Source organism: Pseudomonas sp. LY-1, assembly GCF_053502595.1.
Genome location: NZ_CP094353.1, coordinates 228764 through 343121 on the forward strand (window position 1 = coordinate 228764; position 114358 = coordinate 343121).

The 114358-nt window shown below is 57.6% G+C and carries 102 protein-coding genes and 2 pseudogenes (2 of these 104 cut by a window edge); 57 read left to right on the forward strand and 47 right to left on the reverse strand.

The window, feature by feature from the left end; all coding sequences use genetic code 11:
- The 4 genes in view from yidC to rpmH are tightly spaced (at most 16 nt apart) and all read right to left on the reverse strand, a layout consistent with a single transcriptional unit that may run on beyond the window.
- Positions 1–131, reverse strand: partial view of a membrane protein insertase YidC gene (gene yidC / locus MOQ67_RS01060; RefSeq protein ID WP_126589314.1) — the start only. It extends 1552 nt beyond the left edge of the window; 131 of the gene's 1683 nt are visible here — the first part of the coding sequence; its start codon is at positions 129–131; its stop codon lies beyond the left edge, outside the window.
- 2 nt (positions 132–133) lie between these two features.
- Positions 134–379, reverse strand: coding sequence for a membrane protein insertion efficiency factor YidD (gene yidD / locus MOQ67_RS01065; RefSeq protein WP_003213574.1), 246 nt, complete (start codon positions 377–379; stop codon positions 134–136).
- Positions 372–776: a ribonuclease P protein component gene (gene rnpA / locus MOQ67_RS01070; RefSeq protein WP_010565857.1), complete on the reverse strand. Its 405-nt coding sequence runs from the start codon at positions 774–776 to the stop codon at positions 372–374. Before rnpA ends, yidD begins: the two co-directional genes overlap by 8 nt.
- 16 nt (positions 777–792) lie before the next feature.
- Positions 793–927, reverse strand: a complete 135-nt coding sequence (gene rpmH / locus MOQ67_RS01075) for a 50S ribosomal protein L34 (protein WP_003213577.1) — start codon at positions 925–927, stop codon at positions 793–795.
- Between the two features lie 585 nt (positions 928–1512).
- On the opposite strand from rpmH, the gene dnaA reads away from it, so the two are divergent.
- The 9 genes from dnaA to MOQ67_RS01120 all read left to right on the forward strand — a co-directional run bounded on the left by dnaA (position 1513) and on the right by MOQ67_RS01120 (position 17478).
- Positions 1513–3030, forward strand: coding sequence for a chromosomal replication initiator protein DnaA (dnaA, locus tag MOQ67_RS01080; RefSeq protein ID WP_026140277.1), 1518 nt, complete (start codon positions 1513–1515; stop codon positions 3028–3030).
- 38 nt (positions 3031–3068) lie between these two features.
- The gene (gene dnaN, locus MOQ67_RS01085) at positions 3069–4172 is read left to right on the forward strand and encodes a DNA polymerase III subunit beta (RefSeq protein WP_017848945.1); all 1104 of its coding nucleotides are present in this window, start codon (positions 3069–3071) and stop codon (positions 4170–4172) included.
- 20 nt (positions 4173–4192) lie between these two features.
- On the forward strand, positions 4193–5296 hold the full coding sequence (recF, locus tag MOQ67_RS01090) for a DNA replication/repair protein RecF (protein WP_010565854.1): 1104 nt from the start codon (positions 4193–4195) through the stop codon (positions 5294–5296).
- Positions 5297–5300: 4 nt separating this feature from the next.
- Positions 5301–7718, forward strand: coding sequence for a DNA topoisomerase (ATP-hydrolyzing) subunit B (gyrB, locus tag MOQ67_RS01095; protein WP_017848946.1), 2418 nt, complete (start codon positions 5301–5303; stop codon positions 7716–7718).
- Between the two features lie 242 nt (positions 7719–7960).
- Positions 7961–9565, forward strand: a complete 1605-nt coding sequence (locus MOQ67_RS01100) for an N-6 DNA methylase (protein ID WP_448675779.1) — start codon at positions 7961–7963, stop codon at positions 9563–9565.
- Positions 9562–10908, forward strand: a complete 1347-nt coding sequence (locus MOQ67_RS01105; protein WP_448675780.1) for a restriction endonuclease subunit S — start codon at positions 9562–9564, stop codon at positions 10906–10908. The genes MOQ67_RS01100 and MOQ67_RS01105 overlap by 4 nt, the downstream gene beginning before the upstream one ends.
- Before the next feature lie 448 nt (positions 10909–11356).
- A complete protein-coding gene (locus MOQ67_RS01110; protein WP_448675781.1) occupies positions 11357–14641 on the forward strand; it encodes a type I restriction endonuclease subunit R in 3285 nt (1094 codons plus the stop codon).
- A gap of 14 nt (positions 14642–14655) precedes the next feature.
- Entirely contained in the window at positions 14656–15366 is a 711-nt protein-coding gene (locus MOQ67_RS01115; protein ID WP_448675782.1) for a YgjP family zinc-dependent metalloprotease, read from the forward strand.
- A gap of 60 nt (positions 15367–15426) precedes the next feature.
- On the forward strand, positions 15427–17478 hold the full coding sequence (locus tag MOQ67_RS01120; protein WP_448675783.1) for a DUF262 domain-containing protein: 2052 nt from the start codon (positions 15427–15429) through the stop codon (positions 17476–17478).
- A 165-nt stretch (positions 17479–17643) separates the two neighbouring features.
- Here MOQ67_RS01120 and MOQ67_RS01125 read toward each other — a convergent pair whose 3' ends face one another.
- Positions 17644–18429: a hypothetical protein gene (locus MOQ67_RS01125; protein ID WP_448675784.1), complete on the reverse strand. Its 786-nt coding sequence runs from the start codon at positions 18427–18429 to the stop codon at positions 17644–17646.
- Between the two features lie 193 nt (positions 18430–18622).
- Between MOQ67_RS01125 and MOQ67_RS01130 the strand changes: the two genes are divergently transcribed.
- Positions 18623–18811 carry a hypothetical protein gene (locus MOQ67_RS01130; protein WP_448675785.1) on the forward strand — a complete coding sequence of 63 codons (189 nt, stop codon included), beginning with the start codon at positions 18623–18625 and terminating at the stop codon, positions 18809–18811.
- A 107-nt stretch (positions 18812–18918) separates the two neighbouring features.
- On the opposite strand, the gene MOQ67_RS01135 is transcribed toward MOQ67_RS01130, so the two are convergent.
- The 3 genes from MOQ67_RS01135 to MOQ67_RS01145 all read right to left on the reverse strand — a co-directional run bounded on the left by MOQ67_RS01135 (position 18919) and on the right by MOQ67_RS01145 (position 21585).
- Positions 18919–19833 (reverse strand): DUF4868 domain-containing protein, encoded by a 915-nt coding sequence (locus MOQ67_RS01135; RefSeq protein WP_448675786.1) that lies wholly within the window; start codon positions 19831–19833, stop codon positions 18919–18921.
- Between the two features lie 2 nt (positions 19834–19835).
- Positions 19836–20417 (reverse strand): hypothetical protein, encoded by a 582-nt coding sequence (locus MOQ67_RS01140; RefSeq protein ID WP_448675787.1) that lies wholly within the window; start codon positions 20415–20417, stop codon positions 19836–19838.
- Positions 20418–20667: 250 nt separating this feature from the next.
- Positions 20668–21585, reverse strand: coding sequence for a hypothetical protein (locus MOQ67_RS01145; protein ID WP_448675788.1), 918 nt, complete (start codon positions 21583–21585; stop codon positions 20668–20670).
- Positions 21586–21705: 120 nt separating this feature from the next.
- Here MOQ67_RS01145 and MOQ67_RS01150 point away from each other — a divergent pair, with 120 nt between their 5' ends.
- From MOQ67_RS01150 to MOQ67_RS01170, 5 genes are all read left to right on the forward strand, one after another.
- Positions 21706–22422 carry a Tn7 transposase TnsA N-terminal domain-containing protein gene (locus tag MOQ67_RS01150; RefSeq protein WP_240321941.1) on the forward strand — a complete coding sequence of 239 codons (717 nt, stop codon included), beginning with the start codon at positions 21706–21708 and terminating at the stop codon, positions 22420–22422.
- Positions 22412–24343, forward strand: coding sequence for a Mu transposase C-terminal domain-containing protein (locus tag MOQ67_RS01155; RefSeq protein ID WP_448675789.1), 1932 nt, complete (start codon positions 22412–22414; stop codon positions 24341–24343). The genes MOQ67_RS01150 and MOQ67_RS01155 overlap by 11 nt, the downstream gene beginning before the upstream one ends.
- Positions 24340–25248 carry a TniB family NTP-binding protein gene (locus MOQ67_RS01160; RefSeq protein WP_448675790.1) on the forward strand — a complete coding sequence of 303 codons (909 nt, stop codon included), beginning with the start codon at positions 24340–24342 and terminating at the stop codon, positions 25246–25248. The genes MOQ67_RS01155 and MOQ67_RS01160 overlap by 4 nt, the downstream gene beginning before the upstream one ends.
- Positions 25249–25260: 12 nt before the next feature.
- Positions 25261–27183 (forward strand): TniQ family protein, encoded by a 1923-nt coding sequence (locus MOQ67_RS01165; protein WP_448675791.1) that lies wholly within the window; start codon positions 25261–25263, stop codon positions 27181–27183.
- A gap of 85 nt (positions 27184–27268) precedes the next feature.
- Positions 27269–27667, forward strand: a complete 399-nt coding sequence (locus MOQ67_RS01170) for a DUF6957 family protein (protein ID WP_115581281.1) — start codon at positions 27269–27271, stop codon at positions 27665–27667.
- Positions 27668–27746: 79 nt separating this feature from the next.
- Here the strand turns inward: MOQ67_RS01170 and MOQ67_RS01175 are convergent.
- Positions 27747–28966, reverse strand: a protein-coding gene (locus MOQ67_RS01175) for an IS3 family transposase (protein WP_407727974.1) whose coding sequence is annotated in 2 segments (ribosomal slippage) — positions 27747–28621 and positions 28621–28966 — 1221 coding nt in all. Because the reading frame shifts where the segments join, the coding sequence is not laid out codon by codon here.
- 79 nt (positions 28967–29045) lie between these two features.
- On the opposite strand from MOQ67_RS01175, the gene MOQ67_RS01180 reads away from it, so the two are divergent.
- A complete protein-coding gene (locus tag MOQ67_RS01180) occupies positions 29046–29399 on the forward strand; it encodes a hypothetical protein (protein WP_198864756.1) in 354 nt (117 codons plus the stop codon).
- A gap of 430 nt (positions 29400–29829) precedes the next feature.
- Complete coding sequence (locus tag MOQ67_RS01185) at positions 29830–32205, forward strand: TOTE conflict system archaeo-eukaryotic primase domain-containing protein (RefSeq protein WP_448675964.1); 2376 nt, start codon at positions 29830–29832, stop codon at positions 32203–32205.
- Positions 32206–32280: 75 nt separating this feature from the next.
- Here the strand turns inward: MOQ67_RS01185 and MOQ67_RS01190 are convergent, their stop codons facing one another.
- Positions 32281–32745 carry a type I restriction-modification system subunit M N-terminal domain-containing protein gene (locus tag MOQ67_RS01190; RefSeq protein WP_448675792.1) on the reverse strand — a complete coding sequence of 155 codons (465 nt, stop codon included), beginning with the start codon at positions 32743–32745 and terminating at the stop codon, positions 32281–32283.
- Positions 32746–33349: 604 nt separating this feature from the next.
- Here MOQ67_RS01190 and MOQ67_RS01195 point away from each other — a divergent pair.
- On the forward strand, positions 33350–33757 hold the full coding sequence (locus MOQ67_RS01195) for an antitoxin Xre/MbcA/ParS toxin-binding domain-containing protein (protein WP_448675793.1): 408 nt from the start codon (positions 33350–33352) through the stop codon (positions 33755–33757).
- A gap of 161 nt (positions 33758–33918) precedes the next feature.
- Here MOQ67_RS01195 and MOQ67_RS01200 read toward each other — a convergent pair whose 3' ends face one another.
- Both MOQ67_RS01200 and MOQ67_RS01205 read right to left on the reverse strand, forming a co-directional pair.
- Positions 33919–36411 carry a S8 family peptidase gene (locus tag MOQ67_RS01200; protein WP_448675794.1) on the reverse strand — a complete coding sequence of 831 codons (2493 nt, stop codon included), beginning with the start codon at positions 36409–36411 and terminating at the stop codon, positions 33919–33921.
- Positions 36412–36430: 19 nt separating this feature from the next.
- Positions 36431–37426 carry an AAA family ATPase gene (locus MOQ67_RS01205; RefSeq protein WP_448675795.1) on the reverse strand — a complete coding sequence of 332 codons (996 nt, stop codon included), beginning with the start codon at positions 37424–37426 and terminating at the stop codon, positions 36431–36433.
- A 139-nt stretch (positions 37427–37565) separates the two neighbouring features.
- Between MOQ67_RS01205 and MOQ67_RS01210 the strand changes: the two genes are divergently transcribed.
- Positions 37566–38195 (forward strand): HAD family hydrolase, encoded by a 630-nt coding sequence (locus MOQ67_RS01210; protein ID WP_448675796.1) that lies wholly within the window; start codon positions 37566–37568, stop codon positions 38193–38195.
- Positions 38196–38248: 53 nt separating this feature from the next.
- Here MOQ67_RS01210 and MOQ67_RS01215 read toward each other — a convergent pair whose 3' ends face one another.
- Positions 38249–39295, reverse strand: coding sequence for a hypothetical protein (locus MOQ67_RS01215; RefSeq protein ID WP_448675797.1), 1047 nt, complete (start codon positions 39293–39295; stop codon positions 38249–38251).
- 185 nt (positions 39296–39480) lie between these two features.
- On the opposite strand from MOQ67_RS01215, the gene MOQ67_RS01220 reads away from it, so the two are divergent.
- Positions 39481–40203 (forward strand): hypothetical protein, encoded by a 723-nt coding sequence (locus tag MOQ67_RS01220; RefSeq protein WP_011102952.1) that lies wholly within the window; start codon positions 39481–39483, stop codon positions 40201–40203.
- A gap of 165 nt (positions 40204–40368) precedes the next feature.
- Here the strand turns inward: MOQ67_RS01220 and MOQ67_RS01225 are convergent, their stop codons facing one another.
- Positions 40369–41436, reverse strand: a complete 1068-nt coding sequence (locus MOQ67_RS01225; RefSeq protein ID WP_448675798.1) for an IS630 family transposase — start codon at positions 41434–41436, stop codon at positions 40369–40371.
- A 143-nt stretch (positions 41437–41579) separates the two neighbouring features.
- On the opposite strand from MOQ67_RS01225, the gene MOQ67_RS01230 reads away from it, so the two are divergent.
- The 3 genes from MOQ67_RS01230 to MOQ67_RS01240 are packed head-to-tail and all read left to right on the forward strand — an operon-like array spanning position 41580 to position 44641.
- The gene (locus MOQ67_RS01230; protein WP_448675799.1) at positions 41580–43328 is read left to right on the forward strand and encodes a transposase; all 1749 of its coding nucleotides are present in this window, start codon (positions 41580–41582) and stop codon (positions 43326–43328) included.
- The gene (locus MOQ67_RS01235; RefSeq protein ID WP_448675800.1) at positions 43325–44263 is read left to right on the forward strand and encodes a TniB family NTP-binding protein; all 939 of its coding nucleotides are present in this window, start codon (positions 43325–43327) and stop codon (positions 44261–44263) included. The genes MOQ67_RS01230 and MOQ67_RS01235 overlap by 4 nt, the downstream gene beginning before the upstream one ends.
- Before the next feature lie 12 nt (positions 44264–44275).
- Positions 44276–44641 carry a hypothetical protein gene (locus tag MOQ67_RS01240; RefSeq protein WP_448675801.1) on the forward strand — a complete coding sequence of 122 codons (366 nt, stop codon included), beginning with the start codon at positions 44276–44278 and terminating at the stop codon, positions 44639–44641.
- On the opposite strand, the gene istB is transcribed toward MOQ67_RS01240, so the two are convergent.
- Together istB and istA are read right to left on the reverse strand one after the other, a co-directional pair.
- Complete coding sequence (istB, locus tag MOQ67_RS01245; RefSeq protein WP_011077977.1) at positions 44633–45388, reverse strand: IS21-like element ISPre4 family helper ATPase IstB; 756 nt, start codon at positions 45386–45388, stop codon at positions 44633–44635. The two genes, MOQ67_RS01240 and istB, sit on opposite strands and share 9 nt — an antisense overlap.
- 20 nt (positions 45389–45408) lie before the next feature.
- Positions 45409–46923 (reverse strand): IS21-like element ISPre4 family transposase, encoded by a 1515-nt coding sequence (gene istA, locus MOQ67_RS01250; protein ID WP_041771204.1) that lies wholly within the window; start codon positions 46921–46923, stop codon positions 45409–45411.
- A 93-nt stretch (positions 46924–47016) separates the two neighbouring features.
- On the opposite strand from istA, the gene MOQ67_RS01255 reads away from it, so the two are divergent.
- The 3 genes from MOQ67_RS01255 to MOQ67_RS01265 all read left to right on the forward strand — a co-directional run bounded on the left by MOQ67_RS01255 (position 47017) and on the right by MOQ67_RS01265 (position 50045).
- Positions 47017–48744 (forward strand): TniQ family protein, encoded by a 1728-nt coding sequence (locus MOQ67_RS01255; protein ID WP_448675802.1) that lies wholly within the window; start codon positions 47017–47019, stop codon positions 48742–48744.
- A gap of 117 nt (positions 48745–48861) precedes the next feature.
- Positions 48862–49194 (forward strand): DUF6957 family protein, encoded by a 333-nt coding sequence (locus MOQ67_RS01260; protein ID WP_448675965.1) that lies wholly within the window; start codon positions 48862–48864, stop codon positions 49192–49194.
- Between the two features lie 113 nt (positions 49195–49307).
- Entirely contained in the window at positions 49308–50045 is a 738-nt protein-coding gene (locus MOQ67_RS01265) for a metallophosphoesterase (RefSeq protein WP_448675803.1), read from the forward strand.
- An 801-nt stretch (positions 50046–50846) separates the two neighbouring features.
- Here MOQ67_RS01265 and MOQ67_RS01270 read toward each other — a convergent pair.
- The 5 genes from MOQ67_RS01270 to norV form a co-directional block, all read right to left on the reverse strand.
- The gene (locus tag MOQ67_RS01270; protein WP_044295795.1) at positions 50847–51815 is read right to left on the reverse strand and encodes a plasmid partitioning protein RepB C-terminal domain-containing protein; all 969 of its coding nucleotides are present in this window, start codon (positions 51813–51815) and stop codon (positions 50847–50849) included.
- Positions 51815–52720: a plasmid partitioning protein RepB C-terminal domain-containing protein gene (locus MOQ67_RS01275; protein WP_448675804.1), complete on the reverse strand. Its 906-nt coding sequence runs from the start codon at positions 52718–52720 to the stop codon at positions 51815–51817. Before MOQ67_RS01275 ends, MOQ67_RS01270 begins: the two co-directional genes overlap by 1 nt.
- Positions 52717–54273, reverse strand: coding sequence for a recombinase family protein (locus MOQ67_RS01280; protein ID WP_448675966.1), 1557 nt, complete (start codon positions 54271–54273; stop codon positions 52717–52719). The genes MOQ67_RS01275 and MOQ67_RS01280 overlap by 4 nt, the downstream gene beginning before the upstream one ends.
- Before the next feature lie 640 nt (positions 54274–54913).
- Positions 54914–56047, reverse strand: a complete 1134-nt coding sequence (gene norW, locus MOQ67_RS01285) for an NADH:flavorubredoxin reductase NorW (protein WP_017848947.1) — start codon at positions 56045–56047, stop codon at positions 54914–54916.
- Positions 56044–57486 carry an anaerobic nitric oxide reductase flavorubredoxin gene (norV, locus tag MOQ67_RS01290; RefSeq protein ID WP_104904203.1) on the reverse strand — a complete coding sequence of 481 codons (1443 nt, stop codon included), beginning with the start codon at positions 57484–57486 and terminating at the stop codon, positions 56044–56046. The genes norW and norV overlap by 4 nt, the downstream gene beginning before the upstream one ends.
- Positions 57487–57646: 160 nt before the next feature.
- Here norV and norR point away from each other — a divergent pair, with 160 nt between their 5' ends.
- Positions 57647–59170, forward strand: a complete 1524-nt coding sequence (norR, locus tag MOQ67_RS01295; RefSeq protein WP_079442533.1) for a nitric oxide reductase transcriptional regulator NorR — start codon at positions 57647–57649, stop codon at positions 59168–59170.
- An 85-nt stretch (positions 59171–59255) separates the two neighbouring features.
- On the opposite strand, the gene MOQ67_RS01300 is transcribed toward norR, so the two are convergent.
- A complete protein-coding gene (locus MOQ67_RS01300; protein ID WP_102618202.1) occupies positions 59256–60458 on the reverse strand; it encodes a cytochrome P450 in 1203 nt (400 codons plus the stop codon).
- Positions 60459–60659: 201 nt separating this feature from the next.
- Here MOQ67_RS01300 and MOQ67_RS01305 point away from each other — a divergent pair, with 201 nt between their 5' ends.
- From MOQ67_RS01305 to MOQ67_RS01320, 4 genes are all read left to right on the forward strand, one after another.
- Entirely contained in the window at positions 60660–61007 is a 348-nt protein-coding gene (locus tag MOQ67_RS01305) for a hypothetical protein (protein WP_017848951.1), read from the forward strand.
- A gap of 414 nt (positions 61008–61421) precedes the next feature.
- On the forward strand, positions 61422–61772 hold the full coding sequence (locus tag MOQ67_RS01310; protein WP_126589315.1) for a hypothetical protein: 351 nt from the start codon (positions 61422–61424) through the stop codon (positions 61770–61772).
- 283 nt (positions 61773–62055) lie between these two features.
- Complete coding sequence (locus MOQ67_RS01315; protein WP_102618201.1) at positions 62056–62829, forward strand: SDR family oxidoreductase; 774 nt, start codon at positions 62056–62058, stop codon at positions 62827–62829.
- A gap of 114 nt (positions 62830–62943) precedes the next feature.
- The gene (locus MOQ67_RS01320) at positions 62944–63873 is read left to right on the forward strand and encodes a LysR family transcriptional regulator (protein ID WP_126589316.1); all 930 of its coding nucleotides are present in this window, start codon (positions 62944–62946) and stop codon (positions 63871–63873) included.
- Between the two features lie 32 nt (positions 63874–63905).
- Here MOQ67_RS01320 and MOQ67_RS01325 read toward each other — a convergent pair whose 3' ends face one another.
- Entirely contained in the window at positions 63906–64628 is a 723-nt protein-coding gene (locus tag MOQ67_RS01325) for a response regulator transcription factor (protein ID WP_017848955.1), read from the reverse strand.
- Between the two features lie 437 nt (positions 64629–65065).
- On the opposite strand from MOQ67_RS01325, the gene MOQ67_RS01330 reads away from it, so the two are divergent.
- Positions 65066–67339 (forward strand): CHASE2 domain-containing protein, encoded by a 2274-nt coding sequence (locus MOQ67_RS01330; RefSeq protein ID WP_126589317.1) that lies wholly within the window; start codon positions 65066–65068, stop codon positions 67337–67339.
- Between the two features lie 182 nt (positions 67340–67521).
- Here MOQ67_RS01330 and MOQ67_RS01335 read toward each other — a convergent pair whose 3' ends face one another.
- The 4 genes from MOQ67_RS01335 to glyQ all read right to left on the reverse strand — a co-directional run bounded on the left by MOQ67_RS01335 (position 67522) and on the right by glyQ (position 71918).
- Positions 67522–68292 (reverse strand): lysophospholipid acyltransferase family protein, encoded by a 771-nt coding sequence (locus MOQ67_RS01335; protein ID WP_017848958.1) that lies wholly within the window; start codon positions 68290–68292, stop codon positions 67522–67524.
- Between the two features lie 82 nt (positions 68293–68374).
- Positions 68375–68914, reverse strand: a complete 540-nt coding sequence (gmhB, locus tag MOQ67_RS01340; protein ID WP_169850580.1) for a D-glycero-beta-D-manno-heptose 1,7-bisphosphate 7-phosphatase — start codon at positions 68912–68914, stop codon at positions 68375–68377.
- Positions 68914–70968 (reverse strand): glycine--tRNA ligase subunit beta, encoded by a 2055-nt coding sequence (gene glyS / locus MOQ67_RS01345; protein ID WP_017848960.1) that lies wholly within the window; start codon positions 70966–70968, stop codon positions 68914–68916. The genes gmhB and glyS overlap by 1 nt, the downstream gene beginning before the upstream one ends.
- Entirely contained in the window at positions 70965–71918 is a 954-nt protein-coding gene (gene glyQ / locus MOQ67_RS01350) for a glycine--tRNA ligase subunit alpha (protein WP_003213601.1), read from the reverse strand. Before glyQ ends, glyS begins: the two co-directional genes overlap by 4 nt.
- An 81-nt stretch (positions 71919–71999) precedes the next feature.
- On the opposite strand from glyQ, the gene MOQ67_RS01355 reads away from it, so the two are divergent.
- Together MOQ67_RS01355 and MOQ67_RS01360 are read left to right on the forward strand one after the other, a co-directional pair.
- Positions 72000–72557, forward strand: coding sequence for a DNA-3-methyladenine glycosylase I (locus MOQ67_RS01355; RefSeq protein ID WP_017848961.1), 558 nt, complete (start codon positions 72000–72002; stop codon positions 72555–72557).
- A gap of 40 nt (positions 72558–72597) precedes the next feature.
- The gene (locus tag MOQ67_RS01360) at positions 72598–73485 is read left to right on the forward strand and encodes a lysophospholipid acyltransferase (RefSeq protein WP_017848962.1); all 888 of its coding nucleotides are present in this window, start codon (positions 72598–72600) and stop codon (positions 73483–73485) included.
- Between the two features lie 122 nt (positions 73486–73607).
- Here MOQ67_RS01360 and MOQ67_RS01365 read toward each other — a convergent pair whose 3' ends face one another.
- The 5 genes from MOQ67_RS01365 to def form a co-directional block, all read right to left on the reverse strand.
- Positions 73608–73919 carry a hypothetical protein gene (locus tag MOQ67_RS01365; RefSeq protein WP_057004925.1) on the reverse strand — a complete coding sequence of 104 codons (312 nt, stop codon included), beginning with the start codon at positions 73917–73919 and terminating at the stop codon, positions 73608–73610.
- A 19-nt stretch (positions 73920–73938) separates the two neighbouring features.
- Positions 73939–75312, reverse strand: coding sequence for a Trk system potassium transporter TrkA (trkA, locus tag MOQ67_RS01370; protein WP_017848964.1), 1374 nt, complete (start codon positions 75310–75312; stop codon positions 73939–73941).
- 22 nt (positions 75313–75334) lie between these two features.
- Complete coding sequence (gene rsmB, locus MOQ67_RS01375) at positions 75335–76645, reverse strand: 16S rRNA (cytosine(967)-C(5))-methyltransferase RsmB (RefSeq protein WP_017848965.1); 1311 nt, start codon at positions 76643–76645, stop codon at positions 75335–75337.
- Complete coding sequence (fmt, locus tag MOQ67_RS01380) at positions 76642–77595, reverse strand: methionyl-tRNA formyltransferase (RefSeq protein ID WP_046381561.1); 954 nt, start codon at positions 77593–77595, stop codon at positions 76642–76644. The genes rsmB and fmt overlap by 4 nt, the downstream gene beginning before the upstream one ends.
- Before the next feature lie 69 nt (positions 77596–77664).
- The gene (gene def, locus MOQ67_RS01385; RefSeq protein WP_017848967.1) at positions 77665–78171 is read right to left on the reverse strand and encodes a peptide deformylase; all 507 of its coding nucleotides are present in this window, start codon (positions 78169–78171) and stop codon (positions 77665–77667) included.
- A gap of 135 nt (positions 78172–78306) precedes the next feature.
- Between def and MOQ67_RS01390 the strand changes: the two genes are divergently transcribed.
- The 3 genes from MOQ67_RS01390 (at position 78307) to MOQ67_RS01400 (ending at position 80853) form a co-directional block, all read left to right on the forward strand.
- Entirely contained in the window at positions 78307–79083 is a 777-nt protein-coding gene (locus MOQ67_RS01390) for a hypothetical protein (RefSeq protein ID WP_057004926.1), read from the forward strand.
- A 63-nt stretch (positions 79084–79146) separates the two neighbouring features.
- Positions 79147–80241 (forward strand): DNA-processing protein DprA, encoded by a 1095-nt coding sequence (gene dprA / locus MOQ67_RS01395; protein WP_057004927.1) that lies wholly within the window; start codon positions 79147–79149, stop codon positions 80239–80241.
- A gap of 54 nt (positions 80242–80295) precedes the next feature.
- A complete protein-coding gene (locus MOQ67_RS01400) occupies positions 80296–80853 on the forward strand; it encodes an L-threonylcarbamoyladenylate synthase (protein ID WP_017848970.1) in 558 nt (185 codons plus the stop codon).
- Between the two features lie 131 nt (positions 80854–80984).
- On the opposite strand, the gene MOQ67_RS01405 is transcribed toward MOQ67_RS01400, so the two are convergent.
- Positions 80985–81962 (reverse strand): NADPH:quinone reductase, encoded by a 978-nt coding sequence (locus tag MOQ67_RS01405; protein ID WP_017848971.1) that lies wholly within the window; start codon positions 81960–81962, stop codon positions 80985–80987.
- Positions 81963–82122: 160 nt separating this feature from the next.
- Here MOQ67_RS01405 and hemF point away from each other — a divergent pair, with 160 nt between their 5' ends.
- Together hemF and aroE are read left to right on the forward strand one after the other, a co-directional pair.
- The gene (gene hemF, locus MOQ67_RS01410) at positions 82123–83055 is read left to right on the forward strand and encodes an oxygen-dependent coproporphyrinogen oxidase (protein ID WP_017848972.1); all 933 of its coding nucleotides are present in this window, start codon (positions 82123–82125) and stop codon (positions 83053–83055) included.
- The gene (gene aroE / locus MOQ67_RS01415) at positions 83055–83873 is read left to right on the forward strand and encodes a shikimate dehydrogenase (RefSeq protein ID WP_017848973.1); all 819 of its coding nucleotides are present in this window, start codon (positions 83055–83057) and stop codon (positions 83871–83873) included. The genes hemF and aroE overlap by 1 nt, the downstream gene beginning before the upstream one ends.
- A 52-nt stretch (positions 83874–83925) precedes the next feature.
- Here aroE and MOQ67_RS01420 read toward each other — a convergent pair whose 3' ends face one another.
- The 3 genes from MOQ67_RS01420 to betC form a co-directional block, all read right to left on the reverse strand.
- Entirely contained in the window at positions 83926–85494 is a 1569-nt protein-coding gene (locus MOQ67_RS01420; protein WP_017848974.1) for a SulP family inorganic anion transporter, read from the reverse strand.
- A 160-nt stretch (positions 85495–85654) separates the two neighbouring features.
- Complete coding sequence (gene choX, locus MOQ67_RS01425; RefSeq protein ID WP_046484407.1) at positions 85655–86578, reverse strand: choline ABC transporter substrate-binding protein; 924 nt, start codon at positions 86576–86578, stop codon at positions 85655–85657.
- Positions 86579–86593: 15 nt separating this feature from the next.
- On the reverse strand, positions 86594–88108 hold the full coding sequence (betC, locus tag MOQ67_RS01430; RefSeq protein ID WP_126589318.1) for a choline-sulfatase: 1515 nt from the start codon (positions 88106–88108) through the stop codon (positions 86594–86596).
- 103 nt (positions 88109–88211) lie between these two features.
- Between betC and MOQ67_RS01435 the strand changes: the two genes are divergently transcribed.
- From MOQ67_RS01435 to MOQ67_RS01460, 6 genes and pseudogenes are all read left to right on the forward strand, one after another.
- Complete coding sequence (locus MOQ67_RS01435) at positions 88212–89162, forward strand: choline sulfate utilization transcriptional regulator (protein WP_017848977.1); 951 nt, start codon at positions 88212–88214, stop codon at positions 89160–89162.
- Between the two features lie 3 nt (positions 89163–89165).
- Positions 89166–89243 (forward strand): annotated as a pseudogene (locus MOQ67_RS01440) (DOPA 4,5-dioxygenase family protein); the annotation flags it as partial.
- A gap of 176 nt (positions 89244–89419) precedes the next feature.
- Positions 89420–90379: a 2-dehydro-3-deoxygalactonokinase gene (locus tag MOQ67_RS01445; protein ID WP_126589319.1), complete on the forward strand. Its 960-nt coding sequence runs from the start codon at positions 89420–89422 to the stop codon at positions 90377–90379.
- A 1-nt stretch (position 90380) separates the two neighbouring features.
- Positions 90381–91001: a 2-dehydro-3-deoxy-6-phosphogalactonate aldolase gene (locus MOQ67_RS01450; protein WP_017848979.1), complete on the forward strand. Its 621-nt coding sequence runs from the start codon at positions 90381–90383 to the stop codon at positions 90999–91001.
- 48 nt (positions 91002–91049) lie between these two features.
- Entirely contained in the window at positions 91050–92198 is a 1149-nt protein-coding gene (gene dgoD, locus MOQ67_RS01455) for a galactonate dehydratase (protein WP_003170741.1), read from the forward strand.
- Between the two features lie 175 nt (positions 92199–92373).
- Positions 92374–93678 carry an MFS transporter gene (locus MOQ67_RS01460; RefSeq protein WP_046381554.1) on the forward strand — a complete coding sequence of 435 codons (1305 nt, stop codon included), beginning with the start codon at positions 92374–92376 and terminating at the stop codon, positions 93676–93678.
- 42 nt (positions 93679–93720) lie between these two features.
- On the opposite strand, the gene MOQ67_RS01465 is transcribed toward MOQ67_RS01460, so the two are convergent.
- From MOQ67_RS01465 to trpB, 4 genes and pseudogenes are all read right to left on the reverse strand, one after another.
- A complete protein-coding gene (locus tag MOQ67_RS01465; protein ID WP_448675805.1) occupies positions 93721–95379 on the reverse strand; it encodes a BBE domain-containing protein in 1659 nt (552 codons plus the stop codon).
- Positions 95380–95553: 174 nt separating this feature from the next.
- Positions 95554–95673 (reverse strand): annotated as a pseudogene (locus MOQ67_RS01470) (RcnB family protein); the annotation flags it as partial.
- Between the two features lie 120 nt (positions 95674–95793).
- A complete protein-coding gene (gene trpA / locus MOQ67_RS01475) occupies positions 95794–96603 on the reverse strand; it encodes a tryptophan synthase subunit alpha (protein ID WP_046381551.1) in 810 nt (269 codons plus the stop codon).
- A complete protein-coding gene (trpB, locus tag MOQ67_RS01480; RefSeq protein ID WP_017848984.1) occupies positions 96604–97830 on the reverse strand; it encodes a tryptophan synthase subunit beta in 1227 nt (408 codons plus the stop codon).
- Between the two features lie 111 nt (positions 97831–97941).
- Here trpB and MOQ67_RS01485 point away from each other — a divergent pair, with 111 nt between their 5' ends.
- Positions 97942–98838 carry a LysR family transcriptional regulator gene (locus MOQ67_RS01485; protein ID WP_017848985.1) on the forward strand — a complete coding sequence of 299 codons (897 nt, stop codon included), beginning with the start codon at positions 97942–97944 and terminating at the stop codon, positions 98836–98838.
- Positions 98839–98846: 8 nt separating this feature from the next.
- Here MOQ67_RS01485 and MOQ67_RS01490 read toward each other — a convergent pair whose 3' ends face one another.
- Complete coding sequence (locus tag MOQ67_RS01490) at positions 98847–99173, reverse strand: DUF883 family protein (RefSeq protein WP_010565821.1); 327 nt, start codon at positions 99171–99173, stop codon at positions 98847–98849.
- 156 nt (positions 99174–99329) lie between these two features.
- On the opposite strand from MOQ67_RS01490, the gene MOQ67_RS01495 reads away from it, so the two are divergent.
- Positions 99330–99545, forward strand: coding sequence for a dodecin (locus tag MOQ67_RS01495; protein WP_017848986.1), 216 nt, complete (start codon positions 99330–99332; stop codon positions 99543–99545).
- A gap of 116 nt (positions 99546–99661) precedes the next feature.
- Entirely contained in the window at positions 99662–99886 is a 225-nt protein-coding gene (locus MOQ67_RS01500; protein ID WP_017848987.1) for a DUF1161 domain-containing protein, read from the forward strand.
- Between the two features lie 279 nt (positions 99887–100165).
- Here the strand turns inward: MOQ67_RS01500 and MOQ67_RS01505 are convergent, their stop codons facing one another.
- Together MOQ67_RS01505 and MOQ67_RS01510 are read right to left on the reverse strand one after the other, a co-directional pair.
- On the reverse strand, positions 100166–101191 hold the full coding sequence (locus tag MOQ67_RS01505; protein WP_448675806.1) for an IS110 family transposase: 1026 nt from the start codon (positions 101189–101191) through the stop codon (positions 100166–100168).
- 114 nt (positions 101192–101305) lie between these two features.
- Positions 101306–102307 (reverse strand): LLM class flavin-dependent oxidoreductase, encoded by a 1002-nt coding sequence (locus MOQ67_RS01510; RefSeq protein ID WP_126589769.1) that lies wholly within the window; start codon positions 102305–102307, stop codon positions 101306–101308.
- A gap of 216 nt (positions 102308–102523) precedes the next feature.
- Here MOQ67_RS01510 and MOQ67_RS01515 point away from each other — a divergent pair, with 216 nt between their 5' ends.
- Together MOQ67_RS01515 and MOQ67_RS01520 are read left to right on the forward strand one after the other, a co-directional pair.
- On the forward strand, positions 102524–102955 hold the full coding sequence (locus tag MOQ67_RS01515; protein WP_017848989.1) for an OsmC family protein: 432 nt from the start codon (positions 102524–102526) through the stop codon (positions 102953–102955).
- Positions 102956–103097: 142 nt separating this feature from the next.
- Complete coding sequence (locus MOQ67_RS01520; RefSeq protein WP_017848990.1) at positions 103098–103337, forward strand: DUF1161 domain-containing protein; 240 nt, start codon at positions 103098–103100, stop codon at positions 103335–103337.
- Here MOQ67_RS01520 and MOQ67_RS01525 read toward each other — a convergent pair whose 3' ends face one another.
- A complete protein-coding gene (locus MOQ67_RS01525) occupies positions 103338–103760 on the reverse strand; it encodes a PA0061/PA0062 family lipoprotein (protein WP_017848991.1) in 423 nt (140 codons plus the stop codon).
- A gap of 110 nt (positions 103761–103870) precedes the next feature.
- On the opposite strand from MOQ67_RS01525, the gene MOQ67_RS01530 reads away from it, so the two are divergent.
- Positions 103871–104914, forward strand: coding sequence for an aminopeptidase (locus MOQ67_RS01530; RefSeq protein ID WP_126589241.1), 1044 nt, complete (start codon positions 103871–103873; stop codon positions 104912–104914).
- Between the two features lie 86 nt (positions 104915–105000).
- Here the strand turns inward: MOQ67_RS01530 and MOQ67_RS01535 are convergent, their stop codons facing one another.
- Both MOQ67_RS01535 and MOQ67_RS01540 read right to left on the reverse strand, forming a co-directional pair.
- A complete protein-coding gene (locus MOQ67_RS01535) occupies positions 105001–105660 on the reverse strand; it encodes an HAD family hydrolase (RefSeq protein ID WP_079442550.1) in 660 nt (219 codons plus the stop codon).
- Positions 105657–106199 carry a gamma carbonic anhydrase family protein gene (locus MOQ67_RS01540; RefSeq protein WP_017848994.1) on the reverse strand — a complete coding sequence of 181 codons (543 nt, stop codon included), beginning with the start codon at positions 106197–106199 and terminating at the stop codon, positions 105657–105659. Before MOQ67_RS01540 ends, MOQ67_RS01535 begins: the two co-directional genes overlap by 4 nt.
- Before the next feature lie 54 nt (positions 106200–106253).
- On the opposite strand from MOQ67_RS01540, the gene prlC reads away from it, so the two are divergent.
- Entirely contained in the window at positions 106254–108353 is a 2100-nt protein-coding gene (prlC, locus tag MOQ67_RS01545; protein WP_169884429.1) for an oligopeptidase A, read from the forward strand.
- Complete coding sequence (locus MOQ67_RS01550) at positions 108350–108622, forward strand: YheV family putative zinc ribbon protein (protein WP_017848996.1); 273 nt, start codon at positions 108350–108352, stop codon at positions 108620–108622. Before prlC ends, MOQ67_RS01550 begins: the two co-directional genes overlap by 4 nt.
- A gap of 7 nt (positions 108623–108629) precedes the next feature.
- Here the strand turns inward: MOQ67_RS01550 and MOQ67_RS01555 are convergent, their stop codons facing one another.
- Positions 108630–109316, reverse strand: a complete 687-nt coding sequence (locus tag MOQ67_RS01555; protein ID WP_017848997.1) for a tyrosine-protein phosphatase — start codon at positions 109314–109316, stop codon at positions 108630–108632.
- 281 nt (positions 109317–109597) lie between these two features.
- Here MOQ67_RS01555 and MOQ67_RS01560 point away from each other — a divergent pair, with 281 nt between their 5' ends.
- The 4 genes from MOQ67_RS01560 to MOQ67_RS01575 all read left to right on the forward strand — a co-directional run.
- Positions 109598–110350, forward strand: a complete 753-nt coding sequence (locus MOQ67_RS01560; RefSeq protein WP_126589240.1) for a gluconate 2-dehydrogenase subunit 3 family protein — start codon at positions 109598–109600, stop codon at positions 110348–110350.
- A 2-nt stretch (positions 110351–110352) separates the two neighbouring features.
- Entirely contained in the window at positions 110353–112137 is a 1785-nt protein-coding gene (locus MOQ67_RS01565) for a GMC family oxidoreductase (protein ID WP_126589239.1), read from the forward strand.
- Between the two features lie 12 nt (positions 112138–112149).
- Entirely contained in the window at positions 112150–113460 is a 1311-nt protein-coding gene (locus MOQ67_RS01570) for a c-type cytochrome (protein WP_198717368.1), read from the forward strand.
- 70 nt (positions 113461–113530) lie between these two features.
- Positions 113531–114358, forward strand: partial view of a PA0069 family radical SAM protein gene (locus MOQ67_RS01575; RefSeq protein ID WP_017849001.1) — the 5' portion only. It continues 231 nt past the right edge of the window; 828 of the gene's 1059 nt are visible here — the first part of the coding sequence; the start codon lies at positions 113531–113533; its stop codon lies off the right edge, out of view.

Below are 114358 nucleotides of genomic sequence, written 5' to 3' on the forward strand. Positions count from 1 at the left end.
GGCGCAGCCTGATTGGCAGCAACATTCTGAGTCGGCAGGGCAGCTTGGCCGTAGTCCTGGTTCCAGTTAAGAACCATGACGTAGGACACGATTGCCAGGGCGACGATCAGGATCGTGCGTTTAATATCCATGATTACTCGGCCATCGAAGAAGAACGGGAGGTAGGGATAGGTGGAACCGGGTCATAACCACCGGGATTCCACGGATGACAGCGACCTAAACGACGAAAGGTCAGCCAGCCACCGCGCAGAAGACCATGATTTTCTATGGCCTCTAACGCGTAGCAGGAACAACTGGGGTAGAAACGACAGTGGTTGGCCATCAGAGGACTAATGGCATAGCGGTAAAACTGGATCGGAACGAGTGCCAGTTTACGCATCAAGGCTGTCTACCCCTACAGTTTCGGTGCTGACTGCTGGTGCTGGTTTGTTGGTACGCGCCAGACGTTTCCAGAGCTTGCCGAAATGCTGAATCAATTCGGGGTTTTCTACGTCCCCCAAGCCTTTGCGCGCGACGATAACAATATCCCAACCAACCAGAGTGTCCTGGTGGAGGCGAAACGATTCGCGCATCAGACGCTTGAGGCGATTGCGCTCAACGGAGAGCTTTACGCTCTTCTTGCCGATCACCAACCCGAGACGGGGGTGATCCAGATCGTTGTTACGCGCAAGGAGCAGGAGATTTTTCCCCGGAACCTTGCCGGTGGGGGAGTCAAAGACTGCCTTGAAGTGCCGGGGGGTAAGCAGACGCTTTTCCCGACTGAAGTCCTGACTCACCACCAGTACCGGATTATCAAACTGCCAGACGCGCACGACCTTTGGCGCGGCGACGCGACAGGACAGCACGGCCGTTCTTGGTAGCCATGCGAGCACGGAAGCCGTGGGTACGGGCGCGTTTGATGGTGCTTGGTTGGAAAGTACGTTTCATGGCGTTGTTACCTGGTTCGTCCACAACGGGCCGGAATGGCCCCCGTTTTAAGAGACCGGCGATTCTAGAGAAAGCAAGCCTCTAGGTCAATTTCCAACCAGCTTTTCCTTCAATTAGATCTTTACAGGCAATCCGCCCTTTTTTGTCCAGCGAGCTTCCAAGGGCAATGCCATAGATATAAAAATAAAGAAGGAAGTTATTTAAAGCTTTTCTGTAAAGCTTATAAAAGCTAGGCAGGCATTCCTCTGTGGATAACTACCTTTAGGCCTTATTCCACGTGATGTACAGAGAATGACAACACGGGGGAGAAACGGTGCTCTGCCTGTGCTGCGCTGTCGGATAAGCTGTGGGTGGAATGGGTTGTTATCCACAGGCCAGTTACCCACAGACTTTCGACCCCACTTGTGCAACGAGCTCAGGGGCGCTTATCCACAGAGCTTATGCACAGACCATTGGTCGCCTTTATTCACGTTAAGGCGTTGATTTTGGCTGGCCTGTGCGCAACCTACATGTGGATAAGTGGGCGGCCGACCGCTACAATGGCGGCTGTTTTTGCCTCACCGGCTTTCAACTTAGGGGATATCCGTGTCAGTGGAACTTTGGCAGCAGTGCGTAGAGCTTTTGCGCGATGAGCTGCCTGCCCAGCAATTCAACACCTGGATCCGTCCGCTACAGGTCGAAGCCGAAGGCGACGAGTTGCGCGTCTACGCACCCAACCGTTTTGTTCTCGACTGGGTCAACGAGAAGTACCTGAGCCGCGTTCTCGAATTGCTCGATGAACATGGCAACGGCCTCGCGCCCGTGCTCTCCTTATTAATAGGCAGCAAACGTAGCTCCGCGCCTCGCGCTGCGCCGAATGCGCCATTGGCGGCTGCCGCGTCGCAAGCCCAGGCGGTGACGGCTCCGGTCAACCACGCGCCGGCTCCCGCGCCGACGCCTTCGAAATCGTCGGCCCAGAAAAACGCGCCGGCCAATGAAGAGCCGTCCCGCGACAGCTTCGATCCGATGGCGGGTGCCAGTTCCCAGCAAGCACCGGTTCGCGCCGAGCAGCGCACCGTGCAGGTCGAAGGCGCGCTCAAGCACACCAGCTACCTGAACCGCACCTTTACCTTTGAGAACTTCGTCGAGGGTAAATCCAACCAGCTGGCCCGCGCGGCCGCCTGGCAAGTCGCCGACAACCCCAAGCACGGTTACAACCCGCTGTTCCTTTATGGTGGCGTTGGCCTGGGTAAGACGCACTTGATGCACGCGGTGGGTAACCATCTATTAAAAAAGAACCCGAATGCCAAGGTCGTGTACCTGCACTCGGAGCGCTTCGTGGCTGACATGGTCAAGGCCCTGCAGCTCAACGCTATCAACGAGTTCAAGCGGTTCTACCGTTCCGTGGATGCCTTGCTGATCGATGACATTCAATTCTTCGCGCGCAAGGAACGTTCCCAGGAAGAGTTTTTCCACACCTTCAACGCCCTGCTCGAAGGCGGCCAGCAGGTCATCTTGACCAGCGACCGCTACCCGAAGGAAATCGAAGGCCTGGAAGAACGCTTGAAGTCGCGCTTCGGCTGGGGCCTGACCGTGGCGGTCGAGCCACCGGAGCTGGAAACCCGCGTGGCGATCCTGATGAAAAAGGCCGATCAGGCCAAAGTCGATCTGCCCCACGACGCCGCGTTCTTCATCGCCCAACGCATTCGCTCCAACGTGCGTGAGCTGGAAGGCGCGCTCAAGCGGGTCATCGCGCACTCGCACTTCATGGGCCGCGACATCACCATCGAGCTGATTCGCGAATCCCTGAAAGACCTGCTGGCTCTGCAGGACAAACTGGTAAGTGTGGATAACATCCAACGCACCGTGGCCGAGTACTACAAGATCAAGATTTCCGATCTGCTGTCCAAGCGCCGTTCGCGCTCGGTGGCACGTCCGCGTCAGGTGGCCATGGCACTCTCCAAAGAGTTGACCAACCACAGCCTGCCGGAAATCGGCGATGTCTTCGGTGGTCGCGACCACACCACGGTCTTGCACGCATGCCGCAAGATCAACGAGCTTAAGGAATCCGACGCGGATATTCGCGAGGACTACAAGAACCTGCTGCGTACACTGACTACTTGATGACACCAGCGCAGCTTATTAAGGCAAGGGACTAGACCATGCACTTCACCATTCAACGCGAAGCCCTGTTGAAACCCCTGCAACTGGTCGCAGGCGTCGTCGAGCGCCGACAGACCTTGCCGGTGCTTTCCAACGTATTGCTGGTTGTCGAGGGCCAGCAATTGTCCTTGACCGGCACCGACCTGGAAGTCGAACTGGTGGGTCGCGTTCAGCTGGAAGAGCCCGCTGAACCTGGCGAGATCACCGTGCCCGCGCGCAAGCTGATGGATATCTGCAAAAGCTTGCCCAACGACGCGCTGATCGACATCAAGGTCGATGAGCAGAAGCTGGTGGTCAAGGCCGGCCGCAGTCGCTTCACCTTGTCGACGTTGCCGGCCAATGACTTCCCGACTGTGGAAGAAGGCCCGGGTTCGCTGACCTGCAGCCTGGAGCAAAGCAAACTGCGTCGTTTGATCGAGCGCACTAGCTTCGCCATGGCCCAGCAGGACGTGCGCTATTACCTCAACGGTATGTTGCTGGAAGTGTCGGAAGGCATTATTCGCGCCGTGGCCACCGACGGTCACCGCCTGGCCATGTGTTCGATGAAGGCCGATATCGGTCAGCCGGACCGTCATCAGGTGATCGTGCCGCGCAAAGGTATCCTTGAACTGGCGCGTCTGCTCACCGAGCCGGACGGTATTGTCAGCATCGTCCTGGGCCAGCATCACATCCGCGCCACCACCGGCGAGTTCACCTTCACCTCCAAGCTGGTTGACGGCAAGTTCCCGGATTACGAGCGTGTACTGCCCAAGGGTGGCGACAAGCTGGTGGTCGGTGATCGTCAGGCCCTGCGTGAGGCGTTCAGCCGTACTGCGATTCTGTCCAACGAAAAGTACCGGGGTATTCGCCTGCAATTGGCCAACGGCCAACTGAAGATCCAGGCCAACAACCCGGAACAGGAAGAAGCGGAAGAAGAAGTGGGCGTCGACTACAACGGCGGTTCGCTGGAAATCGGCTTCAACGTGAGCTACTTGCTCGACGTGCTGGGTGTGATGACCACCGAACAGGTTCGCCTGATTCTGTCCGACTCCAACAGCAGTGCGCTGGTGCAAGAATCCGACAACGATGACTCGGCTTACGTTGTTATGCCGATGCGTCTGTAATCATGCTCAGCAGAAGCTAGATGTCCCTCAGTCGCGTCTCGGTCACCGCGGTGCGCAATCTGCACCCGGTGACCTTCTCCCCCTCCCCCCGCATAAATATCCTCCATGGCGCCAACGGCAGTGGCAAAACCAGCGTGCTGGAAGCCATCCATTTGTTGGGGCTTGCCCGGTCTTTCCGCAGTGCCCGCCTGTTGCCGGTGATTCAGTACGAACAACTGGCGTGTACGGTGTTTGGCCAGGTCGAGTTGGCTGAAGGCGGCCATAGCAGCCTGGGGATATCCCGTGATCGCGGGGGCGAGTTTCAGATCCGCATCGACGGGCAAAATGCTCGCAGCGCGGCGCAGTTGGCGGAAATCCTGCCGCTGCAACTGATCAACCCCGACAGTTTCCGTTTGCTCGAAGGCGCGCCGAAAATCCGCCGGCAGTTCCTCGATTGGGGAGTGTTCCACGTGGAACCGCGCTTCATGGCCACTTGGCAGCGCCTGCAGAAGGCCTTGCGGCAGCGGAACTCATGGCTGCGGCATGGTACACTTGACGCCGCGTCGCAAGCAGCCTGGGACCGGGAACTGTGCCTGGCCAGCGACGAAATAGATGAATACCGCCGCGCCTATATCAAAGCCTTGAAACCAGTCTTTGAGCAGACCTTGAGTGAGCTGTTGGACCTCGAAGGGCTGACGCTGAGCTACTACCGCGGTTGGGACAAAGAGCGTGAACTGAGTGCAGTGCTCGCCACGTCCTTGCAGCGGGATCAGCAAATCGGCCACACCCAGGCCGGCCCCCAGCGCGCTGATTTGCGTCTTAGGTTAGGCGCACATAATGCCGCGGATATCTTGTCCCGCGGCCAGCAGAAGCTGGTGGTATGTGCATTGCGTATCGCCCAAGGGCATTTGGTTAGCCAGGCCCGGCGCGGTCAATGTATTTATCTGGTGGATGATTTGCCGTCAGAACTCGACGAGCAACACCGCCGAGCGTTATGCCGCTTGTTGGAAGACTTACGCTGCCAGGTGTTTATCACCTGTGTAGACCACGAATTATTGAGGGAAGGCTGGCAGACGGAAACGCCAGTCGCTTTGTTCCACGTGGAACAAGGCCGTATCACCCAGACCCACGACCATCGGGAGTGAAGGCATGAGCGAAGAAAACACGTACGACTCGACCAGCATTAAAGTGCTGAAAGGTTTGGATGCCGTACGCAAACGTCCCGGTATGTACATTGGCGACACCGATGATGGTAGCGGTCTGCACCACATGGTGTTCGAGGTGGTCGACAACTCCATCGACGAAGCTCTCGCCGGTCACTGCGACGACATCAGCATTATCATTCACCCGGATGAGTCCATCACCGTGCGCGACAACGGTCGTGGCATTCCGGTAGACGTGCATAAAGAAGAAGGCGTTTCGGCGGCAGAGGTCATCATGACCGTGCTCCACGCTGGCGGTAAGTTCGACGACAACTCGTACAAAGTATCCGGTGGTTTGCACGGCGTAGGTGTTTCCGTAGTAAACGCCCTCTCCGAACTGCTGGTGCTGACCGTGCGTCGCAGCGGCAAGATTTGGGAGCAGACCTACGTTCACGGTGTTCCGCAGGAACCGATGAAGGTTGTTGGCGAAAGCGAAACTACCGGTACCCAGATTCACTTCCGTCCTTCTGACGAAACCTTCAAGAACATCCACTTCAGCTGGGACATCCTGGCCAAGCGGATTCGTGAACTGTCCTTCCTCAACTCCGGTGTCGGCATCGTCCTCAAGGATGAGCGCAGCGGCAAGGAAGAGCTGTTCAAGTACGAAGGCGGCCTGCGTGCGTTCGTTGAATACCTGAACACCAACAAGACTCCGGTCAACCAGGTGTTCCACTTCAACGTCCAGCGTGAAGACGGCATCGGCGTGGAAATCGCCCTGCAGTGGAACGACAGCTTCAACGAGAACCTGTTGTGCTTCACCAACAACATTCCGCAGCGCGACGGCGGTACTCACCTGGTGGGTTTCCGTTCCGCACTGACGCGTAACCTGAACACCTACATCGAAGCCGAAGGCCTGGCCAAGAAGCACAAAGTTGCCACCACCGGTGACGATGCGCGTGAAGGTCTGACTGCGATTATTTCGGTGAAAGTACCGGACCCTAAGTTCAGCTCCCAGACCAAAGACAAGCTGGTGTCTTCCGAAGTGAAGACCGCCGTGGAACAGGAGATGGGCAAGTACTTCTCCGACTTCCTGCTGGAAAACCCGAACGAAGCCAAGCTGGTTGTCGGCAAGATGATCGACGCAGCGCGTGCCCGTGAAGCCGCGCGTAAAGCCCGTGAGATGACCCGCCGCAAAGGCGCGCTGGACATCGCCGGCCTGCCGGGCAAACTGGCTGACTGCCAGGAGAAGGACCCTGCCCTCTCCGAGCTGTACCTGGTGGAAGGTGACTCTGCTGGCGGTTCCGCCAAGCAGGGCCGTAACCGTCGCACCCAGGCCATCCTGCCGTTGAAGGGTAAGATCCTCAACGTCGAGAAAGCACGCTTCGACAAGATGATTTCCTCCCAGGAAGTCGGCACCTTGATCACGGCATTGGGCTGCGGTATCGGCCGCGACGAGTACAACATCGACAAGCTGCGCTATCACAACATCATCATCATGACCGATGCTGACGTCGACGGTTCGCACATCCGTACCCTGCTGCTGACCTTCTTCTTCCGTCAGTTGCCGGAGCTGATCGAGCGCGGCTACATCTACATCGCCCAGCCGCCGTTGTACAAAGTCAAAAAGGGCAAGCAAGAGCAATACATCAAAGACGACGACGCCATGGAAGAGTACATGACGCAGTCGGCCCTGGAAGACGCCAGCCTGCACTTGAACGAAGAAGCACCGGGCATTTCCGGTGAGGCGCTGGAGCGTCTGGTCAACGACTTCCGCATGGTCATGAAGACGCTCAAGCGTCTGTCGCGCCTGTACCCTCAGGAGCTGACCGAGCACTTCATCTACTTGCCGGCCGTTAGCCTGGAGCAGTTGGGCGATCACGCAGCGATGCAGGATTGGCTGGCCCAGTACGAAGTGCGTCTGCGCACCGTCGAGAAATCCGGCCTGGTGTACAAAGCCAGCCTGCGCGAAGACCGTGAACGTAACGTGTGGCTGCCCGAGGTCGAATTGATCTCCCACGGCCTGTCCAACTACGTCACCTTCAACCGCGACTTCTTCGGCAGCAACGACTACAAAACCGTGGTCACCCTGGGCGCACAACTGAGCACCCTGCTGGACGATGGCGCTTATATCCAACGTGGCGAACGCAAGAAGCAGGTCAGGGAATTCAAGGAAGCCCTTGACTGGCTGATGGCCGAAAGCACCAAGCGTCACACCATCCAGCGCTACAAAGGTCTGGGCGAGATGAACCCGGATCAACTGTGGGAAACCACCATGGACCCCGCTCAGCGCCGTATGCTGCGCGTGACCATCGAAGACGCCATTGGCGCAGACCAGATCTTCAACACCCTGATGGGTGATGCGGTCGAGCCTCGCCGTGACTTCATCGAGAGTAATGCTTTGGCGGTGTCTAACCTGGATTTCTGATCAGTGTAGGTGGGAAAAGTTATTTTCCACTTTGGTCAAAGTTAATTCCCCACTGCCCTGCTGGCTAAACCCCGGTTGACCGAAAGGTCTTCTGGGGTTTAGTCCTTAAAGAGGGGGAATTATTGGGTTCCAGATGGCGGGGCTTGTACAATCTAGCCAGCTCAATTTTCAGGGTTGTTCGTTCACCATGCACTCACTGCTATGGGTTGGAACAACATGCATCCAACAGGACTGATTTACTCATGGCTGACAAGCTTTCACTCGAAACGCTGGAGTCCTGGCTCTGGGAGTCCGCTAACATTTTGCGCGGCTCCATTGACTCCTCCGACTTCAAGAACTACATCTTCGGCCTGCTATTCCTGAAGCGTTACAACGACGTGTTCGAGGAACGTATTCGGCAGTTGATGGCTGATGAAGGCCTGAGCTTCGGTGATGCTCAGGAAGAAATCGAGGACAAATGGGGTAATTTCCCGATCAGTGCCCGATGGTTTGAGCTGATCTCGCATACGGAAAACATTGGTGAAGTGCTGGATAAGGCTTTTGCTACCATCGAGGCCAACAATCCAGAACTGCAACACGTGCTGACGGCTACCCAGTATGGCGACAAGCGCGTGCTGTCCGATGCCACCTTGCAGCGACTGTTACGCCACTTTAACCAGTACAAACTGGGCAATGCCGACCTGTACAAGGCGGACATGCTTGGTGACGCCTACGAATACCTGATCAAGCAGTTTGCAGATGATGCAGGTAAAAAAGGCGGTGAGTTCTATACGCCCAAAGCAGTGGTGCATCTGGTAGTTGAGCTGATCAACCCGCAGCCTGGCCACAGCGTGTACGACCCTACTTGTGGCAGCGGTGGTATGTTGGTGGAAAGCGCTCACCACATTGCGAAGCTACCCAACGGAACCTTGATGGGCGGCAAGCCAAATGTACTGTTGTATGGACAGGAAAAGAATCTAGGTACCTGGGCTATAGCTAAGCTGAACCTTTACCTGCACAACATGCGCGCAGAGATCGAACGCGGCGACACTCTGGTTGAGCCTAAGCATCTCAATGGCGATTACCTCAAGACCTTCGACCGGGTTATTGCCAACCCGCCGTTCTCGGCCAAGTCCTGGTGGACTCCATTGGAACTGAGCAACGAGAGCGAACAGGACACCGACAAGAAGCCTAGAGCGCCTAATTATAAACAGGTCAGCGATCCTTACGGTCGGTTGGTGTATGGTATTCCGCCAAGGGGGTATGCCGACCTCGCTTTTGCCCAGCATATGCTGGCCAGCCTTAAGGCTGATGGCCGCATGGGGATCATCCTGCCTCACGGGGTACTTTTCCGCAGCGGTGAGGAAGGCAAGATTCGCCGAGGACTGCTGTTCGGCACCGATGCGGCCAGCGGTAACCAGCCAGGTGATCTGATCGAGGCGATCATTGGCCTGCCCTCTGCCCTCTTCTACAACACGGGCATCCCTGCTTGTGTGCTTGTTCTGAACAAACACAAGCCGCAAGACCTGAAGGGCAAAGTCATCATCATAGATGCCAGCCGCGAATACCTCGAAGGCAAGGCTCAGAACAATTTGCGCGCTGAGGACATCAGCCGCATTGTCAGTACCCATAAGGCGGCGTTTGAGAGCCAGGCCGAAGTGGAAAACTACTGCAGAGTGGTGCCACTGGAGGAAGTTCGCAGCAATGATGGCAACCTCAACATTGCTCGCTATATAGATAATGGCCAGATCGAGGAAACCGTGGATGTGGTAGAAATCTTGGCGGAATTGGCCAAACTGGCCGATGAGGAAGCGCAGATTGATGCGCGTCTGAACGGCTATTTGGCGGAGTTGGGATTTGCCAAATGAAAGACGAATACATCGAAACCGTAGTTGGATCTGTTCCTCAATACTGGCGCATTCAGAAGCTTGAGGAAGTTTCGAACTTCATCACGAAGGGTGGGACACCAACCACGTATGGATTTGACTGGGTTGATGAAGAAAGTGGAGTCCCATTCTTCCGCAGCGAGTGCGTGACTGATGACGACTTCAACGCAAAGGGAATGAATTTCATTCCGGTTGAGGCTCATCGGGTAATGAAGCGCTCCGAGATAAAACCTGGCGACTTACTGATGACCATCACTGGGAACATTGGTCGAGTCGCACGTGCGCCGATAAGTTTTCCATCAGCAAACATCAATCAACACATAGCGCGAATCCGGATTCAGGATGAAACCAAAGTAAGCATTGATTATGTATATCATTGCTTGAAGCACGATGGATACGTGACTCACTACCGTGCCATCTTAACGGGCCAGGCGTATCCTCAAATCAGTTTGCAGCAGGTTCGTGAAACACCTATTGCACTCCCCCCGCTCCCTGAACAAAAAAAAATTGCTGCTATCCTCACGACCGTAGACGAGAAACTGGACGTGATTTCCCGCCAGATTACGACTACTCGGAGTCTTAAGCTGGGCCTGATGCAAACCTTATTCAGTCGCGGTGTTGGCAGCCAAGACGCAACTGGACGATGGGTAGCGCATGCCGAGTTCAAGGAGAGTGAGCTAGGAGAGATCCCAGTAGGGTGGAACGTAGTCCCCCTTGGCGAACGCATTCAGAAGCTAATGGACTTCCGTGGACGTACACCCAAGAAGCTTGGTATGGACTGGGGCGGAGGAGAAATTCCTGCCCTTTCAGCCAATAATGTTCGTATGGGTTACATCGATTTTGACAGGGAATGCTATCTGGGTTCTGAAGAGCTTTACGCGGCTTGGATGGTGCAGGGGAATACAAAGAAAAATGACTTGGTTTTCACGATGGAAGCACCGCTTGGAAATGTTGCGGTAATTCCGGATGATAGGAAATACATTTTGAGTCAGCGCGTCATTTTGCTACGCCCCAATGAGAGCGTCACCTATAAGTATCTTTTCCAGTATCTGCGTAGCAGCATTTTCACTTCAATCCTCGATGTTAATTCAACGGGTACTACGGCAAAAGGCATCCAGCAAAAACGCTTGGTACAGCTCCCGGTTGTTCTGCCTTCAGTTGGGGAGCAGGAAAAAATTGCTTCCATACTCTGTGAGGTGGATAGCAAGCTGAACATCCTTAAGAGAAAACAATCCAGTTTTCAAGCGGTTAAACGCGGCCTGATGCAAAAGCTACTAACCGGCGAATGGGGGGTCAAGCTCGATAGCCCTACCGGTATAGCCTGAGTTTCTATTCATGGACGAAACCACCACCCAGCTCTCGGATGATGTACCTGATCTCCAGCGCATGGTGCAGCGCAAGCTCTTGCGCTGCATGTTGCAGTTGTAGTGGTACGAACGGATGCTCAAGGTCATGGCTGGCCATAGTCAGCTGAGCGGCCCGCCTGAACGACTCCAGACCATCTTGAGGAGACGGTTGCCTGTGCCCATAAAAATACCATGGGCACTTTGGTGGGTATGCTGACCGAGATTTATCTGGATCGAGTGATGACGCCGAACAGCAAGAAGCTGAGCCCACTGACCGATTCTGGTTCAGCATGGGGTTACTTGGCGGCATGTGATACATGAGTTCCAGCAGTTCGAAATTCGTAAACAATGCCAAGCTGATGATGTCCCGACGCTGGATTGGTATCGAAGTTATTCGAGGGAAACCTCCAAGGAACAGGAGTAAACAATGAGTCAGTCACCGGAGAAAATCGGGGTTGAGCTGCCTGCCATCATTTGGCTGATCAAGCTGGGCTACACCCATTTACCTGGCAAAAAAGTGAAGGTTGAGCATCGTCACTTGGCTCCGGTATTGGACGAAGTGTTGCAGGCCCGATTGCTAATCCTCAACCCATGGCTGGCGAATGCGCCCGGTGGCATCAGTGCGGCGCTGATTGAACTACGTAAACGTGTCAACGATGAGCTGTTGCCCGCCAACAAGGCGTTCTGGGAACAGGTGGTGCACCGTTCGGATATTCAGGTGAAGGACGTCGAAGGTAAGCCGCGCAGCGTACGTTTCTTCGATGCCTGTGATGCCAGCAACAACGATTTCCATGTGGTTGATCAGTACGTGGGGCGCAATGCCGATGGGGAAGTTTTCCGTCCCGACCTATTGCTGTTCGTCAATGGCTTGCCGCTGGCCATTATCGAATGCAAAGCCAGTCATCACCGTCTGGAGGAAGCCCTCGGACAGTTGGATGGTTACCAAAGCACCTTCCCAACCCAGTTTGTATTAAATCAGGTATGCGTTGGGCTCAATCGACGTGAAGGGCTGTATGGTGCGATCCTTACCAAGCCTGCGTATTACGCTCGTTATCGGTTGCAGGCGCAGGAGACTGCTGTTGTTGCTGCCCTACTAGGCGAAGCTCCAAGTGAGCAGGAAAGCTTGCTGTGGGCATTGTTCGAGCCGAGCCGTTTCCTGCAACTGATCACACATTTTGTGCTGTTCGAAACCCGCGACGGCAAGACCGTGAAGAAGCTACCGCGCTATCAGCAATGGCGGGCCGTGCGCAAGACGGTAGATCGTCTATGTGCGCCCAAACCCACGGGCGGCGTCGTCTGGCATACCCAGGGTAGCGGCAAGTCGCTGACTATGGCCCTGCTTGCGCGCATGCTGCGTGCCGATAGCACTGGTTTGAACAACCCAACCGTGTTGGTACTGACAGACCGCAAAGACCTCGATAAGCAGATATTCGATACCTTCCATGCGGTGGGCATCAATGCCATTCAGGCCGTGTCGGTTGATGGCTTGCTGAAGATGTTGTCGAACGACTACGGTAGTGTGTTCACCAGCACGGTGCAGAAGTTCCAGGAGAATGAACAACCTGGCGAACAGCCAGCTGTCACTTCTGACGAGGAAGACGATGCTCTGCAAGCAACCCGACACAGGCGGCTTCGCGAAGAGAAGGACTTCTTCATTGTGCATGAGTGCAATGTCCGCCACCGGGAGGTGGATGAGAACGGCGCGCTGGTGAAGGCTAAATGGGAGGAAATTAGCCGGGAGAAGGTGCACTTCCGGGTGTTAAGCACCAAGTCCAATTTCTATGTGCTGGTTGATGAAGCTCATCGTAGCCAGTACGACTTTCTCGCGGCCTTTATGCGCGCCAGTTTGCCCAACGCCAAATTCATCGCTTTTACCGGCACGCCCCTGTTGCAAGAGGACAAACACACACTGGGTGAGTTTGGTGGTGGTGAGTACATCGACGAATACCGTCTGCATGAAGCGGTGGCGGATGGCGCAACCCTGCCCATCAAATACCAGGATGCCTGGGTGGCGTTGTCGGCCAACGCTGAGCTGGATGCCGCGTTCAAAGAGCAGTTCGCGAAGCAGACAGAAATCCGCCAGCACGAGCTTAAGCGTGAATTGCTGCGCCGCTGGCGTCAGGCCGGTAACCGTATGGAACAGGTCGCCGAACATCTGGTCGAGCACTTCCTCAGTAACGTAAAGGCCAAAGGCTTGAAGGCCATGCTAGTGTGTGACGGTCGCGATATGGCAGTGGGTTACAAGGATCTGCTCGATGCTCTGATGGTCGAACGGGCACACAAAGGGCTGCCGACCTTTGACAGCCAGGTGGTTATTTCCCTGGCCAGCATCACCGCTTCCCGAACCGGGGCGTCTGCTATGGAAGAGGCATCAGAGTACGAGGTCGACCTCGACAAGATCCAAAGCATCGAGGAGCGGGTCAAGGCCGAAGTGAAAGCCGGAAAGAACCCCGTGGCCATGCCCTCCGAGCAGATTGGCAACTTTGTCAGCAAGCTGTTCCCCCTGCTTTATGGAGAGGAAAGTAGTGGGTTGGATGGTAAGCCGCAGGCGAACAACGTCGGGCTGATCATCGTTTCCGATATGCTCCTGACTGGGTGGGATGCCCCGATTGTCGGCACCATGTACCTCGACAAACCGCTCAAGGAACACACCCTGTTGCAGGCTATCGCACGGGTGAACCGCACCCTGCCCGGCAAGAATGCCGGTTACATCGTGGATTACCACGGGGTGGTCGAGCACCTCGACCATGCCCTGAAAATTTACGGCGGCGAAGTAAAGCCTTCACAGGTCTGGGAAGGTGTCGAAACCGAACTGCCCAAACTGCAAGCCACGCTCGACCGCATACTTAAGCTGCTGCCGAAAAAACATGATCCGGTTGCGCAGCGTGAGGGGTACAAGACTGACGCCGAGCGTTTCCTGGATCCTGCCACCAAACTGGACATGGTCGAAGAATTCCTGGACTTGGTGAAGCAGTTCAACCGCTCTGTGGACATCATCCTGCCGGATGTGCGCGGCGTACCCTTCAAGCCCTACTTCACCCTGTTAGGTGAAATACGGCTGATGCTGCGGGACAAGCTGCCAGGTAATACCTACAAGGAGCGCATCACCAAGCTGGAGTCTGTACTGCTTCAGCAGCTGCTGGATGAGTACATTGCTGCGAGTCCGGCCAAGAGCCTGTTGGGCCATGAGGTGTCGATTCTGGATGCCAGCGACATGGCGCGCCTGAAGCAGCTGGCCAGCCCTGGTAGCCGAGCCCTGGTGATGAAGAACCAGCTGAAACATACCATTGTCACCGGCAAGGACAAAGACCCTGCATTCTTCGACAAGCTGGCTGAGGAGTTGGAAAAGCTGCTGGAAGAAGAAAAGGCGGGTCGGATCACCCAGGCTAAATTTCTGGAGCAACTGGAGCTGTTCAGTCAGCGTATTCAAAACAAGGACAACACCGGATTTATCAAACCCGCACATTCAGCGGTTTACCACTACCTAGCCGCGCTACTGGCCGAGGACACGGCCAGGGTGGCAACGACCAAACTGTTCGAGGATGGAGAGCTGAGCCGGACGGTCGCCACCGACAACTGGAAAAAAATGCCGGATCTACACCCGGACATTAGAGACCATCTGCGCGGGTTGTTGATGCCGCTGGCAGGCTGGGAACGTTCGGTGGCGCGTGATCACGCCAAGCGAATCTTGGATATCTTGCTGAAAAACTAACGCGACGCTGACCAATGCCAGTATTGAATTACGGTCAAACGACTATCGAGTGGCATTTCCAACTCGATAGCAGCCTCAAGCGGCACTATGTAACCGTAGAGCGGGGGCGTTCCGTTCTGTTGCGTGGGCCGCAGGTGGATGAACTTGAGCAAGAAGCGTTGGTGCTCCGTCGTGCGCGCTGGATTCGCGAAAAACTGGCTCAGGTGAATTTGCCCCTGGCTAGTGAGCCCCTTGTGACGGGCAGCCGTCTGCGCTATGGCGGGCGTACTTACTTCACCGAGGTAAGGCATGTGCCGGATATCCTCAAGCCCCGACTAGCCTTCACAGCATCGCGTTTCATTGTTGAAAACCCAGATGGGACGAGCATCCAGCCCGACGAGCTGATGCCGTTACTGGAGCGGTTCTACCGGGAACGTGCTCATGAGAAGCTGTTGGTACGTGTCCGTCACTGGCAGCGAGAAACGGGTCTTCAAGCCACTGGTGCTCGTATCCGTCACTTCCAAAGCCGCTGGGCCAGCTGCGATGCGAACAACGCTCTGGAGTTTCATCCTCGCGTGATGGAGCTACCAGCCTGTGTGCAGGACTACGTTATCGTCCATGAGCTGTGCCATACAGTGGAAAAGAACCATACCAAGGCATTCTGGGGGCTGGTGGCTAGTCATATGCCAGATTGGCAGAGGCATCATCAGGTGTTGGAGCGGGCGGTGTTTGGGGATGCGGTTTGATCTTCAGAGCGGCCCAAAGACTACTGAAATGCCGATTTTCAGTACAGACAAGGATTTAGGATGCAACCCAATAAAACCACGGTTACCGGCCTATTTAGTACCCCTCATCAGTACCAGATTCCTATTTTTCAACGGGGTTATGTATGGACTTTGGAGAAGCAGGTTGGCCCTCTGTGGACTGACATCCAAGACCGGGCTGATGCTGTACTGGAGCAACAATCGCTGACATCAACTGGCACCACGGCGGCACTGAGGCCATTACAGAAGCACTTTCTAGGGTCGATTGTGATGACACCGGTGCCGAACAGTTTCGGCAGAGCGCCAGCCTTCGAGGTGATTGATGGCCAGCAGCGTTCCACCACCTTACAACTCCTGCTACTGGCCTTTCGCCAGGCAGCATGTGAACTGATAGAAAGCCCCATTCCACAAATGCTCGATGGCTTGGTACGTAATCCAGGCCCATACCAGATGACAGAAGATCATTACAAGGTCTGGCCAACCCAAGCTGGACAAGACGAGATGCGCCGTCTGAGTGATACCACCACTTCCATTCAGGACGTCGGAGCGGCATACCCGGTACGTAATGGACGCACTCGAATTGAGCGGCCCTTGATGGTGCAGACCTACTTATACCTCTACCACGCTTGTCTTGCCTACATGCGGGGAATTGACCTCACAGATGTTGTCGACCCTGCTACCGAGCCCACGTTCGGCGATACACTGATCGCGGATATACGTCGCAGTAATGAAGTTTCGCCTTTGCAAGCCCACACGCCGCTAGGGCCGGAGCGCGCTCAGGCACTTTATATGGCATTAGCCGATCATGTGCAGATCATGACCCTGACGCTGGAAGTGGAGGATGACCCTCAGGTCATCTTCGAAACACTCAATGCGCGTGGTGAACCACTGCTGGCGTCTGACCTGGTACGTAATTTCGTTTTTCTTGAAGCTGCCCGCCAGGGGAAGCCTGTACCGCAACTATATGAACGGTACTGGAGCCCTTTTGATCTTGTTGCGACCACCGGCAAGGGCGTTTCGGCAAATGCCTACTGGCGAGAAAAGGAGCGTCAGGGCCGCTTGACCTATCCGCGCATTGATTTGTTCTTCTACAACTTCGCTACCTTGCGTAGCCAGGAAATTACCCTCGCCAGTCATGTATTTCAGTCATACAAAGCATGGTGGCAAAAGCAGCCACGCGATCTTGAAGTAGAGCTGGCGCGACTTGTTGCGTCCAGCCATCACTTTCAGGAGTTGGTATCACCGGAGGGCACTGGGTACTTAGCTGAGTTTGCACGCTTGGTTAAATCACTGGACGTGGGTACGGTCACCCCGGTTTACCTCGCACTGCGTGAGCAACTGGGAACCGACAGCGTTGAGCTGAAACAGGCCCTCGGCGACTTGGCCTCCTATCTGACGCGACGCGCGGTATGTGGATTGACCACCAAGGGCTACAACCGCTTTTTCATGCGTGTGCTGCAAGCGGTGACGGGGGGTGTCGAGGCCCCTCATACAGCCCTGCGCAAAATACTTTTAGCGGCGACGGCCCCGAGCGAGGTCTGGCCGGATGACACCCTGTTTAGCGACAAGTGGTGTCATCGTCCGGTTTACAAGGAACTTCGGCCCGTTAAAACGTGCGGCGTCCTGCGGGCGCTGGAATACGCTGCTCGTGGCACTCAGCAAGGCAGTAATCATGTGCCAGTCCAGTCTGACTTGACTGTCGAACATGTGATGCCGCAGAGCTGGGAAAAGTTACCTATATACCAAATAGCAGAGATGACCGAGCCACAGCGTCAGCTTAGAGAGGCAGTAGTTCATGGTTTTGGGAACCTGACGTTGCTTACCCAGCCGCTGAACAGCTCAATCAGCAATGGCCCCTTTGCCGACACTCATAATGCTGGCTGTGAGCCGGTTCTGGGTAAACGATCTCGACTGGGTCAAAGCGCCCTGCTGCTGAATACCTATTTTCATCAGACAGCGCTCGTAGCTTGGGATGACGATGCCGTTGCCAGGCGTTCTGAGTCCCTACTGAAAGCAGCATTACTTGTGTGGCCGAAACCTGTAGACGGCTGTGCCGCCCCCGTTTCGGTAGCATCGGCGATCTCAGGGAACTGACTATGACTTTCTCGCTGGTACGTGAAACCAGAACCTAGGTTGCTGGTATAGCGCAGGGGACGATGCTGGTAACCGCCATTGGTTAAGTGGTTGCCAGCAGTTGGCCAGGAATGGGCTCTGATTGACCATAATCGCCAATTACGCGCAGCTCAAATCGTAGGGAGGTTAGGAATGTCCCTGACGTTCCTGAGCCTTGCGAAAGGCTAAGGCCATGGTCGTGGTCGCTGCAGCCTGCTCAGTCGGTTTCTTCGGCTCACGCTGGACGTTGGGCCGGCGTGGACTGGATGTCTTAATCAACGAGGTAGTTCGCTTATCTGCAGGGATGGGTTTCGCCGACTCAGCCGGTGTACTTCGCCCATCTCTCGCTTGAGCAAGCAGGCTGTACACGTCGAGGGTGACTGGCGAGCCCTGCGGGAGCAGAATCGACAGCAGAAAGTGACCGTCGCTTAAGGCTTTAATCTGCGCCAGGTTGTGCTCGGACAGCACCTGATGGTGTTGATGGTGTGCCACGATCCGCCGCAGGTAGAGGGAAAGGTGCTGTCCCTGACGAGTTCCGGTCAACTTGAGGTAGCTTTTGTCGATGCCTGTGACCGCTTCAATAATGAACGGTTGCCAGCCGGCGCGCTGCCAAGCATAGGTGGTTGGCTCACCTGTGGCAGGAGCTTTACCTGGTCGGCTGCTAGTGTCGGTGCAGGGATGTTTAGGCCAAGGCGGGCCCAGCTCGTCGAAGAAAACTCGGCCACCCCTAGCCGATTGATAAAAGAATACCGCCGCCCCGCACACTGGGCAGCTGGCGTTGGGATTGACGTAGCTGTGGTAGGTATTGGTAAGTGAAATGAACCAGCCGCAGGGGCCCGATGGCTCGCTAGAGGTATTGATGGATCGCCCCGTATGTCCATCACCGCCCCAACCACAACTGCAGTTTTTAGGATGATTCCAGGCATTACACATCAGCACCTCCTTGTGGTCGCGAACGGCGGTATTTTCTTGATCAAGCTCAGCTTTTCAATCGGCTCCTATCCAGGGGCCGTAGGCTGCTTGAGTAGCACTCGACTGTACTGGTGGAATCCTAGTAATCGACGACCGGTGTGTCGCCGAGGGCTGGCAATGCTACGGTGATTGAAATCGCACGGAGGGTCTCAGTATGGGCTGGTTCAGAAAACCTCGGCAAATGACCTACTGGGAGGGCCGTGAACAGGCGTTCATTGATGCCGCGAACAAACTTAAAACCTTGCACGTTACGCCGGAAGGCGCGATGTACATCGATCCAGAAGAGCTTCGCGAGCAAATCATTGCTTCTCGAGAACAACTAAAGCAATTCGTCGTTAAGTAGAAGGATAAGGAAGCGGCGCGCCAGTCGGTTTTCCGCCCTCCGAATTTTAGCGCCGCCAGCGGGCAGGCTGGTATTTACTAAGTGGTGCTCCTGGATTTTTCGTAGGGTTAAATTTGTACGGCATCAGGTACGTCGTAAATATTACTCGTGACTTCACTCATCAGACGGTGATCCAACAGGACTTGTAGAATTGTAGGTGCTGTTAAGTTGCAGACAACAATCTTGCCGTTGACTTGATCAAAATTCATTCCCCAGTTCCTAAGCGTATTAACCTGTTTTAAACTGTTTATAAAGCCAGGATTGGAATAAAGAGATTTTTGCTCAATCGTGGCCATGCGTCGTAATTGCGTGGAGTTAGTCCCGATGTACTCTACAAGGGGGGTGATGTCAGAAAATAAATTTGAGAAATCAGCGTTAGTTTGCAACACCGTGAAGGCTTGTTTGTAAGCTTCTTTGTACTGCATTAATGATTCGAATGCGCGCTTAGAGGTGATAAGCAAAGTGTCCGCTGAGCAGTAAAAGTCAAAGTTTTTTTCTATAGTGAAACCATTGTCCTCAGCTGCTGAGAGCTCACCATTACTGAAAATCATATTGATAAACTTTTTGGGGTATGACGTTTTCCATGAAGCGGTCGAGCGCTTTACAGCATAGATCGTCTGCCCATTATGAGAAAACTTGACTACGTAACCTTGAGCACCCTTTAGTTCGTCGACTGAGGTTACCGCGCACTCAGGCTCGGGGCGATCTACCTGCGATTTTAGTAGCAAAAAATTGGTTGCGAGGGCTGGGGCAGTTAAACAACTATTTTCATTAGTTTGAGCAAGGTAAGAGTATTGTGCGAACTCGGTCGTACGATTTGCTTCTCGGATAAGCACATTTTTAAGAAGGAGATTTACTTTGTCATCTGTTTGAACGTAAGCAGTGTTGAATTTTCGATCTGTTGTGCTTTTCTTAAATATCCATAGGTGGACGGTAGAATCGGTATAGTTAAAGTTTTTAAAACTGTCAAAGTGCGCTTTCATGGCTACTCCTTGCAGATATAGAAATCTTGGATAGTTTGTGCTTTATAATGCCCTGGCGGGAAAGAATCTTTTTTCAAGATTTTCACCACTCGCGTCACACCATTGATTTTGATATTGGCCTCGTAGAGATTCCAACCGAAAATCAGCAGGAGAGGATTCATGATTATTTGTCCAGATTTATAGGTGATAGCAAACATCCACAAAAGAAATATGAGAAACCCTAAAAGCTTTTCTGGCTCTGAATAGCTAATGCCCATAAACGAAACGACATAAGGAAATGTATAGTTGATAATTTCATTGGGCACTGCTTTAACGGAAACTACTTCAATGCAGTGGGGGAAGCTAATTCGTTTGAATAGCTCACTTGCTAAAGCGGCAGAGCTTATTGTTAATGTAATGAATGCTATTGCTAGTATCGGATTTTTAAATGGGTTGATCGCACAGGTCAATGCCACAAGTTCTCTAGGCGCGCAAAAAGAGCGAGACCACCAGTCGAATGGAATATTTTGGATCGCGAGAATTATCGCCAGTGGCGTATAAGAGCCGATAAATATTAGGAATGCAGAGATCAGTCTAAATTGCAAAATAACACCTCCCAGTTAAGGTGCTTAGTGCTTCTTCAAAATTACTTTGAGCTTTTCCTTGCTCCACCATTAGTGATTTCCCTTTAGCGAATGGCTAAAAGCTATCACGGCCTGCTTCCATACGCCCGCAATTTGTGACAGAAGGCAGGCAGTTGCCCATACCATTTGGTGGAAGTCAGGACGGCTGCAAAATATCGTCGCCGTTTCAGTCTGCCTGTGGTGCCCATCGGTAATCGCGCTGACCGAACAATTAGGCTTTTTTGGAGGTTTCATTGCTGACGGGACGGAATGAGCCACTTGCGCGTCGTTTACTTGGCAGGCTAAAACCCTCCCAGCCTAATGGGTCTGACCATCCGAAAAGCTCCCGCTCAACCGTTTTTCCTAGATTATGGAATGGCTCAATCAGCGATGCTTCTTCGTTGAGGGTGCCCAAGAAAAGCCATTTTCTAAAAGAATTCATACTATGCGCATAAAAAGCGAGTTCGTGAACAAGGGACGAGCCATGAGGAAATACGTACCATACTTTTTCAAAATACGTTCGAGCCAAGCTAGCCAACTTGAGCAAGTCTGCGGCAGCTCTCTCCTCTTTTCGCGAAGTGTCTCCCACCCTTATAAATATGGCTGCCTTGGGGTGCCCATCCACTTGGATCATGAAGAACTGATTGAATAAATCAGAATGAACGACCTTTATCATTTCTCCTTCGGAATAACCGAAAAAGTCTGGCCCCGATATCTCCAGCAACTCGCCGCACCGACGTTCGTGCTCGGCGACTCGGGAGCGAGCGCGGGCGCGACTGGTGGTGGTGGGCGTGCCCACGCTTTTCGCATGACCTTCTGTAATATTGCGAAGGTCGAGCAAAGTCTGTTGGTTAGCGAGCGTGCTTTGCACAAGTGACAAAGCTACTTCACTGTTGAGCTGGTGTAGTCGTTCAAGCTGTTCAATGTGAGCGTAACCGCAGCCCACCTGTTCAGAGGAACATGGCCCTGCAATACGATCCAGGAAATTGCCGGCTTTCAGCATCCGCGAAACGACCTTGGCGTCGTACCCCTGCTCGTCTGCGAGTTTTCGGATCAGCAGGTTGATGCTGTCGTTTCCCTGGTAGGCATCCAATTGCGCCTGCACATTTTTGTATAGCGTGTACCAGTGTTGGCGAGCCTGCCTACCCATTTCAATCCCCAAGCTAACCGTGTAGTCCAGATGTGTCCTTTGAGTACACATCACCAAATCTTGACAGTCTATCGACCTCGGGCTATACCTAACAGCTCAATTATTTGGTGAAGTGTACCAATGAAGTCTGACAGTAAAAGCCATGCTTTCAGCCGAGACGTTGCAAAACGAGTCAGGCGTTCGCGCAGGGCATATGTCATGTGCTCGGCAAAAAATGGCAATGTCGAAATCCGAGTGGAGTCTCGGCTTGAGCAGTCCGTTGCTCAGGTGTTCGAGCTGGATCCCCGAGTTCGCTCCTACCGGGCACAACCGTTCACTCTCGATTTATCAACGGGTGATCTGTTATCAGAGAAGCACCTGATCAAACCTCAGGGCACGATGTATTACACGCCTGATTTTTCTGTCCTCTTGGACGAGCTACAGGTTGTCGTGGAAGTAAAACCTCGTCTTTTTGTGGAGGAGCAAACTGAGTTCCTGAGGTTGGTGAGAAGTGCCCTGCTGAGTAAAGGCATGCGCTTCATCGTTATTTCTGAAGATGACTTTAAGGGTCACTACCTCAGAAATGTTCAGCTGTTCATACCCTATTTAACACAAGCATCGGCTGCTCTCTCGCAGTGGGCCGCTCCTTTGCAAACACTTACTCCCGACCGCCTCAAAGGCCCTGTCCGCCAAATCCTGGATACAGGCTTACCGGCGAACTACCAGCTCGCAGCGGGGGTGCTACTCGGGGTTGTCAAATTTGACCTTGAGATACACCAGTTCGAGCTGATGGATTTTGAAATTGCGCCTGCATTTGGCTCGTTGGAAGCCTTTGAGGTGATTCGTTATGAACTCTAATTTAGAGGCAGGGCAAGCTGTCGTATGGCAAGACACCTGCTACGTTATCAAGGCCATCAAGCCACTGTTGGGGGACATCGTTCTCGAGGCGAAGGGTGGTGTTGAGCGCGCTGTCGATATTCGAGCCTTTTATAATCAGGTCGCCTCTGGTGACATTGCATTGCCTGGTCGGAAAGTCGAGGCTACAAAGCGCTCTTGGTCTAAAACCGAGCAAGAGGAAGCCGACTTTCGTCAGAAACTGATCGAGCTCCTGGTATCACTTGATGCCCAATCTCTGGATGATCAAGCCTGCAATGAGCGTGTGGATGCATTTTGTTTACTCCACCAACACAAAAGGCCTTCGAACAAAAGCATCCAGAATTACCGGCGCAAATTCAAATGTCATGGGTTCGAAGGACTTATTCCAAATTTCAGTCGCAGGGGCGGTTCCGGGTGGGCGAAAAAATCCGGAGCAAAGGAGGTCGCAGAACGTGTCCTGATTCAGACGTTCATGAAAGACGATAAGGTGAATCTGTCGTCCGTGACGACGATGATCAATCAAGAGTTGAAAGACCTCTGCCAAGAATCAGGGGCTGAAGAACAGATTGATCGAAAGACGATCAGTCGTCTTCTCCAGAAATTGCCCAGCTCTTTGGTGAAAGAGGGGCGCCTTGATCCTCGCACGTTCAATCTTTGGAATCGTCAGGCTGTCCGGCGTTATGACGTGAAGCAGCCCTTTGAGCGTGTTGAAATCGACGCTAAAACATTGGATGTGTATTGCCGCGACGAATTCGGTAACCGCTATACCGAGCTGACCATGTACGCCATGGTTTGTGCACACGCTTCATACCCTGTCGCCGTGTATGTTAGCGGCGGTAAGCCAAGCGAATACACCTTGTTGAAAGTGTTCGAGTTCTTTCTGGCGCCGAAAGACCAGGCGTTCAAAGACCGTTTCGGCATCGTAACGGACTGGGTGCAGCCTTGCGGCATTTCCACAGTGGTTCTCGACAATGCGTCAGAGAATTTCTCCGACCTATCTTTGGGCATCGTACGGCGCTTGGGGATTCAGATCGAGTACGCACGGATCGCCCGAGGCGACGACAAGCCGCACGTGGAGTCATTCTTCAAGGCAGCCGACGACGGTGTTTTCACCAAAATGCCGGGTGCTAAGCAGAGCCAGGACAAACGAATCAAAAAACGTCATGCCAAGGCCGAGGCTGAGGCCTGTTACTCAATCGAAGAGATCTACCGGCACATCGTGACATTCGTTGCCGACGTCTACATCCACCGTCCAAATCAGAAGCTTGGCTTTCGATATGGCAAGCCCATGACCCCCAAAATGGCGATGGATGAGGCCTTGTCTAATTTCCTGCCAGTGCCGCCACCCTCCCTCGATCAACTGAAGAAGTTGCTTCTTGAGGTGAACAGGGATACTCGCCAGCTTCAACACTACGGCGTCGACTTTGAAGGCTTTCAATTCCATAGCCAAGCTATGGCCGCATTGGCGCGCGAGCGTGCCATCAGCACTATCGACATCTTGTACAACCCCGAAGATTGCACCACGATCTTTGCTGTGCATCCTGACGATGGCAGCCTGATCCGACTTCACAATAAAACCGTCGGTATCCCAGAGGTGTCATTCGTGGTGGCCAAGATGTTGAAGAAGGCTTATTCGGGTGGCAACGCTGAGATGAATGGACACGACTATCAGCGCGTGTATGCCCGAATGCTCGCCCAGTTCACGGCTGACAGCCAGCGGCGTCCAAAAATCAAGGCTAACAACAAGGCATTGCGTGAGCGCGAAAAAGTCTCGGAGAAGGCCGAAATAGCAGGCCAGCTCGAAAAGTACACCTCCCAACCACTAGATGCTTTCGTATCGCCAAAGGCGGACGACTCCAGTGAGGATGATTTTGAACCCGCGCCGCGCAGGGCACAACCATGAACCAAGTGATGAACCCTTTAGTCTGTCATCACCGTTTTAACGTCGTACAGACTGAAATTGAATGCGCCTTGGCGCGCACGGAGAGCGGTGATCCACAGATCCTGCCCATCGTCGGGCCCACCCGCGTCGGCAAGTCGAAGTTGTTGGCAAGTATCATCGCTAGCCATACAACCAATGAACCTTTGGGACACCGCAAAATTATCTATGTGGTAAGTCCCAAACATCTCACCGGGCGGGCTTTGCCGGATGCCTGTTTGGTCAGCATCGGCATGAGTACCGCGCTGTTCAGGAACCATGTGTTGGCGACCGATGCCTTCATCAAAGCGGTCAACAAGCAGTCGACGCGGCTGCTCATTTTCGACGAGACGCAACACATGCTGGAGCGCAGTGGACGCACGACAGTGCGTGCGGCTGCTGACTTCATCAAGCTGATTTTTGATCAGACGCGAGCCAGCATCGTGCTGGCGGGACTACCGACCCTGCTCGGGCTGTTCAAGGAAAATGAACAATTGGCTGATCGAGCCCTGAGCCCCATCGAATACTACCCATATCAATGGCAGGGCACAGATTACAAGCATTTCCGCAGCGCGCTGGGCAGCGCACTGGAGCACCTGTCTGAGAATGGCTGGGACACGTTTGCGTTTAATGATGCGGAGTTTGCTCGCCGCATGTACTTGGCCTCTGCAGGTCGGTATGGGCTGATCCACAAGCTTTTCGGCGAGGTGCAACTGGTTGGGCAAGCCGACAAGGTAGCAGGCTATGAAGCGTTTACTTTGGCCTATCAACGCGCCGTGATGGGTCGGCTGATCGACTTCAATCCCTTCGACATTCAGCAGCCTGTATTGGTTGAACACATGGCCTTGGTTTATGCGAAGGTCATGCAAGAAGCCGGCGTGCGCATCTAAGGGGAAAAAACCATGCTGGCGTTCATACCAAACGATGACATATCTGACGAAAGCCTCAACGGCTATCTGTTGAGACTGACAGAGGAGAACTTTCTTGGGTCTACCCATGCCCTTTTGCGACCGCCCGGTGTCCGGCTAAAAAGCCGTTACACCGATGGGGAGCGGTCTGCCATAGCGCAGTACCATGGGCTAGATGCGCAACGGCTTGATCGTTTGGCAGCGTTTCCTGCTGTAGAAGGATCGATGGCTGCTGGGTTATTCCTGAGAAAGCTTGTCCCCGTCTGTCCGGAGTGCCTGCAGCTATCAGGTCATATCCGCCAGGCGTGGCATCATCAGCTATTTACGGCCTGTCCGCTGCATCAGGTACTGCTCATCGCCGAGTGCCCGGAATGTGAATCGTCGTTGGAATTAAATCGGGGGGCCGTGTCTCAATGCGGTTGCGGATGCGATCTGTCACTAGCGACCGCGCTGCCAGCCGATGCCGCCAACCTCCTGATTTCATCGATCCTCCTGCGCACCGGTGAGAATCAGCAGGTGCTTTCAGGTTTGAACCATGCGCCGGGTGTCCCGCAGGACATCGACAAATTCCTGCTGTTTCTCGCCAATCTGACCTTGAAGGTGCCACACAGGAAAAATGTGGCCATTGATTTTAAACGTGCCGTTGAGATCAATCAGGCTTGTTATGTGATGGCTCAGGATTTATTGACTGGATTTCGGACATTTGTGCTAGCAAAGGTACAGGCCGCGAACCAGGCAGACTCCAGGCAATTCATTCGTCATTTGGGGGCTTGGTACAGAGAGCTGAACGCCTCGTTCAACTCCGCAGCTTACGCACCCTTACGGGCCATCGTTACCGATATCATCCTCGGCCATGCCCATACTCCGATCAACCGAAAAATGAAGTATATCGGTGCAGAGCTATTGGGCTTAAAGGCTACGTTTACCGCTAATGAAGCTGCCCGTTTGCTTGGTTCTTCGCCCGACCGAATCATGTCGTACGTGAAGACTGGCCAGTTGCCTGGGAAGGTCATACAGGGGGCGTTGGTCGACTTCTGCCTAATCGACCGCGCAGCAGTTGAGGCGCTCCAGCAGGCTGCAGAAGGTCTCGTCACCAGCAAAGATTTGCTCCGTATCCTCAACATCACTCGTCGGGTGCGCGCGCGCCTACTGGAATCGGGAACCTTAAATCGAGTGCCGGAAAGCGACAGACCCCTGTTCGCTAAAGGGGAATTTCTAAAGAAGGATGTCCAACGCCTGATCGACGTGCTCGCCGAAGCGCCGGTGCCTGTGGTTTGCCACACAACCCTCGGGATTGAAGACATCAGCGCTAAGCGCTTCTCCTACCACCAAGCCTGTGAAGTCTATCGGCTGATTTTCACTGGTCAGATCAAGCCAGTATCAAGAACTCCTGAAGTACAGGGGTTAGCAGCCTTTGGATTCGATCAGGAAGAAATCCTGGGGCATCTGCGACAAGACTCTGCCTTGTTTGAGCTGACCATTACGGATCTCACCAAGATGACTCGCTGGAAGCACGAGAACATCAAAGCCTGGGTGGAACAAGGTCATTTGGGGGCCCGTGTTGAGTCCTTGGGCAGAAGCCGCAGGGTGTTTATTTCGGTAGTGGATCTGCTGATGTTTCTCTCCACGCACATTGTGGTCGCAGAAGTTGCCGAGCGCTTGGGCAGTAAGTCAGTACACCTAACCAACTCTTTGGCAAGTAAAGGCGCCATGGTAAGAGGCGGCCACGTGACGTCTGAAGGTACTCAGCGCGGTGCCTTGATATCAACAGATGCCCTGATCAAATTAGCGTTGGGGCGTGCTGCTGGCGAAAGTCCTCGAAAAGCTAGCGACGCGAGTATGGGGGCGACAACTCGGTGTTTGACTATGGCGGATCTCGCGGACGGGTTGTTCGAGGCGGAGAATCGGCCCGGCTAAGGTAGTCGTGCTATCAGATCGAGTGCTTAACGTATGCGCCGGGCAAGGCGTCGACGATGCACATGCTCAGCGGAGGTTAGCTGTCATGAAAAACTTGGATGCGATCACAGAGCTGTTGTATGGCGAGGGCATTTCTATGCTCGGCCACAATGCTTCCGATGAAGAGGCCATAGCACTCGCCCAGCGGCGTTTCGGTCATGCGCCGTATTGTCTAGTTAGGCAATGGATCTGGATTGATCTGGTGATGCCGCCATCACTATTGGAAGCGCTGGAGCGTGATGCTCGTCTCCCAGTCATGATCTATGCGCACGAGGTGGTCATGGACAGCCAAGGACGGCTGAAGCCGGGAGACTGGGTGCGTACTACTCCAATGGTGTCGTTCTCGGATGGTTTTTGCTTTCAGACCCGCAATACCGCGTATTTTCTGCTGGGCCCTGGCACTCGTAAATCAGCAGAGTTGGCGACAGTGGTAAAGGTGTTCTAGACCGGGCCTTGCCTGGCCTACCCACCTCATTGGCAGGGAACCTGGACTTGCCCCTACAAAACCGGACACCAACTCCCCGTTAAATTGATGCCACTGCCAAGCGTCTGAACTCCCTCGGCGAGCGATAGTTCAAAGCGCTGTGCGGATGCTGCTCGTTGTAATGTTCGAAGGCAATTGCCAGGTTACGCAACGCCGTTTCCCGATCCGGTTTGGGCATGTGCGCCACGTAGTCACGCTTGATCGTCTTCACGAAGCTCTCCGCCATCCCGTTGCTCTGCGGGCTGCGAACTGGCGTGGTCACCGGCTGCAAGCCGATCTGTCGAGCAAACAGGCGTGTCTGTTCGGCGGTGTACGCCGAGCCGTTGTCGCTTAGCCATTGCACCGGCGTAGTGGGCAATTGATCACCGAAGCGCTTCTCCACGCTTTCCAGCATCAAGTCACGGATATCATCGCCGCTGTACCCGGTCGGGCTTGCCACCCAGCCGATGGCTTCGCGATCACAGCAATCGAGGGCGAAGGTCACGCTCAGTTTGGCGCCATCCTCGCAGCGGAACTCAAAGCCGTCCGAGCACCAACGCGTATCGCTGGTTTTCACGGCAATACGGCCTTCGTGCCGACGCGGCACGCCGGGCTGTTTGAGTCGACGCTCCAGCAGCAAGTTGTGATCACGCATGACCCGGTAAACCCGCTTCACATTGATCGCCGGCAGCGAATGGGTTTCACGTTCCCGACGCAGTAATCCCCAGACACGACGGTAGCCATAGCTGGGCAACTCGCTGACCTGCTGTTGGATTTCAACCACCAACTCAGCGTCGTCCACAGGTCTGCTTCGCCGTGTCTTGGGCGATACCGATTGCTTGATTCGAACCGTTAATTGCGAGCGCGCCACACCGAGACATTCGCTGACCAGCTTCACTGGTCGTCCCCCGGCAACAAGGGTGAGTGCGCAATCCATTTTCGCGACCGGGCGATCTCCACGGCCTCTTTGAGGATTTCGGCTTCCATCGTTTTCTTGCCCAGCATCCGTTGCAGTTCACGGATCTGCTTGAGCGCATCGCTCAGCTCGGAGGCCGGCACCACGGCTTCGCCAGCACTGACCGCCGACAGGCTGCCGTCCTGATACAGCTTGCGCCACAGGAATAACTGGTTGGCATTGATGCCGTTGCGCCGAGCGACGACCGACACACTTTGCCCTGGCTCAAGGCTCTCGCGAACCATGGCCAGTTTTTGCTCCGGGCTCCAGCGGCGTCGCCGCTCCTGACCCAAAAGCTCACCACTCTTATCGTTGCTGTTAGTCATAAACATAACCGTTTGCCTATCCCTTATCGTAAGGGAGAAACGGTGTCCTGTCTTTCATGGGGCTCGTTCAGAATCTGACATGACAACCTCAACAGGTTTCGGTGAGCTCCGGCTCGCGGCGGCAGAGCGGCATTTCAGCGGCATGGCAGTGACCGCCTTCCTGACAGAAGTCGAGATTGTGGCGTGTTCTGCGGTCGGTGTGGTGCATAAGCATACTCGTGCAGGTGCAGGACGGTTTGAAGACGGGCATCGCATTCGCACCTCTGATATCCACCTGATGGCGCACAGGAGCCCTTACTGGATACTCCTTACCGCCAGCGGCAGTTGCTATGTAATCGTCACGTTCAAAGGTAACAATGGTCGGCAGTCACTTAACGACTTTTTGAAGGTTCTGACCGGTGGCTTTTACCCCACTCCCAGGCACTTACAATAGGAACCGCGCTGGCGAAAACAGGCGATCATTAGCACTCACCACCTTGCACCAGCATGTGCAGACAAGAGTGGAGTAATCTTTCTCGCCCGAAGCGGGAGCATTTGGCCCAAGTTCGTATGTCGACAGCGGACTCGAACAGCATTGTGCAGTGCGTATACCAGAGGTTAAATCCTGCTTTATTCAGCGTAACCCTGTGAGTCATCCCCAAATTTTCGTCGACGCGTGCCCTGCGTTATGGATGCTGCGCACGTGGTAGATTACTTTTCTAGGGGCGCTATTTAGCGGAGCGATTTGGCTGGCAGAGATAGCTCGTTGCGACTGGCTTGTCATACCCTGTCGAGAATGGGCCGAGGGCTACTGAAGCTTTTGATACACGTTGTAGTCCTGACACTGAGACATTGTGGTTTGTACAGGTATGAAAATCGACTCCATGACTGACTCTGATCTCCTGGTAGAGCTCCAGGCAGAAAATGCTCGATTGATTGCATTGCTGGAGGCCAACGCTATTGAATGGCGACTGCCAGCAGCGGTGCCTGCCACACCTGTTTCTGTAGTCGAGCTACCCACACAGAGTCTTGGAACCAAGGCGAAACTGAAGCTGTTTCAGCGCTTGTTTCTAGGACGTACTGATGTATTCCCCCAGCGCTGGGAGAGTAAAGCCGGAAAGGCAGGGTATTCGCCAGCTTGTGCGAATGAATGGCGTCCGGGTGTTTGTCAGAAGCCCAAAATCAAGTGTGGAGAGTGCAGCCACCGTCAATTAGTGCCGTTGGATGAACAGGTGCTGTATCGGCACCTGGCGGGCGAGATAGTCGCAGGCGTTTACCCCTTACTCACCGACGACACATGTAACTTCCTTGCTGTTGATTTCGACGAGGCCGACTGGCGCGATGACTTGCTAGGTTTCGCCCAGTCCTGTCGAGAGCTGGATGTACCCGTGGCTTTGGAAATCTCGCGCTCCGGTAATGGAGCTCATGCTTGGGTATTCTTTGCGAGGGCTGTCACAGCTCAGGACGCCCGGCGACTGGGCACGGCGATCATTAGTCATACCTGCGCTCGAACTCGACAGCTGAAGCTGAGTTCGTATGACCGACTTTTCCCGAACCAGGACAGGATGCCGAAAGGTGGTTTTGGCAACTTGATTGCGCTGCCTTTGCAGAAGAAAGCTCGCGAGTACGGATGCAGTGTCTTTGTTGACGACGAACTTAAACCGTATGTTGATCAATGGGCATTCCTGGCCAGCATCCAGCCTATGGCCGTGGAGGATATTGATCCGGCCATCGTATGTGCGACGGGCCACGCTCATCCTTTGGATGTAACGTTCGTTGCTGAGGAGGACGAGCAAGAGCCTTGGAAGAGCCCAAGTGAACAAAGACTATCTTGCCCAATGCCAGCATCTTTAACGGTTACATTGGCAAACCTGATTTACTTTGAAAAAGAAGGATTGCCCCAGGCGTTGGCTAATCGGTTGGTCAGGCTGGCTGCGTTTCAGAATCCAGAATTCTACAAGGCACAGGCGATGCGTCTGTCGGTTTGGAATAAGCCCCGCATCATCGGTTGTGCAGATAACTTCCCCAAGCACATCGCCCTACCCCGTGGCTGCCTAGATGTCGTGTTAGAGCTTTTGAAGGAAAACGGCATTGCTCCGATCATTGAGGATGAGCGTTTTGGTGGCGAGCCCATCAACCTGAACTTCGTCGGTGCATTGCGGGAGGATCAGGAGGCTGCTGTAACGGCGATGCTACAACATGATGCTGGTATCCTTTGTGCCCCGACAGCTTTCGGTAAAACCGTGGCCGCTGCTGCATTGATCGCGCGTCGCGGTGTGAATACGCTCGTGCTTGTGCATCGAACGGATCTGCTTCGCCAGTGGCAAGAGCGACTGCAGGCGTTCCTTAGTCTCGGTAAAGGTGTAGTCGGCACCATCGGCGGCGGAAAAGCCAAGCCTACGGGGATTATTGATATAGCCGTAATGCAGTCCCTATCGAGGCAGGGTCAAGTTAGCGAACAGGTAAAAAACTACGGGCAGGTCATAGTTGATGAATGTCATCATTTATCGGCATTTTCGTTTGAAGCAATCCTGAAAAATGTTCGGGCAAAGTATGTACTTGGGCTAACAGCTACACCGGTACGCCGTGATGGTCAGCACCCCATCATATTTATGCAGTGTGGGCCGATTCGACATACGGCGAGCAGGCCAACCAGTGCTCCTGATGATTTGATGGTGGAAACTCTGCTGTTAGCAGCTCCGATCAACCTACCCGAGGGAGCTGGTATTCAAGATGTATTCCGGCACCTTGCTGAGAATATTGAACGCACAGAGCGGGTCACGCTTGAAGTCGAAAAGGCGTTCAATCAAGGACGTAAAGTGCTGGTGCTGACAGAGCGCACTGATCACCTGAGCGTCATCGAGGCGGCACTCGTTGGTCGTGTGCAGAATCTATTTACCTTGCATGGACGTATGTCGAAAAAGCAGCGCATAGCCCTGACAGATGAGTTGGCCGCCCTACCACCGGATGTTCCTCGAGTGCTATTGGCCACTGGCAAGCTCATAGGTGAGGGATTTGACCATCCGCCATTGGATACTTTGGTGCTTGCAATGCCCATTTCTTGGAAAGGCACACTGCAGCAGTACGCAGGGCGTTTGCATCGAGAGCATGCGAGTAAATCCAATGTGCGCATAATCGAGTTTATCGATGCCGGGCATCCAGCGTTGATGCGGATGTGGGAAAAGCGCCAAAGCGGGTATCGAGCGATGGGTTATCGTCTTGAAGACCGTTCGAGTTCAATGGATCTGTTTCAAGCTTGAGTGGTCAGGTTTGTCGCGCCAGATCAGCGGTTCAACCTCGACATATAAATTCCACCGTCGCTTGATCACCTGAAATTATTCTTGTGCCTCGACAGCCGGCTCCAGTTGGGCAGCATCTGATTCGTGAATTCCCCAAGGTAGCTCGGTCAACTCGGCGATGGATTGGAACTCTTTCAGGAACTCAGGCTGGTGCCTAGCCAGCCACCGAACGACAGCAGCGTTGGCAAGGAGCTTGGGTGCATCGCCCAGCAGTTTCTCAAACGTGAAGCCACTGGTGTTAAATAGCTCTTGCTTGCGGTCGGTAGCGGCGATACGTGAGAGCGCCTTCTCCAGGGCAGGGCCGGTGATGCCTTTGTCTTCCAGGCGTTTCTTTTCGTCCAGCACCTTCTGCTTGTTCTCAGCCAGCACCAGATCAAAGCGACGCAGCACAATAAGCGGCAGCATCACACGACGATACTGTGGCGGACGATAGGGCCCGCGCAGCTTGTTGGCGATATTCCAGATGAAGCCGACTAGATTTTGATGTTGAGCATTGTGCATTAGCAGTTCCTAAAGAGGATTCGATTCGTTCTACAGATCTCATCACGCCATTAGCAGTGGGCTGATCTGGTGTTGCTCAGTGGTGATCCACTGGAGTGACCAGATCGATGCCCGCACCATCGCATGCATGGTTTGCAAGGAGGCACGGGAGCCTCTATGTTCTTGAGGGTCGAGAGCTGAATGGAGAAGATGCTCGCTCCCACCGTTGCTTGATTCAGCAGGCCGTGCTCTATGCCGGATTGCAGGGGAATCAGCAGAGCTTTGGGAGGGTATTGATCGAGGGCGCGGCTGCGCATGAGAACTAACGATTGCCCGGACACCTACGCCACTCAGACTGTGCATTATGAAGCACCTCTATCTTACGTGGTAGGTTGCTTGTGAAGCGCTGGATGGTGTCAGAAAGCTCTGCGATAGATGCTGAGCATCGGAACACCTCTGAATCGGTAGCCATACATGCCTCGTCTGCCTTCCAGACTCCCAGTCGACGATGGTGGCGATCAACCATAACGTCAAATTACGCGTAAGCCGATGCGGCGGATCGAGGCCAGCGAGGCGATCACGGGTATTGGCCTACACTTGTTCGTGGTTACGTCCGGAGAGCGTCATGAACCCGCAATTGCAAGCACAAGTCTTAGAGATAATGGGAGCGCCGCAGCGTAAACCCTTGGATACGTTTATTCGAGAAGGGGTGCCGCTCATAGCCCTTGAGTACCTAGCGCAACGCGGTGTCAGCGCCGTCGCTGTCGGCGTGCTCACGTCTCGGACTCTGCACCGCCGACGCGTCAAACGGGAACAGCTTTCCCGCGCGGAAGGGGATCGGCTATACCGAGTGAGCATGATCTTCCTCCGATCCGAGCAAGTGTTTGGCCACCCCGACAAGGCGTCTCTCTGGCTCAGCACCGTTCACAGCTTCTTGGATGGCATGACGGCGTGGGAGGCTGTGGCGACTACGCCGGGCTATGCCGCTGTGCTCGACAGTTTGGAACGCATCCACCAGGGGTTTTTTGCTTGAGTGAACGAGGTTGGTCGCTGTTTGAGCTCAAGAGCACCTATGGCAACAACGCTGTCGTAATTCACAGTGACTCAAATTTCGGCCCACAGAGCTGGGGCTGAGCCCAAAATTCGTCCAACTAGGCAAAAGGCTCCTTTCACGAGCCTTCGCGGATTATATCGTCACACCAGAATGACATTTTCGGGAGCGATCTTCGCGGCGATTACACTATAAATATCAGTATCAACCTCCGGGACTTTGATAGAAATAATCAGCGCATACCGTGCCGGGCTGTCATACCGCTCCAAGGCTCCTCTGGTTTTCCACCATCCCAATGACGGGTACACGGCAAGATAGCCACGGCTTGCCAGCTCAGCTGCAGTGCCATTCCAAGTGTCCTGATGAAGTGAGCCACGATGGCGTTTCTGTTTGCCTAGAGTCCATGCCGGATCATTGTCTTGGTTCGGCACTCCATTTTCATCATCAAGCGCAGCGGCATTTACCCTGGCTCTGAACCGAGGCACATCTTCCGTTGGACGTTTTACGTCGAAGCGAAGACCGTGGGATTCATATCGATAGCGAGACCTTCCACGGGCGGATGGATTAGGTTCGATGAAGTAGGACAACGTAACGGTCATTTCAACGTCGGTTGCCCCCAATGCTTCAAGTTCATCCTTGGGCCAGGGTAGCTCGTGCAGGTGCATTTCTCGTGGAGAGGGGTCTTTCCCTCTCAACTTTTTAAAGGGTTGGAGAGTGTCCTCGACAACCAGCGTCAGCGAGTTTGATGCGCTCCATTTAGCTCGATCCAGGCTGGGCACGCCAAAGCCACAATGCCTAACCAGACGTTCGTAATCCTGTTTTGTTGGATTACGATTTTGCGGAAGAAACATCTGCTTCATCGCATCAGTCCATTCAGCAGAATGAACGATCAATGCCCGGATGGTTTCAGGCCAGCGCGCTGGGTATGCGGCCATCAGCTGAGCCGCCATCCGGGAGCAAAGCGAGGTCGCGGCGCTGGTGGCAGTGGCCAATGTCAGATGGCGGTCGAATGGGCGATTATGAGTGGTCAGCAGTGATAGCTCCCCTGCAGTGGCAGGGCCCAGCAGCTCATCATGGATCAGATTGCCTCCCTCAAAGAGCACATCTGGTTTCAGGGGATAATGGCTGATCCAATTCTGCGACGTTGTGCTGAATGGGCTCAGGCCTCCCTGTGCGGCGACAGCTCTCAAGCCTGGTGCGAGCTCTACTAGATCGGTAAACGCTCCGACAGTTAATGAATTCCAAGCCTGTGCAGGGTCGCAAATACCCATCAATGTATTGCTACTTGGATAGTCCACCCATTCACGGCTCTCTCGAATGTTACCTGCAGAAACCACAAATAGCCGTGGGCTTGCTCCCTGGCCATCTGAATCAAAGGCGAGTCGGTCTAGGGCGGATGACCAGGATGAGGGGCGGCCCCGATCTCGGCCGTCTACGGTAGTGACTGCCATGCTGAACAGTCGTGCTCTTAGAGGTGCCGTTATCTCGGGGCGAGCTACTGCTTCGACTGTATTGAAACCAAAATTCTTCTCATCTCCAGCATTTGCTCCGTCGATTGGTAGCAGCTTCACAGACTCAAGACGATGTTCAATGATCAGAGGTTCCGCTGATCTTAATGTATGGGTTAAATCGCCATAGAGGGCTAACCCAGCCATGCTGGTGCCATGGCCATGGCGGTCATCCACACCCCAATCCGGCTCGATGGTGTGAAGGTCTGGCTCCACAAGTGCTGGAGTTAATAGTGGGTGGCCGTGGTTTACGCCCGTATCAAGAATGCAGATATGCGGGGTATGCTCTGAGGAGGTGAAGGTTGTCCTACCCAGAAGTTCAGCAGCCCATTCGTGCTGCTCTGCAGGTGTAAATGAATCAAAAAAATCCGCCGTTTCCTTTGCCCTGCGTAACTCAGCGATGCTGTTAAGAGTCAGAACTGAATGTTGTAGCTGTGCTTTGCTGCATTGGATTGTCAGCACTGTTCGTTCTGGGAAAGTAAGCCTTCCTTCCAGTACTCGAATACCAAGTAGCTGAGCGGCCTGCATGAAGCTTGCAACCACCAAGTCCCGATTATCCCTGACGGGTAACCAAGCCTCCCACCATATAATCTCGTTTTCGTCTGTTGGAAAAAATGTTGGAGCATCCGTCCATAGCGCCTCTAGTTGAGCCACATGGATGGATTGAATCGTGTTTATTAAGGCTTTGTGGTCAAGGCTTCGCCCTGTAGAACCTTTACGATCATCAAGGTACTCGACGATGACCCGTTCAAAATAATCGAGCTTGCCATCCGGGACGAAAACAGTCGCAAAGCCTCTTTCTCCCTCTTCCTTATAATTGAGAAGCTCGATCCCCTTAGGTTTATTCGCCAAACTTTCAAAGGCCAGTTTGACATCAGCAAAGCTTTCAAACTGAACGCGAAGGCCTACCCCGTCTTGGATGCCAAGTGCCGCTTGTTCTTCTTTTGCCTGTTCCGCAATAGGGCGGATCTGCTGGAGTTGTTCGCGCAAAGAATTGCCGTGCAGGGCACGGTCACGAACAGGGAGCGGTGGGGGCCTTACTGGAACCCGATGGGAAGTGAAAGGCTCTGGGGATGAAGTATTCTGGGGAAACAAGTGCGGGAGGTTTTCTCTGCGTTGATCCGTCATCGCGATACTGCTCTTTGAATTATTTGTCGATTAGTATTTTCTTACTGATCAGCTTCCGCTCTTCCAACATCTTAAAAATATCAGCATCCGTAATTGATACCCGGTCATGAATAATTGCATCTTTGAGGGTGTCGTCTGCAGCCCGTGCGACGTCGGCATAGCTCAGACCTATTGCCTTATCGGCGAGCTTCGACCAAGCCAAGCGTTTCGGCTTAAAGGTGGATAAACGATTCTTTAGCACCGCGATGATCTGAGCGGCTTCAGGAAGTCCGTACTGGATCATATCGTCAAACCGTCGGAACAGGGCGTAGTCCAAAATTTCGGGGTGGTTTGTAGCCGCGATTATCAGGCTGTGGGACTGATCCTGCTCCAGCATTTGCAAAAAGCTATTCAACACGCGGCGTATCTCTCCGACGTCATTAGCTTGGCCGCGTTGCGAACCTATGGCATCGAACTCGTCGAAAAAATAGACACCGCGTACTTCCGTTATGGCATCAAAGACCTGGCGCAGTTTGGCGGCGGTCTCCCCCATGAATTTGGTGATCAAGGCATCAAGTCGCACAACAAACAGCGGGACACCCAACTCACCTGCCAATGCAGAGGCGGTCAGTGTTTTGCCAGTGCCTGGTGGCCCGACCAATAACAGTTTCCGGCGAGGTGAAAGCCCGTGGGCACGGATCTTCGTATGGTTCTGCTGTTCTTTGATGATCCGATGCAAACGCATAGCAACCTGGTCGTCCAGGATCATGTCGGAAAGTCGAGCTTGTGGATAAGAGGCCTGGAGAAGTCCGACCAACTCACCACGAGGTTGGCTGATAGGGATCGTTTTGTTTAGTACTTTTGAAGAGGGCCGAGCTTTCGCTGCATCGATCAGAGCTTTGAGCTCTTCTGCCAGTTTTCCGTGGCCGAGCTTTGCCTCGTGCGCTGCAACCTGCATCGCGACGGAGAAGAAGTGGCTGTCATCACCAGTAATGTGGGATTTCAGCAGTGCTTTGAGCTGATCGGCGCTTGCCATAGGTTGACCTCATGCTAGCCGTGCATTATAGGCCTGATTAGGTTTGCCTTGCAGAAAAGTAGCTTCGACACAGTAAAAGGCTGGCTTTCTCGAAGGTACTGATCTTATGGCGTTCGATGGTCTGGAGGGAGTACGCGGTATGAGCCATGTCCAAGCGGTCATCTTTGATGCGTTCGGTACCATCATCCGGATCGAGAACGGGCGCCATCCATTTCGCCAGCTTCTCAAGCTAGGCATCGCGCAAGGTCGGCGTCCGAAGCCGGATGATGCATCGATGCTCATGAGCCATCCTTGGAGTCTTGCGCAAGCTGCCGATCACTTCGGCATTGTCGTGCCACCGACTGAGCTTGAGCGTATCCAATCCGAGCTTGATGATGAGCTGGCCGGTATCCAACCCTTCGCCGACGCCCTCGCCTGCATTGAGGCACTGCAAGCGCGTGGTCTGAAAGTGGCGGTCTGTTCAAATTTGGCCCGGCCCTATGGCGCGGCTGTTAAGCGCATCTTTCCTGGCTTGGAGAGCTATGGCTTCAGCTATGAGATAGGGACGCTCAAGCCAGATCGGCGGATCTACGAGGCAGTGCTGACTGAGTTGGCTGTAGACGCCTGCAAGGTGTGGATGATCGGGGATTCCCAGCGTTGTGATCGAGACGGGCCAATAGCCCTTGGAATCAAAGGGCATTATCTAAACCGGACTGGAGCAGGATCGCCATCTGACTTTCGCGATTTGATGGCTTTCAAGCACTCCGTGTTTGAAAGCCGATCGCCTTGATCTCCCAGTTATATCTACAGTGTGCAGCACCGGCAACGCTTAGCGGATGCAGGTCAGAGACCTAGGTCAATAGCAGCTAACCGGTCAATTTGATGCGACGTCGCATCGCCTTGCCCGGCAATTGCCAGTAAGCGCTCTCGAAGTACTTCCGAGTACGGGCGATGCTTCGTCGGTGCAGATATAGGCTGGATGTTCCGTAAAGGTATTGTGATGCAGGCTTTGCTGCCATCCATAGCTTCCCCAGTGGCGATCAGATCATTTGGCCGAAGCGCACCTTCGCCCTTTGTCATGCTGCCTATCAGGTTGTAGAAGTATTCCTCAAAAAGCACCTCAAGCTTCCCTGATTCGGTCAGATAGGCCAAGAGTAACCATGGATCGTCACTAGTAGGCGAGCCACCCCACCAGATGCTTAGCTCTGCGAGGTGCTGAAGCACGGCACTGTCTTTTTCAAAGACATACCAGATCGCTGGGGCTGTGTGCCTGCGAGCTATTGCATGCTCATACAGCTCCCTAGCAACGCCGGCAGGATCCCGCCAGCCGCTCCCCTGTTTGCAAAGGACGAGGGCGCTCGGTTGACCGTTTTCTGTGTTGATGAGATATCCAGGACAGGAGCCGAGACATGGTTTGAGTCTGAACGCTGTACCCCGATACGAATCGAAATGCACCAAATCTGACGATGCTATCCAGACATCCATTCGCGCCATAAAACTAAGCTGAGACGGCCCGACTAGGCTGCTTTCTGTGGAGCTTTTGTTTTCGCCAAGCTTGACCCGACGAATAGCATCTTCTAGCTCAGGCAGCTTAGTCCTGTTGGCCAGGACACTTTCTAATCGAGACTGCGCGCCCGAGGGATCGGCTCCCCATAACTTAGATAACAGCTCTAACGAGGCGTAACCGCACTGAATTTGTTCTGGCTTTACCCCCGGTAGCACCTCATGGATGAAGCGGCCTGCAGACCTTATTCGTGCAAGTGTTTTTGGCTTCACACCGAGATGATCTGCCAACTCTGGTGTGCCTACGGGCTTATCTCCCGAGAGGTTCTCGAAGGCGATTGCTTCCAAATAGGTGCCGTACCAGGTGGTGTCCACTTTTCTACCCATGCCAGGCTCCTTTTGTTTGGACGGAAAACTATTGACAGGTTGGCCGGCCAGCAGTATTTCTATACGCCGATTGTTTGGACTCTACAGAATCAAGACGGAGTTTGGGGTTTGCCGCTTACGGCGTCAAGCATCGCCATGGTGCACACCGTCTTGACGGTGCTTTCTTAAGATTTTGGAGTTGTGTTATGCCCGTCAGAAATAAGGGTGTTAAGCCTGTGCGTGACGTTGCCAAGCGTACCAAACGGGGTCGCCGAGCTTATATCGTGCCGACGGATCGCAATGCGAATGGGATTGTCGCGGGCGAGAGTTTTCTTGAGCGCAACCACTTGTTGCTTCTCAGCCTCATGCCTGGATTCACGCGGATATCCGACCAGTCAATCTGTGTCGACCTGGAAAACGAAAATCTGCTTATTAGCCGACAGGACTTGCCCAAGAAAGACGGTAAAAAGGCTGTGGCTTACACTGCTGACAGTGAAATTGAGCGGCATGACGGACAAATCTTTATCTGCGAGAGCAAACCCAGCGCTTTCTTAGAGAAGCACGCGGATAAGCATGCTCGGGCTGAACGCATCTTGGCCACATATGGCAAGCAATTTATCACCTTCACCGAGGAGAAATTCTCTCCGGTGTTCATCTCCAATCTGGAAAACTTGAAAAAGGCGCTTAGTCCTGCTCAAAAGGAACGCGCGGCAGGTGCCTGTGAAAAGGTAGGCATCGCGTTAAAAAATCGTAAGCGGTGGCCTACCCTAGAGCTTAAAGAATCTGGGGCACTATCTAATGCGGACATTTTTTTTGGATTGGCATATGGGGTGCTGAGCGCGGACTTGTCGGAGAATGTTTTCTCGGGGGATGGCTGGGTTAATGCGGCGCATGGCTCGTTGGATCATCTGAAGCTAATGGACATCTGAGATGGCTGCCGTTAATGAAGGGCTCATCAGCTCGCGTCGATACAGGGTTGGCGCCACGGTCATCGGAGCAGATGGTCGTTCGTATGTAATTGGAACGATCAATACCAAAGCACGGCAAGTAGTGCTGATTGGGCAGCTAGTGTGCTGTCTCACAAATAAAGCTCCTCATACCTGTGAGACCATTGCCTCACGGGCTCGCTGTACCTTGTTCAAAATGTCTTCCCCCTTGGCGTTCCAGACGTAGCGAGTCGGCTGCGCATTTCGCAGTGCCAGGAACATGGTGATTGAGCTCTCCAGTTCGCGAACCGAACTGAAACTGCCGTTACGCAGGTACACCGTGATGTCGCGAAAGAAGCGTTCAACCATGTTCATCCATGAACTGGCAGTCGGAGTGAAATGCATGTGGAAGCGTTTATGCTTTTCCAGCCACGCCTTCACTTTTGGATGCTTGTGCGTGGCATAGTTGTCGACGATCAAATGCAGCTGAAGATGCTTGGGCGTTTCTCGATTGATCTTTTTGAGAAACTCCAGCCACTCCTGATGCCGATGTTGGCGCTCAATGCTGCTGATCAAATGCCCCTGAAGATAATCCAGCGCGGTGAACAAGGTAACGGTGCCGTGGCGGACATAATCGTGCGATTGCGTGCGGATATGCCCGATTCCCAAAGGCAGTCCAGGCTGAGTGCGTTCGAGGGCCTGAACCTGGCTTTTTTCATCGCAACAGAGCACCAGTGCCTTATCCGGCGGATCCAGATACAGCCCAATGACGTCCCAAAATTTCTCTTCGAAGTTTGGATCGTTGGACAGTTTGAAGGTGCGTGTCAGGTGCGGTTTTATGTCGTTGGCGGCCCATATACGCTGGACGCTGGCCGGTGAGATACCGGCCACTCGCGCCATGCTTCGACAGCTCCAGCGAGGCTGGCCAATACGCGGCTGAGTGACTTGCTCAAGGGTCCGTTTCAACGCTTCGGCCGGTAGGGACGGCTTACGACCTCGCCCGGGCAGATCCACCAGGCCTTGTAGACGCAGCTCTTGAAAACGCTTGCACCAGCGGGTGACTGAAACAACGGAGAGACCGGTCAACTGGGCGATCTCGTTACGAGAACAACCTCGAGCGGCTAGCAAAATCACCCGCGCCCGACGACCGTCACGCTGACTGATCGTGGCTGATCTTATGCGCCGACTCAGTTCAGTTTGTTCGTCTTCACTGAGCACGATGTCCTGAGAGTTCATGTGATCACTCCAAGCACTGACTGACCACAGAAGCATAGCTCAGGTTAGAAATTTATTTAAGAGACGGCACACTAGGTGAATCTCATGTCTACCAGGATGACGACTTTCGCAATACAGTCGCTTCGGGGGATCTACGGTCGGTCGTGCGTATTGAAACCCCATGTGGGGTAGAAGAGGTTGTTGAACCTCGAGTCTTGAGCCCCACAGAAATTAAATCTAGAGATGAGCGGCAGGAGTACATCAGAGTTGTAGAGCAGCTGATTGAGGATTTTACTTGGAAGGATATCTACATTGAGATCCAAAGGCGATATGGCTCGCATCGTACTGTACCGTCAAGAAGATCAATTGAAAGATACTGGAGGATTTATAAAGAGTCGTATTCGCCAAACTGCTTAGCTGCACATTTTTCGGATCGTGGCGTTCATCATTCGTTATCGATGGAACCCGAGGTTCAAGAAATCATTCTTAACGTCATCGAGTCAAAGTATTGCAGTAGCAGTAGGTTTAGCATTCAGGATATTGTTCATGCAATTAATATTCGGTGTTCAGAAAAGTCAGCTGAGATCGGTGTTGAACTTGGCGGTGTGTCTAGGCGTACGGTAGGCCGATTCATTGCGAGACTAAATCTGAAAAATATCAAAGGTCGGCTGAACCCTCGCACCTTCCGTTTGATTATGCGAAATGCCTGTAGCTATCTTGATGTCAAAGAGCCTTATGCCCGCGTAGAGGGTGACTCTACGGTTTTGGACATCTTCATTGTCGATGCCTCTGGCAACGTAATTGGTTGCCCTACCTTCTATGCTTTGATTGATACAGCAACAATGACCATTGTTGGAATTCACCTCACCATTCAGGCAGCAAGCCAGGTCGGGTTGATGCAATCCCTTCAGTTTGCTTTTAGCCCCAAGGGAGAGCCATTTAAAGCGCAATGGAGCTGTGTGCATGAGTGGCCCGCCCCGGCAGATATCCGCACATTGGTTCTGGATAACGGGTCAGATTGCCATGGCCCTATGATCGTTAAAGCGTCGCAACACCTGGGTATGATGTTGGAGTACTGTGTTGCCGGTGCCCCCTACCAGAAACCGTTTATTGAGCGTTTTTTTGGCACGTTGAACACGATGCTGATCAAGAAACTACCAGGCGCCAAGAAATCACATGACAAGCGGGAAACGCATGGTCTGGAAGACGCACAGAAATCTGCGACCTTGACCATCGAAAAACTTAACGAAGTCATCATCCGCTGGATTACGGATTCATATCATATTAAGAAGAGTGATCGCTTGTCCGAAAAGTTTGGTCAGGAGTTTACTCCATTGCAGGCGTTGACTCGTCTGAGCCAGCAGTATGTAGTTTTTCCAGCACCTTCGGCTGAAGAATTGATGGAAGCCTGTCGTCATTACTTAGAAGTCAAATTAAGTATCACTCGTGAAGGTATTAACTATCAGCGCCAGTTCTATCAGAACGAGTATGTTTCAGCGCTTTTCAAAACAAACTCTACGGTGAAGGTAGATGTGTGCATTAATCCACTTGACTGCCGGTCGGTTCATATTTATGACCTTGGCTTGAAAGAGTGGGTCACGGTTCAAAATAAGAACCCGAACATGCCTGCTATTAGTTTTGAACAGGCTAAGGAAATCCGTAAGGCACATTATAAGTCAGACTTCGAATTGTCTGGGGAAGATTACGTCATCAATCATATAAATATTATCGAAGATGCCAATGCGCAGAAACGTCCAAAGGGCAAGATTCGCGAGAATCAAAGAGCTCAACGAACAGTCGATAAAGCCAACGCTGCGGCGATCGCTCCTGAACAACAATTGCCGATTGCTGAAACCGTTCTCGCTGCTGCTCCGACAGAAATCGTAGTTGCACCCCACCGGAGGAAAAAATGATGGCGAATGAAGTCATTAAGGTGATTCGTTCTGAGGGCTTTTTCCATGGCCGGATGTTGAGGTCATATCAGCGGGCCTTTCAAGTCATTGAAGCCTCCCTTACCGGTGAGCGGCAAATCTTGCCGATGTTCGGCCCCAGCCGAATAGGCAAAGGAGAAGTCGCTCAGGCACTGATGGCAGACTTCCCCACGCAGGAGGTGAATGGCAAAATCTGTAAGCCACTGATCCGCGTCACAGCCCCAACTGAACCCAATCAGCGTGCGCTCACGCTAAGTATTATCCGTGGTCTCGGTGGTAGGGTACTGAGCAAATGCAGCACACCGGATTTGTACGATCAAGCGTTGCGCCAGCTAGAAATTGCGAAAGTCAGGGCGATCATCGTCGATGAAGTACAACATCTGGCAGAGCTACACAGCCCACAAAAAGTAAGAGCTCTGGCTGATTTCTTCAAAGTATTAAGTGATGAACTCAACATCTCTCTCATTTTGCTTGGTCTTCCTGCTGCTGAGCGCTTGCTGGGGCTAAATGAGCAATTACGTGGTCGCAGTTTGGCCACTGAGCTGATCTACCCCTACTCGTGGATCAGTGCTGCTGATCGCCAAGATTTTGCTGCGGGTATTTCGCTTGTGGCTGCTGCGTACAGTGAACAAGGCTGGATATTTGAGCTAAGTGGCGATGTAGCTATCAAGTCCCTTTATGCCTCCTCCTTAGGCCGCTTCGGTATGTTGGTCGATCTCTTCAGCCATGCCGAGACTAATAATGCCAACAAGATAATTGATGTTAGATGTCTAGCTAAAGCCTACGGTAACGCAGTCAACGACCAGCCCTTTTCTGGCAATCCGTTTACACCTGGCACGGTCATTTCGGATCACGATTTGAACGCCGCTTATGTGAAGGTGTTGCGCGAGGCTCATCTCCCCATTCCCCGGCTGTAGAGGGCAACATACATGTCGTTTTTCCAAAATGTTGCCCTCCAGCCAGGTGAAAGCCTGAACTCTCTTTTGATGCGAAAAGCGGAGCTCAACGGCTATGGTTGCGCTCAGGCGCTGTTGAGCGAACGCGGGCTCAAGTTAACAGTAGCGTACTCATCGCCAGAGCTCGCTCAAATCTGCGAATGCTTTGAGCTGAATGAGGAACAGCTCAATACAACCCGCATTGGTCAAATGCATTACCTTGGTCAACCCAGCTATCTGCGCAATGTGCGCATTCCACGCCATCCGGCCACCCAGTCCACCAACATCCGGCCACCCGTTCCACGCTCATCCGGCCAGGCAGTCGGAGCGCAGCGACGCAGGTTTGCATTGTTAGTCTGAAGTCCCTGTCGTCGTCAATTTCGTTGCGCGTCTGCGCATCGATTCGCCCTTCAGTTCGATCCGATAAGCGTTGTGCACCAGCCGGTCGAGGATCGCGTCGCCCAAGGTCGGATCGCCGATCAGTGCATGCCATTTGTCCACGGGCATCTGGCTGGTGACCAGCGTCGAGCGGTTGCCGTAGCGGTCGTCCAATAGCTCAAGCATGTCGCGCCGTTGCGGTGCGGTAAACGGCGCCAGGCCCCAGTCGTCCAGGATCAGCAAGTCGGTCTTGGCATAGCCCGCCATCAGTTTCGCGAATCGACCGTCTCCGTGGGCCAGGCCCAGTTCCTCCATCAGGCGCGGCAGACGCAAGTAGCGCACGCTGTAGCCGTCACGGCAGGCCTTGTGGGCCAGCGCGCAGGCGAGCCAGGTTTTGCCTACACCGGTCGGGCCGCCGATGATCAGGTTCAAGCCATCGCGCAGCCATTGGCCGCTGCCCAGTTGCAGGATCAGGGACTTGTCCAGGCCGCGTGGGCTGCGGTAATCGATGTCTTCCAGGCAAGCGTTGTGGCGCAGTCGTGCCAGTTTCAGCCGGCTGCTCAGACGCGTGTTTTCACGTTCGGTCAGCTCGCGGTCGATCATCAGGCCGAGGCGTTCGTCGAAGCTCAGATCATTGATATCGGGCGTGGCGTGTTGCTCGCTCAGCGCCTTGATCATGCCGTGCAGGCGCAGGGTTTGCAGCTTGTCGAGTGTCGGATTGGGCAGCATTTTGGTGCTCCTTTTTCAGGTCAGTGGTAGTAGCCAGGGCCGCGCAGGTTGATGTGTTCGTCGGGCAGTAGCGGCAGGTTTTGCTGGGACAGCGGTAGCTTTTCCAGCCCTTGGCGCAGGATCGATTCAAGGCTTTTGTAGCTGCACGCGCCCAGTGCCAGCGCTCGCTGGCAAGCGGCTTCCAGCCGCTCTTCGCCGTGCTGCTTGCTCAGGCGCAGGATGCCCAGGCAGGCGCGGAAGCCGTGCTGAGGATGGATTCGGCGCTCAAGGATGTAGGCGATAACGCCAGCGGTGTTAGGCCCGGTCTGCTCGGCCCAGCGGATCAGCCGTTGCGGTGTCCATTCGGCGTGCTCCCGGTGGCTCTTGGGCATGTGCTCGGTTTGGGTGGTGTGGCGGCCTTTGTGCAGCGAGCGCAGGTGACTGGCCACCCGCTGGTTGGCGTGGAAGCACTCGACGGTCTTAGCGGTTAGCCGCACTTCGAGTTGGTGCTTCACCAACTGGTACGGCACCGAGTAGTAATGGCCCTCGACCTCGACGTGGTAGTCGATGTGCACCCGCACCTTTTTCCATTCGGCGTAGATGTACGGATGTTCTGGTAGCGGTTGCAGTGCGGGTTGGTCGATGGTCTCAAAGGCCGAGCGGCGTGAGCCGGGCAGCTTCTTGAAGGGCTTTTGATTGAGGCGTTCGAGCAGCAGGCTGATTGCCGTGTTGAGTTCGCCCAGCGAGAAGAACTGGCGGTTGCGCAGCGCGGCGAGGATCCAGCGCTCGACGACTTGCACGCCGACTTCGACCTTGGCTTTGTCCTTGGGTTTGCGCGAGCGAGCAGGTAATACGGCGATGCCGTAATGCTCGGCGAGATCGCGGTAACTGGGGTTGATGTCGGGCTCGTAGCGATGCGCCTTGGTGACGCCGCTGCGCAGATTATCGGGCACCAGGATCTGCGATGTGCCACCGAAAAAAGCAAAACAGCGGGCGTGCGAGCCCAGCCAGTCAGGCAGCTTCTGCGACCAGGTGGCCTCGGCAAAGGTGTAGCTGGACGCGCCGAGAACGGCGACGAAGATCTGCGTTTGGCGGATCTCGCCGGTTCGCCGATCAATGACCGGTACGGTCTGGCCGGCGTAATCGACGAACAGCTTTTCGCCGGCACGGTGCTCCTGGCGCATGACCACGTCGACCTTGGCGGCCCAGAGGCGGTAGTGCTCGCAGAACCAGCTGTATTGGAAGCCTTGCGGGTGGGCGAGTCGGTATTCCTGCCAAAGCAGGGCCAGAGTTACGCCGGGGCGGCGTAACTCCCCGTGTACATGAGCCCAGTCTGGCACCGGCCTTTGATCGCTGGGAACGGTGGGCGGCGGCGGAAAAAGATGCCGTTGTAACTCGGCGTCAGTCAGCGCAGAGGGCCAGGTCAGGCCGCTGGCAGCAAAGCGATTGAGGTACTCACCGACGCTGGCTCGGCCTACTTGCAAGCTGCCAGCGACCTGGCGGGCAGATAGGCCGACCTCGAATTTGAGACGTAGCACTTCTCGAATTTTACGCATGGATAAACGCTCCACGACGACCTCTCTGCTTCGATAAAAGAGGTCGATGGTAGTGAATAATCCTGCGTTGCTGCCTGCCTTAAGGGTGGCCGGATGAGCGTGGAATGGGTGGCCGGATCATCGTGGAATCAGTGGCCGGATGTTTATGGAATAGGTGGCCGGATGGCCGTGGAATCCGCACGCAATGGCCATTCACCGGTCTGTCCAGAGTGCTTGGCCTCCGATGGATATGCTAAAGAGGCTTGGTCGCATTTGCTGGTCACAGCTTGCCCCACCCATGGCACTGTGCTGCTTGGAAACTGCCCGGACTGCGAGAAACCGCTCAGCTACCACCGACGGACGCTAGAGCTTTGTGACTGCGGGTACGATCTACGGCTTGCTGTTAGCGTCCACGCGTCAGAGTTCGCAACGAAACTATCCGCACTGATTGCTGATGCGGGTCTCAGCGAACACGTAGGGTTTACGGAGATCTGTCACCGCCAAGGATTCGAGCCGCTGTTGCCTGACTTCTTGACGCTACTTGCGAAGCACCAGGCTCAACGAAGCGGTTTGCCGATGGCTAAACCTCGCTTCAACAGTTCTTCACCTTTGCAAGATTCGCTGGTGATAATGCGTTGTCTGGAGTCGCTGCTGGGTGATTGGCCAGCACGTTTTGATGCGGCCATGCAAAACCAACTCTGCTCGGGCCATGGCGTTGGTCTAGCTGAACGGATTGGATCTTGGTACAGGGAGTTATTCAGCACCTACTCATCCTCCAGCTTTGATTTCGTTCGAGATCAGTTCAGGGCACAAGTGGCTGAACACTTTGACGGGCGCTTAGGGCTCAGTACGCGCGCGATGATGTTTGGGCCTGATAACGCTGAAGCGATGCATTGGTTCTCAGCGGCAGAGGCTGCGCGCTTGCTAGGAGTTGCTCCAGATATTCTGGCCAATCTAGTGATCAATCAAGCTGTGATCGGGAAGGTTCACCAGGAAGGCAAGAGTCGCTTTGTCGCCATTCACCGCTCTACGCTTGATCAGATCGCGTCAGCACGTGCTGAATACCTTTCCGCAACCGAGGCTCGCCGTCGACTGAATGTCTCAAAGGTATTTTTTGAGCGTTTCGTGCAAGCCGGAGGCCTCCGCCGGTACAAACGTGATGAGCGGCCTGTGTTAGTCGCGGGCGAATTTTTAGCTGCCGAGATTAACGCAGTTGTTGCCCAGTTGATTAAACGGGTGCGCAAGAAAGCTCGGGTTTCTCTCCCCATCGGAATTCAGGACGTTTCGGTAAGACACGGCATATCCAATGCCAAGATTGTCGCGGTGCTCCAGGACATTTTGCAGGGAACGATCTGCCCAACGGGGCATGTGCCAACTCTCCCTGGACTGGCAGGCTTACAGTTCGATCAGGCCGAAATCGAACAGCGTGTTCGAGACAACAACCCGGATGTCGCGCTCAGCATAGACCACTTGGCCCAGATATCAGGGTGGAAACCTGCAGTGATCAAAAAATGGATTCAGGGCGGATACCTTAATGCTGTCGAAGAGAAACATGGCAAAGCTAAGCGAGATGTAGTGCCTGTATCCGCGCTTGTTCGTTTTCTTCTGACATACGTTCCAACTGCTGAGATCTCTAAGCAGCTTGAGACCAAAACGCCCTATTTGCTCCAGTCCCTCCGGCCCGCGAAGATCGAATGCATTGTTCCGCCTCAGGAAGCAGGAGGAGCTCATCGTGGCCTGTTATTGCGGAGTGCTGACTTGGCACGCGGAGCTCAACTGCGTAAGCCCACTATCCGAGATTTGGCTAATCAAATGGCCCAGATGGATTTTATCCAGTGTTAGCCGCCTGTGCGACAACGTAACCGGCGCAAGCTGGCGCATGGAAAGTCTCAAATGCATTACCTCAGTGATGTGGTTGAAGTGCTTTATGGGCCAGGCCAGCCAATGTCTGGTTCCGAAATGAAGAACGATGAGGCGATTGCGTACGTCCGGCAACATTGTCCGCAGGCGCCTTTTTGCTTAGTCCGGGATTGGGTTTGGGTCGATTTGGATGTTAGCGATGTGCAGCGAGCAGATCTGCAAGAAGCTCGTTGTCAGCCCGTGATTTTATATGCCCACACCGTAATACATGACAGTACCGATCAGTGGAGGTGTAGTGACTTTGTTCGAACCTCACCGCTACACGTTTTCCAAGATGGGTTTCTCTTCAAGACGTGCCGCACGGTTTACGTGCTGCTAGGCGGTGGGATGTGCAAGGTTTCAGCGCCTGATGTCCTAGAGCGCATCCTCTAGAGCTGTATGAAATTGCTCGGGGCCTATCTAGCTGACCGAGTTGAAGGATGATCATCGACAAGTTTGCCCATGTCAGACGCCCCGACACTCAGTGACCGTTTGAGGAAAAAACGATGCGCATTCACCTGCTCTCCGATTTACACAACGAGTTTGAGCCCTACCTACCGTCAAAACTGGATGTGGATTTGGTGATCCTGGCCGGCGATATTGATATCAAAACCCGTGGGGTTGCTTGGGCCGGTAAAGCTTTCACCTGCCCTGTGCTGTATGTGCCTGGCAATCACGAGTACTACGGTGGTCATCTCACCAAGACGCTGGAGAGAATGCACTTGGCATGTGACAGTCATGTCCAGATTCTTGATCTCGAACAGGTCGTCATAGAAGGCGTCCGCTTTCTGGGTGCCACGGCGTGGACGGATTTTTCAGCTACCGGCAACGCTCCACTGGCATCCATAAGCGCCCAAAATCTAATGAACGATTTTCGGCAAATCCGTACCGAAAATTACCGGCGTATTCGGCCAAGTGACTTGGTTGAGAGGTCTGTGAATGCGCGAGAGTGGTTGTGGGCGAGACTGAAAGAGCCATACGACGGCGCGACGGTGGTGATCACACATCATGCTCCTTCGCTACGATCCCTTCAGGACAACCCGCATGCTGGTGGTCATATGGATGCTGCCTATGCAAATCGTTGGGAGCATCTCATGGGTAGCGATCGGGCCAATTTGTGGGTACACGGCCATTCACACACAGCGGTGGACTATGACGTTGAAGGCACCAGAGTGGTATGCAATCCCCGTGGGTATCCAAATGAAGATACCGGTTTCGATGCTGGTTTAGTGGTAACGGTTTAATCGAGGAGAGGTTCAGTGGATAGCCTTTCCCGCTACTCCAGATGCCGCCTGGCTCGGGCTTATAGCTGCTATTTTCCTGAGCTGGTTACGGCTTTTCTTACCAATGTGATCATCGTTTCATGCAGCGGATATGGCGTGATGTACCGGCATGTGAAGGCAAGTCGAGTAGGATACTTCCAAGACGGTCACAGGTTACGAACCTCTGACATTCTCCATGCACACCGCTATGGCTCGTTTTGGGCACTGCGGACAGTCAGCGGAAGCTTTTATGTGATTGCCAGTTTTCATCGTAAGGGTGGCCGACAGTCGCTGCAGACTTTCCTCAGGCTTCGTTCAAAGGGCATTCATCTGACGCCAGAGCGGTTGCAGTGACAATCATTCTTTCAAATTAATGATACCCGGTACCTACAACAGTACAGACGGGGAACCCTTGCGAAGAATCGACGGTAACCCGGTTCACGGGACGCGAACTGCGTCTTTCTCATTACCTGGAGGCATGCAGCGGATCAACGGGCCAACCGACCTATAGTGAGCCGTTGAGCGGGTCGTGGCCGAGAATTGCTTCGGCTGGCTCTGTGTCTTATGAGCCGCTTGCGTGCTCATTCAACGACCTGTCTGGCCGAGGCCAAAGATTTTATGCCGAATTATTAAAATCCAATAATTATTCGTGAGCCATAATTCCAAGACGGAATATCGGCTTCCACATTACGACGTGCGCCTAAGAGCCAGTGGATGATCCAATGTCCCTCCAACGAGGTATGTCGAATACGAATAGCATCTGGATACATCCGGTTGGCACCATCAACCCTCGGCGGTGGTGCTCTGTGAATCATCTTCGGGCCCGTTGTCTGCCCAAGGCAGTTCGGTCAACTCGGCAATGGACTGGAATTCTTTCAGGTACTCTGGTTGGTGCCGAGCTAACCACCGCACAACGGCAGCGTTGGCGAGAAGCTTGGTCAGGTAGCCTTTTATAACCGTCAAATGAAGGACATCAGGCCCATAGTCCTCTTCGACTGTCTTGATCTGCATCTGCAAGGCAGCTAGCTCGCGCTCCAAGCGTGCCATGGACTCCGCAGAAACCTGATGATCTTGAGAAGGCTTTTTTATCATCACGAGCTGGTCGGGTGGTGTGGCCGCTAATAGTGCTTTAGCAAGGAGAACCGATAGGTTTTTGTTCCCAATCATCAGTTCTGCTGCTTCGATTTGCCTTAAGGGTTTCATCTGCCGTAAAAGGTTAAATACATTGGCCGGGCAGTCCGTGTCACCCAAAAGGGCTACGACCTCTGCGCAAATACCATTAAGCAGGCGAAATCTCTGCCTGATGGTTTGCGGTGATAGCCCGAGGGCTTTACCAAGCCTTTCGGCTGACACGCCTCGTTCCATTGCTCGTACGATCATTTTGTTACTTTGGACAGCGGATAATCGGTTAGTACGTTTATTGTATGAATAAGTATCATCGTCAGTTGCTACCAAGCAATCTACTTTCAGCTCGCCTAAATCTTTGAGCACTTCAATGCGCAGATGGCCATCGAGCAGAAAATATTGTCCACTGGTGCCTGGTGCAGGTGTGACGGCTGGCGGCTCCACTAGTCCTACATCTTGGATAGAGGCAAGAATTTGATGGTACTTAGTACTCTCTTTGACCGCAGGACGTAAGACCTTCAGCGGCAGAATATTAATGATTTCGACTCGAACGCACTCATCCAGGAAAGCATTTTTGGGAACATGTGTTGGCTGTGTTTTATCTGGGCTTAATTTTCGGTTAGACATCACAAGCCTCCTCCATTCCATAGCCGAGCCTGTATCAGCTTTGGCATCGAATCTAGGTGTTCTGTAGAAAGTAGCTTTTCGAACTCACTGACGGCCAAAAGCTCTTTTATAGCTTGGATTGAGAAAACCACACGGTCGTGAGTAAATGCCGCCTTTTTCACCATTAAGCGCTGGCGCTCAGCTTCCCGCTCAAACAAATGTCTCAAGTCAGTTGGCGTAAGCCTTTTTTTCTTATTTTGACTAACGCCCAAAGGATTTCCGCGTACAAGCTTGTCCTTCTTGGCCCGGAGCTCCAGCAGGTGCCGTAGTTTGGTGATTTTCTTTCCTCTGATCCCTCGTTCGTAAGCGTCAGTGAGTAAATCCTGAATATCACTTTCGCTGCTCCGGGCTATATCTGTCGCCATGCTCAATGGGATCAGCCCGGTTTCAACCGCTGATAAGAGTTTTTCTTCACCTCGCTCAATTAGACCAACAATCATGTTGACCCATGAGGATGTACTGCCAATTATGGTTGCGATTTCCGCATCTGTTTTGCCTCGGCCTTTCAGGCGTCCCACTTCATTCATCAGGTCGATCGGACGATGCTGCCTTCGAGCGACGTTTTCCACCAAGCTCATGACAAGACAATCTTCTTCCGGCGCTTCTATCACGAACGCTGGAATCTCAGTGGCCTCCAGAGCAAGAAATGCTTCTAAACGACCTTGTCCGCATACAAGGTCATAGTAGAAAGGCTCCTGAGGTAAGACTTTGCGACTGAGAGTAATCGGGCGTTTGAGTCCTACTGTTTTGATGTTTTCGATAAGCTCGTGGTGGATTTTCTTGTTTCTCGTTCGCGGGTTAAGTATGTGAATTTCTGCGATAGGTATAAGTGCGATACGGTCGCGTGCGGTTGAGGGGACGGTCATCGACAAGCCTCCTTCAGAGAGCAACGGGCAGCAAGCCCATCAAGTACATCCAGCGTTGAGAAGCAGTAGCTGTCTATTAACGGGCTGTTTTCTTCGGCCATTTTCTGTGGCCAGGCGCCCATGTCTATAAGTGGAACGAGGTAATAGTCCCGGACTTGAAGGTTTGCTCGCTCCATGCGCACAGCAATGGTGATATCTGGTGCCAGGCTAATGTCGAATCTCAGTTTCCATCGAAGAGTGCCTGCCGGAGTTGAGTGGCAGCGGGCGATAACTACAGATGCCGTCCACTCACCGTTAACTTTTAATACGTCATTCTGAGCACTGATTTCTACACTCGCTCCAGCGTTTTCCAAGTGTTTTATTACGTCTTCAAAAACCTGTGGATGTAGTTGTCGTAGAGACCGATTGATATCCAAATATCGATAATCTCGGTCTGGTGCGTAACCGATGAGGGTATACGCGCGTAAAAGTCCGCCAAAACGACTTATGTAAACAGTGCTGGAGGGCATGTTGTCCTGCTCGTCAATGAGCATCCCAGATAATGATCCTGCCTGTTGAAGTAAAGCGCGGAGCAGTTCTAGCATTTGTGTATCATCTAGGCGGTGTGAACGCTGCAGGATGATTTCGCGAGCGCAGGTAAAAACCTCTAGTGAAACAATTCCTTGAAATGCGCCATCACAGCGTATCCACTTGTCGGGCGGGTTGCGGCTGCTACGTTTGCGTAGCTTGGATGATGTTTTGTTGTACACGTTGTTGCCAATATATTTCTCATTGGTCAGCACCTCGTGGACGCTGCTACGGCTCCAAGGACGATCAAAGTCGGTGAGCACGCCGTCAGCATTAAGTGCGTTAGCAATTTCGCGTTCGTTCATCCCGTTGTGGATGAATCGGTGATAGATGTGTTGAACGATTTCTATCTCAGCTTCAGGCCCAGGAATCAGGATGACCCTGTCCGTCTGAATGCTTTTTTGCTGCCCCCGCGACAGTTCTGCCTTGAACTCATTTTTCTCATCAATCAGAGCGCGGCGCAGTCCATACCCTGCGGGCCCGCCCTGATGGAAACCCTTTTCCACAAGGCGGCATTGGCCAGCGAAAACTTTTTGAGAGAGCTCGCGACTGTACTCTCCTGCCATTGAACGTTTAATACCTTTATAAATCGTTGCCAGAGGCGAACCATCGTTCTCGAAGGGCTCTGCGCAATACACCACCTGGATGCCGGAGCTGGTACAGAGGTATTCATAATGAGCGCTCTCGTCTGTGTTCTGGAAGCGCCCCCAGCGACTGACGTCATAAACCAGAATAATTTGGAAGTGAACATTTCCCGCCTGGACGTCATCGAGCAACCTACGCAGAGCGTCGCGGCCCCCGATGTCTAAGCCGCTTTTGCCTTCATCACGATAGGTTTTTACAATGTCCATGCCATGGCTCAGGGCGTAAGCATGAATAGCAGCCGATTGGTTTTCGGTGGAATAGCGCTGGTGATCAGTCGACATGCGAACGTATTCCGCAGCCGCTATCAAGCCTTCGGAGTAGTCTTCTAGTCTTTTTCGCATGGAAGGAGAGGACAAGGCAGGCCTCCTCTAGACCAGAAAATTCTGGCCCATTCTATTCAGCCTAGCGTTGCTTTATGACCTGATGGTGACAAGGCATTGAGCAGATGCCTGTCTGGTTACAAGGTCATGGGGTATCGGTTTGCTGACTCCTGCGGCTCAATTGCGATGCTTTTAAAAGACTGGTTTGGACTACAAAGCCAGTTAGCAATTGGGCTCGAAAAATGCCTGTTCCATGCTGAATGGAATCGTTGTAATCTTAGGGGAATTGCCAATTTGTCAATCGGGCTCATGCATTGAAGCCTTCCTTTATGTAGAAGGCTTAGTAGAGATGTAGTGCGGTCGGTGCGCGGGTCTTATGGCTTGCGGAAAGTGACAGTAATCTGCGCTCGTTTGACGGAAAATGACATTTTGTTTGACGCGTTCATGTCATTAATCTCGCCCAATTCTATCCTAAGTTGTTGATTTTTATCGCGTAGCGGATGACATCCATCTTGCCCGTCGACACGGGTGTAGGAGCTCACAAAAGCAGCTGACGTTTACACTATGCTGCTTTCGCCGCGCTACAAAAAGGCCAACCCCTGCGGGTTGGCCTTTTTTTGCCCGTATGTCCAGGAACGCGCGAGAGCTCTGCCAATTGGATTCACAACGAGAGTTGCCGTAGTAGCGTAAAGGCCTGCTTCATTTGGTCTTCACTGACGACGAACGCACGTAGCTGCCCTGCCATGTCCAGACCTTTGGCTATCAGCCCCTGTGCCTCAAGGCTGATCTGCCATTGCAAGTCCTTGCGGCTGGTTTCTCCGGCCAGGTGCAGCGGCATTTCCGGAGTCTTGACCTTCACCAGCATCGCCGGGAACTTAACTTCCTCATTCCCACCCAGCACATTACGCGCCAGGGTCATGGCGCTTACCTGAATAGGTTGCAGAAACGGCAGTAGCTTGCCCTGGATTTGCGCGCAATCGCCAACGGCGAATATGCGTGGGTCAGAGGTACACATGCGTTCATCAACTTCAATGCCACGGTCCACTCGTAAGCCAGCCTGTGTGGCTAACGTCGTATCGGGTTTCAACCCAATTGAGGCAACGATCACATCGGCGCTGATGTGTCGGCCGTTGGACAACGTCGCCAACAGGCCATCGTTTCTCTTTTCAATGGATACCAACGCCTGGTTAAACAGCATTTCCACACCCATCTGGCATAACCGGTGCTGCAGGCGGCTGCTCACCTCAACAGGAAGCAACGATGCGAGCAGGCTGCAGGACTTGTCCATCAGCACCACCTGCTTTCCGGCACGATTGATGTCCATGGCCAGTTCACTGCCAATCAAGCCGGCCCCGAGGATCAGTACGCGCTGTGCAGCCCGCAGTGCATGTTGTGCATGACGGTATTCCTGCTGGCTGTTCAGAGTCACCATCCACTCCCGCCCGGGAATCGGCGGAACCATGGCTTGCGCCCCCGTGGCGAGAATCAGTTGGTCGTAGCTGAATGCCTCATTCCCGGCGCTAACACGCTGGTTTTCGCGGTCAATCGCAGTGAGCTGGCAGCACGAGTTCAGGGTCAACCGATACATCTCGGCAAACTCTGCCGCAGGCTGGCGGGTCATGTCGTCGGCAGTCTGATTGAGACTGACGACGTGACTCAGGTCGGGCTTGTTGTACTCATCGCAACTGTCTGCAGCGATCAATCGAATGGGCACCGCTGCATCGAGCCGGCGCAAGTTCTTGACCACCTGACGAGCCGCGAAGCCGGAGCCCACAATGACGATTTCCCGGTTCATGTCGCCTCCGAAGGCAGCTCATCGAATACCGATTTACCCATTGAACATTCAGGGCACAGGAAGTAATCAGGCACATCACACCAGGCAGTACCGGCCTGCACATCCTGCATCGGCTCGCCGATCGCGGGGTCGTAAATCCATTGGCAAACACTGCAGCGCTTGCGCAGGCTGTTGTCCGCGATGGGGTCTGCCTGGGCAGTTGCGGTGGCTGCAGCGGGTGCGACATGTGCAGCCGTCGATGGATGCAGCGCCCATTGCCGAGCGATTTCGCGGCCATGAGCCCGGCAAACCTCAAGCGCGTCACCGTCCGGCCGCCACTTGGCTTTGAGCGCCAATGTGGTTTCAAAACCGGCGTCCATCAAGCGCGTCTGGATACGGTCTACCGCCCCGCCATTCCAGCCGTAACTGCCAAACGCCGAAGCCTTTTTGTCACGAAAACGCAGCCCGGTTATTTCCTCCAGCAGCGCGGCGACTTTCGGCATCATCACGTTGTTCATGGTGGACGAGCCCACCAAAACGCCTTTTGAGCGGAACACGTTGGTCAGAATCTCATTTTTGTCGTGGCGCGCGACGTTGAAAATCTTCACCGCCACACCTGGATCGACTTCGTGAATACCCTGCGCGATGGCATCGGCCATCATGCGGGTGTTGTTCGACATGGTGTCGTAGAACAGGGTGATGCGATCCTCCTGATAGTCCGCCGCCCATTCCAGATAGCGGTGCACGATCTGCGTCGGATTATCCCGCCACACCACGCCATGAGCGGTGGCAATCATATCGACCGGCAGGTTGAAACCGAGGATCTCGGTAATCTTGGCAATGACCAGGCGACTGAATGGGGTGAGGATATTGGCGTAGTAGCGTTGGCACTGTTCGAACAGTTCGTTTTGATCCACTTCATCATTAAACAGGTGTTCGTCGCAGTAATGCTGGCCAAAGGCGTCGTTACTGAACAGAACGGCATCGCCGGTCATGTACGTCATCATGCTGTCCGGCCAATGCAGCATCGGGGTTTCCACGAAAACCAGCTGTTTGCCATTGCCGACATCCAGGGTGTCGCCGGTATGGACGACGTGGAAATTCCACTCGGGATGATGGTGATGACCGTTGATCGAGTCCACACCATTGGCGGTGCAATAGATCGGCGTATTCGGGATCAGCGACATCAACTCTGTCAGCGCTCCTGCATGGTCCTCTTCCGCATGGTTGATGACGATACAGTCCAGCGTGTTCAGGTCGATTTCCATCGCCAGGTTCTGTATGAATTCCCGACTGAACCTGTGATCAACCGTATCAATCAGTACGGTCTTTTCTTCACGGATCAGGTAGCTGTTATAGCTGCTGCCTTTGTGGCATTTGTATTCTGTGCCATGAAAGTCCCGCACTTCCCAATCGCGCTGACCGACCCAATGAATGTTGTTTTTGACGTGAATTGACATGACCTACCTCGGTATAGAAATGATGTTCTACACCGAAGATGGCAACCTTCGTGCCACATAATAAACCGTTGATTTAAAAGGAAAAATAAAACAATGATTGTCAATATGACATTGGCCGACTATTGTCTTTATGACTAATTCATTGTCAAAGTGACAAACCATGAGTCTCTCCGTTGAATCCCTGGCACGCATCGCTATTGAGCTGCAAAGTGGCATTTCCCATCAGGACCGCTTTCAACGTCTGATCAATACCCTGCGCCAATTGCTCGGTTGCGACGCCTCTGCCTTGTTACGTTATGAACAGCGACTGTTCCGTCCGCTGGCGATCGATGGCCTGGCACCGGATGTTCTGGGGCGCCGCTTCAGCCTTGATGCCCATCCGCGTCTGGAAGCCATCGCTCGCGCCGGTGACGTGGTGCGCTTTCCGGCAGAGAGTCATTTGCCTGATCCCTATGACGGCCTGATCCCGAGCCGGCAGGACCTCAAAGTACATGCCTGCATCGGGTTACCGTTGTTCGCGGACCAGACGCTGATTGGCGCGCTGACGATCGATGGCATGGACCCGGCACAGTTTGATCACTTCAGCGACGAAGAGCTGCGACTGGTGGGCGCCCTCGCTTCTGCTGCCTTGACCAATGCGTTGCTGGTCGAGCAACTCGAGAGTCAGACCATTACGCCTCTCTCCATCAGTCATGTCCCGGCGGGCAAACCCGGCACCGAAATGGTCGGGCTCAGCGAGGTCATGCAACAGTTGAAAAGAGAGATCGAAATGGTGGCAGGTTCCGACCTGAACGTTTTGATCACTGGAGAAACCGGGGTCGGCAAGGAACTGGTCGCCAAGGCGATACATGAAGGTTCATCACGCGCCAGTCACCCTGTGGTCTATCTAAACTGCGCTGCGCTGCCGGAGTCAGTGGCTGAAAGTGAGTTGTTCGGCCATGTCAAAGGTGCCTTCACCGGGGCGATCCATCATCGCACCGGCAAGTTCGAAATGGCCGATAACGGCACACTGTTCCTCGACGAAATCGGTGAACTGTCGCTGAGCCTGCAAGCAAAACTGTTGCGGGTATTGCAATACGGCGACCTGCAACGGGTCGGTGACGATACCGTCTTGCGGGTCAACGTAAGGGTGCTTGCCGCGACCAATCGTGACCTGAAGCAGGAGGTGCTGAACAATCGCTTCCGGGTCGACCTGTTCCACCGGTTAAGCGTGTTCCCTGTGCATGTGCCGCCACTGCGTGAGCGTGGGCAGGACATCACATTGCTAGCGGGTTTTTTCTGCGAGCAGAGCCGGGTACGCATGGGATTGCAACGGGTGGCGTTGGCTGCCGGTTGCCTGTCGTTGCTCAAGCAGTACTCGTGGCCAGGAAACGTTCGCGAACTGGAACATGCTGTTTATCGAGCGACAATCCTTGCTCGTGCGACCCAGCAAAGTGAAGAGCTGCTGCTGGAAGCACAGCATTTCAATCAAGTACCCGAACAGCTGGCGATACTGCCTGTTGCTGTGGATGTTCCTTCCAGCAGCGTTGGCCAATGCCTACGGGATGCGACGGATAGCTTCCAGCGTCAGCTGATTGAAAACACGCTGAAAAATTGCGCAGATAACTGGTCTGCCTGTGCGCGAATGCTCGATATGGATGTGGCCAACCTGCACCGACTGGCGAAGCGGCTCGGTTTGAAATAACACTCGCGGCCGATCAGGGCTCAATGCAGGTCAGTCATGCTGACCCACATGTCGCCCTTGCCGCCAAGCGGTCCAGCATAAAACGCTATCGGATCTCGAGGGGAAGGCCGGCGCCCAACGGTTGGGACGGCGGTTTCTGAATCTGCAGGTGTAGAGAAGAAAACCCACCGGCAGGGAAAAACGCGTTCACTGGTTCTTTATCCGGCGCCAGCGTAATCCGGCTGGTGCGTCCAAGCAGTTCTTCCATCACGATCCGTAGCTCCAGTCTGGCAAGCGGCGCACCGGGGCAGACATGAATGCCGGCGCCATAGAGCAGGTTCAGCTCGGGATCGCGATCGAGGCGCAATTCATCGGGATCTCCAAAGACCGCTTCGTCCCGATTGGCGGACGCCCAGTTGAGGGCAATACGCGAACCCTTCGCCAGCGTGCGCCCACCCAGCGTGACCTCTTTCGTAGTCACCCGACGGTTCATGATCAGTGGTGCATGAATACGCAGTATTTCATCAATGGCGACAGGTAACAGCGCGGGTTGTTCGCGCAATCGCTGCTGCCACCCGAAGTTGGTCGCCAGATAGTGCGCAAGAATGCCGACCGAGGCGGAAATGGTACCGAGTTCGCCGACCGTCCAGTTACGTAGAATGCTGACGATCTCGTCGTCCGTCAGGGGCCTTCCCAAGGACTGGTCGCGTAGCAAGAGGGTCGTGATGTCATGCGACGCAGCAGCGCCAGCGGTACGGCGCACGTCCAGCAGATCCTTGATGTAACCGTCAAACTCAAGGGCCACGGCACTCAGGGCCGCCTCGTCTCTGGACAGCGTGGCCGAGTGATTCTTCAGCGTCCACAGGCGCAGCGGTTCATGAAAATCCGCCGGCCAACCCAGCCAGGCACACTGGATCTGCAACGCAAAGATCTGGGCAAATTCGCCGATCAGTTCTGCACGGCCTTCATCCGGTAATGCCTGCACCAGACGAACCGCTATGTCACGGCACGTCGGCGCAAAGGCATCCATATGCTCCGGGCTGAAATAACGCTCGATGAGGTTCCGGTACGCCGTATGTTCGGGCGGATCCATTCCGTTGGGGACCGCGGGGAAACGCGAGACGGCATTGCTGAAGGTTTCATGATCGTTAAGTACGCGCAGCACATCCGCATGCCTGAATAACGACGTATAGCCATATTGACTGTGTGCGACCGGGCAACGGTGGCGCATGTCGTCATAGGCTGTCGTCTGATCCTTTAATACGGCTTCAGACCTGGGATCCCAATCCGGTAGCGATTTCTTGTCCATCGTTTACTCCATAAACCCGTCCCGCTGAGAACCCGGAAACAAGGAAGCAAGGTTTGTCGGCCTACTTGTACTCGGTCGGGACATGTAGGAAATACCCGCTAGACTGAAACCATGCACGACGTCCCTACGTCGGCATCACTTGGGTGAAGTCTGTACGGGCCTATAGGGAAGATCGGGCTATTAGCTAGCCAGGGGGTTGTGATGAGTAAGCTTCAGCAGTGGGTAAACTCGCAGGGCAGCACTGCGCTGTGGGTGGTGTTCTGGCTCTACGGGGTAGTGCTCAGCAATGTACTGTTTGGCCTGATTCTGGTCGCCTTCAACAAAGTTGCACCCTCCCTGTTTGGTCTAATGCTGCTGGGTTTTGTGGCCTACACCGCGTGCATGCTCAATGCGGTATGGCGCAATGCGGATAATGTCAGTGACCCCCTCTACGGTCAGATCGCTCGTTTCCTCACGGTGGCCTGGTCGATCAACGCGGTATTGGTTTCGGGCTTTCTCTTCCTGGGCCATCTGAATGCCGTTGCCCTTCCCCTGCCGCTGCCTTTTTGATTCCAGATAACCAGGGCGCTCAATGTGGGGTTTGAACGTTAAAGCCCAAGTCATTGCGCCGTTGCGATTATCGCGCCAATTGATTGTCTGCATAGTTGATCAATATCAATTCCATTATTTCTGTCGATCGCCATCACCGTTTCAACGCTATCTCAAGTGCAATAACTCGATCTTCGCTCGTGACGCATAGCGGCTCTGTAGAACGTTGAGCGCTGTTCAACCCCTCCCTTCAACAAATTGCCTCAACCGGCGATAGGAAGTCATATTGACTATTTCTTTGTCATTATGACCTTTTTCGAGTTAGGTCATAATGACAGTGTTGTTATTTAACTAGTTGATATTAAACAATAAAATTGTTGGCCCGGTTTGTGTATTAGGTAATGAACTTAACGCAAACCCCAAAGGGACAATCTCATGACTCGTACCATCGCGCTCAGTTTCACCCTGTGTACACTGCTGTCTCCGCTATGCCAGGCAGACCAGATAATCCGTGTAGTCCCCGACACAACCGCCGGCAAGGGTTTCGGCGTTTTGACCGGAATGATGGTTGGCGCGGTAGGCGGCCCGATTGGAGCATTAGTCGGCGCAGCTGGCGGTTTTTTTGCCGGCAGCGCGGTGCAAGGAGGCATTGGCAAGTCTGAAACCGCTTATGAAGTGAAAAACGCGCAAGGCGAGATTAGTACGGTGCGCTCACCCAATGGGCGTTTTGAAGTCGGGCAACAGGTCACGCGTAAAGGTGTGCGACTGGTGGCATCTGAGGAGTAAGAGGCTCCCGTCTGCGTCTTCCCAAGCATTCCAGGCCCTCCGTGGAGTTGCACACATAGATGGTTCGGCTAATCCTCACCGATTAGCTGAACATCACGAAAAGAGCCCGCCAAATCGCGGGCTTTTTTTGCATTCGATCCGGGTTTTTATTACGTGACCTTCCCCACTCCAATCTGCCTGATTGGGGTGTTTTTCTGGATTATTCATCCAGTCATCCACGGTTTATCGCCGCGTTGAAGCGGCCTAATCTCAATTCTCCAACGATTCGTGAAGGAGATTCCCCATGGCAGACCATTCCATTAAAGGCAAAGTCGTTCTCATCGCGGGTGGCGCGAAGAACCTTGGCGGTCTCATCGCCCGTGACATGGCCGCACAGGGTGCCAAGGCTGTTGCGATCCATTACAACAGCGCCGCGTCCAAGGTTGATGCCGATGCCACGGTTGCCGCCGTTCAGGCCAGCGGCGCACAGGCCGTCGCGCTGCAGGGGGATCTGACGACGGCCGGCGCCATCGAGAGGTTGTTCGCCGATGCCATCGCCGCGGTCGGCAAACCCGACATCGCCATCAACACCGTTGGCAAGGTGCTCAAAAAGCCGATGGCCGAGGTGAGTGAAGCCGAATACGACGAGATGAGCGCGGTCAACTCCAAGACCGCTTTCTTCTTCCTCAAGGAGGCGGGCAAGCACCTCAACGACCATGGCAAGATCTGCACGATAGTGACGTCGCTGCTGGGCGCCTTCACGCCGTTCTATGCCGCCTATGCCGGCACCAAGGCGCCGGTCGAACACTACACCCGAGCGGCCTCCAAGGAATTGGGCGCCCGCGGCATTTCGGTGACAGCGGTCGGTCCGGGGCCGATGGATACGCCGTTCTTCTACCCGGCCGAAGGCGCCGACGCGGTGGCCTATCACAAGACCGCCGCCGCGCTCTCGGCGTTCAGCAAAACAGGCCTGACCGACATCGAGGATGTGGTGCCTTTCATTCGCCATCTGGTCAGTGACGGCTGGTGGATCACCGGCCAGACCATTCTCATCAATGGCGGGTACACCACCAAGTAAATCCATTATCCGCAGTGTGATCTTCGTCGCCATCCGCTGCTGGGGCGCCGTACAATCGACGCAGAGCAGGCGCCCCTGGGCAGGCTGACGTCGGGACCATCGGCAGGGCAGATCATGGACAGATTCGACCAGTACCGCGTATTCGCCAAAGTGGCCGAGATGGGCAGCTTCATCAAAGCTGCCAACGCGCTGGAGATGCCACGAGCGTCGGCGTCTGCGGCCATCCAGCAGTTAGAGGCTCAGCTGGGCGTGCGCCTGCTGCATCGCACGACGCGGCAGGTACGGCTGACACCCGATGGGGAGCAATTGCTCAGCCGTGTGCGCCCGGTGTTGTGCAACGTCGAAGACATCGACCAGTTATTCCAGGCCAGCCAGCGGCAAGTTTCCGGCCGGCTGATCATCGATGTGCCCAGCCGCATTGCCCGCCGCGTCATTGCGCCAGCGCTGCCCGGCCTGTTGCGTTGTCACCCCCTGCTTCAATTGATTTTGGGTTCGACCGACCGGGCCATCGATCTGGTGCAGGAAGGTGTGGACTGCGCGGTGCGCGTTGGCGCGCTGCATGACAGCAGTCTTGTGGTGCGGCCGCTGGGTCAGATTGCCTTGATCAATTGTGCGAGCCCGGCCTATCTGCTTGAGCATGGAGAGCCTCAGCAGCCTGCGCAGCTACTCGACGGACATTGGACCATCGGCTATGCGTCGCCGAAGTCGGGCAAGGAACTGCCTTGGGAATACCTGTCCGGCGACGGCAGCGTGCAGCGGTTCGACGTGCCGAGCCGGGTGATCGTGAACAATGCCGAAAGCTATATCGCTTGCTGCCTTGCAGGGTTGGGGTTGATCCAGATCCCGCGCTTTGACGTCCAACACCTGCTGGACTCACGACAACTGGTGGAGGTCATGTCGAGTTACTGTGCCGCTTCGATGCCGGTATCCCTGCTCTACCCGCACCGCCGGCAGCGTTCGCAGCGACTGGATGTGTTCCACGAGTGGTTCGAGGCATTGATGCGGCCGTATTTGGATAGCCGCCACGTCCCTCTGCATCAATAAAGCCAAATGCTCCACGTGGAACATCGGCATTTTTAACCCGCTGAGGCGGCCGCCACACTCTCCAACCGGTAGCCGTATCCATAGATCGTCAACAACTGCCAACCCCGATCCGCGGTTAACCCCAGCTTGTTCCGCAGCCGATAGATATGTGTGTCCAGCGGCCGCGACGAGACCATTTCTTCATGGCTCCAGAACCGCTCATACAGATACTCGCGAGACAACGGCCGCGCCAGGTTGGCGAACAGGCAGCTGGCCAGGCGGTATTCGCGTTCGGTCAGGTTGATCGGTTTGCCCGCACGGGTGACGGTCAGTTCGGCGTCGTCAAAGGTCAGGTCGTTGAAACTTTGCACTTCAGACGTTGCCGACTTTTGCAGACCGTGGCGGCGCAGGACGGCGTTGACCCGGGCTTTGAGTTCATTCGGGCGAAAGGGTTTACTGACGTAATCGTCGGCGCCGCTGTTCAGGGCGGTGACGATATCGCTCTCGGCATCGCGGCTGGTGAGCATGATCACCGCCGGAGGCGATTCCATGTGTTCACGGGTCCAGCGCAGCAAGGCGATGCCGCTGATGTCGGGCAGCTGCCAGTCGAGGATCAGCAGGTCGAAGGTTTCCCGGCGCAGTTGGCGCAGCAGGTCTTCACCGCGTTCGAAGCAATGCACAGACCAGGGCTGTTCCAGGTTGCTGGGGATCTGTCGCAGTGTCTGTTCCACCCGCTGCAATTCAGCGGGTTCGTCATCCAGTATTGCGACACGCATGGGTGGGTCCTTTCTACTTGGAAATATTTCAGCTGTCGGCCGGTCGAAGAGCGGGCGTCCTTGCTGCGCAGATGCCAGTCATTGAATCTGAAGAATTGTGCTCAGATTCAACGACCCTTTGGATCTCTCGGTACGCTGATATCAAAGGGCCGTTAACGCTTTGAAAAACCATGCGACTCAGGGGGAAAGATACCGACTCCCGCGCGTAAGGAAAAGGATCAGTGCCGCTGGCATTGCATAGCCGTGCGGGTAGCTGATACTGCGCCCCGATGTACGGTATGTTTCAACGAACGCACTCAGGAAAAACCCCGGGGCGATCAAAATGAGCTTCACTGGGTTCAGCACCATACCGCGCACCACCTGGAGGGAGAAACCGGGTCTATGACATCTTCAACTGTCCATTTTCAGCAGCGGTGCGGGTTCCTGGCGGTCGCCCTGTGATGCTGTGGCGCAAGGCCGAAAAACGCCAGCCCACCCAGGCGCAGTTGTTGTTCCATGGTCTGTTTCGGGAGTGGCTGTGGATTGGCCTGGTGTTGCTGCCCTTTACTGCATATTTGTCCTTAAGTGCGGGCCTGGCCTTCAATAACCCGCTGTATGACGACCTGCGCCGCCTGACCCCTCTGCCGGTCGATCCACGCATTTTGCTGGTGACCATCGATGACCAGAGCCTGAAAAAGCTCGGCCAATGGCCATGGCCGCGCAGCCTGCATGCCGACGTCATCAACCGTCTGAGTGCAGCCCAACCCGCAGGTATCTTGTTCGATGTGATCTTCAGTGAGCCGCGCAACGCCGCGGATGACCTGCGCCTGGCCAATGCCGTGTGCAACGCCGGGAATGTTTTGCTTCCCCTGGAACGTGATGGCGGCGCGAGCCAGCCGGGCGAACAACTGTTGCCGCTGCTCAATTGCGCCAAGGGGCTGGGCCATATCAACGTCGAAGCAGACAGCGACGGTGCCGTCCGCAGCCTGTATCTGCGTGAAGGCCCGCCTGGGAACACCCTGCCGCAGTTGGCATGGCTGGCGTATACGTTGAGTGGGCAAACCGCGCAAATGCCGGGACGCAGCGAACAACCCAACAGTCAGCGCTGGCATCGGGAATATAGAGTTCGCGTCCCGTCCACGTCTGAGCCGCATGGGTTTCCCAGTGTGTCCTACGCCAGCGTATTGCACGGCGAAGTGCCGGCCGAATTGCTGCGCGACCGCCTGATCCTGGTGGGCGCCAGCGCCTATGGGCTGGGGGACCGTTTTGTGACGCCGCTCTCCTCCACTCCGGATACCACCGCCGGTGTGGAAATCCAGGCCAATGTGCTCAACGGCTTGCTGCAGGAGCGCAGCATCGTCGACCTCCCCGGCTGGCTCGCGGCACTGATCGCCACGGCCTGGGTGGCGTTGTTGCTCGGCCTTTTGCTGTACCGCCCACGCTACGCGCTGTGGATGACCTTGGGTTGCATGGCCGGCGCGTTGCTCGGCGCGTGGGCGCTGTTACGCCTTGGCCATTGGTGGTCGCCCGCGGCTTGCCTGATCGGTATGTTGCTCAGCTACCTGATCTGGAACTGGCGCCGCCTGAGCGTGATCCTTGCCTACTTTGGCTGGGAACTGGCGCGCCTGGACAACGAACCCAAGGTGCTGCCCGAACGCCGCCGAGCGCCCGCGAACAAAGGCGATGTGTTGCAAGGGCGCATCTTTGCCCTGGAGCAGGCCGTCAGCCGCACCCGTGACACCCGACGCTTCATGGCCGATGGCCTTGAGTGCCTGCCGGTGGCGACCCTGATTACCGACCCGCGGGGCAACATCCTGTTGGCCAACCGTATTGCCCGTGAAGTATTCGGCAATGACCTGGTCAACCAAAACCTGCTCGAACAGCTCGCCGACCTGGGTTATCCACCCCTGCATAACGGCGTGCGCCCCGCCCTGTCCGCCCTGGAAATCGTCGAGTTCCGGGACATCCACCAACGCAGCCTGCGCATGGAAATCGCACCCTTGCTGCCCGCCGAAGGCGATGTCGCCCTCGGCTGGCTGCTCAGCCTGACCGACTTGAGCAAGGAGCGCGAAGCCCAGCAACACCGCGAAACCATGCTGCGCTTCCTGTCCCACGACCTGCGCGCGCCGCACTCGGCGATCCTCGCGTTACTGGATGTGCATAACGCGGAGTCGCCGGTGTTTGCCCAGATCGAGCAGCAGGTTCGACGCGCCTTGAGCCTCACCGAATCGTTCGTACAACTGGCGAAAGCCGAGGCTGACGGCTACCACTTCCAGCCAAGCCTGTTTGCCATGCTGGTGATGGATGCGTTCGATCAGGTGGCGGTGATTGCGCAGCTCAAGGGCATCCAGTTGATCCACGACCTGGATGAAGCGGATGAAGGCATGGTGTCGGCCGATCAATCCCTGCTCACCCGCGCGTTGTTCAACGTGCTGGAGAACGCGATCAAATACTCGCCGGCCGGCACCACCGTGAGGTTGAGCCACGGCAGCGCGCAAGGTTGGCTGGAGTGTCGCATCAGCGACCAGGGCCCGGGCATTGCGGCAAAGGACTTGCCGGAACTGTTCAGCCAGTACCGCCGCTTCGATTCCGCCCAAGGCAGCGAAGGCCTTGGGTTGGGCCTGACCATGGTCAAGGCCGTTGTGGAGCGGCACGGTGGCCGTATCTGTTGCGAAAGCGTGGTGGGCAAGGGCACCACATTCACCCTGCAGCTGCCCCAGTTGGAAGACTGACAACACGTGCTTTTGCGCTGTGTATAAAAAACCGGTCTCAAGGACCGGTTTTTTTATCCAAAAAAAACTTATGCACGTTTTTAGTATTTTTATGAGATCAGGAAATATCTAATAAAATCATCTTGTTATGAAGAGAAAATGCCATTTTTCCAACAAACCGTACACAGGTTATCCACAGATGATCAGGCCACCGGTGTGTCCACCGCCACCGGCTCCGGCGGCAGCGAACCCATGGCGCGTTGCTGGGCTTCATTCCAGGCGGCGGCGCGGTCATTCAGTGCGGCAATTGCACGCGGCCCTTCACCTTCGGCGTACATCGGTTCCCCGATCACCACGGTGATGGTGCCTGCACGTTTTGCCCAACCGGTTTTTGGCCAGTACTTGCCGGCATTATGTGCAATCGGCAACACAGGCAGGTGGGCGTTGACGGCCAATGCCGTGCCGCCACGTGAGAACTTGCCGACGGTGCCGTAGGGCACACGCGTACCTTCCGGAAAGATCAGCACCCAGACGCCGTCCTTGAGCAGCTCGTCGCCCTTTTTGGCCACGTGCTTGAGCGCCGCCTTGGGGTTGTCGCGGTCGATGGCGATCGGGCGCAGCATCGCCATCGCCCAGCCGAAGAACGGCACATACAGCAGCTCGCGCTTGAGCACTTGGCTCAGGGGCGAGAAGTACGCCGAGAGGAAGAACGTCTCCCACGTGCTCTGGTGGTTCGACAGAATCACGCAGGGCTGATCCGGGACGTTTTCCGCGCCCTTGACCTCGAAGCGGATGTTCAGGAACACCTTGGTCAGCCACAGCGCGCAGCGGCACCAATAGACGTTGATGAAGCGATAGCGCGCCTTGAACGGCAGAAAAGGCGCGATAAAAAAGCTCAGGGTGCACCAGAGAAACGAACTGGTGCCCAACAGCAGGTAAAAGAAGAAGGTTCTGATGGCCTGCAAAATCGACATGGCGGCATTTACCGTTGCGGGACACAGCCCGCCTGTTGAAGGCGCACTCCCGAACAGTCCTTGGTCAGGCAGTCGAGGGCGGCTAGTTGTTGATAAGTTCTGCGGCAACCGCCGCCAGATCGTCAAAAATCAAGGTGCCTACCGGCAGGTTTTTCGCCTGGGTCTTTTCGCCTTTCCCGGTCTTTACCAAAACTGGCTGAGAGTCGACGGCTTTGGCCGCCTCCAGGTCACCGAGGCTGTCCCCGACGAACCATAGCCCAGCCAGGGGCACGTTGTAATGTTCTGAAATGGTTTTCAACATGCCAGGCTTGGGTTTGCGGCAATCGCAGCCCTCATCCGGCCCGTGGGGGCAGTACACCACCAGCCCCACCTCACCGCCCTGCTCCGCCACCAACGTGCGCAAGCGCGCGTGCATGGCGTCCAGGGTAGCGATGTCGTAGTAGCCGCGGGCGATGCCGGACTGGTTGGTGGCGACGGCCACCGTCCAGCCGGCCTTGCTCAACTGCGCGATGGCCTCGATCGCGCCGGGCAGTGGGATCCATTCCTCCACCGACTTGATGTAAGCGTCGGAGTCGTAATTGATCACCCCGTCCCGATCGAGAATCAGCAGTTTCAACATGATCAGCCCAATACGGAAATGTCAGCGATGTTGATGAACAGACCGCGCAAACGCGCCAGCATGGCGTAGCGGTTTTTCCGCACGCCGGCATCTTCGGCATTGATCATCACCGCTTCGAAGAACGCATCCACCGGCTCGCGCAAGGTGGCCAGGCGCGCCAGTGCTTCGGCGTAGTTGCGTTCGGCGATCAACGGTTTCACCGCATTTTCCGCCTTGGCGATGGCCGAGTTCAGCGAGAACTCCTTGGCATCGGCGAACAGGCCTGGGTCGACATCGGCATTGCCGAGGTTGTCGGCCTTGCTCAACAGGTTCGACACGCGCTTGTTCACGGCAGCCAGGGCGTCGGCTTCCGGCAGTTTGCGGAAGGCCTGCACGGCTTGCACGCGTTGGTCGAAGTCCAGCGCCGAACCCGGTTGCAGGGCACGTACCGACAGGTACACCGAAACGTCCACGCCTTCGTCTTCGTAACGCGCACGCAGGCGGTCGAACACGAACTCCAGCACTTGCTCGGCCAGGCCGGTTTGCTTGACCTTGCCGCCGAACTGGCCGACTGCGAACACCACGGCCTGGGTCAGGTCGAGGTCGAGCTTCTTGTCGATCAGGATCCGCAGCACGCCCAGGGCCGCACGGCGCAGGGCATACGGGTCTTTACTGCCGGTAGGCAGCATGCCGATGCCGAAGATCCCGACGAGGGTATCCAGCTTGTCGGCAATGGCCACGGCCGCACCGGTCAGGGTGGTCGGCAATTCGGCGCCAGCACCGCGCGGCATGTACTGCTCGTTCAGGGCCAAGGCGACATCGTCCGGCTCGCCGTCGTTGAGGGCGTAGTAGTAACCGGCAACGCCTTGCATTTCCGGGAACTCGCCGACCATCTCGGTGGCCAGGTCGCACTTGGACAGCAGGCCGGCGCGCGCAGCCCAGGCAGCGTCACCGCCAATGCGCGGGGCAATGTAGGCGGCCAGTTTGGAAACGCGCACAGCCTTGTCGTAGACGCTGCCGAGTTTTTCCTGGAACACCACGTTTTGCAGGCGCAGGTTGAAGTCTTCGAGCTTCTGCTTCTTGTCTTGCTTGAAGAAGAACTCGGCGTCGGTCAGGCGCGGGCGCACGACTTTTTCGTTACCGGCGATGATCTGCTGCGGGTCCTTGCTTTCGATGTTGGCCACGGTGATGAAGCGCGGCAGCAACTTACCGTCCACGTCCAGCAGGCAGAAGTACTTCTGGTTGTCCTGCATCGTGGTGATCAGCGCTTCTTGCGGCACATCGAGGAAGCGTTCTTCAAACGAGCACACCAGCGGCACCGGCCATTCAACCAGGGCGGTCACTTCGTCCAGCAGGCTTGGCGGCACGATGGCGGTGCCTTCCTGCAGGCGGGCCAGCTCTTCGGTGCGCTTGCTGATCAGCTCGCGACGCTCGTTGGCGTCGGCCAGCACATAGGCGGCGCGCAGGTCGTTGAGGTAGTTGGCCGGCGCGGTGATACGCACGCTTTGCGGGTGGTGGAAGCGGTGACCACGGGAATCGCGGCCGGCTTTCTGGGCAAGGATGGTGCAATCGATGACCTGGTCACCGAGCAGCATCACCAGCCACTGGGTCGGACGCACGAACTCTTCCTTGCGCGCGCCCCAGCGCATGCGCTTGGGGATCGGCAAGTCGTTCAGGGAGTCTTCGACGATGGTCGGCAACAGGCTGGCGGTCGGCTTGCCTTTGATGACCTGGCTGAAACGCAGTTTCGGGCCGCTCTGGTCGATCTCGCTCAGCTCGACGCCACACTTCTTGGCAAAGCCCAGCGCTGCTTGGGTCGGGTTGCCTTCGGCGTCGAAGGCGGCCTGGCGTGGCGGGCCGTCGAGGTTGATGCTGCGGTCCGGCTGCTGGGTTTCCAGCGCGGTCAGCAACACCGCCAGGCGACGCGGCGCGGCGTAGACTTTTTTCGCCTCGAACTTCAGGCCGGCGCTTTGCAGGCCTTTTTCGATACCGGCCAGGAACGCATCGGCCAGGGTGTTCAGTGCCTTGGGTGGCAGCTCTTCGGTGCCCAGTTCAACCAGAAAATCTTGAGCACTCATTGTGCAGCCTCCAGCTTAGCCAACACTTCATCACGCAGGTCCGGGGTTGCCATCGGGAAGCCCAGCTTGGCGCGAGCCAGCAGGTAGGCTTGGGCGACGGAACGCGCCAGGGTGCGAACACGCAGAATATATTGCTGGCGCGCGGTCACCGAGATGGCGCGGCGGGCGTCCAGCAGGTTGAAGGTATGGGACGCCTTCAACACCATTTCATAGCTCGGCAACGGCAGCGGCTGGTCCAGTTCGATCAGGCGCTTGGCTTCGCTTTCATAGAAGTCGAACAGTTCGAACAGCTTCTCGACGTTGGCGTGTTCGAAGTTATAGGTCGACTGCTCCACTTCGTTCTGGTGGAACACATCGCCGTAGGTCACTTTGCCGAACGGGCCGTCTGCCCACACCAGGTCGTAGACCGAATCCACGCCTTGCAGGTACATGGCCAGGCGCTCGAGACCGTAGGTGATCTCGCCGGTCACCGGGTAGCACTCGATGCCGCCCGCTTGCTGGAAGTAGGTGAACTGCGTGACTTCCATGCCGTTCAGCCAGACTTCCCAGCCCAGGCCCCAGGCGCCCAGGGTCGGCGATTCCCAGTTGTCTTCGACGAAACGGATGTCGTGGACCAACGGGTCGAGGCCGACATGTTTCAGCGAGCCGAGGTACAGCTCCTGGAAGTTGTCCGGGTTCGGCTTCAATACCACCTGGAACTGGTAGTAATGCTGCAGACGGTTCGGGTTTTCGCCGTAGCGGCCGTCAGTCGGGCGCCGACTGGGCTGCACATAAGCGGCGTTCCAGGTTTCCGGGCCGATGGCCCGCAGGAATGTAGCGGTGTGGAAAGTGCCGGCGCCTACTTCCATATCGTAGGGCTGAAGTACCACACAACCTTGCTCGGCCCAGTACTGCTGGAGGGCGAGGATCAAGTCTTGGAAGGTACGCACGGCTGGCGTAGGCTGGCTCACGAAATTCACCTGTTACTTGGGCTGCGATTTAAAGAGCGGGAGTATACCCGATTCGGCCGCGCCACCATCCCCTGGAGCCTTATGCCACGCTGCTTTTGGTGTTCTGAAGATCCGCTGTACATGGCTTATCACGATCAGGAGTGGGGAACGCCGCTGCGCGATGCGCAGGGTTTGTTCGAGTTACTTTTGCTCGAAGGGTTCCAGGCGGGCCTGTCCTGGATCACCGTTTTACGCAAACGCGAGCATTATCGAAAGGTCTTGTTCGGTTTTGATGCACAGCGCCTGGCGCGGCTGAGCGATGCCGAGATCGAAGCGTTGATGCTCGACCCAGGCATCGTGCGCAATCGTCTGAAGCTCAACGCCACCCGCCGCAACGCCGCGGCCTGGTTGGCGCTGGAGGACCCGGTGGGGCTGCTGTGGTCGTTTGTCGGCGGCGTGCCCAAGGTCAATCACTTCAAGGACCGCAGCGAAGTCCCGGCGATTACCGCCGAAGCCGAGGCCATGAGCCGCGCGCTGAAAAAAGCCGGCTTCACCTTCGTCGGGCCGACCATTTGCTACGCGTTCATGCAGGCCTCGGGCATGGTCATGGACCACACCCAGGACTGCGACCGTTACGCGGACTTGGCCAACGCCGGTTAGAATGCGTGCTTTGCGCACCACACACGATCAGGAGTGACCTGTGGAAAAGTTTAAAGGCGCCTTGCTGGTAGGCGCTCTCCGGTTGTTTGCCCTGCTGCCCTGGCGCGCCGTGCAAGCCGTAGGTTCGGCGATTGGCTGGATCATGTGGAAAACCCCCAACCGCTCCCGCGACACGGTGCGGATCAACCTCTCGAAATGCTTCCCGGACATGGACCCGGCCGAGCGCGAGCGCCTGGTGGGCCGCAGCCTGATGGACATCGGCAAGTCCCTGACCGAAAGCGCCTGCGCCTGGATCTGGCCGGCTCAGCGCTCCATCGACCTGGTGCGCGAAGTCGAAGGCCTGGAAGTCCTCCACGAAGCCCTGGCCTCGGGCAAAGGCGTGGTCGGTATCACCAGCCACCTGGGCAACTGGGAGGTGTTGAACCACTTCTATTGCAGCCAGTGCAAACCGATCATTTTCTACCGCCCGCCGAAGCTCAAGGCGGTGGATGACCTGCTGCGCAAGCAACGCGTGCAACTGGGTAACCGCGTGGCGGCGTCCACCAAGGAAGGCATCCTCAGTGTCATCAAGGAAGTGCGCAAGGGCGGCCAGGTGGGCATTCCGGCCGACCCGGAGCCGGCCGAATCGGCGGGGATCTTCGTGCCGTTCTTCGCCACCCAGGCGCTGACCAGCAAGTTCGTGCCGAACATGCTCGCGGGCCACAAGGCGGTCGGTGTATTCCTGCATGCCCTGCGCCTGCCGGACGGTTCAGGCTACAAAGTGATCCTGGAAGCAGCGCCGGAAGACATGTACAGCACCGACACCGCCACCTCCTGCGCGGCGATGAGCAAGGTGGTGGAGCGTTATGTCGGCGCCTACCCGAGCCAGTACATGTGGAGCATGAAGCGCTTCAAGAAACGCCCGCCGGGTGAGGCGCGGTGGTACTGACTCAAAGGCAACCCAAAACAATGTGGGAGGGGGCTTGCCCCCGATAGCAGTGTGTCAGCCAATGCATATTTGACTGAACCTCCGCTATCGGGGGCAAGCCCCCTCCCACATTTGAGTTCCGCTCAAGCCTTGCGGTCGAGTTTTTTCAGGAACACCGTCATTTCTTTCTCGGCCTGCTTGTCGCCATGGGCCTGGGCCGCTTCAATGCCCTTCCCCCAGGCCAGTCGCGCGGCGGCCTGATCGCCCAGCCCGACGTGGGCCTTACCCAGCAACTTCCACGCCGCCGAATACTTCGGATCAAACTCGACACACTTGTGCAGATGCTCGGCGGCCTTGGCGTTGTCCTTCAGGTCCAGATAACCCTTGCCCAGCCCAAAGCGCAGCAGGGCGTTATCGACACCCTTGGCCAGCATTTTCTCCAGGGATTCGAGCATGTCGGTGTACTCCGTTTGATCAGAAAAAGCTCAACCCCACGTGGAACAGCTTCTCCACATCGCGGATATGTTTTTTATCCACCAGGAACAGGATCACATGGTCACCGGTGGCAATTACCGTGTCGTCGTGGGCAATGATCACTTCTTCATCGCGAATGATCGCACCGATGGTGGTACCCGGCGGCAAGCCGATGTCGCGGATGGCCTTGCCGATCACCTTGCTCGACTTCGAGTCGCCATGGGCGATCGCCTCAATGGCTTCCGCCGCGCCGCGGCGCAGGGAGTGGACGCTGACGATATCGCCACGGCGCACGTGGGTGAGCAAGGTGCCGATAGTCGCCAACTGCGGGCTGATGGCGATGTCGATATCGCCGCCCTGAATCAGGTCGACATACGCCGGGTTATTGATGATGGTCATCACCTTCTTCGCCCCCAGCCGCTTGGCCAGCAGCGATGACATGATGTTGGCTTCGTCATCGTTGGTCAGGGCCAGGAAGATATCGGCGTCGGCGATGTTTTCTTCCATCAACAGGTCGCGGTCCGAAGCGCTGCCTTGCAGGACTACGGTGCTGTCGAGGGTGTCGGACAAATGCCGGCAGCGCGCCGGGCTCATCTCGATGATCTTCACTTGGTAGCGGCTTTCGATGGCCTCGGCCAAGCGTTCGCCGATCTGCCCGCCACCGGCGATGACGATGCGTTTATACGTCTCATCGAGACGGCGCATTTCGCTCATCACGGCACGAATATTCGCTTTGGCGGCGATGAAGAAGACTTCGTCGTCGGCTTCGATCACCGTGTCGCCCTGGGGCAGGATCGGCCGGTCACGCCGGAAAATCGCCGCGACGCGGGTTTCCACATTCGGCATGTGTTCGCGCAGTTGGCGCAGTTGCTGGCCGACCAACGGCCCGCCGTAATAGGCCTTCACGGCGACCAGTTGCGCTTTGCCGTCGGCGAAGTCGATCACCTGCAACGCGCCGGGAATCTCGATCAGGCGCTTGATGTAGTGGGTGACCACCTGCTCCGGGCTGATCAGCACGTCCACCGGGATCGCGTCGTTGTCGAACAGGCCGGCGCGGGTCAGGTACGCGGCTTCACGCACCCGGGCGATCTTGGTCGGGGTGTGGAACAGCGTGTGGGCGACCTGGCACGCGACCATATTGGTCTCGTCGCTGTTGGTCACGGCCACCAGCATATCGGCATCGTCGGCACCCGCCTGACGCAGCACCGTAGGAAACGACGCACGACCCTGCACGGTACGAATGTCCAGGCGGTCGCCGAGGTTGCGCAGGCGCTCGGCATCGGTGTCGACCACGGTGATGTCGTTGGCTTCGCTGGCCAAATGCTCGGCCAGCGTGCCACCGACCTGCCCTGCCCCGAGGATGATGATTTTCATCCGGTTACTCCCTTTGAACCGTTCAGCCGCGTGCGGCGGCGATCTTGATCAGTTTGGCGTAGTAGAAGCCATCGTGTCCGCCTTCCTGTGCCAGCAATTGGCGCCCGTGGGGCTGCTTGATGCCGGCTGCCGTGGCGAGGTCCAGCTCGCGCGCGCCGCTGGTGCGGGCGAGGAAGGCTTCGATGACCTCGGTGTTCTCGGTGGGCAAGGTGGAACAGGTGGCGTAGAGCAGGATGCCGCCGACTTCCAGGGTCGGCCACAACGCGTCGAGCAGTTCGCCTTGCAGCACGGCCAGGGCGGCGATGTCGTCGGGTTGGCGGGTCAGCTTGATGTCCGGATGGCGACGGATCACGCCGGTGGCGGAGCACGGCGCGTCGAGCAGGATGCGCTGGAACGGCTTGCCGTCCCACCAGGTGGCGGTGTCGCGGCCATCGGCGGCGATCAGCTCGGCGCTCAGGCCCAGGCGTGCGAGGTTTTCCCGCACGCGCACCAGGCGCTTGGCTTCCAGATCGACGGCGACGACGCCGGCGAGGTCTTTTTCGACCTCCAGGATGTGACACGTCTTACCGCCGGGGGCGCAGCAGGCGTCCAGCACGCGCTGGCCTGGGGCCAGGTCGAGCAGGTCGGCCGCCAGTTGCGCGGCTTCATCCTGCACGCTGATCCAGCCCTCGGCGAAGCCCGGCAGGCTGCGCACGTCGGTGGCGGCTTCGAGCACGATGCCATCGGTGCTGTACACGCACGGCGCGGCCGCGATGCCCGCGTCGGTCAGCAATTGCAGATAAGCATCGCGGCGGTGATGGCGACGGTTGACCCGCAGGATCATCGGCGGGTGTGCATTGTTGGCCGCGCAGATGGCTTCCCATTGCTCGGGCCAGAAGGCTTTCAGGGATTTTTGCAGCCAGCGCGGGTGAGCGGTACGCACCACCGGGTCATGTTCCAGCTCGGCCAGCAGCGCTTCGCTTTCGCGCTGGGCGCGGCGCAGCACGGCGTTGAGCAGGGCTTTGGCCCAGGGTTTTTTCAGCTTTTCGGCGCAGCCGACGGTTTCACCGATGGCGGCGTGGGCCGGCACGCGGGTGTAGAGCAATTGATAGAGGCCTACCAGCAGCAGCGCTTCTACATCGGCATCGGCCGCCTTGAACGGCTTTTGCAGCAGCTTGGCTGCCAGCGCCGACAGCCGTGGCTGCCAGCGCGCGGTGCCGAAGGCGAGGTCCTGGGTGAAGCCGCGATCACGGTCTTCGACCTTATCCAACTGGGTCGGCAGCGAACTGTTCAGCGAAGCCTTGCCGTTGAGCACGGCGGCCAGGGCCTTGGCGGCGGCCAGACGCGGGTTCATTGGGCGGCCACCCCGAGAAGCGTGCCTACGGCAAATTTCTCACGACGGCTGTTGAACAAATCGCTGAAATTCAGCGCCTTGCCACCGGGCAATTGCAGACGCGTCAGACACAGCGCCTGTTCACCGCAGGCGACCAGCAGGCCGTCCTTGCTGGCACCGATGATTTCACCAGGGGCGCCCTTGCCGTCGGCCAGGGTGGCAGCCAAAACCTTCAAGGCTTCGCCGTTGAGGGTGCTGTGGCAGATCGGCCACGGGTTGAACGCGCGCACCAGGCGCTCCAGTTCCACGGCCGGGCGGCTCCAGTCGAGGCGCGCTTCGTCCTTGTTCAGTTTGTGCGCGTAGGTCGCCAGGCTGTCGTCCTGCACCTCGCCTTCGAGGGTGCCGGCAGCGAGCCCGGCAATCGCCTGGATCACAGCCGGCGGGCCCATCTCGGCCAAGCGATCGTGCAGGCTGCCGCCGGTGTCTTCGGCGGTGATCGGGGTGCTGACTTTCAACAGCATCGGGCCGGTATCCAGGCCCGCTTCCATACGCATCACGGTCACGCCGCTTTCGCTGTCGCCCGCTTCCACGGCGCGTTGGATCGGCGCCGCACCGCGCCAGCGTGGCAGCAGCGAGGCATGGCTGTTGATGCAACCCAGGCGCGGGATGTCCAGGACGACTTGGGGCAGGATCAAGCCATAGGCCACCACCACCAGCAGGTCCGGTTTCAGCGCTGCCAACTCGGCCTGGGCCTCGGCGTTGCGCAGGGTCGGCGGTTGCAGCACGGGAATGTGGTGCTCCAGCGCCAGTTGCTTGACCGGGCTCGGCATCAGTTTTTGCCCGCGACCGGCCGGGCGATCCGGCTGGGTGTACACCGCGACGATGTCATAAGGGCTGGCGAGCAGGGCCTTGAGGTGTTCGGCGGCAAATTCGGGTGTGCCGGCAAAAACAATGCGCAGTGGCTCGGTCATGGGCGTTCTCGGTTAAAAGCAGTCACAAAAGAAAAAGGCTTGCCGCAGCAAGCCTTTGGAAGAAGGGCATCAAGCTTGCTGGCGGTGCTTTTTTTCCAGCTTCTTCTTGATCCGGTCACGTTTGAGCGTGGACAGGTAATCGACAAACAGCTTGCCGTTGAGGTGGTCGCATTCGTGCTGGATACACACCGCCAGCAGGCCTTCGGCAACCTGCTCGAAGGGCTTGCCGTCGCGGTCCAGGGCCCTGATCTTCACGCGCACCGGGCGCTCGACGTTCTCGTAGAACTCCGGCACCGACAGGCAGCCTTCCTGGTATTCGCCCATTTCGTCGGTCAGCGCTTCGAACTCGGGGTTGATGAACACCCGTGGCTCGCTGCGATCTTCGGACAGGTCCATCACCACGACACGCTGATGCACGTTGACCTGGGTCGCGGCGAGGCCGATGCCCGGGGCTTCATACATTGTTTCAAACATGTCATCGACCAACTGACGAACCTTATCGTCCACTACGGCCACCGGTTTGGCGATCGTGCGCAGGCGCGAGTCGGGGAATTCGAGGATGTTCAAAATAGCCATAAGCGTAATTGCTGCACATGTGAGGTAAAGGCAAATCGGCGTAGGGATGGACCCGCACGGCCGGTGTGGAACGCTCGGAAGCCGCGAAGGCTATGGCGTTTCACGCGAACGTACATAATAAAGGAGATTCACCCCATGAGGAAATCGCTACTCGTCTTGCTGCTCTGGGCGCCGTTCGCCCAGGCCCTGCTTCCATCGCCCGGCCCGCGCCTGGATCAACCGACGCAACAGGCCATCCAGCGATTTTTGTTACACAATCGCATCCTCGATTCGCCCCTCGATCTCGATAACGCGCCCTACGTTGTCGCGGCTGAGGCCGGGCGAGTGCTGGGGGCCAATGGCGAGCGCGTGCATGCCCGCGGCGTCCTGGACCCGGCCCAGCCAAGCTATGGGATTTTCCGCCGAGGCAAGGTCTACACCGACCCCAAAACCCAGGAGTTACTGGGTATCCACGCCGACGACATCGGCACCGCGCACTGGGTGATGGCCGGCGACCTGACCACCCTTGCCGTACAACGGGTCACCCAGGAAGTGCGCCCCGGCGACCGCTTGCTGCGTGCCGAACCGCCGGTTGCGCTGGCCAGCCTGGAAGGCCCGCAGGCCGCGCCGTTTATCGAAGGGCGCATCATCGACGTGCCCAAGGGCGTGACGCAGATCGGCGTGCTGGATGCCGTGACCCTGAATAAAGGCCGCCGCGACGGCCTGGTCGACGGCCAACGGCTGAATGTGATCAAGACCGGCGCCACGGTACGCGACGCTCTCAGCGGCGCTCCGGTGAAGCTGGCCGATGAGTACGGCGGCATGCTGCTGGTGTTTCGCACCTACGAAAAACTCAGTTATGGCCTGGTCCTCAATGCCTCGCGGCCACTGGCGGTGATGGACCGTTTCGAGACGGCCCGTCAAACGCAATAAATAGGCTGCTAAATAAGTTACCAACAGAGTTATCCACAGCTTGTTCCGGTCAAGGATGATCAGATGTATCCGATAAACAGCAGTGAAATTTCCCCGGCGGAACTGGAAGCCCGGCTACGCTTGCACAGGCTGCCGGAACTGGGCCCGAAGCGTTTTCGCCGGTTGATCGACGCGTTCGGCTGCGCCTCGAAAGCGCTCAGCGCGCCGGCCAGCGCTTGGCGTTCGCTCGGCTTGCCCGCCGTCAGCGCCGAGGCCCGGCGCAGCCATGAAGTCCGCGAGGGCGCGAGTGTCGCATTGGCCTGGCTGGCGCGTCCGGCCCAGCATTTGCTGATGTGGGACCAGCCTGAGTACCCCGCACTGCTGGCCCAGATCGATGACGCACCGCCGTTGTTATTCGTCGCCGGCGACCCTGCGATCCTGGAAAAACCCCAGTTGGCCATGGTCGGCAGCCGCCGTGCATCGCGCCCCGGCATGGACACCGCCGCCGCCTTTTCCCGCAGCCTGGCGAGTGCCGGTTTCGTCATCACCAGCGGCCTGGCCCTGGGCATTGACGGCGCGGCGCATCAAGCGGCCCTGGAGGTCGGCGGGCAGACCATCGGCGTACTCGGCACCGGCCTGGAAAAGTTTTATCCACAGCGCCACCGACGCCTCGCGGCCGCGATGATTGCCCAGGGCAGCGCGGTGGTTTCCGAGTTTCCGCTGGACGCCGCGCCCCAGGCCGGCAATTTCCCCCGGCGCAACCGCATCATCAGTGGTCTGTCGCTGGGCGTGCTGGTGGTGGAAGCCGGCATCGCCAGCGGTTCGCTGATCACCGCGCGGCTCGCCGCCGAGCAAGGGCGCGAGGTGTATGCGATTCCCGGCTCGATCCATCATCCCGCGGCCAAGGGTTGTCATCAGCTGATCCGCGACGGCGCGGTGTTGGTGGAAACCATCGAGCACATTCTTGAAGGCTTGCGCGGCTGGCAGGCGCTGCCGTGTCCGGTGCCGCTGCCGGCGACTCATCCACTGGTCGCACTGCTGCATGCGGCGCCCCACACCAGCGAAGCCCTGGCGATTGCCAGCGGGCGGCCGTTGTCCCAGGTGCTGGCGAGCCTCACCGAGTTGGAGCTGGAAGGCCAGGTGATCTGCGAAAGCGGGCGTTGGCTCGCGCGCTGCTAGGTTTTGCAGGGAAGATCGGTAAACTGCGCAGAGCTTTAGTCCGGAGAGTGAGTAATGGTCAACAGGTGGCGTGTGCTGGAAGCCGCACGAGAAATTCGCGCAGGCGCGGTGATTGCCTATCCGACCGAGGCGGTCTGGGGCCTGGGCTGTGACCCGTGGAACGAAGCGGCGGTGGACCGGCTGCTGGCGATCAAGAACCGCTCGGTGGATAAGGGCCTGATCCTGGTCGCGGATACTATCCGCCAGTTCGATTTTCTCTTCGAAGACTTCCCGCAGGATTGGATCGACCGCATGGCCAGTACCTGGCCGGGGCCGAACACCTGGCTGGTGCCTCATCAGGACCTGTTGCCGGAATGGGTCACGGGGGAGCACGACACCGTGGCGCTGCGGGTCAGCGACCATCCGCTGGTGCGTGACTTGTGCTCATTGGTCGGGCCATTGATTTCCACCTCGGCCAACCCCCAGGGCCGCCCGGCCGCCCGCACGCGGATTCGCGTCGAGCAGTACTTCCGTGGCCAGGTCGATCTGGTGTTGGGTGGCGCCCTCGGTGGGCGCAAGAACCCGAGCCTGATTCGCGATCTGGTGACGGGTGAGGTTGTGCGGCCGTCCTGAGACCGTGGCGTGGCTATCGCGGGCAAGCCCGGCTCCCACATTCGATCGGTGTCCGTCATGACAACACGGTCAAATGTAGGAGCCGGGCTTGCCCGCGATGGCGCCCCTAGCCACGCCAGAAACCCCAAGCCTTACGGCAACAGAATGGTCGACCCGGTCGTGCGCCGCGCCGACAGTTCCGTCTGCGCCTTGGCCGCTTCCGCCAGCGAGAAGCGCTGGTTGATATCGATGCGTACCTTGCCGCTCTGGATCATCGAGAACAGATCATCGGCCATGGCCTGCAAGTCCTTGGGGTTGCTGGCGTAGGTCGCCAGGGTCGGCCGGGTGACATACAGCGAGCCCTTGGCCGCCAGAATCCCCAGGTTCACCCCGTCCACCGCGCCCGAGGCGTTACCGAAACTCACCACCAACCCCCGGGGCGCCGCGCAGTCCAGCGAGGTCAGCCAGGTGTCCTTGCCGACGCCGTCGTACACCACCGGGCATTTCTTGCCGTCGGTCAATTCCAGCACGCGCTGTGCGACGTTTTCCTTGCTGTAGTCGATGGTTGCCCAGGCGCCGTGGGATTTGGCCACGGCGGCTTTTTCCGGCGAACTGACCGTGCCGATCAGCTTCACGCCCAGGGCCTTGGCCCACTGGCAGGCCAGGGAGCCCACGCCACCGGCTGCGGCGTGGAACAGGATGGTTTCGCCGCCCTTCAACTCATAGGTCTGGCGCAGCAGGTATTGCACGGTCAGGCCCTTGAGCATCGCGCCGGCGGCTTGTTCGAAGCTGATGTCGTCCGGCAGGTGAACCAGGTTGGCTGCGGGCAACACGTGCAGTTCGCTGTAGGCACCCAATGGCCCACTGCCGTAGGCCACGCGGTCGCCGACCTTGAATTGGCTGACCTCGCTGCCCACGGCGTCGACCACACCGGCACCTTCGGCGCCCAGGCCCGACGGCAAGGCCGGCGGCGCGTATAAGCCACTGCGGAAGTAGGTGTCGATGAAGTTCAGGCCAATGGCCGCGTTGCGCACGCGAACTTGCTGTGGGCCAGGTTCTGCTGGCGTGTAGTCCACGTACTCAAGCACCTCAGGGCCACCATGGACGCTGAACTGGATACGTTTGGCCATCTGCACTTCTCCTGGGTTCGAATTCGGGTAGCCCCCTATCGGACTCCTAAGCTTGATCTTCGTCAACTGCGACGGAGCTGAGTGCGGTGGTATCCTGTGCGCCCATTTGCCGCCGACGCCCAATGGCCTCGCGTAGCTTTGCCCGATTCAAGGTGATGCCATGACTACCCGCACCGAGGCTGTTAAAGCCTATCTGCTTGATCTGCAAGACCGTATTTGCAGCGCCCTGGAAACCTTCGAGACGGACACTCGCTTTATCGAAGACGCCTGGACCCGGCCAGCCGGTGGCGGCGGTCGCACCCGTGTGATTGAAAACGGTACGGTGATCGAAAAAGGCGGCGTCAACTTTTCCCACGTGTTTGGCAGCGGCCTGCCGCCGTCCGCCAGCGCGCATCGCCCCGAGCTGGCCGGGCGCGGGTTTGAAGCGCTGGGGGTGTCGCTGGTGATTCACCCGCACAACCCGCATGTACCGACTTCCCACGCCAACGTGCGCTTTTTCATCGCTGAAAAAGAAGGTGAAGAGCCGGTGTGGTGGTTCGGCGGCGGCTTCGACCTCACGCCCTATTACGCCAACGAAGAAGACTGCATCCACTGGCACCGCGTGGCCGAACAGGCCTGTGCGCCGTTTGGCGCCGACGTTTATGCGCGCTACAAGGCCTGGTGCGACACCTACTTCTACATCAAGCATCGCAACGAACCGCGCGGCATCGGCGGCCTGTTCTTCGATGACTTGAACGAGTGGGACTTCGACACCTGCTTCGCCTTCATCCGTGCCATCGGCGATGCGTACATCGACGCCTACCTGCCGATCGTGCAGCGCCGCAAGGCCCAGGCCTATACCGAACAGCAGCGCGAATTCCAGGAATTCCGCCGTGGTCGCTACGTTGAATTCAACCTGGTCTACGACCGTGGCACCTTGTTCGGCCTGCAGTCGGGCGGACGTACCGAGTCGATCCTGATGTCGCTGCCGCCCCAGGTGCGCTGGAGCTACGACTGGAAAGCCGAGGCCGGCAGCGAAGAAGCGCGCCTCACCGACTACTTCCTGCAAGACCGCGACTGGCTCGGCGTGGCTGCGCCCAAGGCGGCGGTCTGATGGACCGTTATGTGGTGTTCGGCAACCCCATCGGCCACAGCAAGTCGCCGTTGATCCACCGCATGTTCGCCGAGCAGACCGGCGAGCAACTGGACTACAGCGCTCTGCTTGCGCCGCTCGAGGATTTCATCGGGTTTGCCCGTGAGTTTTTTCAACAAGGCCGTGGCGCCAACGTCACGGTGCCGTTCAAGGAAGACGCCTACCGCCTGGCCGACACCCTCACCGCACGCGCCGAGCGCGCCGGGGCGGTGAACACCCTGAGCAAGCTGGCCGATGGCAGCCTGCTGGGCGATAACACCGACGGCGCCGGCCTGGTGCGCGACCTGACGGTGAATGCCGGGCTGCACCTGCAAGGGCAACGCATCCTGTTGCTCGGCGCTGGCGGCGCAGTGCGCGGGGCGTTGGAGCCGTTGCTGGCCGAGCGGCCGGCGTCGCTGATCATCGCCAACCGCACCGTGGAAAAAGCCGAAATGCTCGCCGAGTTGTTCGACGATTTGGGCCCGGTGTCTGCCAGTGGTTTCGACTGGCTGTGTGAGCCGGTGGACGTGATCATCAATGCCACCTCCGCCAGCCTGTCAGGCGATGTACCGCCGATTGCGGGCAGCTTGATCGCGCCGGGCAAAACGTTTTGCTACGACATGATGTATGCCAAGGAACCGACCGCATTCTGCCGCTGGGCCACGGAACACGGCGCGGCGGTGGCGATGGATGGCCTGGGCATGCTGGTGGAGCAGGCGGCGGAAGCGTTCTTCCTGTGGCGCGGCGTGCGTCCGGATTCGGCGCCGGTGTTGGCCGAACTGCGCCGTCAATTGGCTTGAGGCAACTCGAAAGGTGGGAGGAGCAAGCCCCCTCCCACCTGTTTGACCGCATTCAGTCTTCGAAATGGATGGGGCAATTGTCGGCACCTTCCAGCTTTTTCAACTCCTCGACGACCTGCGGCCTGGCCCGGCGCAAGGTCAGGCTACGGCCCATCGCCCTTAATCGCCGCGCTTCCTGGTGCAGCATCTCCACCCCGGAATAGTCGATAAAGTTGATCTGCTGCGCTTCGATCACCACCCGCTCACTCTGCAGGCTTTGCAGGCGAACCTGCAGGTAATGGCTGGCGCCGAAAAAGATCGAGCCACCGACCCGCAACACCTCTTCCTCGCCGTCGCGCCATTGTTGAACCCGCGGCTGCGAGGTGCGCTTGAGGTAGAAAAACAGCGAGGCCAGCACTCCGGCGTAAATCGCGGTTTGCAGCTCCAGCAGCAACGTGGCGATGCAGGTCAGGCTCATCACCACAAACTCGGCGCGACTGACCCGGAACAACGCACGAATGCCCCGATGATCCACCAGGCCCCAACTGATCAGCAGGATGCTCGCGGCCATGCTCGGGATCGGTATATGTGCGATCAGCGCTGCACCAAACAGTGCGAACAACGCCACCCACAGGGCGGAAAACACCCCCGCCAGCGGCGAGCAGGCGCCTGCTTCATAGCTGAGGCCGGAGCGCGTAAAGGAACCGGCCGACAGGTAGCCGGAGAAAAATCCGCCGACAATATTGGACAAACCCTGCGCTCGAACTTCCTGGTTGGCGTCGAGCAATTGCTGCGAGCGCGCCGCCAGCGAGCGCGCGATCGACAGGCTGGTCACCAGCCCGAGCATGCCCACCGCCACGGCGCTGGGCAGCAGGCGCAAGAGCATGTCCAGGTCCAGCGGCAATGGGCTGAATGGCGGCAGCTTGCCGATAAACGCACTGACCAGCGCCACCTGCCCGAATATCGCCGGCCACAGCCAGGCGGCCAGGCTGCCCAGCGCCAGCGTGATCAACAGCGTCGGCCAGCGCGGCAGCAGGTACTTGAGCAGCGCGCCCGCCAGCAAGGTGCCGAGCCCCAGGGCGAGTGAGGCGTGGTCCCACTCGCCGCTGTGCTCGATCAGTGCCATCAGACTGTTGATCGCCGTTGCCTGGCTCGGCAAATCCAGGCCCAACAGGTTGGGCAGTTGGCCGAGGGCAATCACCACGGCGGCGCCGAGGGTGAACCCCAGCACCACCGAATGGGAGATGAAATTCACCAGCGCGCCGAAGCGCAGCAGGCCGAGCAACCACTGGAACACTCCGGCGAGGAAGGTCAGCAGCAGGATCAAGGTGATGTAGTCCTGTGAACCCGGCACGGCCAGGGGGCTGACGCTGGCGTAGAGCACGATGGAAATCGCCGCCGTGGGGCCGCAGATCAGGTGCCAGGACGAACCCCAGAGGCACGCGATCAGCACCGGGATGATCGCGGCGTACAGGCCGTATTCCGGTGGGAGACCGGCGATGAGCGCGTAGGCAATCGACTGCGGCAAGGCCAGCACCGCGCCGCTGAGGCCGACGATCGCGTCCCGGCCGACGCTGGCGCGGGTTTGGCGCGGCAGCCAACTGAGGAAGGGGAAGAGTGTGTGGCGGTTGGGCCGGGGCATCGCAAACTCGGGCTGAAAGGTTTGGCTCAGGGTATCAGTACACACCGGCTTTTTGTGGGAGGGGGCTTGCCCCCGATCGCGGACTGACAGTCAATGATGTAGTGACTGATCCGCCGCCATCGGGGGCAAGCCCCCTCCCACATTTGGATAGTGGTGGGCTTTAGAGCTTGGCTTTTACGGCCGCCAATGCATCCTGGCCGTCCACGGTTTTCACGCCGTCGAGCCACTGCTCGAGTACCGCCGGGTTGGCCTTGATCCACGCCTTCGCGGCATCTGCGTTGCTGACCTTGTTGTTGACCACCGCGGCCATGATGCTGTTCTCCATCGCCTGGGTGAAACTCAGGTTGGTCAGCAGTTTTCCTACGTTCGGGCAGGCTTGTGCATAACCCTTGCGCGTCAGGGTATACACGCTGCCGGTGTCGCCGAAGTACTTCTCGCCGCCCTTGAGGTAGTGCATTTTCAACTGCACGTTCATCGGGTGCGGGGTCCAGCCGAGGAAGGTGATGAAGCGCTGTTTCTTCACCGCCCGTGAGACTTCGGCGAGCATCGCCTGTTCGCTGGACTCGATCAGCTTCCATTGGCCCAGGTCGAAGTCGTTCTTCTTGATGATCTCCTGCAGCGAGAGGTTTGCCGGCGCGCCGGAGCCGATGCCGTAGATCTTCTTGTCGAACTTGTCGGCGAATGAGTTGAGGTCGGCAAAGTCATGCACCCCGGCGTCCCACACATAGTCCGGCACAGCCAGGGTGAATTCGGTGCCGTCGAGGTTTTTCGCCAACTGCACCACATCGCCGTTGGCCACGAATTTGTCGTAGAAACCTTGCTGCGCCGGCATCCAGTTACCCAGGAACACATCCACCTGGCCGTCCTTGAGCCCGCCGAAGGTGATCGGCACCGCCAGGGTGTCGACCTTGGGCTTGTAACCCATGCCCGTCAGCAGAAAACCGGCGACGGCATTGGTGGCGGCAATATCACTCCAGCCAGGATCGGCCATCCTCACCGTCTCACAACCGGCGTCCGCGTACACGGTGGCGCTGCTCAACGCCGCCATGCCCATTACGCCCAGCACCACAGTCAATTTTTGCATGGCCTTCCCTCTGTTTTATTGGTTTTGGCAGGGTTGTGGATAACGTGCCTTGCGCTCCAGGTCGTCGAGGTCGATATGGTTGCGCATGTATTGCTGACTGGCGTCCACCAGCGGCTGGTGATCCCAGCTCTTCAGCTTGCCCTGGGTCAGCGCCTGGTAGACCAGGCGACGACGGCGTTGACTGGCGAGCACCTGCTGGTGGATCGCCGGGATGTCCCATTTGGCCCGCGCCTCAAGCAGAAAGGCGGCAAACAGCGCCCGATGCTGCGGCGATTGGCTGAGTTCTTCCTGCTCGCGCGGGTCGTTGTGTATGTCGAACAGTAGGCAGGGGTCGTCTTCGCTGTAGATGAATTTGTAGGCGCCACGGCGAATCATCATCAGCGGGCTGAGGGTGCCTTCGGCCATGTATTCGCCGAACACTTCGTCGTGCCCGCCCTGCCCTTGCAGGTGCGGGACCAGCGAGCGGCCGTCCATGGGCAAGTGCGGTTCGAGTTCGCCGCCGGCCAGTTCCACCAGGGTCGGCAACAGGTCGGCGGTGGAGACCGCCTGGGTCACACGGCCCGCCGCGAACTGCCCCGGCGCGCTGATCAGCAGCGGCACGCGGGCGGCCATTTCGAACCAGTGCATTTTGTACCAGAGGCCGCGCTCGCCGAGCATGTCGCCATGGTCGCCGGAGAAAACGATCAGGGTGTCGTCGGCCAGGCCGGTGTCTTCCAGGGTCTGCAGCAGCTTGCCGACATTGCTGTCGATGTAACTGCAGGCACCGAAGTAGGCGCGGCGCGCATCGCGGATCTTCTCCAGCGGCAGCGGCTTGTCCCACAGGTCGTAGACCTTGAGCAGGCGCTGGGAGTGCGGGTCGAGATCGCCCTGGGCCGGGGTTGTGGGCAACGGGATGTCGCTGTTGTCGTACAGATCCCAGAACGATTTGGGAATGGTGTACGGGTCGTGGGGATGGGTCATCGACACGGTGAGGCAGAACGGCTGGTCGCCGCCCTCGCGAATGTGGTCGAACAGGTACTGCTGGGCCTTGAACACCACCTCTTCGTCGAAATCCAGTTGGTTGGTCCGCACGCACGGCCCGGCTTGCAGCACCGAGGACATGTTGTGGTACCAGGTGGGGCGCACGTCCGGCTCATCCCAGTTCACCGCCCAGCCATAGTCGGCGGGATAGATGTCGCTGGTCAGGCGCTCTTCGTAACCGTGCAACTGGTCTGGCCCGCAGAAATGCATCTTGCCCGACAGCGCGGTGCGGTAGCCGAGACGACGCAGGTAGTGGGCATACGTCGGCACATCGGCGGGGAAATCCGCCGCGTTGTCGTAGGCGCCGATCTTGCTCGGCAACTGGCCGCTGACCAGGGTAAAGCGCGACGGCGCACACAGCGGGCTGTTGCAGTAGGCGGCGTCGAACACCACGCCTTGTGCGGCGAGGCGACTGAGGTTCGGCAACTTGATCGGGGAAGGTCCGTAGAACGGCAGCATCGGCGCGGCCATTTGATCGGCCATGATGAAAAGAATGTTCTTGCGCTTCATGGGTCTTCGGCATTCCATAGGCGGTGTTTATGCGAATGAGCATGCAGCCCATGGAAAATGGGGTAAAGCCCATGAAAGGCAATGTCTAGGATAAGTACAGCTTATGTATAAAGCCTTCGGCGATGTGTCCCTCGATTTGCTCCGGGCGTTCGAAGCGGCGGCGCGCCACCGCAGTTTTACCGCTGCGGCGATGGAGCTGGGCACCACCCAGCCGGCCATCAGCCAGCAGATCAAGCGCCTCGAAGAGCAATTGGCGATCCGCCTGTTTGATCGCATCTACCGTGGCATCGAGCTGACCGACGCCGGCGCGCTGCTGTTCGAACATGTCCAGGGCGGTTTGCAGACCATCAACCAGGGCCTGAGCGCGATCACCCAACAGGACCAGCACGAAGTGCTGCAAGTGGCCACCGACTTCGCCTTCGCCGCCTACTGGCTGATGCCGCGCCTGCATCGCTTCCATGCGGCCAACCCCCAGGTCGACGTCAGCCTGGTGACCAGCGAGCGCAATCACGCCACGTTGCGCAGCGATATCGACGTGGCGGTGCTGTTTGGCGACGGCCGTTTCAAGCAGGGCGACAGCCTGTGGCTGTTCAATGAAGAAGTGTTCCCGGTGTGCAGCCCGCAATGGCTCAAGGACCAGGCCACGCCGCTGACCGTGCAGACCTTGCCCGACTGCCCCTTGCTGCACCTGCGCCAGGAACACACCAGCCAGTGGTTCGACTGGAGCGGCGTGTTCCGCGAACTGGGCATTACCAGCACGCCGACCCCCGGCCAACTGCGCTTCGATAACTACACCCTGTTGATCCAGGCCGCGATTGCCGGCCAGGGCGTGGCCATCGGCTGGCGCCACTTGGTGGACAACCTGCTGGAACAGAAGTGGCTGTGCCGGCCGATCAGCGACACGGTGATCTCACGCTTCGGCTACTACGTGGTGCAGCCGCAGCGCAAACGGCGGGGGCAGTTGGTCGAGCGGTTCGTCGACTGGCTGGTGGCGGAGCAGGCGCGCAGCGCACAGTCGCTGACCGGGTTGGCCCTGCCGTCGATTGCGGTCTAGGGGGGCGATAACCTGAAGGACCACACCGAGTACGCGATCTGGATGGGTGCGATGCGCGAACTGAATCTGTCGGTTTTTTAACCTCTCTTATCAGATAAAGCCTGGCCGTTCCCGCAGTAAAAAGCGGAGTGGTTGTAGGATTTATCTCGATTCGTTCCAATATATGGGATTGATATTTATATATTGAGATATCGCCGGGCATAGGTTTATATTCGCCTATCTGCTTTTTTCAGCACCCACTCATTTCAGGTGAAGCGATGCCGGCGCAATTGATCGCGCTCGATTGGGGAACCAGTTCCCTTCGTGCTTATAAACTCGGCCCCGCAGGCGTGGTGCTGGAACAACGTGCGTTGGCGTCGGGGATCATGCACCTGCCCAGCCAGCCCCGGGAGATTGCCGGCGTTTGCTGCAGCGATGGCTTCGAGTTGGCGTTCGACGCGGCCTGTGGCGATTGGCTCGACGCGCAACCGGGCTTGCCGGTGATCGCCTGCGGCATGGTCGGCAGCGCCCAGGGCTGGAGCGAAGCGGCCTACCGCAACACCCCGGTCGACGTCGCCAGCCTCGGCCAAGCATTGAACCGCGTGCGCAGTGTGCGCGGCGTCGATGTGCATATCGTGCCCGGCGTGATCGAGCAGGTCGGCTTGCCCAACGTGATGCGCGGCGAAGAAACCCAGGTACTCGGCGTGCTGCAAGGCCTCGGCGCCGAGGTCTTGATCGGCCTGCCCGGCAGTCATTCCAAATGGGTCGAGGTGGTCGATGGCTGTATCACCCATTTCGACACCTTCATGACCGGCGAGCTGTTCGCGGTGCTGAGCAAGCACAGCCTGCTCGGGCGTACCCAACAACCCGCCGAACACTTCCAGGCGGCGGCTTTCGACCGCGGCGTGCGCGTGGCGCTGTCGGCAGACGGCCAGCGCGGCGTGCTGTCGACGCTGTTCAGCGCACGCACCCTGGGCTTGACCGGCGAACTCGCCCCGGACCAGCAGCCCGACTACCTCTCCGGCCTGTTGATCGGCCATGAACTCGCCGGCTTGCCCGGTGCCGCCAAACATAAGCCGATCATCCTGGTCGGCGCCGCACCGCTCTGTACACGTTACCAGCGTGCCCTCGGCCTCTGCGGCTTCGCCCACGTCAGCCTGGCGCAAGAGGCCAGCGAACGCGGTCTCTGGCAGTTGGCCCTGGCCGCCGGGCTCATTCAACCAGCAATGGAGGCCTGACATGCTCAAGCAAGCACTCACGCAAAACGGTTTGATCGCGATCCTGCGCGGCGTGCGCCCGGACGAAGCCGAGGCGATTGGCCAGGTGCTGTACCGCGCCGGTTTTCGCGTGATCGAAGTCCCGCTCAATTCGCCGGACCCTTACACCAGCATCCGCACCCTGCGTGACAGCCTGCCCGCCGATTGCCTGATCGGCGCCGGCACGGTGTTGACGCCGGCGCAGGTCGAGCAGGTCAAGGCCGCCGGTGGCCAGGTGATCGTGATGCCCCACAGCGACGCCAAGGTCTTGCGTGCCGCGAAAGCCGCCGGCCTGTACCTGTCGCCAGGTGTGGCCACCCCGACCGAGGCGTTCGCCGCGCTGGCCGAAGGCGCCGACGTATTGAAACTGTTCCCCGCCGAGCAAATGGGCCCGGCGGTGATCAAGGCGTGGCTGGCGGTATTGCCGGCGGGCACGCTGTTGCTGCCGGTCGGCGGCGTGAGCCCGGCCAACATGCAGGTGTATTTCGACGCTGGCGCCAGGGGCTTCGGCCTGGGGTCCGGATTGTTCAAGCCGGGCATGTCCGTGGCCGAGGTGGCGAGCAGTGCCCAGGCGTATGTCGCGGCCTGGAATGCCCTGAACTGATCGCAAGCTTGGCGCCTTGGGCGCTGCATCGACAAGAGAGATAAGAAGATGAAAATCACCAAACTGACTACCTTCATCGTCCCGCCGCGCTGGTGCTTCCTCAAAGTGGAGACCGACCAGGGCGTCACCGGCTGGGGCGAACCCGTGGTCGAAGGCCGCGCCCACACGGTGGCGGCTGCGGTCGAGGAACTGTCCGACTACCTGATCGGCAAAGACCCACGCAATATCGAAGACATCTGGACCGTGCTCTATCGCGGCGGTTTCTATCGCGGCGGCGCCGTGCATATGAGCGCGCTGGCCGGCATCGACCAGGCGCTGTGGGACATCAAGGGCAAGGCCCTGGGCGTGTCGGTCAGCGACCTGCTGGGCGGCCAGGTGCGTGACAAGATTCGCGTGTATTCGTGGATCGGCGGCGACCGCCCCGCCGACACCGCCCGCGCCGCCAAAGAGGCCGTGGCCCGTGGCTTCACTGCGGTGAAAATGAACGGCACGGAAGAATTGCAGTTCGTCGACAGCTTCGAAAAAGTCGACCTGGCGCTGGCCAACGTCGCCGCCGTGCGCGATGCCGTCGGCCCCAACGTGGGCATCGGCGTCGACTTCCATGGCCGCGTACACAAGCCCATGGCCAAGGTGCTGATGAAAGAGCTGGACCCGTACAAACTGATGTTCATCGAAGAGCCGGTACTCAGCGAAAACTACGAAGCGCTGAAGGAACTCGCACCGCTGACCAGCACCCCGATTGCCCTGGGCGAGCGTCTGTTCTCGCGTTGGGACTTCAAGCGCGTGCTCAGCGAAGGCTACGTCGACATCATCCAGCCGGACGCTTCCCACGCTGGCGGTATCACCGAAACCCGCAAGATCGCCAACATGGCCGAAGCCTACGACGTGGCCCTGGCGCTGCACTGCCCGCTGGGCCCGATCGCGCTGGCCGCCTGCCTGCAGCTGGACGCGGTCTGCTACAACGCGTTTATCCAGGAGCAAAGCCTGGGCATTCACTACAACGAGAGCAACGACCTGCTCGACTACGTGCGCGACCCGGGCGTGTTCGACTATGACCAGGGCTTCGTGAAGATCCCCAATGGGCCGGGCCTGGGCATCGAGATCAACGAGGAATACGTGATCGAACGCGCGGCCATCGGCCATCGCTGGCGCAACCCGATCTGGCGCCATGCCGACGGCAGTTTTGCCGAGTGGTGATGTCTGCCTGAAAAAATGTGGCAAAAAATGTGGGAGGGGGCTTGCCCCCGATAGCTGAGTGTCAGTCGACATCTTCGGCGGCTGGTTCACCGCTATCGGGGGCAAGCCCCCTCCCACATTTGAGCTGGTTTGGTCAGTAAGTCCGTCCTCAATAAACATAAGAAGAGACAACCCCATGCACCCTGAATCCCTCACCGGGCAGGCTTCTTTAGTCACGCCTAGCAGAAAGCGCTACTTCATCATGGTGCTGCTGTTCATCACCGTGGTGATCAACTACCTCGACCGCAGCAACCTGTCGATCGCGGCCCCGGCCCTGACCAGTGACCTGGGCATCGACCCGGTGCATGTCGGGCTGATTTTCTCGGCGTTCGGCTGGACCTACGCCGCCATGCAAATCCCCGGTGGCTGGCTGGTCGACCGGGTGCCGCCGCGCATCCTCTACACCGTGGCCCTGCTGCTGTGGTCCATCGCCACTGTGATGCTCGGTTTTGCGGCCAGCTTCATCGCGCTGTTTGTCCTGCGCATGGCGGTGGGCGCCCTGGAAGCGCCGGCCTATCCGATCAACAGCCGCGTGGTCACCACATGGTTCCCCGAGCGTGAGCGCGCCACGGCGATTGGCTTCTACACCTCCGGGCAGTTCGTCGGGCTGGCGTTTCTCACCCCGGTGCTGGCCTGGTTGCAGCACCACTACGGCTGGCACATGGTGTTTGTCACCACCGGCGGCGTCGGCATCCTCTGGGCGCTGATCTGGTACGCGGTGTACCGCGAGCCGAAGGACTTCAAAGGCGCCAACGCCGCTGAAATCGAACTGATCCGTGCCGGCGGCGGGCTGGTGGACATGCAGGCGCAAACCACCAAGGCACCGTTCAGTTGGGTCGACCTGGGCATCGTGCTGAGCAAGCGCAAACTCTGGGGCATCTACCTGGGGCAGTTCTGCCTGAACTCCACGCTGTGGTTCTTCCTGACATGGTTCCCGACCTATCTGGTGAAATATCGCGGGATGGACTTCATCAAATCCGGCCTGCTCGCTTCCCTGCCCTTCCTCGCGGCGTTTGTCGGCGTGCTGTGCTCCGGGATTTTTTCCGACTGGTTGATTCGCCGTGGCGCATCAGTGGGCTTTGCGCGCAAGTTGCCGATCATTGGCGGGCTGTTGATTTCCACCGCGATCATTGGCGCCAACTACGTGGATTCGACGGCCTGGGTGATTGCGTTCCTGGCGGTGGCGTTCTTCGGCAATGGCCTGGCGTCGATCACCTGGTCGCTGGTGTCGACCTTGGCACCCGCTCGCTTGCTCGGCTTGACCGGTGGCGTGTTCAACTTCATCGGCAACCTGGCGGCGATTGCCACGCCGATCGTGATTGGCTTCCTGGCCAGCGGCGATTCGTTCGCACCGGCAATCACCTATATCGCAGTGCTGGCGTTGCTCGGGGCGCTTTCCTACATCTTGTTGGTGGGCAAGGTCGAACGGATCGAGTTGTAAAAAAAACGGGCGACCTTGGGGTCGCCCGTTTTTTTTTGCGGCTTACGGCACCGACATTTCGTTGCGGAATATATTCAGCGGGTCCCAGCGCTGCTTGGTACGCCGCAGGCGGCTTTCGATGATCAGGTCGGGGAAGAAAACCATGTACCACTGGGGGTTCTTGGCGTTCGCCGGGTTGCCGCCGAGGTGCGTCATGTCGAGGTCGGGGTAATTGATGTAGCAGCCCTCGAACTCCGCGTTGAGCGGCACGCCTTGATCGTTGGCGAAGGCGTTGAAAAACAGCCCCTGAATCCAATCGGCATGTGCCTTGTCGGTGGCGGCGCTGGCATCGCGCCAATAACACTGCGGTTGCCACTTGAGGAAAGAGCCGCGCTGGGCCGCGGACGATTCGCGCCGCACTGCCGGATCTGGCTGGTTGATGCGCCCGCCGAACGACTGGATCTGTATGAGACTTTGGGTCAACACGTTCGCCGGGTCGGGCCAGGTCAGCGTGGTCCAGATCGCGGATAACACCTGCGGCGTGAAAATGCCTTTCTGATAGGCCGACTTATAGCGCCCGCGCTGGTTGTCGCCGGAGCCGTTGAGGGTTTGCTGGCACGGCAGCCAGTCGAGGCGGCGCACGACGGCCCGCGCCGTGCTCAAGGAGTTGATGACACGCCCGGTGGGGTTGCTTCGCGGCAGGTGGATCACGTGAAACGGTGTCACCGATTCGCTGGCGGCAATGCCGATGGCGTCCAGCATCGTCGTGACAAAATCGTCGAAGGGCGCCTGATCGTTCAACTCGCCGTCTTTGTCCTCGTAGTGAATGCCCAGCGTGACGTTGCCGGTGTGCTGGTGGCGCATTTCCAGCTTGGTCGCCAGGCCCCAGGTGTCCGGGTCGGCCTGATGTTGGGCGAACCAGGCTTGATAGGCCACCAGCAATCGGTCGAGCGCCGGTTTGGTCAGCATCGCCCAGTCCCATTCCAGTACCAGCCAAAGCACCTCCTTGGGGGCGTCCGGCAGGTCCTTGAAGTAATAACTGGTGATGATCCCGAACTGCCCGCCGCCGGCACCGCAGCACGCGGCAAACAGGTCCAGTTCGTCCGGGTCGGTGCTCTCCCGGCAGACATGACGCGCTGTCAGGCCGTTGCCCTGGGCGTTGGGCACCAGAATATCGACACCGGACAGCCAGTCGCACACCAGGCCGTGTTTGCGCGAGAGCAAGCCATAGCCGCCACCGCAGATGTGCCCGCCCAGGCCCACCGAATAACACGACCCCCCGGGCAGGGTCTTGTTGGCCAACGTGTACAGTGCGACGTAGGCGTCCCAGTTCTGCCCGCCGGCTTCCAGGCGAAAGCGGTAGCGATAGGGCAAGGTCGGCATCAACTGGGAGTGCAGTTGGCCGTCGGCATCGTAGTCCAGTTGCTTCATTTGCCCGATATCCAGAATCGCCAATACCTCATTGGGGTTGTCGGGCATCTTGTTGGCGACGAAACCTTCGTAACAGTGGCCGCCGCTGCGCACGGTAATCCGGCCATTGGCAACGGCCAGGGCCTGCGCCGCGGCGTCGATGATGTCCTGGGGGCTGTAACAGAGGTAAATCAGGTTGGCGCCGTTGGGCGAGGATTGGCCCTGCACGTTGCCCAACGGCCAGCGCAGGTTGAAGCCTTTTTGCAAGGTGGCGTGACGGCGGTCCGATTCGGTGATGAGATCAAATGCCATGATGTACTCCATAGAGCCAAGAATGACTTCTGATGCGGCTAACTTAACGACCGGGAGCGCAAGAAATACCGGGGCTTGCTGAGGTGGTTAGACGGCAATAGGCATGAAGTGCGTTAAGGGGGAACGAACGGTTCGCCCCTTAAGCCTAGCGGAAGAAATCGCGGAACCGTGGCGTCAGTTCAACACGCCTTCCAGAATCTCATAGACGATGCCGGTGCCCACTGCGATCAGCACCACGTCCGGGCCCGAACGGCGCCATTCGTAACCCTCGTAGTACGGCAGGCGTGCCAGGGCACACATACAAAAAAAGGGATTGCGAACACGGTTCGAAATCCCTTGGTCTTGTTGTTTAGGCCACGGTGTTGCCGGTTGATTCCTGTGTATCAGGAACTTTACCTACCGCATACGAGGCGCTTACTTACGTGCGTTACGGACACCTTCCGACAGCGCCGCGCACAGGCTCAGCACGCCGTCGATGGCTTGCTGGTCGTTGCTGGCGTTGGCGATGTGATCGATCAGCGCCGAACCCACCACCACACCATCGGCCAAGCGCGCGATGGCGGCTGCTTGTTCCGGCGTGCGGATACCGAAACCGATGCTGATCGGCAGGTCGGTATGGCGACGCAGGCGGGCCACGGCTTCTTCGACGTGTTCCAGGGTGGCGGCACCGGCACCGGTCACACCGGCTACCGACACGTAGTACACAAAGCCCGAGCTGCCATTGAGCACGGTCGGCAGGCGCACGTCGTCGGTGGTCGGCGTGGTCAGGCGGATAAAGTCGATACCGGCCGCCTGGGCCGGGTCGCACAGCTCGCCGTTATGTTCGGGCGGCAGGTCGACCACGATCAGGCCGTCGACGCCGGCTTGCTTGGCGTCGGCAATAAAGGCCGGCACGCCGTATTTGTGGATCGGGTTGAAGTAACCCATCAGCACCAGCGGGGTGTCGCTGTTGTCCTTGCGGAACTCGCGCACCATCTGCAGGGTTTTCGCCAGGTTCTGCTTGGCGCTCAGCGCGCGGATGTTGGCCAGTTGAATGGCCGGGCCGTCGGCCATCGGGTCGGTGAAGGGCATGCCCAGCTCGATCACGTCGGCACCGGCAGCGGGCAAGCCCTTGAGGATCGCCAGCGAGGTGTCGTAACCGGGGTCGCCGGCGGTGACGAAGGTCACCAGGGCGGCGCGGTTTTGTTGCTTGAGTTGCGCAAAGCGGGTTTGCAGGCGGCTCATTTAGTGTTTCTCCTGCTGGGACTGTTCCATGTGGTGCATCACGGTCTGCATGTCTTTGTCGCCACGGCCGGACAGGTTGACCACCATCAGGTGTTCCTTCGGCAGGGTCGGTGCGCGTTTGAACACTTCGGCCAGGGCGTGGGCGCTTTCCAGTGCAGGAATAATCCCTTCCAGGCGGCAGCATTTGTGAAAGGCGTCGAGCGCTTCGTGGTCGGTCACCGAGGTGTACTGGACGCGGCCGATATCGTGCAACCAGGCGTGCTCAGGGCCGATGCCGGGGTAGTCGAGGCCGGCGGAAATCGAGTGGGCGTCGATGATCTGGCCATCGTCGTCCTGCAGCAGGAAGGTGCGGTTGCCGTGCAGTACGCCCGGTACGCCGCCGTTGAGGCTGGCGGCGTGCTTGCCGGTTTCGATGCCAAAGCCCGCGGCTTCCACGCCGATGATCTCGACGCTGCTGTCATCCAGGAACGGGTGGAACAGGCCCATGGCGTTGGACCCTCCGCCGATGCACGCCACCAGGCTGTCCGGCAGACGGCCTTCCTGGGCTTGCAGCTGGGTGCGGGTTTCCTTGCCGATCACGGACTGGAAGTCGCGCACCATCGCAGGATAAGGGTGCGGGCCGGCAACGGTGCCGATCAGGTAGAACGTGTCGTCGACGTTGGTCACCCAGTCGCGCAGGGCTTCGTTCATCGCGTCTTTGAGGGTGCCGGTGCCGGCGACCACCGGGATCACTTCAGCGCCCAGCAGCTTCATGCGAAATACGTTGGCCTGTTGGCGCTCGATGTCAGTGGTGCCCATGTAGATCACGCATTGCAGGCCGAAACGCGCGGCCACGGTGGCGGTGGCCACACCGTGCATGCCGGCGCCGGTCTCGGCGATGATGCGTTTCTTGCCCATGCGCCGCGCCAGCAGGATCTGGCCGATGCAGTTGTTGATCTTGTGCGCGCCGGTGTGGTTCAGCTCTTCGCGCTTGAGGTAAATCTTGGCGCCGCCGCAGAACTCCGTCAGGCGCTCAGCGAAATACAGCGGGCTTGGTCGACCGACGTAGTCGCGCTGGAAGTAGGCTAATTCCTCGTTGAACGCAGGATCAATCTTGGCCGCTTCGTACTCGCGGGCCAGGTCGAGGATCAACGGCATCAGGGTTTCGGCGACGTAGCGGCCGCCGAATGCGCCGAACAGGCCGTTGGCGTCAGGGCCGTTGCGTAGATCGGTCTGGGACTGAGTCATGGGACGCTCCAGGAAAAGAATTCGGGTGGGAAGCAATGACGCTCACTCTACCCCTGACGCCCAGGGCTGAAAACCGATAAGATCGCTGCAACCTGTCAGGAAAACTCACAGATGAGCCGAGACCTCCCGCCCCTTAATGCCCTGCGCGCCTTTGAAGCCACGGCCCGCCTCAACAGCGTGAGCCAGGCGGCTGAGCAGTTGCACGTCACCCATGGCGCCGTGAGCCGCCAGCTTAAAGTGCTGGAAGAACATTTGGGGGTCAGCCTGTTCGTCAAGGAAGGGCGCGGCCTCAAACTCACAGATGCCGGCGTGCGTCTGCGCGATGCGAGTGCCGAGGCGTTCGAGCGGTTAAGGGAGGTGTGCGCGCAAATTACCCAAAGCAGCGCCGATGCACCGTTCGTCCTCGGCTGTTCGGGCAGTTTGCTGGCGCGCTGGTTCATTCCGCGCCTGGGCCGCTTGAATGCCGACCTGCCCGATCTGCGCTTGCACCTGTCGGCGGGTGAAGGTGATCTGGACCCGCGCCGCCCCGGCCTGGATGCCCTGCTGTTGTTCGCCGAACCGCCGTGGCCGGCGGATATGCAGGTGTACGAGCTGGCCAGCGAACGCATCGGCCCGGTCATGAGCCCGCGTTTCGCCGGTTACGAACGCCTGCGCGACGCCCCGGCCACGGCGCTGTGCGGCGAAGCGCTGTTGCACACCACGTCTCGCCCGCAGGCCTGGCCCAGCTGGGCGCAGCAACACGGGATCGAACCCGGTGCGTTAAAACTCGGCCAGGGGTTTGAGCATTTGTATTACTTGCTGGAAGCGGCGGTTGCGGGGCTGGGCGTGGCGATCGCGCCGGAGCCGCTGGTGGCGGAGGACGTGCGCGCCGGTCGCCTGGTGGCGCCGTGGGGTTTCACGCAAACCCCGGCGCACCTGGCGTTGTGGCTACCCAAGCGCGCCGCGGACGGGCGCGCTCGGCAATTGGCGCAATGGCTCAAGGCTGAGCTGTCGCGCCAGCCGGTATAGCCGGCAGATCAGTTACCGCGTTTGCACAAAAGGTAAGCCGCCAGCAGGCCCAGCGCGCCAACGGCAACGCCGGCGGTAGTCCATGGGTGTTCTTGTGCGTAGTCCCGGGTCGCCACGCCGGTTTCGCGGATTTTGACTTTGCTTTCTTCGTAGGCGTCGCTGATCAGGTGACGAGAATGCTTGAGCGCGTTCTCGGCATTGCTTTTCAGGGCCTTCAGAGTCTTGAGCGACTCATCGGATGCGTCGTCCTTGAGGCTCTCAAGAGACTTGAGCAGGCTCGAAATCTCGGCTTCCATGCTTTCCAGCGACGCTTTGCGTAAAGAGGTGTTGGCCATGTGGACTCTCCTGAAGTGATTGGGTGGCGTGTGTAGATACCGACTACGGCCGTCTCAGAAAGTGCAGTAAATCTGAACTTTCGAGTAGGAACGGTCGCCAGAAGCAGTATGAGCTTTGACTGCTAGGCTTTATTGACGACCCTCAGGAGAAACGCCATGTCTGATCATCACACTTACAAAAAAGTCGAATTGGTGGGTTCGTCCACCACCAGCATCGAAGAGGCGATCAACAACGCCCTGGCTGAAGCCAGCAAGAGCATCAAGCATTTGGAGTGGTTCGAGGTGACCGAAACCCGTGGCCATATCAAGGACGGCAAGGCTGCGCACTTCCAGGTTACGTTGAAGGTGGGGTTCCGAATTGCCAGTAGTTGAGCGAAACCGTTGAACTTGCCGGCTGGCCGATTGCCATAACCTGCGCTACAACCAATGGGGGCCGATGCGACCAGCGTCGGCCACGCTCGTTTCGATCAGCGCAAGGGAAGTGACGGATGAAAAAGTTCTTGTTAGCAGTAGGTTTGTTGAGCATGGCGGGCACCGTGCTGGCGGCGGGCAAGCCGTGTGAAGAGCTGAAAAGCGAAATTGCCGCGAAAATCGACGCCAAGGGTGCTTCGGGTTATTCGTTGGAAGTGGTGGCTAAAGGCGCTGCGGCTGACGGCAAGGTGGTTGGCACCTGCGAAGGCGGCACCAAGGAAATCGTCTACAAGCGCGGTTAATCGTGCGTTGCAGACATAAAAATCTATGGTCACCCCCATTTTTGCAATACTGATCAACGGGTGGTGTGGTTGGCTTGCTTAAATCTATCCGGCGTCTGTTTGGGGTATGCCCCAGCGCCACGATGAGAGTCGCGCCTGACAATCCTTAAAAACCGGTCGGCTTCTGAAGCCGATTTTTATGTCAGGATCTTCGCCAGGCCGGTGTGCCGTTCACATCATCTGTTGTTCAGCTATCGCAAAACCTGAAGGGTGAATCGTAGTACTGCAACAACTGCAGGGTCAGGCGTTCAAAGCGTCTGGCCCTGCTTCATATTGCGTATGGCGAGCGGCTATCGCCCAAGCGATACGCGCCAGTTTGTTAGCCAGGGCACAGGCCACGACATTTGAATGTCGTCGACTGAGCAAGGTTTTAACCCAGTCAGCCAGAGCGCCTTTCTGGTGATCCAGCCTCTGCATATAGACCCTGGAACACTGCACCAACAGTTGTCGCAGATGCTTGTCACCCCGCTTGCTGATCCCCAGCAGATTGGCCTTGCCGCCCGTGCTGTACTGCCTGGGCACTAAGCCAACGGAGGCGGCAAAGTCGCGACCGCATCGGTACTGTTTACCATCGCCCATCTCCACAGCCAGCAGGCTGGCGGTGATCGGGCCGACACACGGCATGCTCAGCAAACGACTGCCCAGATCATCGTTGGCCAGTTGGCCCGCCAGTTCTTTATCCAGCGCTTTGATTTGCTCATCCAGATAGACGAAGTGATCGTGCAGGCGCTGCAATAAGACCGTCAGACGAACGGGTAATTCGTGCTCGGCCAAAACGCTCGCCAAACGCTTCATGATGGCCAATCCCTTGGGCAGGCTGATTCCAAACTCCAACAGAAAACCGTGCATCTGATTAGCCGTTTTGGTGCGGTCATGCACCAACGATTCGCGCATCCGATGCAGCACAGACAGGGTTTGCTGGGATTCGGTTTTAGGCGTAACGAAGCGCATGGATGGGCGGGAAGCGGCTTCACAGATCGCCTCAGCGTCGACGAAGTCATTTTTGTTGCCCTTGACGAAGGGCTTAACGAACTGCGAGGAAATCAGCTTGGCCGTGTGTCCCATCGCCATCAGTTGGCGAGCGACAAAATGCGACCCTGCACAGGCCTCCATCACCACGACACAGCTCGGCACATTGCCGAAAAACTGCATCATCTGCGCTCGTGAGCATTTTTTGCGAAACACCTCGCGGCCCGACTTATCCTGGCCGTGCAGGTGGAAAGTATGTTTGCCGAGATCGATACCGATCAGTGCTGACTCGCTCATGATGATGGCCTCCGAAAACAAAACACCCCGTGAAAGCGTAGCCCTCACAGGGTGTTGGGGGTGACCATCTCATTAACCGACGCGCGTGCGTCGGTTTTTTTTCGCCTGCCAGATTTAGCCCTTCATCAACTGCGCGAGCAGCTCGTAGGAATGAATCCGGTCGGCGTGTTCGTACAGGTCGCAGGTAAAGATCAGCTCGTCGGCGCCGGTCTGTTCGACCAGTACTTCCAGTTTGGCGCGGATCTTCGCCGGGCTGCCGACCATCGCCAGGCCGAGGAAGCTGCCCACCGCGTCTTTTTCATGGGGTAGCCACAGGCCGTCCATGCTTTTCACCGGCGGACGCTGCACCAGGCTCTGCCCGCGCATCAGCGCCAGGATGCGTTGGTAGACGGAAGTGGCCAGGTAATCGGCCTGTTCGTCGGTATCCGCCGCGACCAACGGAAGGCCGAGCATTACGTAAGGCTTGTCCAGAACGGCCGAAGGCTTGAAGTGATTGCGGTATACGCGAATCGCCTCATGCATCAAGCGCGGTGCGAAATGCGAGGCAAAGGCGTAGGGCAAGCCGCGCTCCCCCGCCAACTGCGCGCTGAACAGGCTGGACCCGAGCAGCCACACCGGGACGTTGGTGCCGGTGCCGGGAACCGCGATCACCCGCTGGTCGGGCGTGCGCGGGCCGAGGTAGGCCATCAATTCGGCCACGTCTTCGGGGAAGTCGTCGGCGCTGCCGGAGCGCTCACGGCGCAGGGCGCGGGCGGTCATCTGGTCGGAACCGGGCGCACGGCCCAGGCCCAGGTCGATCCTGCCGGGGTACAGGCTTTCCAGGGTGCCGAATTGTTCGGCGATCACCAGCGGTGCATGGTTGGGCAGCATCACGCCGCCGGAGCCGACGCGGATGGTCGAGGTGCCGCCGGCCAGGTAACCGAGCAATACCGAGGTGGCCGAGCTGGCGATGCCGTCCATATTGTGGTGTTCCGCCACCCAGAAGCGGTTGTAGCCAAACTTTTCCACATGCTGGGCCAGGTCCAGGGAATTGCGCAACGACTGCGCGGCGCTGCCGTTGGCCCGCACGGGCACCAGGTCGAGGGTCGAGAACTTCACGTCGGACAGCGATTTCATAAGCCTGCTTCTCCAATAAGGGCGCAGGTTTCTTAGACGAACCAAAACCTGCCGCTTCATGTGCATGTTCTATGCAATGAGGGCATATACCCGAGATTCAATAGGTCGTGCGAAATTTCCTACTTTGTTGCTAGGTTTCTCTTACAAGTGAACTTTGCCAAAGCATCTATCCTCAGAACCCTTACTGACGCAAAACCATCGTTTGAGGAGACTGCTATGAGTATCGTTAAAAAAGCATCCGCGCATTGGGAAGGTGATCTGAAGACAGGCCTGGGTTCCATCTCCACGGAAACCGGCGTGCTGCGCGAAGCGCCCTACGGCTTCAAGGCCCGTTTCGAGGGCGGCAAGGGCACCAACCCTGAAGAGTTGATCGGTGCGGCCCACGCTGGCTGTTTCTCCATGGCGTTTTCCATGATTCTCGGCGACGCCGGGCTCAAGGCTGACAGCATCGACACCCAGGCCGAAGTGACCCTGGACCAGGTCGACGGTGGTTTTGCGATCACCGCTGTACACCTGATCCTCAACGCCAAGATTCCCGGCGCGAGCCAGGCGCAGTTCGATGAGCTGAGCAAAAAAGCCAAGGAAGGGTGCCCGGTGTCCAAGGTGCTGAACGCGAAAATCAGCCTGGACGCCACCCTCGTCGACTGACACAGCCTTAGGTGAGAGGGGGCTTGCTCCCTCCCACATTCAGTTGTGCGTTAAATCAGAACTCGTGTTTCCCCGATGTGGTCCTATAGCCTATGCAGCCATAGGCGCACATTCGTGCGCGTGCATTCAGGGAGCTTCACACATGAAACGTTTTGTCTTGGCGATCATCTGCGGTGTATTGGCCACATCGGCTGTGGCCGCGCCCAAAGACTGCGAAGAACTCAGGAAAGAGATCGAAGTGAAGATCCAGGCCAAGGCGATTCCGTCCTACACCCTGGAAATCGTCAGCAAGGAAGAAGCCGACAAGCACGATGTCGCCATGGTCGTAGGCACGTGTGAGAACGGTACCAAGGCAATCATCTACCAGAAGAACAATGACTGATCAGATGCAGTTCACGCTGCGCTCCTGCGCCAATAACTGACGCGCGGCGTTGTACAGCCGGATATTCGGCGTGTAGGACAACGAGCGCCCCTCCAGGCGATAACGCTGGCCTGCCTCGAAGTGGTCGTACTGCAAGGTCATGAAGCAGGTCCGGTCCTGGGTCTGTGACAACCCGCCAAAGCTGCCGCCGGTCGGCACTTCGAAATCAAACCGCACCATCAACTCGTGACTGCCCGGCGGGACCTGGAAGAAGCGCCCGTCGTTGAGGTTTTTCCCATCCAGACGTTGGGCCATCACCAGCTTGGCCCCGGGTGTCGGGGTGGCGAAATCGACCCAGGCCTGTTGCGCGTCCATCGGCGGGATGGGTGGTAAAGCACAGGCGCTGAGCAACAGGGCGGCGATGGGAAGCACTAGCTGGCGCATGGCGGGCACTCAACACAAGGAGAGCCTTGAGTATAAACGCGCTACGCCATGGAAAAACGCCGGGCAGTCACGATAGGCTGGCGAGCCAATTACCCAGGAGCAGTCGCGGCATGATCAGGCGTTTTCTTCCAGGGTTGTGGTGGGTGCTGCTCAGCGGTTGTTCCAGCGTCGATTACTACGGCCAATTGGCCAGCGGCCAGTGGCAGTTGCTGCAGGCTCGGGAGCCGGTGGCCAAGGTGATTGCCGACCCGGCGCGGCCGCAACAGTTACGTGAGCACTTGGTGCAATCGCAAAAGGCGCGCACGTTCGCCAGCGAGCAGTTGCACCTGCCTGACAATCAGAGTTACCGGCTGTACGCCGATATTGGCCGGCCTTATGTAGTCTGGAATGTTTTTGCCACGCAGGAGTTTTCCTTGTCGGCGCAAAATCACTGCTTTCCCATCGCTGGCTGTGTCGCCTATCGCGGTTATTACAGCCAGGGCGCGGCGCGGGGTGAGGCGGCGTTGCTCAAGCAACAAGGCATGGACGTGTCGATTGGCGGCGTCGAGGCCTATTCCACCTTGGGTTGGTTCAATGACCCGATCATGAGTTCGATGCTGGGCTGGGGCGATGAGCGCCTGGCCACGTTGATTTTTCACGAACTGGCGCACCAACGCTTTTACGTGAAGGACGACACCGAGTTCAACGAATCCTTTGCCACCTTCGTCGAGCAGGAAGGCACGCGCCAATGGCGCGCCGCCCGGGGCCTGGCGCCGATCGGCAGCGCGGCGCTGCAGCAGCGTGACCAATTTACCCAGTTGGTCCTCGATACTCGCAAACGTCTGGAAACACTCTACGCCCAGCCGTTGGCGGCCGATGCGATGCGGCGGGCCAAGGCGGCTGAATTCGAGCGTTTGCGCAGCGAGTACCGGCGGGTGCGGGACAGTCAGTGGGGCGGCGACACGCGTTATGACGCCTGGATGAACCTGCCGATGAACAATGCGCGGCTTTTACCGTTCGGGCTGTATGACCAGTGGGTGCCAGCATTTGCGGCGTTGTTCCGGCAGGAAGGTGGGGATTGGCTGAAGTTCTATGCGGCAGTGGAGCGGATGGGCCAACTGCCGGTGGCGCAGCGTAAGGCGGCGTTGAGGCAGTTGGAAGGTGTTGGCCGGTAGGGCCTCATCGGGAGCAAGCCCCCTCCCACATTTGGCCTGCGTACACGGATCAAAATGTGGGAGGGAGCTTGCTCCCGATAGCGCGCTCAAGGCCGCTGCAAAAACGCCTGATGCATCTGCGCCAACGTCTCGAAATGCCAGGTCGGCGCTTCGGCACTCAGCTCTTCGAAACTGCCGAACCCATACCCGACCGCCGCCGAATCCAGCCCATTGCTGCGCGCCCCGATCAAGTCATGTTTGCGGTCGCCGATCATCAAGGTGGTGGCCGGGTCCAGGCGTTCTTCGCGCATCAAGTGGGCGATCAGCTCGACCTTGTTGGTGCGCGTGCCGTCCAGTTCGCTGCCGTAGATCACCTTGAAGTGCTTGGCAAAATCGAAATGACGGGCGATCTCGCGGGCAAATTCCCACGGCTTGGAGGTGGCCACGTACAGCTGGCGCCCCTGGCTGTTGAGGGCTTCGAGCAGCGGCATCACCCCGTCGAACACGCGGTTTTCATACAAACCGGTGACTTTGAAGCGTTCACGGTAGAAATTCACCGCTTCCCAGGCCTTGGCTTCGTCGAAGTCGTAGAACTGCATGAAGGCTTGCAGCAACGGCGGGCCGATGAAATGTTCCAGTTGGGTGATGTCCGGCTCATCGATACCGAGTTTGCCCAGGGCGTACTGGATCGAACGGGTAATGCCCTCGCGCGGGTCGGTCAGGGTGCCGTCCAGATCGAACAGTACGGTTTGATGGTGCAGAGTCATTGATCGAATCCCTCCGCCAGGTGCAGGTCTTTGAGCTTCACGTAGTTCGCGGCGCTGTAGGTGAAAAACGCGCGTTCCTTGTCAGTCAGTTCGCGGATCTGTTTAACCGGGCTGCCGACGTACAAGAAGCCGCTTTCAAGTCTCTTGCCCGGCGGCACCAGGCTGCCGGCACCGATGATTACGTCGTCTTCGACCACGGCGCCGTCCATCACGATGCTGCCCATGCCGATCAGGATGCGATTGCCGACGGTGCAGCCGTGCAGCATGACTTTGTGGGCGATGGTCACGTCGTCGCCGATCAGCAGCGCAAAACCATCGGGATTGAACGGCCCGGCGTGGGTAATGTGCAGCACGCAGCCGTCCTGCACGCTGGTGCGCGCGCCGATGCGGATGCGGTGCATGTCGCCGCGGATCACCGTCAGCGGCCAAACCGAGCTGTCGTCGCCGATTTCGACATCGCCGATCACCACCGCCGAAATATCGACAAAAGCCCCGGCGCCCAGGGTTGGCGTGTGGTTCTGATAGGTGCGAAGGGTCACGATAGCCTCTCTCTCTTCTGCTGATAGCTGCGGTGGACGTTGATTGTAATTAAGATGGCCCCATCTTTGTTCTTACATGTTTCTTCAGCCAAGGTGCCAACCGTGAGCGCGAACAACCCTCTTCTGCAGCCCTATGACCTGCCGCCGTTCTCGGCGATCCGTGCCGAGCACGTTCAGCCGGCCATCGAACAGATCCTCGCCGACAACCGGCTTGCCATCGAAGGCATCCTGCAAAGCCAGGGGAAAAATCCGACGTGGGCCGGCCTGGTCCTCGCCATGGATGAGCTGAATGATCGCCTGGGTGCCGCCTGGAGCCCGGTCAGCCACCTCAATGCCGTGTGCAACAGCGCCGAACTGCGCGAAGCCTACGAGGCATGCCTGCCGGCGTTGAGCGCCTATTCCACCGAGATGGGCCAGAACCGCGAACTGTTCCAGGCCTTCGAAGCCCTGGCCAGCAGCCCGGAAGCCGGCGGTTTCGACGTGGCGCAAAAAACCATCCTGGAACACTCGCTGCGCGATTTCCGCCTGTCGGGTATCGACCTGCCGCCCGAGCAGCAAAAGCGCTACGCCGAAGTGCAAAGCAAGCTTTCCGAACTGGGCAGCAAGTTCTCCAACCAGTTGCTGGACGCGACCCAGGCCTGGACCAAACACGTCACCGATGAAGCCACCCTCGCCGGCCTGACCGACTCGGCCAAGGCGCAAATGGCCGCCGCAGCCCAGGCCAAAGGCCTCGACGGTTGGCTGATCACCCTGGAATTCCCCAGCTACTACGCGGTGATGACCTACGCCCAGGACCGCGCCCTGCGCGAAGAAATCTACGCAGCCTATTGCACCCGAGCGTCGGACCAAGGCCCGAATGCCGGTCAGAACGATAACGGCCCGGTCATGGAACAGATCCTCGACCTGCGTCAGGAACTCGCCCAACTGCTGGGCTATGCGTCCTTCTCGGAATTGAGCCTGGCCACGAAAATGGCCGACTCCAGCGACCAGGTGCTGAGCTTCCTGCGCGACCTGGCCAAGCGCAGCAAGCCGTTTGCCGCCCAGGACCTGCAACAGCTCAAAGCCTACGCCGCCGAACAAGGCTGCGCCGACCTGCAAAGCTGGGACAGCGGTTTCTACGGTGAAAAACTGCGTGAGCAGCGCTACAGCGTGTCCCAGGAAGCCTTGCGCGCCTACTTCCCGATCGACAAGGTGCTTGGCGGCCTGTTCGCCATCGTGCAGCGCCTGTATGGCATCGAGATCGCCGAGCAGAAGGGCTTCGACACCTGGCACCCAGACGTGCGCCTGTTCGAAATCAAAGAAAACGGCCAGCACGTCGGGCGCTTCTTCTTCGACCTGTACGCCCGTGCCAACAAGCGTGGCGGCGCCTGGATGGATGGCGCTCGCGACCGTCGCCGCACCATCGACGGCGTGCTGCAAAGCCCGGTGGCCAACCTGGTGTGCAACTTCACCCCGGCCGACAGCGGCAAGCCTGCCCTGCTGACCCACGACGAAGTGACGACGCTGTTCCACGAATTCGGCCACGGCCTGCATCACCTGCTGACCCGTGTCGAGCATGCCGGCGTGTCCGGCATCAACGGCGTGGCCTGGGATGCGGTGGAATTGCCGAGCCAGTTCATGGAGAACTGGTGCTGGGAGCCGGAAGGCCTGGCGCTGATCTCCGGCCATTATGAAACCGGCGAGCCGCTGCCCCAGGACCTGCTGGAAAAAATGCTCGCGGCGAAGAACTTCCAGTCCGGCCTGATGATGGTGCGCCAGTTGGAGTTCTCGCTGTTCGACTTTGAATTGCATGCCACCCATGGCGATGGCCGCAGTGTGGCGCAGGTACTTGAAAGCGTGCGCGACGAGGTGTCGGTGATGCGTCCGCCGGCCTATAACCGCTTCCCCAACAGCTTTGCGCATGTCTTTGCCGGTGGTTACGCTGCGGGTTACTACAGCTACAAGTGGGCTGAAGTGCTGTCGGCCGATGCGTTCTCCAAGTTCGAAGAAGACGGCGTGCTCAATGCCGAAACCGGACGTGCTTTCCGCGAGGCGATCCTGGCCCGTGGCGGTTCCCAGGCGCCGATGGTGTTGTTTGTCGATTTCCGCGGGCGTGCGCCGTCGATTGACGCACTCTTGCGCCACAGTGGCCTGAGTGAGGACGCAGCAGCATGAGTGAAGTACCTGTGAGTACCAAAAAGCAATTTATCGCCGGGGCCGTCTGCCCGGCGTGCAGCGAGCCGGACAAGTTGAAGATGTGGACCGAGGACAACGTGCCGCATCGCGAGTGCGTGGCCTGCGGCTATACCGACACGCTGAATGATCAGGGCTTGTCGGTGCCCAAGGAATTGGGCACGCGGGTCAACACCTCGGCGCTCAAAGCGCCGGACCCGACGGTGCAGTCGGTGCAATTTTTTCCTAATCCCAAGCTGAAGAAAGACTGAGACCCTGTCAGGGGGTTGTCAGCGTCAGCGTGCTTTTCAGAGGTTCGACATGGCTGTTGCCGGCCGTGTTGAACCAGCTTTTCACCGAGCACAGGGCAAACGCGCTGGTGCTGCAATCGCCATTGGCCAAGGCTGTGCGCAACTTGTCGATATCGGCCTTCATCATGTAGCGAACGCCGTCCTTGAAGCCCTTGCTGCTGCCGAAGCCGCCCAGGGTCATTTCGTTCAACGCCTCTTCCTTGCTCCAGCCCTGAACCACCACGCGATACATCGCCGCCATCAGGCCGGTGCGGTCTGAGCCATGCTTGCAGTGCATCAGCACTGCACCGTTGGCTTCGGAGTCGCGGATCGCCCTCAGTGCGGCCAGCACGTCAGCGTCATCGACATGATTTGTACGATAAATCAGCTGGATCTGTCGGATATCAGAATTTTTTAGCCAGCTGTCGTCGGACTCCGGCAGAAAGTTGATCACCGTGCCGACCTTGAGCTTTTCCAGCAGGGGCACGGCATTGCTGTCCGGCAGCGCGCTGCGGTAGAGGGTGGGCGTCATCTGGTGCAGGTTGTATTGATTGCCGACCGGCTGCGCCCATTCGGGGGAACGCAGGGATGTGCTGTCGTCCGCCCAGGTGTGAGCGCTGGTGAACAGTGCCAGGAACGCAAGGCCGAGGGCCGGTAGCCATTGATGATTGAACATGGGCGACGTAACCGATAGGGGGTTGGCGGGTGATGCCAAGAGTCGGCCAGGCGCGGTCAATGGGGTGTGAGGGGCGCGTCAAAGAAATGTGAATCACCGTCGATGGTGCAGTTTTGACGCTGAATCGATTCTCTTTATGCTTAGCCTGCTATCATTTGTAACTATTGATTGCCGCTACGTTCTATCTGCTTGGATCGGTGGGGTCCACCTTGCTGCTGCCAAACCACAAGCTGCTCCTAGAAGCGGCTGATAAACCCGTGACCACATGATGAGGTACACCCATGTCTGATCAAGATCAAGACAACCCCCGGCGTGACTTTTTGCGCAAATCCTTGACCTTGATCCCGGTGGTCACGGTTGCCAGCACCGGCCTTGGCGGTTCGATGCTGATGGCCATGCCCGCACCGGCCAAAGCCAGCCCCGCTCCGCCGCCGGTCAGCGACAAGGCGTATGAGCCGAGCTATTTCAGCGCCGAAGAATGGGCATTCATCAACGCCGCCGTGGCGCGCCTGATCCCCGCCGATGCCCAAGGCCCTGGCGCCCTGGAAGCCGGTGCGGCGGAATACATCGACCGCCAGATGAACACGCCCTACGCCAGTGGCGCGCTGTGGTTCATGCAAGGTCCGTTCAACGCCGACGCCGCGCCGGAAATGGGCTGGCAGAGCAAGTTGGTACCCAAGGTCATCTATCGCCTGGGCATTGCCGCGACGGATGCCTGGTCGAAAGCGTTCAACGGCAAGGCTTTTGCTGCGCAAGACAGCGCTACCCAGGATGACATGCTGCGCCGCCTGGAGGCTGGCGGTAGTGAGGTGAGTGCCCATTTCGACGCGGTGCCGCCGAAGATGTTCTTCAATTTGCTGCTGCAAAACACCAAGGAAGGCTTCTTCTGCGATCCGATCCACGGCGGCAATAAAGGCCTGGTCGGCTGGACCATGATCGGCTTCCCCGGCGCCCGCGCCGACTTCATGGATTGGGTGGAGCGCAACGAGCAATACCCCTTCCCGGCGGTTTCCATTCGCGGCGAGAGGGCATAAACGTGGCGACCATCATGAAAAAAGTGGATGCGGTGATCGTCGGCTTCGGCTGGACTGGCGCGATCATGGCCAAGGAACTGACGGAAGCGGGCCTCAACGTGGTAGCGCTAGAGCGCGGCCCGATGCAGGACACTTACCCGGACGGCAACTATCCCCAGGTCATCGACGAATTGACCTACAGCGTGCGTAAAAAACTCTTCCAGGACATCTCCAAGGAGACGGTGACGATTCGCCATAGCGTGAATGACGTCGCCCTGCCCAACCGTCAGCTCGGCGCCTTTTTGCCGGGCAACGGCGTCGGCGGTGCGGGGCTGCACTGGTCGGGTGTGCATTTTCGCGTCGACCCTATCGAGTTGCGCATGCGCAGCCACTACGAAGAGCGCTACGGCAAACATTTCATTCCCAAGGACATGACTATCCAGGACTTCGGCGTCAGCTATGAAGAGCTGGAGCCGTTTTTCGACTACGCCGAAAAAGTCTTCGGCACCTCCGGCCAGGCCTGGACCGTCAACGGTCAGTTGGTCGGTGAAGGCCGTGGCGGCAACCCGTATGCGCCGGATCGTTCCAACCCGTTCCCGTTGGAGGCGCAGAAGAACACGGTGTCGGCGCAGCTGTTTCAGAAAGCAGCCGCGGCAGTCGGTTACAAACCCTACAACCTGCCATCAGCCAATACCTCGGGGCCATACACCAACCCCTACGGCGCGCAGATGGGCCCGTGCAACTTCTGCGGTTTTTGCAGTGGCTACGTGTGCTACATGTACTCCAAGGCGTCGCCGAACGTGAACATCCTGCCAGCGTTGCGCCAGGTGCCGAACTTCGAGCTGCGGCCGAATTCCCACGTACTCAAGGTCAACCTCGACAGCACCAAGAGCAAGGCGACCGGCGTGACCTATATCGACGCCCAGGGGCGGGAATGCGAGCAGCCGGCCGATTTGGTGATTCTCGGCGCGTTCCAGTTCCATAACGTGCGCTTGATGCTGCTGTCGGGGATCGGCAAGCCCTACGACCCGATCAGCGGCGAAGGCGTGGTAGGCAAGAACTTCGCCTACCAGAACATGGCGACCATCAAGGCCTTCTTCGACAAGGACACCCACACCAATAACTTTATCGGTGCTGGCGGCAATGGCGTGGCCATCGATGACTTCAACGCCGACAACTTCGACCACGGGCCCCATGGCTTCGTCGGGGGCTCGCCGATGTGGGTCAACCAGGCCGGCAGTCGGCCGATCGCCGGCACCTCCAACCCACCCGGTACTCCGGCGTGGGGCAGCGCCTGGAAGCGTGCCACCGCTGATTACTACACCCATCAGGTGTCGATGGATGCCCACGGCGCGCATCAATCCTACCGCGGTAACTACCTCGATCTGGACCCGGTGTACCACGATGCCTACGGCCTGCCGCTGCTGCGCATGACCTTCGACTGGCAGGAAAACGACATCAAGATGAACCGCTTCATGGTCGAGAAAATGGGCAAGATCGCCGAAGCGATGAACCCCAAGGCCATTGCCGTGCTGGGCAAGAAGGTCGGTGAGCATTTCAATACCGCGTCCTATCAGACCACCCACCTCAACGGCGGCGCGATCATGGGCACCGACCCGAAAACCAGTGCGTTGAACCGCTACCTGCAGTGCTGGGATGTACACAACGTGTTTGTCCCCGGCGCGTCCGCTTTCCCACAAGGTCTAGGTTACAACCCTACCGGCCTGGTGGCGGCGTTGACCTACTGGTCGGCGCGAGCGATTCGCGAGCAGTACCTGAAAAATCCCGGCCCACTGGTTCAGGCATAAGGAACGATGACCATGAAAGCACGTGTTATCGCCTCCTTTGCGGCGTCCCTGGCGTTGCTCGGCAACTGCTCGGTGAGCGCCGCCGACACCGACCTGATCAAGCAAGGCGAATACCTGGCCCGCGCCGGCGACTGCGTCGCCTGCCACACTGCCAAGGGCGGCAAGCCGTTCGCTGGCGGCCTGCCGATGGAGACCCCCATCGGCGTGATCTATTCCACCAACATCACCTCGGACAAGACCGGCCTGGGCGCCTACAGCTTCGCGGACTTCGACAAGGCCGTGCGCCATGGCGTCGCCAAGAGCGGCAGTACGCTTTACCCAGCGATGCCCTATCCGTCTTACGCCCGCGTCAGTGAAAGCGACATGCAGGCGCTGTATGCGTACTTCATGAAGGGCGTGGAACCGGTCGCCCAGGAAAACCGGGCCAGTGACATTCCCTGGCCCTTGAGCATGCGTTGGCCGTTGGCGGCGTGGCGCTGGATGTTTGCCCCACCCGTGGCGGATACCCCGGAAGTGGCGGGCGCCGATCCGGTGATCAGCCGTGGCGCTTACTTGGTCGAGGGCCTCGGCCACTGTGGCGCGTGCCATACGCCGCGGGCGCTGACCATGCAGGAAAAAGCCTTGAGTGCGGCCGACGGCAGCGCTTTTTTGTCCGGCAGTGCGCCGCTGGAAGGTTGGATCGCGAAAAGCCTGCGTGGCGACCACAAAGACGGCCTCGGCAGTTGGAGCGAAGAGCAACTGGTGCAATTCCTCAAGACCGGCCGCAGTGATCGCAGCGCGGTGTTCGGCGGCATGAGCGATGTGGTCGTCCACAGCATGCAGTACATGTCCCAGGACGACCTGACCGCGATCGCCCGCTACCTCAAGAGCCTGCCGGCGGTGGACCCTCAAAACCCGCCGCACCAGTACGACAAGCAGGTGGCCGAAGCGCTGTGGAAAGGCGATGACAGCCGGCCGGGCGCGTCGGTGTATATCGACAACTGCGCCGCCTGCCATCGCACCGACGGTCATGGCTACACGCGGGTGTTCCCGGCGCTGGCGGGCAACCCGGTGGTGCAGACGGCGGATGCCACGTCGCTGATCAACATCGTGTTGAACGGCGGCACTTTGCCGGCCACCCACACTGCGCCGTCCACCTTCACCATGCCGGCGTTTGCCTGGCGTCTGTCGGACCAGGAAGTGGCGGATGTCGTCAGCTTCGTGCGCGGTAGCTGGGGTAACAAAGGTGTTGCGGTGAAGGCCAGTGACGTGGCCGACCTGCGCAAGAACGACATGCACACGACGTCAGGCGACGACCTGGGGCAAGTCACGCAACCGCACTGACCGCCAAACGGCACTGGTCATCCAGCTAGCGCCCCTATACTGTATATAAAAACAGTATAGGGGCGTTTTCATGTCTGCACCTCTGCCGCCCCGTGGCCGGGGCACGGCGACCAACCTGCACAATCGTTTCGCGCCCACCGTCAGCGTGGTCGAGGACGACGGCTGGTACCAGGAGGTGCCGCCGACCCAGGGCACCGAAGTGCGTATCGAAACGGCCAAGACCATCATTACGCGCAACAACTCGCCGGACTTGCCGTTCGATCGCTCGATCAATCCCTATCGCGGGTGTGAGCATGGCTGCATCTACTGCTATGCGCGGCCCAGCCATGCCTATTGGGACCTGTCGCCGGGGCTGGATTTCGAAACCAAGCTGATCGCCAAGACCAACGCCGCCGACGTGCTCGAACAGCAGCTGTCCAAGCCCGGCTACGTGTGTGCGCCGATCAACCTGGGTTCCAACACCGATCCGTACCAGCCGATCGAGCGCGAGTACAAGATCACCCGGCAAACCCTCGAAGTGCTGCTGCGCTATCGGCACCCGGTGACCATCATCACCAAGGGCTCGCTGATCCTGCGCGATCTCGACCTGCTCACCGAACTGGCGCGCCAGCGGCTGGTGGCGGTGATGATCAGCCTCACCAGCCTCGACGACGAACTCAAGCGCATCCTGGAGCCGCGCACGGCGGCGCCCAAGGCGCGGTTGCGGGCGATCCGGGTGATGCGCGAGGCTGGTATCCCGGTGGGGGTGCTGTGTTCGCCGATGATCCCGATGATCAACGACAGCGAGCTGGAGAGCCTGCTCACCGAAGCCCATGCAGCCGGTGCGCAAAGTGCGGCGTATATGATGCTGCGCCTGCCGCTGGAGGTGGCGCCGCTGTTCGAGGAGTGGCTCGCGGCG

What these genes read in the sequence shown, in the direction of transcription:
- MOQ67_RS01530 (WP_126589241.1), top strand. Translation starts at nt 103,871, where the DNA reads ATGATCAGGCGTTTTCTTCCAGGGTTGTGGTGGGTGCTGCTCAGCGGT.
- MOQ67_RS01465 (WP_448675805.1), bottom strand. Translation starts at nt 95,379, where the DNA reads ATGGCATTTGATCTCATCACCGAATCGGACCGCCGTCACGCCACCTTG.
- istA (WP_041771204.1), bottom strand. Translation starts at nt 46,923, where the DNA reads ATGCGTAAAATTCGAGAAGTGCTACGTCTCAAATTCGAGGTCGGCCTA.
- MOQ67_RS01110 (WP_448675781.1), top strand. Translation starts at nt 11,357, where the DNA reads ATGAGTCAGTCACCGGAGAAAATCGGGGTTGAGCTGCCTGCCATCATT.
- MOQ67_RS01265 (WP_448675803.1), top strand. Translation starts at nt 49,308, where the DNA reads ATGCGCATTCACCTGCTCTCCGATTTACACAACGAGTTTGAGCCCTAC.
- MOQ67_RS01280 (WP_448675966.1), bottom strand. Translation starts at nt 54,273, where the DNA reads ATGCGAAAAAGACTAGAAGACTACTCCGAAGGCTTGATAGCGGCTGCG.
- MOQ67_RS01180 (WP_198864756.1), top strand. Translation starts at nt 29,046, where the DNA reads ATGACAACCTCAACAGGTTTCGGTGAGCTCCGGCTCGCGGCGGCAGAG.
- MOQ67_RS01445 (WP_126589319.1), top strand. Translation starts at nt 89,420, where the DNA reads ATGCCGGCGCAATTGATCGCGCTCGATTGGGGAACCAGTTCCCTTCGT.
- MOQ67_RS01570 (WP_198717368.1), top strand. Translation starts at nt 112,150, where the DNA reads ATGAAAGCACGTGTTATCGCCTCCTTTGCGGCGTCCCTGGCGTTGCTC.
- dgoD (WP_003170741.1), top strand. Translation starts at nt 91,050, where the DNA reads ATGAAAATCACCAAACTGACTACCTTCATCGTCCCGCCGCGCTGGTGC.
- norW (WP_017848947.1), bottom strand. Translation starts at nt 56,047, where the DNA reads ATGAACCGGGAAATCGTCATTGTGGGCTCCGGCTTCGCGGCTCGTCAG.
- MOQ67_RS01550 (WP_017848996.1), top strand. Translation starts at nt 108,350, where the DNA reads ATGAGTGAAGTACCTGTGAGTACCAAAAAGCAATTTATCGCCGGGGCC.
- MOQ67_RS01260 (WP_448675965.1), top strand. Translation starts at nt 48,862, where the DNA reads ATGAAGAACGATGAGGCGATTGCGTACGTCCGGCAACATTGTCCGCAG.
- MOQ67_RS01490 (WP_010565821.1), bottom strand. Translation starts at nt 99,173, where the DNA reads ATGGCCAACACCTCTTTACGCAAAGCGTCGCTGGAAAGCATGGAAGCC.
- istB (WP_011077977.1), bottom strand. Translation starts at nt 45,388, where the DNA reads ATGCTGCCCAATCCGACACTCGACAAGCTGCAAACCCTGCGCCTGCAC.
- MOQ67_RS01525 (WP_017848991.1), bottom strand. Translation starts at nt 103,760, where the DNA reads ATGCGCCAGCTAGTGCTTCCCATCGCCGCCCTGTTGCTCAGCGCCTGT.
- MOQ67_RS01275 (WP_448675804.1), bottom strand. Translation starts at nt 52,720, where the DNA reads ATGACCGTCCCCTCAACCGCACGCGACCGTATCGCACTTATACCTATC.
- MOQ67_RS01200 (WP_448675794.1), bottom strand. Translation starts at nt 36,411, where the DNA reads ATGACGGATCAACGCAGAGAAAACCTCCCGCACTTGTTTCCCCAGAAT.
- MOQ67_RS01505 (WP_448675806.1), bottom strand. Translation starts at nt 101,191, where the DNA reads ATGAGCGAGTCAGCACTGATCGGTATCGATCTCGGCAAACATACTTTC.
- MOQ67_RS01390 (WP_057004926.1), top strand. Translation starts at nt 78,307, where the DNA reads ATGAGGAAATCGCTACTCGTCTTGCTGCTCTGGGCGCCGTTCGCCCAG.
- MOQ67_RS01125 (WP_448675784.1), bottom strand. Translation starts at nt 18,429, where the DNA reads ATGTGTAATGCCTGGAATCATCCTAAAAACTGCAGTTGTGGTTGGGGC.
- MOQ67_RS01520 (WP_017848990.1), top strand. Translation starts at nt 103,098, where the DNA reads ATGAAACGTTTTGTCTTGGCGATCATCTGCGGTGTATTGGCCACATCG.
- MOQ67_RS01335 (WP_017848958.1), bottom strand. Translation starts at nt 68,292, where the DNA reads ATGTCGATTTTGCAGGCCATCAGAACCTTCTTCTTTTACCTGCTGTTG.
- glyS (WP_017848960.1), bottom strand. Translation starts at nt 70,968, where the DNA reads ATGAGTGCTCAAGATTTTCTGGTTGAACTGGGCACCGAAGAGCTGCCA.
- MOQ67_RS01270 (WP_044295795.1), bottom strand. Translation starts at nt 51,815, where the DNA reads ATGTCTAACCGAAAATTAAGCCCAGATAAAACACAGCCAACACATGTT.
- MOQ67_RS01510 (WP_126589769.1), bottom strand. Translation starts at nt 102,307, where the DNA reads ATGAAATCGCTGTCCGACGTGAAGTTCTCGACCCTCGACCTGGTGCCC.
- MOQ67_RS01405 (WP_017848971.1), bottom strand. Translation starts at nt 81,962, where the DNA reads ATGGCCAAACGTATCCAGTTCAGCGTCCATGGTGGCCCTGAGGTGCTT.
- MOQ67_RS01215 (WP_448675797.1), bottom strand. Translation starts at nt 39,295, where the DNA reads ATGGGTAGAAAAGTGGACACCACCTGGTACGGCACCTATTTGGAAGCA.
- MOQ67_RS01150 (WP_240321941.1), top strand. Translation starts at nt 21,706, where the DNA reads ATGAAGTCTGACAGTAAAAGCCATGCTTTCAGCCGAGACGTTGCAAAA.
- MOQ67_RS01115 (WP_448675782.1), top strand. Translation starts at nt 14,656, where the DNA reads ATGCCAGTATTGAATTACGGTCAAACGACTATCGAGTGGCATTTCCAA.
- MOQ67_RS01460 (WP_046381554.1), top strand. Translation starts at nt 92,374, where the DNA reads ATGCACCCTGAATCCCTCACCGGGCAGGCTTCTTTAGTCACGCCTAGC.
- betC (WP_126589318.1), bottom strand. Translation starts at nt 88,108, where the DNA reads ATGAAGCGCAAGAACATTCTTTTCATCATGGCCGATCAAATGGCCGCG.
- MOQ67_RS01500 (WP_017848987.1), top strand. Translation starts at nt 99,662, where the DNA reads ATGAAAAAGTTCTTGTTAGCAGTAGGTTTGTTGAGCATGGCGGGCACC.
- MOQ67_RS01515 (WP_017848989.1), top strand. Translation starts at nt 102,524, where the DNA reads ATGAGTATCGTTAAAAAAGCATCCGCGCATTGGGAAGGTGATCTGAAG.
- MOQ67_RS01225 (WP_448675798.1), bottom strand. Translation starts at nt 41,436, where the DNA reads ATGAACTCTCAGGACATCGTGCTCAGTGAAGACGAACAAACTGAACTG.
- MOQ67_RS01355 (WP_017848961.1), top strand. Translation starts at nt 72,000, where the DNA reads ATGCCACGCTGCTTTTGGTGTTCTGAAGATCCGCTGTACATGGCTTAT.
- MOQ67_RS01320 (WP_126589316.1), top strand. Translation starts at nt 62,944, where the DNA reads ATGGACAGATTCGACCAGTACCGCGTATTCGCCAAAGTGGCCGAGATG.
- MOQ67_RS01450 (WP_017848979.1), top strand. Translation starts at nt 90,381, where the DNA reads ATGCTCAAGCAAGCACTCACGCAAAACGGTTTGATCGCGATCCTGCGC.
- MOQ67_RS01155 (WP_448675789.1), top strand. Translation starts at nt 22,412, where the DNA reads ATGAACTCTAATTTAGAGGCAGGGCAAGCTGTCGTATGGCAAGACACC.
- MOQ67_RS01435 (WP_017848977.1), top strand. Translation starts at nt 88,212, where the DNA reads ATGTATAAAGCCTTCGGCGATGTGTCCCTCGATTTGCTCCGGGCGTTC.
- MOQ67_RS01555 (WP_017848997.1), bottom strand. Translation starts at nt 109,316, where the DNA reads ATGTTCAATCATCAATGGCTACCGGCCCTCGGCCTTGCGTTCCTGGCA.
- trpB (WP_017848984.1), bottom strand. Translation starts at nt 97,830, where the DNA reads ATGACTCAGTCCCAGACCGATCTACGCAACGGCCCTGACGCCAACGGC.
- MOQ67_RS01100 (WP_448675779.1), top strand. Translation starts at nt 7,961, where the DNA reads ATGGCTGACAAGCTTTCACTCGAAACGCTGGAGTCCTGGCTCTGGGAG.
- MOQ67_RS01485 (WP_017848985.1), top strand. Translation starts at nt 97,942, where the DNA reads ATGAGCCGAGACCTCCCGCCCCTTAATGCCCTGCGCGCCTTTGAAGCC.
- MOQ67_RS01165 (WP_448675791.1), top strand. Translation starts at nt 25,261, where the DNA reads ATGCTGGCGTTCATACCAAACGATGACATATCTGACGAAAGCCTCAAC.
- MOQ67_RS01240 (WP_448675801.1), top strand. Translation starts at nt 44,276, where the DNA reads ATGTCGTTTTTCCAAAATGTTGCCCTCCAGCCAGGTGAAAGCCTGAAC.
- prlC (WP_169884429.1), top strand. Translation starts at nt 106,254, where the DNA reads ATGGCCCCATCTTTGTTCTTACATGTTTCTTCAGCCAAGGTGCCAACC.
- MOQ67_RS01145 (WP_448675788.1), bottom strand. Translation starts at nt 21,585, where the DNA reads ATGGGTAGGCAGGCTCGCCAACACTGGTACACGCTATACAAAAATGTG.
- MOQ67_RS01495 (WP_017848986.1), top strand. Translation starts at nt 99,330, where the DNA reads ATGTCTGATCATCACACTTACAAAAAAGTCGAATTGGTGGGTTCGTCC.
- MOQ67_RS01365 (WP_057004925.1), bottom strand. Translation starts at nt 73,919, where the DNA reads ATGCTCGAATCCCTGGAGAAAATGCTGGCCAAGGGTGTCGATAACGCC.
- MOQ67_RS01205 (WP_448675795.1), bottom strand. Translation starts at nt 37,426, where the DNA reads ATGGCAAGCGCCGATCAGCTCAAAGCACTGCTGAAATCCCACATTACT.
- MOQ67_RS01135 (WP_448675786.1), bottom strand. Translation starts at nt 19,833, where the DNA reads ATGAAAGCGCACTTTGACAGTTTTAAAAACTTTAACTATACCGATTCT.
- MOQ67_RS01185 (WP_448675964.1), top strand. Translation starts at nt 29,830, where the DNA reads ATGACTGACTCTGATCTCCTGGTAGAGCTCCAGGCAGAAAATGCTCGA.
- yidD (WP_003213574.1), bottom strand. Translation starts at nt 379, where the DNA reads ATGCGTAAACTGGCACTCGTTCCGATCCAGTTTTACCGCTATGCCATT.
- trpA (WP_046381551.1), bottom strand. Translation starts at nt 96,603, where the DNA reads ATGAGCCGCCTGCAAACCCGCTTTGCGCAACTCAAGCAACAAAACCGC.
- gyrB (WP_017848946.1), top strand. Translation starts at nt 5,301, where the DNA reads ATGAGCGAAGAAAACACGTACGACTCGACCAGCATTAAAGTGCTGAAA.
- aroE (WP_017848973.1), top strand. Translation starts at nt 83,055, where the DNA reads ATGGACCGTTATGTGGTGTTCGGCAACCCCATCGGCCACAGCAAGTCG.
- MOQ67_RS01400 (WP_017848970.1), top strand. Translation starts at nt 80,296, where the DNA reads ATGGTCAACAGGTGGCGTGTGCTGGAAGCCGCACGAGAAATTCGCGCA.
- MOQ67_RS01305 (WP_017848951.1), top strand. Translation starts at nt 60,660, where the DNA reads ATGAGTAAGCTTCAGCAGTGGGTAAACTCGCAGGGCAGCACTGCGCTG.
- MOQ67_RS01255 (WP_448675802.1), top strand. Translation starts at nt 47,017, where the DNA reads ATGAGCGTGGAATGGGTGGCCGGATCATCGTGGAATCAGTGGCCGGAT.
- MOQ67_RS01130 (WP_448675785.1), top strand. Translation starts at nt 18,623, where the DNA reads ATGGGCTGGTTCAGAAAACCTCGGCAAATGACCTACTGGGAGGGCCGT.
- MOQ67_RS01310 (WP_126589315.1), top strand. Translation starts at nt 61,422, where the DNA reads ATGACTCGTACCATCGCGCTCAGTTTCACCCTGTGTACACTGCTGTCT.
- MOQ67_RS01420 (WP_017848974.1), bottom strand. Translation starts at nt 85,494, where the DNA reads ATGCCCCGGCCCAACCGCCACACACTCTTCCCCTTCCTCAGTTGGCTG.
- MOQ67_RS01325 (WP_017848955.1), bottom strand. Translation starts at nt 64,628, where the DNA reads ATGCGTGTCGCAATACTGGATGACGAACCCGCTGAATTGCAGCGGGTG.
- rsmB (WP_017848965.1), bottom strand. Translation starts at nt 76,645, where the DNA reads ATGAACCCGCGTCTGGCCGCCGCCAAGGCCCTGGCCGCCGTGCTCAAC.
- MOQ67_RS01220 (WP_011102952.1), top strand. Translation starts at nt 39,481, where the DNA reads ATGCCCGTCAGAAATAAGGGTGTTAAGCCTGTGCGTGACGTTGCCAAG.
- recF (WP_010565854.1), top strand. Translation starts at nt 4,193, where the DNA reads ATGTCCCTCAGTCGCGTCTCGGTCACCGCGGTGCGCAATCTGCACCCG.
- MOQ67_RS01300 (WP_102618202.1), bottom strand. Translation starts at nt 60,458, where the DNA reads ATGGACAAGAAATCGCTACCGGATTGGGATCCCAGGTCTGAAGCCGTA.
- MOQ67_RS01210 (WP_448675796.1), top strand. Translation starts at nt 37,566, where the DNA reads ATGAGCCATGTCCAAGCGGTCATCTTTGATGCGTTCGGTACCATCATC.
- def (WP_017848967.1), bottom strand. Translation starts at nt 78,171, where the DNA reads ATGGCTATTTTGAACATCCTCGAATTCCCCGACTCGCGCCTGCGCACG.
- dprA (WP_057004927.1), top strand. Translation starts at nt 79,147, where the DNA reads ATGTATCCGATAAACAGCAGTGAAATTTCCCCGGCGGAACTGGAAGCC.
- MOQ67_RS01315 (WP_102618201.1), top strand. Translation starts at nt 62,056, where the DNA reads ATGGCAGACCATTCCATTAAAGGCAAAGTCGTTCTCATCGCGGGTGGC.
- MOQ67_RS01160 (WP_448675790.1), top strand. Translation starts at nt 24,340, where the DNA reads ATGAACCAAGTGATGAACCCTTTAGTCTGTCATCACCGTTTTAACGTC.
- MOQ67_RS01170 (WP_115581281.1), top strand. Translation starts at nt 27,269, where the DNA reads ATGAAAAACTTGGATGCGATCACAGAGCTGTTGTATGGCGAGGGCATT.
- MOQ67_RS01195 (WP_448675793.1), top strand. Translation starts at nt 33,350, where the DNA reads ATGAACCCGCAATTGCAAGCACAAGTCTTAGAGATAATGGGAGCGCCG.
- MOQ67_RS01235 (WP_448675800.1), top strand. Translation starts at nt 43,325, where the DNA reads ATGATGGCGAATGAAGTCATTAAGGTGATTCGTTCTGAGGGCTTTTTC.
- norR (WP_079442533.1), top strand. Translation starts at nt 57,647, where the DNA reads ATGAGTCTCTCCGTTGAATCCCTGGCACGCATCGCTATTGAGCTGCAA.
- rpmH (WP_003213577.1), bottom strand. Translation starts at nt 927, where the DNA reads ATGAAACGTACTTTCCAACCAAGCACCATCAAACGCGCCCGTACCCAC.
- MOQ67_RS01535 (WP_079442550.1), bottom strand. Translation starts at nt 105,660, where the DNA reads ATGACTCTGCACCATCAAACCGTACTGTTCGATCTGGACGGCACCCTG.
- dnaN (WP_017848945.1), top strand. Translation starts at nt 3,069, where the DNA reads ATGCACTTCACCATTCAACGCGAAGCCCTGTTGAAACCCCTGCAACTG.
- MOQ67_RS01120 (WP_448675783.1), top strand. Translation starts at nt 15,427, where the DNA reads ATGCAACCCAATAAAACCACGGTTACCGGCCTATTTAGTACCCCTCAT.
- trkA (WP_017848964.1), bottom strand. Translation starts at nt 75,312, where the DNA reads ATGAAAATCATCATCCTCGGGGCAGGGCAGGTCGGTGGCACGCTGGCC.
- fmt (WP_046381561.1), bottom strand. Translation starts at nt 77,595, where the DNA reads ATGACCGAGCCACTGCGCATTGTTTTTGCCGGCACACCCGAATTTGCC.
- MOQ67_RS01560 (WP_126589240.1), top strand. Translation starts at nt 109,598, where the DNA reads ATGTCTGATCAAGATCAAGACAACCCCCGGCGTGACTTTTTGCGCAAA.
- MOQ67_RS01105 (WP_448675780.1), top strand. Translation starts at nt 9,562, where the DNA reads ATGAAAGACGAATACATCGAAACCGTAGTTGGATCTGTTCCTCAATAC.
- hemF (WP_017848972.1), top strand. Translation starts at nt 82,123, where the DNA reads ATGACTACCCGCACCGAGGCTGTTAAAGCCTATCTGCTTGATCTGCAA.
- choX (WP_046484407.1), bottom strand. Translation starts at nt 86,578, where the DNA reads ATGCAAAAATTGACTGTGGTGCTGGGCGTAATGGGCATGGCGGCGTTG.
- norV (WP_104904203.1), bottom strand. Translation starts at nt 57,486, where the DNA reads ATGTCAATTCACGTCAAAAACAACATTCATTGGGTCGGTCAGCGCGAT.
- MOQ67_RS01190 (WP_448675792.1), bottom strand. Translation starts at nt 32,745, where the DNA reads ATGCACAATGCTCAACATCAAAATCTAGTCGGCTTCATCTGGAATATC.